The organism is Pseudomonas sp. 5P_3.1_Bac2, assembly GCF_025465995.1.
Lineage (GTDB): Bacteria > Pseudomonadota > Gammaproteobacteria > Pseudomonadales > Pseudomonadaceae > Aquipseudomonas.
Genome location: NZ_JANLNY010000006.1, coordinates 281,594 through 394,501 on the forward strand (window position 1 = coordinate 281,594; position 112,908 = coordinate 394,501).

At 59.2% G+C, this 112,908-nt stretch carries 107 protein-coding genes and 1 pseudogene (2 of these 108 only partly in view); 76 read left to right on the forward strand and 32 right to left on the reverse strand.

The annotated features are described in order from the left end of the window. Positions 1-186, forward strand: partial view of an XdhC family protein gene (locus NTD81_RS05680; protein ID WP_262180384.1) — the final stretch only. The gene continues 810 nt to the left of window position 1, outside the view; the window shows 186 of its 996 coding nt (coding positions 811-996); the start codon falls outside the window, past its left edge; it ends in the stop codon at positions 184-186. After that, positions 183-797, forward strand: a complete 615-nt coding sequence (locus NTD81_RS05685) for an NTP transferase domain-containing protein (protein ID WP_262180386.1) — start codon at positions 183-185, stop codon at positions 795-797. The genes NTD81_RS05680 and NTD81_RS05685 overlap by 4 nt, the downstream gene beginning before the upstream one ends. Before the next feature lie 71 nt (positions 798-868). Here the strand turns inward: NTD81_RS05685 and rne are convergent, their stop codons facing one another. Then, complete coding sequence (gene rne, locus NTD81_RS05690; protein ID WP_262180388.1) at positions 869-3,967, reverse strand: ribonuclease E; 3,099 nt, start codon at positions 3,965-3,967, stop codon at positions 869-871. Between the two features lie 585 nt (positions 3,968-4,552). Between rne and rluC the strand changes: the two genes are divergently transcribed. The 3 genes from rluC to NTD81_RS05705 are packed head-to-tail and all read left to right on the forward strand — an operon-like array spanning position 4,553 to position 7,179. Continuing rightward, positions 4,553-5,506, forward strand: a complete 954-nt coding sequence (gene rluC, locus NTD81_RS05695; RefSeq protein ID WP_262180391.1) for a 23S rRNA pseudouridine(955/2504/2580) synthase RluC — start codon at positions 4,553-4,555, stop codon at positions 5,504-5,506. Then, positions 5,499-6,167, forward strand: a complete 669-nt coding sequence (locus NTD81_RS05700) for an HAD-IA family hydrolase (protein ID WP_262180393.1) — start codon at positions 5,499-5,501, stop codon at positions 6,165-6,167. Before rluC ends, NTD81_RS05700 begins: the two co-directional genes overlap by 8 nt. 10 nt (positions 6,168-6,177) lie before the next feature. After that, positions 6,178-7,179 (forward strand): S49 family peptidase, encoded by a 1,002-nt coding sequence (locus NTD81_RS05705; RefSeq protein ID WP_262180396.1) that lies wholly within the window; start codon positions 6,178-6,180, stop codon positions 7,177-7,179. A 49-nt stretch (positions 7,180-7,228) separates the two neighbouring features. On the opposite strand, the gene NTD81_RS05710 is transcribed toward NTD81_RS05705, so the two are convergent. Continuing rightward, entirely contained in the window at positions 7,229-7,807 is a 579-nt protein-coding gene (locus NTD81_RS05710) for a Maf family protein (protein WP_262180397.1), read from the reverse strand. 117 nt (positions 7,808-7,924) lie between these two features. Between NTD81_RS05710 and NTD81_RS05715 the strand changes: the two genes are divergently transcribed. From NTD81_RS05715 to NTD81_RS05775, 13 genes are all read left to right on the forward strand, one after another. Then, positions 7,925-8,452 carry a YceD family protein gene (locus NTD81_RS05715; protein ID WP_262180399.1) on the forward strand — a complete coding sequence of 176 codons (528 nt, stop codon included), beginning with the start codon at positions 7,925-7,927 and terminating at the stop codon, positions 8,450-8,452. A gap of 12 nt (positions 8,453-8,464) precedes the next feature. After that, complete coding sequence (gene rpmF / locus NTD81_RS05720; protein ID WP_003245185.1) at positions 8,465-8,647, forward strand: 50S ribosomal protein L32; 183 nt, start codon at positions 8,465-8,467, stop codon at positions 8,645-8,647. Positions 8,648-8,650: 3 nt separating this feature from the next. Beyond that, positions 8,651-9,661: a phosphate acyltransferase PlsX gene (plsX, locus tag NTD81_RS05725; protein ID WP_262180402.1), complete on the forward strand. Its 1,011-nt coding sequence runs from the start codon at positions 8,651-8,653 to the stop codon at positions 9,659-9,661. Positions 9,662-9,764: 103 nt separating this feature from the next. Beyond that, positions 9,765-10,703 carry an ACP S-malonyltransferase gene (gene fabD / locus NTD81_RS05730; protein WP_262180404.1) on the forward strand — a complete coding sequence of 313 codons (939 nt, stop codon included), beginning with the start codon at positions 9,765-9,767 and terminating at the stop codon, positions 10,701-10,703. Positions 10,704-10,716: 13 nt separating this feature from the next. Next, complete coding sequence (fabG, locus tag NTD81_RS05735) at positions 10,717-11,460, forward strand: 3-oxoacyl-ACP reductase FabG (protein WP_262180406.1); 744 nt, start codon at positions 10,717-10,719, stop codon at positions 11,458-11,460. 194 nt (positions 11,461-11,654) lie between these two features. After that, a complete protein-coding gene (acpP, locus tag NTD81_RS05740) occupies positions 11,655-11,888 on the forward strand; it encodes an acyl carrier protein (protein WP_068826648.1) in 234 nt (77 codons plus the stop codon). Positions 11,889-11,994: 106 nt separating this feature from the next. Then, positions 11,995-13,239: a beta-ketoacyl-ACP synthase II gene (gene fabF, locus NTD81_RS05745; protein ID WP_262180410.1), complete on the forward strand. Its 1,245-nt coding sequence runs from the start codon at positions 11,995-11,997 to the stop codon at positions 13,237-13,239. Further along, on the forward strand, positions 13,239-14,054 hold the full coding sequence (gene pabC / locus NTD81_RS05750) for an aminodeoxychorismate lyase (protein WP_262180412.1): 816 nt from the start codon (positions 13,239-13,241) through the stop codon (positions 14,052-14,054). Before fabF ends, pabC begins: the two co-directional genes overlap by 1 nt. Positions 14,055-14,057: 3 nt before the next feature. Further along, complete coding sequence (mltG, locus tag NTD81_RS05755) at positions 14,058-15,110, forward strand: endolytic transglycosylase MltG (protein WP_262180414.1); 1,053 nt, start codon at positions 14,058-14,060, stop codon at positions 15,108-15,110. 9 nt (positions 15,111-15,119) lie between these two features. Further along, the gene (gene tmk / locus NTD81_RS05760) at positions 15,120-15,752 is read left to right on the forward strand and encodes a dTMP kinase (protein ID WP_262180416.1); all 633 of its coding nucleotides are present in this window, start codon (positions 15,120-15,122) and stop codon (positions 15,750-15,752) included. Then, complete coding sequence (locus tag NTD81_RS05765) at positions 15,745-16,731, forward strand: DNA polymerase III subunit delta' (RefSeq protein ID WP_262180418.1); 987 nt, start codon at positions 15,745-15,747, stop codon at positions 16,729-16,731. The genes tmk and NTD81_RS05765 overlap by 8 nt, the downstream gene beginning before the upstream one ends. 35 nt (positions 16,732-16,766) lie before the next feature. Then, entirely contained in the window at positions 16,767-17,123 is a 357-nt protein-coding gene (locus tag NTD81_RS05770; RefSeq protein ID WP_262180420.1) for a PilZ domain-containing protein, read from the forward strand. A gap of 57 nt (positions 17,124-17,180) precedes the next feature. Next, positions 17,181-17,969: a TatD family hydrolase gene (locus NTD81_RS05775; RefSeq protein WP_262180422.1), complete on the forward strand. Its 789-nt coding sequence runs from the start codon at positions 17,181-17,183 to the stop codon at positions 17,967-17,969. A 222-nt stretch (positions 17,970-18,191) separates the two neighbouring features. Here NTD81_RS05775 and NTD81_RS05780 read toward each other — a convergent pair whose 3' ends face one another. Next, entirely contained in the window at positions 18,192-19,325 is a 1,134-nt protein-coding gene (locus NTD81_RS05780) for an aminotransferase class V-fold PLP-dependent enzyme (RefSeq protein ID WP_262180424.1), read from the reverse strand. Between the two features lie 75 nt (positions 19,326-19,400). On the opposite strand from NTD81_RS05780, the gene NTD81_RS05785 reads away from it, so the two are divergent. Beyond that, positions 19,401-20,039, forward strand: a complete 639-nt coding sequence (locus NTD81_RS05785; RefSeq protein WP_262180426.1) for a TetR/AcrR family transcriptional regulator — start codon at positions 19,401-19,403, stop codon at positions 20,037-20,039. Positions 20,040-20,081: 42 nt separating this feature from the next. Here NTD81_RS05785 and NTD81_RS05790 read toward each other — a convergent pair whose 3' ends face one another. Further along, positions 20,082-20,567 carry a MarR family winged helix-turn-helix transcriptional regulator gene (locus NTD81_RS05790; RefSeq protein WP_262180428.1) on the reverse strand — a complete coding sequence of 162 codons (486 nt, stop codon included), beginning with the start codon at positions 20,565-20,567 and terminating at the stop codon, positions 20,082-20,084. Positions 20,568-20,648: 81 nt separating this feature from the next. Between NTD81_RS05790 and NTD81_RS05795 the strand changes: the two genes are divergently transcribed. Both NTD81_RS05795 and NTD81_RS05800 read left to right on the forward strand, forming a co-directional pair. Beyond that, positions 20,649-21,833: an MFS transporter gene (locus NTD81_RS05795; protein ID WP_262180430.1), complete on the forward strand. Its 1,185-nt coding sequence runs from the start codon at positions 20,649-20,651 to the stop codon at positions 21,831-21,833. Between the two features lie 336 nt (positions 21,834-22,169). Beyond that, positions 22,170-22,374 (forward strand): annotated as a pseudogene (locus NTD81_RS05800) (DUF2149 domain-containing protein); the annotation flags it as partial. A gap of 15 nt (positions 22,375-22,389) precedes the next feature. Here the strand turns inward: NTD81_RS05800 and tcyN are convergent. The 4 genes from tcyN to NTD81_RS05820 form a co-directional block, all read right to left on the reverse strand. Beyond that, positions 22,390-23,145: an L-cystine ABC transporter ATP-binding protein TcyN gene (gene tcyN / locus NTD81_RS05805; protein ID WP_262182047.1), complete on the reverse strand. Its 756-nt coding sequence runs from the start codon at positions 23,143-23,145 to the stop codon at positions 22,390-22,392. A gap of 29 nt (positions 23,146-23,174) precedes the next feature. Next, complete coding sequence (tcyL, locus tag NTD81_RS05810; protein WP_262180432.1) at positions 23,175-23,843, reverse strand: cystine ABC transporter permease; 669 nt, start codon at positions 23,841-23,843, stop codon at positions 23,175-23,177. Beyond that, entirely contained in the window at positions 23,840-24,640 is an 801-nt protein-coding gene (gene tcyJ, locus NTD81_RS05815) for a cystine ABC transporter substrate-binding protein (protein WP_262180434.1), read from the reverse strand. The genes tcyL and tcyJ overlap by 4 nt, the downstream gene beginning before the upstream one ends. Before the next feature lie 112 nt (positions 24,641-24,752). Beyond that, positions 24,753-25,748 carry a D-cysteine desulfhydrase gene (locus NTD81_RS05820; protein ID WP_262180436.1) on the reverse strand — a complete coding sequence of 332 codons (996 nt, stop codon included), beginning with the start codon at positions 25,746-25,748 and terminating at the stop codon, positions 24,753-24,755. A gap of 240 nt (positions 25,749-25,988) precedes the next feature. Here NTD81_RS05820 and NTD81_RS05825 point away from each other — a divergent pair, with 240 nt between their 5' ends. The 9 genes from NTD81_RS05825 to NTD81_RS05865 all read left to right on the forward strand — a co-directional run bounded on the left by NTD81_RS05825 (position 25,989) and on the right by NTD81_RS05865 (position 34,644). Beyond that, positions 25,989-26,774: a MetQ/NlpA family ABC transporter substrate-binding protein gene (locus NTD81_RS05825; RefSeq protein WP_262180438.1), complete on the forward strand. Its 786-nt coding sequence runs from the start codon at positions 25,989-25,991 to the stop codon at positions 26,772-26,774. Positions 26,775-27,043: 269 nt separating this feature from the next. Beyond that, positions 27,044-27,787 (forward strand): GntR family transcriptional regulator, encoded by a 744-nt coding sequence (locus NTD81_RS05830; protein ID WP_262180440.1) that lies wholly within the window; start codon positions 27,044-27,046, stop codon positions 27,785-27,787. A 9-nt stretch (positions 27,788-27,796) separates the two neighbouring features. Beyond that, a complete protein-coding gene (locus tag NTD81_RS05835) occupies positions 27,797-29,530 on the forward strand; it encodes a fumarate reductase/succinate dehydrogenase flavoprotein subunit (protein ID WP_262180442.1) in 1,734 nt (577 codons plus the stop codon). A gap of 185 nt (positions 29,531-29,715) precedes the next feature. Continuing rightward, positions 29,716-29,961 (forward strand): ferredoxin family protein, encoded by a 246-nt coding sequence (locus NTD81_RS05840; protein WP_262180444.1) that lies wholly within the window; start codon positions 29,716-29,718, stop codon positions 29,959-29,961. A 330-nt stretch (positions 29,962-30,291) separates the two neighbouring features. Further along, positions 30,292-31,698 (forward strand): ABC transporter substrate-binding protein, encoded by a 1,407-nt coding sequence (locus tag NTD81_RS05845; RefSeq protein WP_262180446.1) that lies wholly within the window; start codon positions 30,292-30,294, stop codon positions 31,696-31,698. A 66-nt stretch (positions 31,699-31,764) separates the two neighbouring features. Beyond that, positions 31,765-32,544 (forward strand): ABC transporter permease, encoded by a 780-nt coding sequence (locus NTD81_RS05850; RefSeq protein ID WP_262180448.1) that lies wholly within the window; start codon positions 31,765-31,767, stop codon positions 32,542-32,544. Continuing rightward, positions 32,544-33,401, forward strand: coding sequence for an ABC transporter ATP-binding protein (locus NTD81_RS05855; protein WP_262180450.1), 858 nt, complete (start codon positions 32,544-32,546; stop codon positions 33,399-33,401). Before NTD81_RS05850 ends, NTD81_RS05855 begins: the two co-directional genes overlap by 1 nt. Continuing rightward, positions 33,398-34,363, forward strand: a complete 966-nt coding sequence (locus NTD81_RS05860; protein WP_262180452.1) for a HEAT repeat domain-containing protein — start codon at positions 33,398-33,400, stop codon at positions 34,361-34,363. Before NTD81_RS05855 ends, NTD81_RS05860 begins: the two co-directional genes overlap by 4 nt. Further along, entirely contained in the window at positions 34,363-34,644 is a 282-nt protein-coding gene (locus NTD81_RS05865; RefSeq protein ID WP_262180454.1) for a DUF971 domain-containing protein, read from the forward strand. The genes NTD81_RS05860 and NTD81_RS05865 overlap by 1 nt, the downstream gene beginning before the upstream one ends. 174 nt (positions 34,645-34,818) lie before the next feature. Here the strand turns inward: NTD81_RS05865 and NTD81_RS05870 are convergent, their stop codons facing one another. The 3 genes from NTD81_RS05870 to NTD81_RS05880 are packed head-to-tail and all read right to left on the reverse strand — an operon-like array spanning position 34,819 to position 38,935. Further along, positions 34,819-36,423: an arylsulfatase gene (locus NTD81_RS05870; protein WP_262180456.1), complete on the reverse strand. Its 1,605-nt coding sequence runs from the start codon at positions 36,421-36,423 to the stop codon at positions 34,819-34,821. Positions 36,424-36,467: 44 nt separating this feature from the next. Then, positions 36,468-37,325, reverse strand: a complete 858-nt coding sequence (locus NTD81_RS05875) for an ABC transporter ATP-binding protein (protein WP_262180458.1) — start codon at positions 37,323-37,325, stop codon at positions 36,468-36,470. Continuing rightward, positions 37,322-38,935: an ABC transporter permease gene (locus tag NTD81_RS05880; RefSeq protein WP_262180460.1), complete on the reverse strand. Its 1,614-nt coding sequence runs from the start codon at positions 38,933-38,935 to the stop codon at positions 37,322-37,324. Before NTD81_RS05880 ends, NTD81_RS05875 begins: the two co-directional genes overlap by 4 nt. A 319-nt stretch (positions 38,936-39,254) precedes the next feature. On the opposite strand from NTD81_RS05880, the gene NTD81_RS05885 reads away from it, so the two are divergent. After that, positions 39,255-40,310 (forward strand): ABC transporter substrate-binding protein, encoded by a 1,056-nt coding sequence (locus tag NTD81_RS05885; protein ID WP_262180462.1) that lies wholly within the window; start codon positions 39,255-39,257, stop codon positions 40,308-40,310. A gap of 294 nt (positions 40,311-40,604) precedes the next feature. Here the strand turns inward: NTD81_RS05885 and NTD81_RS05890 are convergent, their stop codons facing one another. Together NTD81_RS05890 and NTD81_RS05895 are read right to left on the reverse strand one after the other, a co-directional pair. After that, positions 40,605-42,488, reverse strand: coding sequence for a methyl-accepting chemotaxis protein (locus tag NTD81_RS05890; protein ID WP_262180464.1), 1,884 nt, complete (start codon positions 42,486-42,488; stop codon positions 40,605-40,607). Between the two features lie 536 nt (positions 42,489-43,024). Further along, entirely contained in the window at positions 43,025-43,948 is a 924-nt protein-coding gene (locus tag NTD81_RS05895; RefSeq protein WP_262180466.1) for a LysR family transcriptional regulator, read from the reverse strand. Positions 43,949-44,393: 445 nt separating this feature from the next. On the opposite strand from NTD81_RS05895, the gene NTD81_RS05900 reads away from it, so the two are divergent. The 6 genes from NTD81_RS05900 to NTD81_RS05925 all read left to right on the forward strand — a co-directional run bounded on the left by NTD81_RS05900 (position 44,394) and on the right by NTD81_RS05925 (position 50,980). Beyond that, a complete protein-coding gene (locus NTD81_RS05900) occupies positions 44,394-46,751 on the forward strand; it encodes a TonB-dependent receptor (RefSeq protein WP_410017130.1) in 2,358 nt (785 codons plus the stop codon). 33 nt (positions 46,752-46,784) lie between these two features. Continuing rightward, positions 46,785-47,681, forward strand: a complete 897-nt coding sequence (locus NTD81_RS05905) for a TauD/TfdA dioxygenase family protein (protein WP_262180469.1) — start codon at positions 46,785-46,787, stop codon at positions 47,679-47,681. 53 nt (positions 47,682-47,734) lie between these two features. After that, positions 47,735-48,643, forward strand: a complete 909-nt coding sequence (locus tag NTD81_RS05910; RefSeq protein ID WP_262180471.1) for a TauD/TfdA dioxygenase family protein — start codon at positions 47,735-47,737, stop codon at positions 48,641-48,643. Positions 48,644-48,967: 324 nt separating this feature from the next. Next, entirely contained in the window at positions 48,968-49,771 is an 804-nt protein-coding gene (locus NTD81_RS05915) for an energy transducer TonB (RefSeq protein WP_262180473.1), read from the forward strand. Positions 49,772-49,848: 77 nt separating this feature from the next. Then, positions 49,849-50,577: a MotA/TolQ/ExbB proton channel family protein gene (locus NTD81_RS05920; RefSeq protein WP_262180475.1), complete on the forward strand. Its 729-nt coding sequence runs from the start codon at positions 49,849-49,851 to the stop codon at positions 50,575-50,577. A gap of 1 nt (position 50,578) precedes the next feature. After that, positions 50,579-50,980, forward strand: coding sequence for an ExbD/TolR family protein (locus NTD81_RS05925; protein WP_262180477.1), 402 nt, complete (start codon positions 50,579-50,581; stop codon positions 50,978-50,980). Positions 50,981-51,143: 163 nt separating this feature from the next. Here NTD81_RS05925 and NTD81_RS05930 read toward each other — a convergent pair whose 3' ends face one another. After that, the gene (locus NTD81_RS05930; RefSeq protein ID WP_262180479.1) at positions 51,144-52,322 is read right to left on the reverse strand and encodes an MFS transporter; all 1,179 of its coding nucleotides are present in this window, start codon (positions 52,320-52,322) and stop codon (positions 51,144-51,146) included. 344 nt (positions 52,323-52,666) lie between these two features. On the opposite strand from NTD81_RS05930, the gene NTD81_RS05935 reads away from it, so the two are divergent. From NTD81_RS05935 to NTD81_RS05950, 4 genes are all read left to right on the forward strand, one after another. Further along, positions 52,667-53,185 carry a rhodanese-like domain-containing protein gene (locus tag NTD81_RS05935; RefSeq protein WP_262180481.1) on the forward strand — a complete coding sequence of 173 codons (519 nt, stop codon included), beginning with the start codon at positions 52,667-52,669 and terminating at the stop codon, positions 53,183-53,185. A gap of 73 nt (positions 53,186-53,258) precedes the next feature. Continuing rightward, positions 53,259-54,236: a serine O-acetyltransferase EpsC gene (gene epsC / locus NTD81_RS05940; RefSeq protein ID WP_262180483.1), complete on the forward strand. Its 978-nt coding sequence runs from the start codon at positions 53,259-53,261 to the stop codon at positions 54,234-54,236. 133 nt (positions 54,237-54,369) lie between these two features. Next, positions 54,370-55,302, forward strand: a complete 933-nt coding sequence (locus tag NTD81_RS05945) for a family 2A encapsulin nanocompartment shell protein (RefSeq protein WP_262180485.1) — start codon at positions 54,370-54,372, stop codon at positions 55,300-55,302. After that, positions 55,277-57,214, forward strand: coding sequence for a family 2A encapsulin nanocompartment cargo protein cysteine desulfurase (locus NTD81_RS05950; RefSeq protein WP_262180487.1), 1,938 nt, complete (start codon positions 55,277-55,279; stop codon positions 57,212-57,214). Before NTD81_RS05945 ends, NTD81_RS05950 begins: the two co-directional genes overlap by 26 nt. Before the next feature lie 251 nt (positions 57,215-57,465). Here NTD81_RS05950 and NTD81_RS05955 read toward each other — a convergent pair whose 3' ends face one another. Both NTD81_RS05955 and NTD81_RS05960 read right to left on the reverse strand, forming a co-directional pair. Then, positions 57,466-59,049, reverse strand: coding sequence for a rhodanese homology domain-containing protein (locus NTD81_RS05955; protein ID WP_262180489.1), 1,584 nt, complete (start codon positions 59,047-59,049; stop codon positions 57,466-57,468). Then, entirely contained in the window at positions 59,046-59,651 is a 606-nt protein-coding gene (locus tag NTD81_RS05960; protein ID WP_262180492.1) for a cysteine dioxygenase, read from the reverse strand. The genes NTD81_RS05955 and NTD81_RS05960 overlap by 4 nt, the downstream gene beginning before the upstream one ends. Positions 59,652-60,150: 499 nt before the next feature. On the opposite strand from NTD81_RS05960, the gene NTD81_RS05965 reads away from it, so the two are divergent. From NTD81_RS05965 to NTD81_RS05975, 3 genes are read left to right on the forward strand one after another with little or no spacing between them, the layout of a single operon-like run. Continuing rightward, positions 60,151-61,215 (forward strand): LLM class flavin-dependent oxidoreductase, encoded by a 1,065-nt coding sequence (locus tag NTD81_RS05965; RefSeq protein ID WP_262182050.1) that lies wholly within the window; start codon positions 60,151-60,153, stop codon positions 61,213-61,215. 17 nt (positions 61,216-61,232) lie between these two features. Continuing rightward, the gene (locus tag NTD81_RS05970) at positions 61,233-62,177 is read left to right on the forward strand and encodes an ABC transporter substrate-binding protein (RefSeq protein ID WP_262180494.1); all 945 of its coding nucleotides are present in this window, start codon (positions 61,233-61,235) and stop codon (positions 62,175-62,177) included. 15 nt (positions 62,178-62,192) lie between these two features. After that, positions 62,193-63,269 carry an LLM class flavin-dependent oxidoreductase gene (locus NTD81_RS05975; RefSeq protein WP_262180496.1) on the forward strand — a complete coding sequence of 359 codons (1,077 nt, stop codon included), beginning with the start codon at positions 62,193-62,195 and terminating at the stop codon, positions 63,267-63,269. Positions 63,270-63,996: 727 nt separating this feature from the next. Here NTD81_RS05975 and NTD81_RS05980 read toward each other — a convergent pair. Next, positions 63,997-64,902, reverse strand: coding sequence for an AraC family transcriptional regulator (locus tag NTD81_RS05980; RefSeq protein ID WP_262180498.1), 906 nt, complete (start codon positions 64,900-64,902; stop codon positions 63,997-63,999). 104 nt (positions 64,903-65,006) lie between these two features. On the opposite strand from NTD81_RS05980, the gene NTD81_RS05985 reads away from it, so the two are divergent. The 17 genes from NTD81_RS05985 (at position 65,007) to NTD81_RS06065 (ending at position 82,605) form a co-directional block, all read left to right on the forward strand. Then, positions 65,007-65,561 (forward strand): carboxymuconolactone decarboxylase family protein, encoded by a 555-nt coding sequence (locus NTD81_RS05985; RefSeq protein ID WP_262180501.1) that lies wholly within the window; start codon positions 65,007-65,009, stop codon positions 65,559-65,561. A gap of 21 nt (positions 65,562-65,582) precedes the next feature. Further along, a complete protein-coding gene (locus tag NTD81_RS05990) occupies positions 65,583-66,635 on the forward strand; it encodes an acyl-CoA dehydrogenase family protein (RefSeq protein WP_262180503.1) in 1,053 nt (350 codons plus the stop codon). Next, entirely contained in the window at positions 66,632-67,432 is an 801-nt protein-coding gene (locus tag NTD81_RS05995; protein WP_262180505.1) for an ABC transporter ATP-binding protein, read from the forward strand. Before NTD81_RS05990 ends, NTD81_RS05995 begins: the two co-directional genes overlap by 4 nt. A 2-nt stretch (positions 67,433-67,434) precedes the next feature. Further along, entirely contained in the window at positions 67,435-68,634 is a 1,200-nt protein-coding gene (locus tag NTD81_RS06000; protein WP_262180507.1) for an ABC transporter substrate-binding protein, read from the forward strand. Continuing rightward, positions 68,634-69,407: an ABC transporter permease gene (locus tag NTD81_RS06005; RefSeq protein ID WP_262180509.1), complete on the forward strand. Its 774-nt coding sequence runs from the start codon at positions 68,634-68,636 to the stop codon at positions 69,405-69,407. The genes NTD81_RS06000 and NTD81_RS06005 overlap by 1 nt, the downstream gene beginning before the upstream one ends. A 106-nt stretch (positions 69,408-69,513) precedes the next feature. Further along, on the forward strand, positions 69,514-69,780 hold the full coding sequence (locus NTD81_RS06010; RefSeq protein WP_262180511.1) for a hypothetical protein: 267 nt from the start codon (positions 69,514-69,516) through the stop codon (positions 69,778-69,780). Between the two features lie 449 nt (positions 69,781-70,229). Next, positions 70,230-71,129 carry a TauD/TfdA dioxygenase family protein gene (locus NTD81_RS06015; protein ID WP_262180513.1) on the forward strand — a complete coding sequence of 300 codons (900 nt, stop codon included), beginning with the start codon at positions 70,230-70,232 and terminating at the stop codon, positions 71,127-71,129. A gap of 43 nt (positions 71,130-71,172) precedes the next feature. Then, complete coding sequence (locus tag NTD81_RS06020; protein WP_262180515.1) at positions 71,173-72,216, forward strand: ABC transporter substrate-binding protein; 1,044 nt, start codon at positions 71,173-71,175, stop codon at positions 72,214-72,216. 3 nt (positions 72,217-72,219) lie between these two features. After that, the gene (locus NTD81_RS06025; protein ID WP_262180517.1) at positions 72,220-73,077 is read left to right on the forward strand and encodes an ABC transporter ATP-binding protein; all 858 of its coding nucleotides are present in this window, start codon (positions 72,220-72,222) and stop codon (positions 73,075-73,077) included. A 29-nt stretch (positions 73,078-73,106) separates the two neighbouring features. Next, complete coding sequence (locus tag NTD81_RS06030; protein WP_262180519.1) at positions 73,107-73,970, forward strand: ABC transporter permease; 864 nt, start codon at positions 73,107-73,109, stop codon at positions 73,968-73,970. Between the two features lie 27 nt (positions 73,971-73,997). Beyond that, positions 73,998-75,215, forward strand: coding sequence for a threonine synthase (locus tag NTD81_RS06035; protein ID WP_262180521.1), 1,218 nt, complete (start codon positions 73,998-74,000; stop codon positions 75,213-75,215). Next, positions 75,212-75,877 (forward strand): amino acid ABC transporter permease, encoded by a 666-nt coding sequence (locus NTD81_RS06040; protein ID WP_262180523.1) that lies wholly within the window; start codon positions 75,212-75,214, stop codon positions 75,875-75,877. Before NTD81_RS06035 ends, NTD81_RS06040 begins: the two co-directional genes overlap by 4 nt. Next, the gene (locus tag NTD81_RS06045; protein WP_262180525.1) at positions 75,858-76,517 is read left to right on the forward strand and encodes an amino acid ABC transporter permease; all 660 of its coding nucleotides are present in this window, start codon (positions 75,858-75,860) and stop codon (positions 76,515-76,517) included. The genes NTD81_RS06040 and NTD81_RS06045 overlap by 20 nt, the downstream gene beginning before the upstream one ends. Next, entirely contained in the window at positions 76,514-77,269 is a 756-nt protein-coding gene (locus NTD81_RS06050) for an amino acid ABC transporter ATP-binding protein (RefSeq protein WP_262180526.1), read from the forward strand. The genes NTD81_RS06045 and NTD81_RS06050 overlap by 4 nt, the downstream gene beginning before the upstream one ends. Positions 77,270-77,272: 3 nt before the next feature. Continuing rightward, positions 77,273-78,157 (forward strand): transporter substrate-binding domain-containing protein, encoded by an 885-nt coding sequence (locus NTD81_RS06055; protein WP_262180528.1) that lies wholly within the window; start codon positions 77,273-77,275, stop codon positions 78,155-78,157. 441 nt (positions 78,158-78,598) lie between these two features. Beyond that, positions 78,599-79,759, forward strand: coding sequence for a GGDEF domain-containing protein (locus NTD81_RS06060; protein WP_262180530.1), 1,161 nt, complete (start codon positions 78,599-78,601; stop codon positions 79,757-79,759). 248 nt (positions 79,760-80,007) lie between these two features. After that, positions 80,008-82,605: an AAA family ATPase gene (locus NTD81_RS06065; protein WP_262180532.1), complete on the forward strand. Its 2,598-nt coding sequence runs from the start codon at positions 80,008-80,010 to the stop codon at positions 82,603-82,605. 297 nt (positions 82,606-82,902) lie between these two features. Here the strand turns inward: NTD81_RS06065 and NTD81_RS06070 are convergent, their stop codons facing one another. Beyond that, positions 82,903-84,222, reverse strand: a complete 1,320-nt coding sequence (locus NTD81_RS06070; RefSeq protein WP_262180534.1) for an MFS transporter — start codon at positions 84,220-84,222, stop codon at positions 82,903-82,905. Between the two features lie 43 nt (positions 84,223-84,265). Further along, positions 84,266-85,039 carry a glucose 1-dehydrogenase gene (locus tag NTD81_RS06075; RefSeq protein ID WP_262180536.1) on the reverse strand — a complete coding sequence of 258 codons (774 nt, stop codon included), beginning with the start codon at positions 85,037-85,039 and terminating at the stop codon, positions 84,266-84,268. A 139-nt stretch (positions 85,040-85,178) separates the two neighbouring features. Here NTD81_RS06075 and NTD81_RS06080 point away from each other — a divergent pair, with 139 nt between their 5' ends. Further along, complete coding sequence (locus NTD81_RS06080; RefSeq protein WP_262182051.1) at positions 85,179-86,066, forward strand: LysR family transcriptional regulator; 888 nt, start codon at positions 85,179-85,181, stop codon at positions 86,064-86,066. 224 nt (positions 86,067-86,290) lie between these two features. Then, on the forward strand, positions 86,291-86,887 hold the full coding sequence (locus tag NTD81_RS06085; RefSeq protein WP_262180538.1) for a hypothetical protein: 597 nt from the start codon (positions 86,291-86,293) through the stop codon (positions 86,885-86,887). 271 nt (positions 86,888-87,158) lie between these two features. On the opposite strand, the gene NTD81_RS06090 is transcribed toward NTD81_RS06085, so the two are convergent. Together NTD81_RS06090 and NTD81_RS06095 are read right to left on the reverse strand one after the other, a co-directional pair. Further along, positions 87,159-88,079 (reverse strand): EamA family transporter, encoded by a 921-nt coding sequence (locus tag NTD81_RS06090; RefSeq protein WP_262180540.1) that lies wholly within the window; start codon positions 88,077-88,079, stop codon positions 87,159-87,161. A gap of 14 nt (positions 88,080-88,093) precedes the next feature. Further along, positions 88,094-89,338, reverse strand: coding sequence for an MFS transporter (locus NTD81_RS06095; RefSeq protein ID WP_262180542.1), 1,245 nt, complete (start codon positions 89,336-89,338; stop codon positions 88,094-88,096). A gap of 133 nt (positions 89,339-89,471) precedes the next feature. On the opposite strand from NTD81_RS06095, the gene NTD81_RS06100 reads away from it, so the two are divergent. Continuing rightward, complete coding sequence (locus NTD81_RS06100; protein ID WP_262180545.1) at positions 89,472-89,927, forward strand: winged helix-turn-helix transcriptional regulator; 456 nt, start codon at positions 89,472-89,474, stop codon at positions 89,925-89,927. A gap of 306 nt (positions 89,928-90,233) precedes the next feature. Here the strand turns inward: NTD81_RS06100 and NTD81_RS06105 are convergent, their stop codons facing one another. The 10 genes from NTD81_RS06105 to tauA form a co-directional block, all read right to left on the reverse strand. After that, a complete protein-coding gene (locus NTD81_RS06105) occupies positions 90,234-90,887 on the reverse strand; it encodes a methionine ABC transporter permease (RefSeq protein WP_262180547.1) in 654 nt (217 codons plus the stop codon). Then, entirely contained in the window at positions 90,871-91,947 is a 1,077-nt protein-coding gene (locus NTD81_RS06110) for a methionine ABC transporter ATP-binding protein (RefSeq protein WP_262180549.1), read from the reverse strand. The genes NTD81_RS06105 and NTD81_RS06110 overlap by 17 nt, the downstream gene beginning before the upstream one ends. 1 nt (position 91,948) lies before the next feature. Continuing rightward, entirely contained in the window at positions 91,949-92,749 is an 801-nt protein-coding gene (locus tag NTD81_RS06115; RefSeq protein ID WP_262180551.1) for a MetQ/NlpA family ABC transporter substrate-binding protein, read from the reverse strand. A gap of 18 nt (positions 92,750-92,767) precedes the next feature. Beyond that, positions 92,768-94,186: an LLM class flavin-dependent oxidoreductase gene (locus tag NTD81_RS06120; protein WP_262180554.1), complete on the reverse strand. Its 1,419-nt coding sequence runs from the start codon at positions 94,184-94,186 to the stop codon at positions 92,768-92,770. Next, positions 94,186-95,367 carry an SfnB family sulfur acquisition oxidoreductase gene (locus tag NTD81_RS06125; RefSeq protein WP_262180557.1) on the reverse strand — a complete coding sequence of 394 codons (1,182 nt, stop codon included), beginning with the start codon at positions 95,365-95,367 and terminating at the stop codon, positions 94,186-94,188. Before NTD81_RS06125 ends, NTD81_RS06120 begins: the two co-directional genes overlap by 1 nt. 3 nt (positions 95,368-95,370) lie before the next feature. Continuing rightward, complete coding sequence (locus tag NTD81_RS06130; protein WP_262180559.1) at positions 95,371-96,663, reverse strand: SfnB family sulfur acquisition oxidoreductase; 1,293 nt, start codon at positions 96,661-96,663, stop codon at positions 95,371-95,373. Between the two features lie 229 nt (positions 96,664-96,892). Next, positions 96,893-97,726 carry a taurine dioxygenase gene (gene tauD, locus NTD81_RS06135; protein ID WP_262180562.1) on the reverse strand — a complete coding sequence of 278 codons (834 nt, stop codon included), beginning with the start codon at positions 97,724-97,726 and terminating at the stop codon, positions 96,893-96,895. 15 nt (positions 97,727-97,741) lie between these two features. Continuing rightward, entirely contained in the window at positions 97,742-98,575 is an 834-nt protein-coding gene (gene tauC, locus NTD81_RS06140) for a taurine ABC transporter permease TauC (protein WP_262180565.1), read from the reverse strand. Continuing rightward, positions 98,572-99,354: a taurine ABC transporter ATP-binding subunit gene (gene tauB, locus NTD81_RS06145; protein WP_262180568.1), complete on the reverse strand. Its 783-nt coding sequence runs from the start codon at positions 99,352-99,354 to the stop codon at positions 98,572-98,574. Before tauB ends, tauC begins: the two co-directional genes overlap by 4 nt. Before the next feature lie 230 nt (positions 99,355-99,584). After that, positions 99,585-100,568: a taurine ABC transporter substrate-binding protein gene (gene tauA / locus NTD81_RS06150; RefSeq protein ID WP_262180571.1), complete on the reverse strand. Its 984-nt coding sequence runs from the start codon at positions 100,566-100,568 to the stop codon at positions 99,585-99,587. A 315-nt stretch (positions 100,569-100,883) separates the two neighbouring features. Between tauA and NTD81_RS06155 the strand changes: the two genes are divergently transcribed. Together NTD81_RS06155 and NTD81_RS06160 are read left to right on the forward strand one after the other, a co-directional pair. Next, on the forward strand, positions 100,884-101,486 hold the full coding sequence (locus tag NTD81_RS06155; RefSeq protein ID WP_262180573.1) for a DUF4823 domain-containing protein: 603 nt from the start codon (positions 100,884-100,886) through the stop codon (positions 101,484-101,486). Positions 101,487-101,497: 11 nt separating this feature from the next. Then, positions 101,498-102,067, forward strand: a complete 570-nt coding sequence (locus NTD81_RS06160) for a DUF1285 domain-containing protein (RefSeq protein ID WP_262180576.1) — start codon at positions 101,498-101,500, stop codon at positions 102,065-102,067. Positions 102,068-102,131: 64 nt separating this feature from the next. Here NTD81_RS06160 and NTD81_RS06165 read toward each other — a convergent pair whose 3' ends face one another. Further along, entirely contained in the window at positions 102,132-103,796 is a 1,665-nt protein-coding gene (locus NTD81_RS06165; protein WP_262180579.1) for an electron transfer flavoprotein-ubiquinone oxidoreductase, read from the reverse strand. A gap of 324 nt (positions 103,797-104,120) precedes the next feature. On the opposite strand from NTD81_RS06165, the gene NTD81_RS06170 reads away from it, so the two are divergent. From NTD81_RS06170 to NTD81_RS06215, 10 genes are all read left to right on the forward strand, one after another. Then, the gene (locus tag NTD81_RS06170; protein ID WP_262180581.1) at positions 104,121-104,870 is read left to right on the forward strand and encodes an electron transfer flavoprotein subunit beta/FixA family protein; all 750 of its coding nucleotides are present in this window, start codon (positions 104,121-104,123) and stop codon (positions 104,868-104,870) included. Further along, positions 104,871-105,800 (forward strand): electron transfer flavoprotein subunit alpha/FixB family protein, encoded by a 930-nt coding sequence (locus NTD81_RS06175; protein ID WP_262180584.1) that lies wholly within the window; start codon positions 104,871-104,873, stop codon positions 105,798-105,800. A 253-nt stretch (positions 105,801-106,053) separates the two neighbouring features. Beyond that, positions 106,054-106,881: a substrate-binding periplasmic protein gene (locus NTD81_RS06180; protein ID WP_262180587.1), complete on the forward strand. Its 828-nt coding sequence runs from the start codon at positions 106,054-106,056 to the stop codon at positions 106,879-106,881. A gap of 9 nt (positions 106,882-106,890) precedes the next feature. Then, the gene (locus tag NTD81_RS06185) at positions 106,891-107,247 is read left to right on the forward strand and encodes a DUF4398 domain-containing protein (protein ID WP_262180589.1); all 357 of its coding nucleotides are present in this window, start codon (positions 106,891-106,893) and stop codon (positions 107,245-107,247) included. Next, a complete protein-coding gene (locus NTD81_RS06190; RefSeq protein WP_262180590.1) occupies positions 107,244-108,053 on the forward strand; it encodes an OmpA family protein in 810 nt (269 codons plus the stop codon). The genes NTD81_RS06185 and NTD81_RS06190 overlap by 4 nt, the downstream gene beginning before the upstream one ends. Positions 108,054-108,193: 140 nt before the next feature. Beyond that, positions 108,194-109,633, forward strand: a complete 1,440-nt coding sequence (locus NTD81_RS06195; RefSeq protein ID WP_262180592.1) for a PLP-dependent aminotransferase family protein — start codon at positions 108,194-108,196, stop codon at positions 109,631-109,633. A gap of 73 nt (positions 109,634-109,706) precedes the next feature. After that, the gene (locus tag NTD81_RS06200; RefSeq protein WP_262180594.1) at positions 109,707-111,410 is read left to right on the forward strand and encodes a vWA domain-containing protein; all 1,704 of its coding nucleotides are present in this window, start codon (positions 109,707-109,709) and stop codon (positions 111,408-111,410) included. Next, positions 111,407-111,988 carry an RNA polymerase sigma factor gene (locus NTD81_RS06205; protein WP_262180596.1) on the forward strand — a complete coding sequence of 194 codons (582 nt, stop codon included), beginning with the start codon at positions 111,407-111,409 and terminating at the stop codon, positions 111,986-111,988. The genes NTD81_RS06200 and NTD81_RS06205 overlap by 4 nt, the downstream gene beginning before the upstream one ends. Beyond that, positions 111,985-112,740: a hypothetical protein gene (locus NTD81_RS06210; protein ID WP_262180598.1), complete on the forward strand. Its 756-nt coding sequence runs from the start codon at positions 111,985-111,987 to the stop codon at positions 112,738-112,740. Before NTD81_RS06205 ends, NTD81_RS06210 begins: the two co-directional genes overlap by 4 nt. Before the next feature lie 127 nt (positions 112,741-112,867). Beyond that, on the forward strand, positions 112,868-112,908 hold the beginning of the coding sequence (locus NTD81_RS06215) for a hypothetical protein (RefSeq protein ID WP_262180600.1). Its footprint extends 553 nt past the window's final position; 41 of the gene's 594 nt are visible here — the first part of the coding sequence; it begins with the start codon at positions 112,868-112,870; its stop codon lies beyond the right edge, outside the window.

Sequence of the window (112,908 nt, forward strand, 5' to 3'; positions counted from 1 at the left end):
CTGGCTCAGTTGGGTTTGAGTCAGGCTGCTATCGAACGCTTGCATGGTCCGATCGGCCTCTATATCGGCAGTCACACTCCGGCGGAAATTGCCTTGTCGGTGATGGCCGAGATCGTCGCGGTGAAAAACCAAGTGGAGGCCGTGCAAAAAAACACTGAGCGTCTGTTGGAGCCAGTTGCGGTATGAGTGCCGAGCCTTGTGTGCTGATTCTGGCCGCAGGGCAGGGCCGGCGTTTTCGCCAGGCCAGCGCCACGGCGCAGGATAAGTTGTTGGCGCCTTGCCGTGGTTTGGATGGGGTGACGCGTGGGGTCTTGCAGCAGGTGTTGTGCAATCTGCCCGCGCATCTCACACGGCGCTTGCTGGTGACCACGCCGCAGCGGACAGAGGTTGTCCAATTGGCCCAGCAACACGGTTGCCAGGTGCTGCTGCTGGCTTCAACGGGGCTGGGACAAAGCCTCGCTGCGGCCGTCGAGGCGAGTCGTGAAGCAGGCGCTTGGTTGGTGGTGTTGGCGGATATGCCATTTATTGCGCCGGCCACCTATCAGCAAGTGCTGGACGGCTTGGCTCATGCCTCCGTGAGTCGCGCGCAGTGGCAGGGGCGGGCTGGTCATCCGGTGGCGTTTGCCAGCCGACATGGCCAGGCGTTGATGGCGCTAAGCGGTGATGTGGGAGCGAAGGGGTTGCTGCGCAACGAGCAGGTGCATGATGTTGCCGTGGCTGACCCCGGCGTGTTGTGGGATGTGGATGAACCGGCGGCCTTGGATTTCCAGCCAGGGCTGCTGGCGCCGCTTAAGTAGTACAGCGGCAAGGCGGCATAAAAAAGCCCCGCTTGGCTAAACCAAGCGGGGCTTTTTATTCAGCGTCAGCCTTAGACCGAGGGTTTGTTCTCGTCTGATTCGGCTGGGCTTTCGTCTGCTGCTACCTGCTCAGGCTCAACCAGCGCTGGCGCTTCTGCAACTGGCGCAGGAGCGGCTTCGGCTTGTGCCGCAGCAGCCTTAGCGGCGGCTTCGGCCTCCAGGCGACGGCGACGTACTTCACGCGGGTCGTTCGGCGCGCGGCCATTGCTGCTCAGGGCTACAGCGGGCTCGCTCGCTGCGGCAGGAGCCTCGGCAGGCTCTGGTTCAGCCACCACAGGTGCCGCTTCGATCACGGCCACTGTGGCTTCTGCTTCTGCTGCTTCCTGCACTGGGCTGGCTTGCGGCGCTGGAGCGGCTTCGCTGAACGATGCTTCTTCACGAGCAGGTTGTGCCGCTTCGACCACTTCAGCTTCCACCGCAGCTACGGCTACAGGTTCTGCTGGAGCAGGCACTTCAACGGCAGCGGGTGCTTCAGCGACAACTGGGCTAACTTCCTGCACAGCGGTCTCGACCACGGCTTCAGCAGGGGCAGCGACTACTGGTTCCACGACTGCCGGGCTGATTTCAGCTGAGGCTGTGCTTGCGTCAACGCTGACATCAGTCACGCTCTCAGCGCTGGCGCTGACAGGTGCTGCGCTGACTTCGCTAGCCGCAGAGTTGTCTTCTGGGCTGCTTAGGGCTTGCTCGGCAAGCACGGCGACTGCCGCAGCGGCCACCGCCGGTGCAGCTTCGCCAGTGCCTTCTTCGCTGCCTTCAATCGGATTGCCGTTGGCATCGTTCTGACGCTCGCGACGATTGCTGCGACGACGCTGACCGCGGGAGCGACGACGTGGACGCTCGCCGCCTTCTTGGCTGTCCTGCTCGTCGTCATTGCCCGCTTCTTCGCTGTTCAGCAGTTCTTCTTCAGCACTGGCGCCGGCTTGTTCAGGGCGTGGCTGACGCTCTTCACGGGGCTGGCGTGGCTGACGCGGCTCGCGTTGTGGGCGGGCTTCCTGGGCTTCGTCCTGGTTGTCAGTGCTGACCGCATCCAATGGCTCACGCAGTTCACGCGGCTGACGTTCTTCACGCGGCTTGCGCTCACGCGGCGGACGCGACTGACGCAGCTCTTGCGGCTCGCGAACTTCTACTGCGTCGCGGGTGCTGCGATCTTCGCGCGGAGCGCGTTCTTCTCGCGGTGCCCGCTCTTCACGTGGCGCGCGGCTCTGGCGCTCTTCCCGGGGGGCGCGATCTTCGCGTGGCGCACGTTCTTCACGCGGTGCCCGCTCTTCGCGAGGGGCGCGTTCTTCACGGGGCTTACGCTCATCGTTGCGCGAACCACGGTTGCGGTTCTGCTGACGGCCATTGCGGCGCTCTTCGCGCTGCGGACGGTCGCTGGATTTTTTCTCGATGACCGCAGGCTTTTCTTCTTCCTTGCCGGCAAACAGGCTCACCAGAGACTTCACCAGGCCTTTAAACAGGCTTGGCTCCGCGCTAGGTGCTGGCTGGGCTTGGGCAGCAGGAGCGGCTTCGCTTGGGGTCGGCGCGCTGCGCTGCGGTGCGGTTTTAATCGCGGCCTCTTGGCGCACCAGGGTGCGGGTGGCGGCAGTCGGTTTTTCTTCTTCGTGCTCAACCGCAGCCATTTCATAGCTGGATTGGGTCGCTTGCGCTTCAGGGCTGTCATCACGAATGCGCTGGACTTCGAAGTGCGGAGTTTCCAGGTGGTCGTTAGGGATGATGACGATACGCGCACGGGTGCGCAGTTCGATCTTGGTGATCGAGTTGCGTTTTTCGTTGAGCAGGAATGCGGCGACTGGGATCGGCACTTGGGCGCGGACTTCAGCGGTGCGGTCTTTCAGCGCTTCTTCTTCGATCAGGCGCAGAATGGCCAGCGACAGCGACTCGACGTCACGGATGATGCCTTGGCCGTTGCAGCGTGGGCAAACGATGCCGCTGCTTTCACCCAGGGAAGGGCGCAGACGCTGACGGGACATTTCCAGCAGGCCGAAGCGCGAGATGCGCCCGACTTGCACGCGCGCCCGGTCGGCTTCCAGGCACTCACGCACGCGGTCTTCCACGGCGCGTTGGTTCTTCGCCGGGGTCATGTCGATAAAGTCGATCACGATCAGGCCGCCGATGTCGCGCAGGCGCAGTTGGCGGGCGATTTCTTCGGCCGCTTCGAGGTTGGTCTGCAGGGCAGTCTCTTCGATGTCGCTGCCTTTGGTGGCGCGCGCCGAGTTGATGTCGATGGAGACCAGCGCTTCGGTCGGGTCGATCACAATCGAGCCACCGGAAGGCAGTTTCACTTCACGCTGGAAGGCGGTTTCGATCTGGCTTTCGATCTGGAAACGGTTGAACAGCGGCACGCTGTCTTCGTACAGCTTGATCTTGCTGGCGTACTGCGGCATCACCTGATTGATAAAGCTCAGGGCTTCTTGCTGCGCTTCGATGCTGTCGATCAGCACTTCACCGATGTCTTGACGCAGGTAGTCGCGGATCGCACGGATGATCACGTTGCTTTCCTGATAGATCAGGAACGGCGCAGCGCGGTCTTGCGAGGCTTCTTTAATGGCGGTCCACAGTTGCAGCAGGTAATCGAGGTCCCACTGCATTTCTTGGCTGCTACGGCCCAGGCCGGCGGTGCGTACGATCAAACCCATGTCGCTAGGGGCGACCAGGCCGTTGAGGGCTTCACGCAGCTCGTTACGCTCTTCGCCTTCGATGCGCCGGGAGATACCGCCAGCGCGTGGGTTATTGGGCATCAGCACCAAATAACGGCCAGCCAGGCTAATAAAGGTGGTCAGGGCAGCGCCTTTGTTGCCGCGCTCTTCTTTCTCGACCTGAACGATAACTTCCTGGCCTTCACGCAGCACGTCTTTGATATTGACGCGGCCTTCTGGAGCCTTGCTGAAGTATTCGCGGGAGATTTCTTTAAGAGGTAGGAAGCCGTGGCGTTCGGAGCCGAAATCAACGAAAGCGGCTTCAAGGCTAGGCTCAACGCGGGTGATGCGACCTTTGTAGATGTTCGACTTTTTTTGCTCACGGGCGCCGGACTCGATATCCAGGTCATAGAGTTTTTGCCCATCTACCAGGGCGACACGCAACTCTTCGGGCTGAGTCGCGTTAATCAGCATTCTTTTCATGTAGTACCGTCGGTTTCCGGTGCTAGCGGAAGCGGCGTTCGGCACACACGACTTCAGGGTCGGTGCTAGGTGCGTCAGGAACGGTCGTAAAGCGTTCCAGTGTCTAGCGGCAGCAGCCATAGGTGCTGGGCCGCGACGGACGTCTCCTGCTTGCTGTGATCACAGTAAGCACACAATTCAGGAGGAGGAATCAGCCTGTTGGTAGCGGACGAGATAAGGCGTCTTACTAAAGCGAGTTGCTACGCAGTCCAACAGTTGTACATCTCCACCCTACACGTATCGCTGAAATTCGGGTGCCGCTCGCAAAATCCGCAGCGGGTTATCTATTACCGCAGCTGTCCGCAGGGATCGGCTGCGCATCTTGGCTAAAGGCTTTATTTCCGAATTATTCACAGCCGTGCAGGCCTTTTTATTTGAATAACCCGTCGGACGGCCTCGCGTCCTAAATGGGTTGCGTTGGTTTGCGATGGCAGTTTTAGCGATCATCGTCAGACCAGGCCGCTTTTGGCGGCGTCCCCGACTATAGCAGCAATGATTAAGTGCTTCAATTCCATAAAAAATTGTTATGATTGAGCGATGACTACTTCTTCTTCTCCAACCACTGGCGTTCAGTTGCTAGAGGTTGCGCCGGAACTTGCCGGCCAGCGCATTGATAACTTTCTCCGCACCCAACTTAAAGGCGTGCCCAAGACTTTGATTTATCGCATTTTGCGTAAAGGCGAAGTGCGCGTTAATAAAGGTCGGATCAAACCTGAATATAAGCTGCAAGCTGGCGATATTGTCCGTGTACCGCCGCTGCGCCTGGCTGACCGGGACGAGCCGGAGCCGTTAGCTCAGGGCTTGTTACAGCGCCTGGAAGCGTCGATTGTCTATGAAGACAAAGCGCTGATCGTGATTAACAAGCCTTCTGGCATTGCCGTGCATGGTGGCAGTGGCCTTAATTACGGGGTGATCGAAGCTTTTCGCCAATTGCGTCCAGAGGCCAAAGACCTCGAGCTGGTGCATCGTCTCGATCGTGATACCTCGGGCCTGCTGATGATCGCCAAGAAGCGCAGCATGCTGCGTCATTTGCATGAAGCCCTGCGCGGTGATGGCGTGGATAAACGCTATATGGCGTTGGTGCGCGGACATTGGCCAACGGCCAAGAAGCAAGTCAGCGCTCCGCTATTGAAGAGCAATCTGCGTTCTGGCGAGCGCATGGTGGAGGTCAATCCTGAGGGTAAAGAGGCACTGACCGTGTTTCGTGTGCTGCGCCGCTTTGGTGAGTTCGCCACGCTGGTGGAGGCCAAACCTGTCACCGGGCGCACCCATCAGATCCGTGTACACAGCCAGTTTGCTGGGCACTGCATTGCCGGTGACAGCAAATACGGCGACGACGACTTCACTAAAGAAATTCGCGATTTGGGCGGCAAGCGTCTGTTTCTGCACGCCTATGAGTTGCATGTACCGCTGCCTGAGGGCGGTGTGTTGAAGCTTGAAGCGCCAGTCGATGAAATTTGGGCGCGCACCGTGGAGCGTTTGAGTGCGTGATTATCATCTGCTGATTTTTGATTGGGACGGCACGCTGTGTGATTCGATTGATCGCATCGTGCTGGCCATGCACCGCGCCGCACAGCAGTGTGAACTGCCACCGTGCACGGATGAGCAAGTACGCAACATTATTGGTTTGGCGTTGCCTGAGGCAGTGCGGGTGCTTTGGCCGCAGCTCGATGAGCATCAGGTCGAGGTGACGCGCAGCGCTTATGGCGAGCATTACGTGCAGTTGGATCAGCAGCCGTCGCCGCTGTATGACGGTGTGGTCGAAACCCTGCACGGCTTCAAACAGCAGGGTTATCGCTTGGCGGTGGCCACCGGTAAGCGCCGTCGTGGTTTGCAGCGGGCATTGGCCGGTTGTGACTGGTTAGAGTTCTTCGATCAGACGCGCTGCGCTGACGAAACGGCCAGTAAGCCCGATCCGCTGATGTTGCACGAGATTCTGGCGGCCCTTAAGGTCGCACCGGAGCAGGCCTTGATGGTTGGCGATGCCTCGTTCGACCTGCTGATGGCGCAGCGTGCGGGGATGGATAGCGTGGCGGTGAGCTATGGCGCGCAGTCGGTAGCGGATTTACAGGCGTGCTCGCCTAAGTTGGTGATCGATCATATTGCGCAGTTGGCCGATTGGCTGGCGCAGGTTCAGCGAAAGTTTAACTAAGGGGTTTGGCATGGCGGATGAATGGGATGCATCGGCAGCAGAGAAGCCTGCACGGGGTGGCGCAACTGAAGACAGCAAGAGCTGGAAGTTGCTGGAGAAAACCCTCCTGGCTGGTGTGCAGGAGCAGCGTCGCGCTCGGCGCTGGGGGATTTTCTTTAAGCTGTTGACCTTTGCCTATTTGATCACGGCGCTGATTCTGTTTGTCCCCGGTCTGGGGCTGAAAAAGGCGGCGGCCACCAGTGGTGCTCATACCGCGCTGATTGATGTGAACGGCATGATTGCCGATAAGGAGTCGGCCAGCGCCGACAATATCATCAGCAGTCTGCGTGATGCTTTCGAGGATGCCGGCACCAAAGGCGTGATCCTGCGCATCAACAGCCCAGGCGGCAGCCCGGTGCAATCCGGCTATATATATGACGAGATTCGTCGTCTGCGCGCTGAATACCCGCAAACCAAACTGTATGCCGTAATCAGCGATCTGGGTGCCTCGGGTGCTTATTACATCGCCAGTGCCGCGGATCAGATCTATGCCGATAAGGCCAGTTTGGTCGGCTCCATCGGTGTGACTGCGACCACCTTTGGTTTTGTCGGCACCATGGAGAAGTTCGGTGTTGATCGCCGCGTCTATACCTCGGGTGAGCACAAGGCCTTCCTTGATCCGTTCCAGCCGCAAAAGCAGGAAGAGACTGAATTTTGGCAGGGTGTGCTGGATACCACGCACAAGCAATTCATCGCCAGCGTCAAGCAGGGGCGTGGCGATCGCCTAAAAGATGCCGAGCATCCTGAGCTGTTCTCGGGGTTGGTGTGGTCCGGCGAGCAAGCGCTGAAGCTGGGCTTGATCGATGGTCTGGGTAATGCCAGCTATGTGGCGCGGGAAATCATTGGTGAGAAAGAGATGGTCGACTTCACTCTGCAAGAGTCGCCCTTTGATCGTTTCGCCAAAACCATTGGTGCGAGCATGGCTGAGCACGCTGCCATGTGGATGGGCTTCCAGGGGCCGGCGCTGCGCTAAGCTTCGCCCGCTGTTGTTGCAAACCCGGGTCTTGGCCCGGGTTTGTCGTTTATGGGACAGCGATCTCGCTGTGCTGCAGCATGTCGACCAGGCGAATCAGCGGTAGGCCGATCAGGCTGGTGCTGTCGCTGCCTTCGGTGCTGCGAAACAAGCTGATGCCTAAACCTTCGGCTTTAAAACTGCCGGCGCAGTCAAAGGGTTGTTCGGCATTGAGGTAGCGCATGATCTGCGCTTCGCTTAAAGAGCGAAAATGTACGGTAAAAGGAATGCAGTCGGTTTGCAGTTCACCGCTGGCGCTATTAAATAGGCTTAAGCCGGTGAGGAAGGTCACGCTTTTGCCGCTGGCGGCCAGTAATTGCTCGCAGGCGCGTTCCAAGGTGTGGGGCTTGCCGAGGATCTGTTCGCCGAGCACGGCAACCTGATCGGAGCCAATGATCAGGTGGGCGGGGTGGCTGTCGCGCAGGGCCTGGGCTTTTTCGATCGACAGGCGGCGCACTAGGTCTGGTGCGCTTTCGTTGGGGCGGCGGCTTTCGTCAATCTGTGGGGAGCTCCAGATAAACGGTACGCGCAGGCGGGTCAGGAGTTCGCGCCGATACGGTGAGCTGGAGGCCAGTACCAGAGGCAGCATGGCGGTATTCCTTAGGCTAAGTGAATGAAGATTGGTGATTTTATCCTCGAGCAAGGGTGCTGCCCATAAGGAATACCCTTTGACAGCAGCAGGTTGCATCCCTAGAATGCGCCGCCTATGTCAAATAGCCCGATTCCACCTCACGTTGATCCGCGTAAATTAGCTGATCGCAGCACCACCTTAGATGGTGAGCTGCAACTCGCTACTTTAGAGCGTCTCTGCAGCTCACTCGCCGATGACCACGGCGTAGTCCGCACGAAGTTCTCTTTCGAGCGTGATGAGCGCAATGCTGTGGTTTTCCATAGCGAGCTTGAGGTTGATGTAAAAATGGTTTGCCAGCGTTGTCTGGAGCTGGTCACCTTGCCGATCCACAGTAGCTGTGATTACGCTGTGGTGAAGGAGGGTGGTAATACCCAGTCAGTGCCGCAGGGCTATGACGTGATTGAGTTGGGTGAAGACCCATTGGATCTGCTGGCGTTGGTTGAAGATGAGTTGCTGCTCGCTTTGCCCATCGTCCCGGCTCATGACCCTAAAGATTGCCAGCAGCCGGCCGGCCTTGATGAGCCCGAGCCGAGCGAGGACGAGGTGACGCGGTCCAACCCGTTCAGTGTATTGGCGCAGTTAAAGCGTGACCCAAACGTTTAGGAGTTAATTAGTATGGCTGTTCAGCAGAACAAAAAATCCCGTTCCGCCCGCGACATGCGTCGTTCCCACGATGCTCTTGAAGCCAGCACTCTGTCGGTTGAGAAGAGCACCGGTGAAGTTCATCTGCGTCACCACGTATCGCCAGAAGGCGTTTACCGTGGTCGCAAAGTGATCGACAAGGGCGCTGACGAGTAATCCTTGTCCGCTCCGATCATCGCGATAGATGCAATGGGTGGGGACTTCGGTCCCCACTGCATTGTTCCAGCCAGCATTGCCTGCTTGGCTGAATACCCCTCGTTGCACTTGGTCCTCGTTGGCCAGTCCTCCCTTATTGAATCTCTGATTGCCCGCCAACCTGGTGTCGATCGCGCACGCCTGCGTGTTGTCGAAGCCGGTGAGGTGATTGGGATGAATGAGCGGCCTGCCCAAGCGTTACGGGGTAAGCCTGATTCCTCCATGCGCGTGAGTCTTGAGCTGTTGCGCAACGGCCAGGCTCAGGCCTGTGTCAGTGCCGGTAATACCGGCGCCTTGATGGCCTTGTCGCGGCATATCTTGAAGACCTTGCCCGGCATCGATCGGCCGGCCATGGTCACGGCGATTCCGACCCAGCAGGGGTTTTGCCATGTGCTCGATCTGGGCGCCAACGTAGATTGCGACGCCGAGCATTTGCAGCAATTTGCGGTGATGGGCTCGGTGGCGGCCGAAGTGCAGGGCAAGCCCCGGCCGCGGGTGGCGCTACTGAACGTCGGCACCGAGGAGATCAAGGGCAACCAGCAGGTTAAGCTGGCTGCCAGCCTGCTGCAGCAAACCCCAGGGCTCAACTACATCGGCTTTATTGAAGGCGATGGCTTGTACCGTGGTGAGGCTGATGTGGTGGTGTGCGATGGTTTTGTCGGCAATATTTTGCTCAAGTCCAGCGAGGGCTTGGCCGCCATGATCAGCACGCGCTTGCAGGCTTTATTTAACGCCAGCTGGTGGGCGCGCTTAGTCGGTTTGCTGGCCATGCCGCTGTTGCGTCGTCTGCGTACTGAGTTGGCCCCGGCGCAGCACAATGGCGCGAGTTTTCTTGGTTTGCAGGGGATTGTGGTGAAGAGCCACGGCTCGGCGGGGCATGAAGGTTTTAAAAGTGCGATAGGCCATGCACTGCGTGAAATTGAAGAGAATTTGCCGCAACGCCTGCACAGTCGCCTGGGGGAGCACCTGCTGTAATGTGACCGCAGGCGCGAGCTAGTCATCCAACTGTCAGTTTGCTGCGCTTGATGTCCTGTGGCGTACGCCACCGACGCCCATGAATTAATAGGAAAAGGTTTTCATGTCCGCCTCTCTCGCATTCGTCTTTCCCGGTCAGGGTTCGCAATCCCTGACCATGCTCGCCGAGCACGGTGCACAGCGACCGCTGATTATTGACACCTTTGCTGAGGCCTCTGAAGCCCTCGGCTACGACCTCTGGGCATTGACCCAGCAGGGCCCGGAAGAGCAACTCAATCAAACCGACAAAACCCAGCCGGCGATCCTCACTGCCTCGGTCGCCCTGTGGCGCGCCTGGCAGGCTGAAAGCGCGGCGCGTCCGGCTTTTGTTGCCGGCCATAGCCTGGGTGAGTACTCGGCTCTGGTCGCGGCGGGCAGCCTGTCCTTGGCGGCCGCGGCTAAATTGGTCGAGCACCGGGGTCAGCTGATGCAGCAAGCGGTGCCGGCTGGTCAAGGCGGCATGGCGGCGATTCTTGGTTTGGAAGACGCTGACGTACTGGCTGCCTGCGCTGAAGCGGCGCAAGGTGAAGTGGTCAGTGCGGTCAACTTCAACGCCCCAGGTCAGGTGGTGATTGCCGGTGGCGCCGCCGCCGTGGAACGCGCCATCGAAGCCTGTAAAGCCCGTGGCGCTAAACGTGCCATGGCACTGCCGGTCAGCGTGCCGTCGCACTGCGCGCTGATGCGCCCGGCGGCCGAGCGTTTTGCTGAGGCCGTTGCGGCTATTGATTGGCAAGCGCCGCAAATCGCTTTGGTGCAAAACGTCAGCGCCAGCGTGGTGACTGATCTGGAGACGCTGAAGCGCGACCTGCTGGCGCAGCTGTACAGCCCCGTGCGTTGGGTTGAGTCGATTGTCCGCTTGTCTGAACAAGGCGTTACCGATCTGGTCGAATGCGGCCCAGGCAAGGTGCTCAGCGGTCTGAATAAGCGCTGCGTCAAAGGCATCAACACCCATAATTTGGATACCCCGGACGCTTTTGCGGCTGCTAACGCAGCCCTGGTCTGATTGAGGAGAAGGTATGAGCCTGCAAGGTAAAGTTGCATTGGTCACTGGCGCGAGCCGTGGCATTGGCCAGGCAATTGCCCTGGAGCTGGGCCGTCAGGGCGCCATCGTGGTCGGTACTGCCACTTCCGCTGGCGGCGCTGAGCGTATCGCGCAAACCCTGAAAGACAATGGCATCCAAGGCACTGGCCTGGAGCTGAACGTGACCAGCGATGAGTCGGTGAGCGCTGTTCTGGCGAGCATCACTGAGCAATTCGGTGCGCCGGCGATTCTGGTCAACAACGCCGGTATCACCCGCGACAACCTGATGCTGCGCATGAAGGATGAGGAGTGGTTCGATGTCATCGACACCAACCTCAACAGCCTCTACCGCCTGAGCAAAGGCGTGCTGCGCGGCATGACCAAGGCGCGCTGGGGACGAATTATCAGCATTGGTTCAGTTGTGGGTGCCATGGGCAACGCTGGCCAAGTAAACTACGCATCTGCCAAAGCCGGTCTGGAAGGTTTCAGCCGTGCTCTGGCCCGTGAAGTGGGTTCGCGGTCGATCACCGTGAACTCGGTTGCACCGGGCTTTATCGACACCGATATGACCCGCGAGCTGCCTGAAGCACAGCGTCAAGCGCTGCAAACACAGATTCCGTTGGGTCGTCTGGGGCAAGCCGAAGAGATCGCAAAAGTGGTGTCTTTCCTCGCTTCTGATGGCGCAGCTTACGTTACAGGCGCTACTATCCCTGTGAACGGCGGGATGTATATGAGCTAAATGTGACGGATAGCTTTAAAAAACTGTCATAAGGGCTGTCTAAAATCCGTTATAAAGAATCGACTGGTTATAGACAGATCGTTGCAGCGTTTAAGGGCTATCCGGGCATTGTGCTTGAAATGCTAAAAACCCTTTCTATACACTTGGCCGCAGACCAGCTGCCTGGATTTGTCCAATAGGAGTGAAAACACGGTATGAGCACCATCGAAGAACGCGTCAAGAAAATCGTTGCTGAGCAACTTGGCGTCAAAGAAGACGAAGTAACCAACAGCGCTTCCTTCGTCGAAGACCTGGGTGCCGACTCTCTTGACACCGTTGAGCTGGTGATGGCTCTCGAAGAAGAATTCGAGACCGAGATCCCGGACGAGCAAGCTGAGAAGATCACCACCGTTCAGGAAGCGATCGACTACGTTACCGCTCACGCGTAAGACGTATTCATCGAGTCCCGACTCGGAAAAGCCGCATGCCTTAATCGGGTATGCGGCTTTTCTTTAGGTGTATTCCATGCGTGGAAAACTATAAGAGGAGATTGCTGTGTCGCGTAGACGCGTCGTAGTTACCGGTATGGGCATGCTGTCGCCGCTAGGTAACGATGTGCCAAGTAGCTGGCAGGGCATTTTGGCTGGGCGCAGTGGCATTGCCACCCTGGAGCACATGGACCTGAGCGCCTTTTCCACCCGATTTGGTGGAGCGGTCAAGGGCTTCAACGTTGAAGAATATTTGTCAGCCAAAGAGGCGCGCAAACTGGACCTGTTTATCCAGTACGGCCTGGCTGCAAGTTTTCAGGCAGTGCGTGAGAGCGGCCTGGAAATTACCGATGCCAACCGAGAGCGTATCGGTGTGGCGATGGGGGCGGGCATTGGTGGCCTGACCAACATTGAGAACAACTGCCGCTCGCTGTTCGAACAAGGCCCACGGCGGATTTCGCCGTTCTTCGTGCCGGGTTCGATCATCAATATGATTTCTGGCTTCCTGTCGATCCACTTGGGTCTGCAAGGGCCTAACTATGCCATCGCCACGGCCTGTACCACTGGCACCCATAGCATTGGCATGGCGGCGCGCAACATTGCCTACGGCGAAGCCGATGTGATGATTGCCGGCGGCGCCGAGATGGCGGCTTGTGGCCTGGGGATGGGCGGTTTCGGTGCGGCGCGGGCGCTGTCCACGCGTAACGATGAGCCAGCCCGCGCTAGCCGTCCGTGGGACGTCGAGCGGGATGGCTTTGTCTTGTCCGATGGCGCCGGTGCGCTGGTGCTGGAAGAGCTGGAACACGCCAAAGCCCGTGGCGCCACGATCCATGCTGAGCTGATTGGCTTTGGCATGAGTGGTGATGCGTACCACATGACTTCGCCGCCGGAAGATGGCGCCGGGGCGGCGCGTTGCATGCGTAATGCGCTGCGTGATGCTGGGGTCAACCCTGAGCAGGTGCAGTACATCAACGCCCATGGCACCTCGACTTCGGCGGGCGACAAAGCCGAAGTGGCTGCGATTAAGTCGGTGTTTGGCGAGCATGCTTACAAACTGGCTGTCAGCTCGACTAAGTCGATGACCGGCCACCTGCTTGGTGCAGCAGGCGCCGTGGAAGCGATCTTCAGCATCCTCGCCCTGCGTGATCAAGTGGCGCCACCGACCATCAACCTGGATAATCCAGACGAAGGTTGTGATCTGGACTTTGTGCCGCATCAGGCCAAGGCCATGCCCATCGACGTAGTGCTGTCCAACTCCTTCGGCTTTGGCGGAACCAACGGTTCGTTGGTGCTGCGCCGGTATCAGGGTTGATGCACGACTGGATTGATGGTCGTCCGGCTGAGCAGTTATCGATAAAAGATCGTGGCTTGGCCTACGGCGATGGTTTGTTTGAAACCATCGCCGTTACGGCGCGCAGTCCTGTGCTGCTGACTCGCCATTTGGTGCGTTTAGACGAAGGTTGTCGGCGTTTGCACTTGCCGGTGGACTTGGGCCATATCCGCGAGCAGGTGTTGGCTTATAGCCGGCAGTTGGGCGACGGCGTATGCAAGCTGATCGTCACCCGTGGCGATGGTCAGCGCGGCTATGCACTGCCGCAGCCGACGCAAGCACGTTTGATCCTGCAAGCCGCAGCTAAGCCGCACTATCCGCTTGAGTACGCTGAACGTGGGGTGCGTCTGTATCCCTGTGCCACGCGTTTGGCGCAGCAGCCGCTATTGGCTGGCCTAAAGCACCTCAATCGCCTAGAGCAAGTGTTAGCGCGCGCGGAGTGGCAAGACACTGAGCATGCCGAGGGCCTGATGCTGGATACCAGCGAGCGGGTCATCGAAGGCGTGTACAGCAACTTGCTGCTGGTCAGTAATGGTGTGTTGATCACTGCTGATTTGTCCCGTTGTGGCGTCGCAGGGGTGATGCGTGCCGAGCTGCTGGAGCAGGCTGCTGCCCTCGGCATCCACTGCCAGGTGCGGGACATCAGTCTGGCTGAGTTGCTCAGCGCCGATGAAGTGTTGCTGTGTAATAGCCTCTACGGCGTATGGCCAGTGCGGGCATTAGAACAGCGCAGCTGGCCGGTCGGCCCGCTGACCCGTAAACTGCAAGCCATTGCCCGCGATTTATTGGACTGCTGATTAGTGATGCGCCAACTCCTGTTGCTGCTTGAAGCTGCTGTTATTCTGCTGGGCCTGCTGTTTGGCTTGGCCTTTTGGCAACAACGCGAAGCGTTGCAGCAACCACTGAAACTCGACCACGAATACCTGCTGGATGTGCCGGTCGGCGCCACGCCGGGCGGTGTGCTTAATCGTCTGGAAAGTGACGGCATCGTTGCCAACGCTTTTTGGCTGCGCCTGTACTGGCGCTTCAACCTGCCTACACAGCCGCTGCACAGTGGTGAATATCGCCTGCTCCCGGGCCAGACTGCCACTGACATGCTTGAGTTATGGCGCAAGGGCGAGGTGGTGCAGTACAGCCTGACGCTGGTCGAGGGCTGGAATTTCCGCCAGGTGCGCGCCGCCTTGGCTAAGCAAACGCGTTTGGAGCAGAAACTAGGCCAGCTCAGCGATGAGCAGTTGATGAAGCAGTTGGGGCTCGAAGGACTCAACCCGGAAGGGCGCTTCTTTCCCGATACCTATCACTATGTGCGCGGCAATAGTGATGAGCAGTTGCTGAAAAAGGCCCATGCGCGCCTTGAACAGGTGCTCGAAGAAGAGTGGGCGCAGCGTGCCAGCGACTTGCCGTATAAAGAGCCTTACGACGCGCTGATCATGGCGTCGATGATCGAAAAAGAAACCGGGGTACCGACAGAGCGGACGCAAATTGCTGGGGTGTTTGTCCGGCGTTTGGCCATCGGCATGCGCCTGCAAACTGACCCGACGGTGATTTATGGCATGGGTGAACGCTACAACGGCAAGATCACCCGCGCCGATTTGCGTGAACCAACGCCTTATAACACCTACACCATTGACGGCATGCCGCCGACGCCGATTGCCTTGGTCGGCCGTGAAGCGATTCACGCCGCGCTCAATCCGCAGGCCGGCAACAGCCTATATTTCGTTGCCCGTGGCGACGGTAGCCATGTATTTTCCGCTAGCCTCGAGCAACATAATCGCGCCGTGCGTGAGTATCAGCTTAAGCGGCGCGCCGATTACCGTTCTAGTCCGGCAGCGGCGTCGCCCAATCAACAGTAAGGACAGCTTGTGAGCGGTTTGTTTATCACCTTGGAAGGTCCGGAAGGCGCGGGCAAGAGCACCAACCGTGAGTACCTGGCCGAGCGTCTGCGCGCGCAGGGTATTACGGTGGTCTTGACCCGTGAGCCCGGTGGCACGCCATTGGCCGAACGCATCCGTGAACTGCTGTTGGCTCCTAGTGACGAGCAGATGGCTGCCGACACCGAGCTGCTGTTGGTGTTTGCCGCCCGCGCCCAGCATCTGGCCCAAGTGATCCGCCCAGCCTTGGCCAGCGGCAGCGTGGTGCTGTGTGATCGCTTTACCGATGCCACCTATGCCTATCAGGGCGGTGGACGCGGCCTGAGCCAAGAGCGTATTGCCCAGCTTGAGCAGTTTGTGCAGGCGGACCTGCGTCCGGACCTGACCCTGGTGTTTGATCTGCCGGTGGAGGTGGGCCTGGCCCGCGCGGCAGAGCGGGGCCGCTTGGATCGCTTTGAACAAGAGGGCTTGGACTTCTTTAACGCGGTAAGGCATGCCTATCTCAACCGCGCTGCGGCGCAGCCTGAGCGCTACCGCATCGTCGACGCCGCACAGTCGCTGACGGCGGTGCAAGAGCAGATTGCCCAACTGCTGCCGCAGATTGTGGAGTTGCACCGTGGCTGAGGCCTACCCCTGGCAAGCGGCGTTGTGGCAGCAGCTAGCGGGCCGCAGTCAGCATGCCCATGCGTACTTGCTGCATGGCCCGGCCGGGATCGGCAAGCGTGCCCTGGCCGAGCGGCTGATGGCCTTGCTGCTGTGCCAGCGTCCGCAAGGCTTAGCCGCCTGCGGTGAGTGCAAGTCGTGTCATTTGCTGGCCGCTGGCAGCCATCCGGATAACTACGTGCTGGAGCCGGAAGAGGCCGATAAGGCCATCCGGGTCGATCAGGTCCGTGACCTCGTCAGCTTTGTGGTGCAGACCGCCCAGTTGGCCGGGCGCAAAGTGGTGCTGATCGAACCCGTGGAGGCGATGAACATCAACGCCTCCAACGCATTGCTGAAAAGTTTGGAAGAACCCTCTGGCAATACGGTGTTGTTGCTGATCAGCCACCAACCCAGCCGCTTATTGCCCACGGTGAAGAGCCGTTGCGTGCAACAAGCCTGCCCGCTACCCAGTGCGGCCGATAGTCTGGCCTGGTTGCGGCAAACGCTGCCCACTAGTCCTGAGGCCGAGCTGCAGGAGTTGCTTGCACTGGCCGCCGGCTCGCCCTTAACTGCGGTGCAGATGCACGAGCAGGGTGTGATCGCTCAGCGGGCGCAAGTGGTAGACGGGGTGAAGAAGCTGCTCAAGGGCCAGATTGCCCCCAGCCAGCTGGCGGAGAGCTGGAATCCCCTGTCGCTGCAACTGCTGTTTGACTGGTTCTGTCAGTGGTCGCAGTTGATGCTGCGCTATCAGCTGACGCGCGATGAAGCAGGGCTAGGCCCTGAGGATATGCGCAAGGTCGTGCAGTATCTGGCGGATAAGGCCGGGCAGAGCAAGGTTCTGGAGATTCAGGACTGGTTGTTGGCACAGCGGCAGAAAGTCCTCGGTAAGGCTAACCTTAACCGTGTGCTGCTTCTCGAAGCCCTGTTGGTGCAGTGGGCAAGCCTGCCTAGTGCGGGCTAGAATCGGTGTCCTGAGAATAAGACTAGGAATGCCGCATGAGTTTGCCTCCTAATTTAGGCCCGCGTAACGGAATCTTGTCCCTCACCATCAAGGACAAATCCGTGCTCTATGCGGCCTATATGCCGTTTATCAAAAACGGTGGGCTGTTTATTCCGACCAACAAAAGTTACAAGCTCGGCGACGAAGTCTTTATGTTGCTCAACCTGATGGAAGAGCCGGAGAAAATTCCGGTGGCCGGCAAGGTGGTGTGGATCACCCCTAAAGGCGCGCAAGGCAACCGCGCCGCGGGTGTCGGCGTACAGTTCAACGATGGCGACAACAGCGCCCGCAACAAGATTGAAACCTATCTGGCCGGCGCGCTAACCTCGGACCGTCCCACCCACACCATGTAGTGTGGTCCCTCGATTTACGCGGCGCCTGCCGTCGCGCTTGTTAAGTGATTGTTAAACATGCTGGTTGATTCCCACTGTCACCTTGATCGCCTCGACCTGAGCGCCCGTAACGGCTCCCTGGATGAGGCGCTGCAGGCTGCCCGCGAGCGCGGCGTTGGCCATTTTCTGTGCATTGGCGTGAGCGCCGATAACGCCGCCGCCGTCAAAGGCATCGCCGAGCGTTACGCGGATGTCGACTGCTCGGTGGGCGTCCATCCGCTGGACTTAGCCCCCGGCGCCGCGCCAGCGCTGGATTGGTTGCTGGCAGAGTTGGATCACCCCAACGTGGTGGCCATCGGCGAGACTGGGCTGGATTATCACTACGAGCCCGAGGCAGCTGAGCTGCAGCAAGAGGCCTTCCGCTTGCACCTGCAGGCGGCGCAAATCACTGGCAAGCCGGTGATCGTACATACCCGCGAGGCCCGGGCCGATACCCTGCAACTATTGCGTGAGGCGGCCTTGCCCCAGGCTGGTGTGTTGCACTGCTTCACCGAAGACTGGGCCATGGCCAAGGCGGCGTTGGATCTGGGCTTTTATATCTCGCTGTCGGGGATCGTCACCTTCCGCAATGCCGAGGCGTTGCGCGAAGTGGCCAAGCAGGTGCCGGCGGATCGTCTGCTGGTGGAGACGGATTCACCCTATCTGGCGCCGATTCCGCACCGGGGTAAGCCCAACCTGCCGGAGTACGTGCGCGATGTGGCCGAGTACCTGGCGCTGCTGCGCGGCGTTAGCTACGAGCAACTGGCCGAGCAGACCAGCGCCAACTTCCAGCGCTTGTTCCCCTTGGCGCGAGTTAAAGCGCTTTAGTTAGGCGCAGGCAAAAAAAACCCGGACTCTGGGGGGAGGAGTCCGGGTCAAGACCATTTGGAGCAAAACAAGGCAATTGGTCGGTATCGCCTTGTCTGGAGGGGCGCTTGGGGGTTACGCCGCGCACCAGTAAGCTTCAGTATTGGCGAAGATTGCCGAACGTCCAGCCCGTTTCCCCTAACCGTTAAACAAATTTGGAATACTCCGAGCCGTGCTGATTGCTCAGCCTGTGGCTAACTGGTGTAGCACCGCCAAGCTTTGCTCAATAATCCCTTGCGGGGTGTAAAAGTGTGGCGAAAAACGAATGCCGGGGCCCCGTTGCACGCAGATGATCTGCTCCTGCTTCAATGCCTCGAACAGCTCGGCGTGCTGCCAGCCATCCAGGCTAAAGGTCAGAATGCCGCTACGCCGTTGCTCCTCCGTGGCGCTATGGATACGCGCGCCGGGTAGTCGCTGGATGCCATCCAACAGCCACTGCACACGCTCATGCACGGCTTGCTCAACCTGCGCCATGCCGACTTCTTCGAGCAGCGACAGGCTAGCATCCAGCGCCACCGCACCGAGCATATTCGGGCTGCCGCACTCAAAACGTCGGGCACTGTCGGCCGGCTGCCACTCGCTGCGGCTGAAGTCGCTGGCGTTCTCCAGCATGTGCCAGCCGTATTCGTGCAGCTTGAGCTGTGGGCGCAGGTCGCTGCGGCAATAGAACACGCCTAACCCCTCAGGGCCGAGCATCCATTTGTGACCGTCGGCCATGGCAAAGGCGCAATTGCAGCTTTGCACATCAAACGCTAAGGCACCGAGCTGCTGGATGGCATCGACGCACAGCAGCACGCCACGGGCGTCACAGCCTTGACCCAAACGCGGCAGGTCTAGGCGCAGGCCGCTGGCAAACTGCACCGCGCTGATCGCCATCAGGCGTGTGCGTGGCCCGCAGGCGGCGAGCAGGGCACCTTCAGCATCGCCGCCATGCAGATTGACTTTGATCACTTCCACGCCTTGCGGCGCCAGGGCCTCCCAGACGATACGGTTGGAGGGGAATTCTTCATCGCTGATGATGATTTGATCGCCGGCGCGCCAATCCAGGCCAAAGGCCACATAGGAGAGGGCTTGCGAGGTGTTTTTCACCAGCGCGATGTCTTTGTGTGAGGGCGCGTTGAGCAGGCGCTGCAAGCGTTGGCGCAGGCCGCGCTCCATCTGCAGCCAGTTGCTGTAATCGCGCGCACCGACCTGCGCGTTCTCCACGGCGAAGCGCTGCAGCGCTTGTACTGAGCGCTGCGGCCAAGGGGCGACGGCTGCGTGGTTGAGGTAGCGCAGGCCGGGTAAAAGGGGAAACTCGTCTTGAACAGCGTACATAGGTGGATGATCCGTGCAATTTGTCGTTAGTTAGGCATAATAGGCTGCTTCATTTTTCGACTCTGTAGTCCTTTTATGCATAAAGAACCCCGCAAGGTCCGCGAGTTTCGCCGTCGCGAGCAGGAAATTCTCGACACAGCACTAAAGCTCTTCCTGGAGCAGGGGGAGGACAGCGTAACGGTGGAGATGATTGCCGATACCGTCGGTATCGGTAAAGGCACCATCTATAAGCACTTCAAGTCCAAGGCGGAGGTCTACCTGCGCCTGATGCTCGATTACGAGCGCGATTTGAACCAGCTGCTGCACTCGGCCGATGTCGACCGCGACAAAGAGGCGCTGTCGCGCGCCTATTTTGAATTCCGCATGCGTGATCCGCAGCGCTATCGCTTATTCGACCGCCTGGAAGAAAAAGTGGTGAAGGGCAACCAAGTGCCAGAAATGGTCGAGCAGTTGCACAAGATCCGTGCCTCCAACTTTGATCGCCTGACGCAACTGATCAAAGGCCGCATCAGCGAAGGCAAGCTGGAAGACGTGCCGCCGTACTTCCACTTCTGCGCGGCTTGGGCCTTGGTTCATGGCGCCGTGGCGCTGTACCACTCGCCGTTCTGGAGCAATGTGCTGGAGGATCAGGAAGGTTTCTTCCAGTTCCTCATGGATATCGGCGTGCGCATGGGTAACAAGCGCAAACGCGAAGGCGATACTCCGGCCAGTTAACCGGCGCGGCACAGCCTTGGGTTAAGCCGCGAGCAAGGGCTCTTATAGCGATGCCAGCAACTTGGCCAGCAATTGGCTGAGTTGCTCCTGCTCCTGCTCACTGAGCGCGGCCAGCATCTGTTGCTCATTGGCCACATGTAACTCAATCAACTCATCGATCAGGGCAAGCCCGGCGGCGGTCAGGTAGACCAAAGTGCCCCGGCGGTCGTGAGGGTTTTTCTGACGTTCAACCCAGCCATCTTTCTCCAGCCGGTCAATACGGTTAGTCATGCCGCCCGAAGACACCATGGTCGCTTCGTACAGCGCCGTCGGCGTCAGCGCATAGGGCTGTCCTGAGCGGCGCAGGGTAGCCAGCACGTCAAACTCTCCAGGCTGCAAACCGAAGCGATTAAACAGCGGATTGAGGTGGGTGTGGCTGATCACGTTCACCACTTCGCCCAGACGCCCCACCAGCAACATAGGCAGGCCCGGCAATTGCGGTTTTTCCTGCGCCCATTGATTTACCGCATTTTCAGCACGATCGGTCATTGTCTGATCACTTATATTGATATTAAGATACTTTACCTAGAGATAATCCGCCTTAAATTAACTCAGCAGAAGGAATTGTGCATGCACGCCCCTATGGCCTCCCAGAAAGCTGCCCATGCCGATTGGCTGGTGCTGTTGGCGATCATTCTCCTAGGCCTGAACTTGCGGCCGATTCTAGCCAGTGTCGGGCCTTTATTGGACATGATCCAACAAGCCACGGCCATGGACAGCAGCCGCGCTGGTTTGCTCACCACCTTGCCGGTTTTGGCCATGGGCCTGTGTGCTTTGGCTGGGGTTTGGCTGCAGCGCTGGTGGGGGGAATACAGCCTAGTGCTGCTGGGCGTGGCGATCATCGGCCTAGCTTGCGCCGCACGTTGGTGGCTGCAAGACAGCGCCAGTCTGATCGCCAGCGCGGCGTTGGGCGGGCTGGGCATTGCCCTGGTGCAAACCCTGCTGCCGAGCTTTATCAAACGCCGCTTCGCCAGTCGCGCCAGTTTGGTCATGGGGATTTACAGCACGGCGATTATGTCCGGCGCTGCCATGGCTGCAGCCAGCGTGGCACCGTTAGCTGCGAGGACGCAGTGGAACTTCGCTCTGGCCTTTTGGGCGCTGCCGGCCTTGTTCGCGGTTGTGCTGTGGGCGCAGGCCGGGCGTGGGCTGCAGCGCCAGCGCAACAGCGTGCATGTGTCATTACCGCTTAAGCAGGGTCGGGCCTGGATGCTGATGCTGTTTTTTGCCATCGGTACTGGCGCCTACACCCTGATGCTGGCCTGGCTGCCGCCGTTTTACACGCAACTGGGGTGGAGTGCAGCGCAAAGTGGTTTGCTGCTGGGTTTGTTGACGCTGATGGAAGTGACGGCGGGCATTCTGGTGTCGCTATTGATTAGCGTCTGCCCGGATCGCCGCGTGCTGCTGTATGCCGCATTGGGGGCCCAAGTGCTGGGCTTGGCGGCGCTGATTGTGGCGCCCAACAGTTTGGCATTAGTGGCGGTGGTGCTGATTGGTTTAGGCATTGGTGCGATTTTCCCGCTAAGCCTGATTGTCAGCCTCGACCATGTCGAACACCCGCAGCAAGCGGGCGCCATGCTCAGCTTTGTTCAGGGCGGTGGTTATGCGCTGGCCAGTCTGATGCCCCTGCTGGCGGGGTTTATCCGTGAGCAACTAAGCGCGTTGACCTTAGCCTGGCTGCTGATGCTGGCGGGGGTTGCGGTACAGCTGCTAATGGCCCGCAGCTTTACTCCAGGTTCTAAACTCGACCTTAGCTAACTGACCAGGGCCCAACTGAGCTGGACGCGGGCTTAGGGGGATTATCACTGCTTATCTTTGTGGCGGTTGCATCAGAGCCAGCGTGGTCATCGGTGTGGTTTTTGGCCGCAAGCGCAAAGACCAGTGCGGTCGAATTTGCGAGGGCACCAGATTAGGACTGCGGACGTGCTTAAGGTTAAACGAGAAAGACGTTTCTGGGTTCTGCCCGCCACGACTCTTGATAGGTGATCGCGACGTTTCGCAACGATTCATTCATCTGCTTAATGTGGGGCCGAGCGCAATAGCAGTAGCGATGGAGGCGCATTGTTTTAATGCGCAGGTCATCCCCAGAAAACTGAGGACCCCGGCGAAGCGGATCTGCCCATGCAGATCAAGGGTCGAGAGGAGCGCGAATACCAAGCTAGTGGCGAGATCGGCGAAGGGCAGGGCAGTAAAGCCGGGATTGGTTATGGGCTCAATGATGGGGCGGATGATCTACGTACCAGAAGCTGAGGCTGCGGATAACCCGCAGCCCTCAGTCCAGTCTGTGCGCCGAGCGTAAGGCGGGCGCATAGGTTTAGGCCAAGCTATCGCCAATAAACTTGCGCAAAAACAGGCGGGTGCGTTCCTCGCGCGGGGCGCTGAACAGTTCTTTGGCTGGGCCTTGCTCGACGATCACGCCCTGGTCGATAAAGATCGCCCGGTTGGCCACGTCACGGGCAAAACTCATCTCGTGGGTGACGATCACTAGGGTGCGTTGCTCCTCGGCCAAGGCGCGGATGGTCGCCAGCACTTCGCCGACTAGCTCCGGGTCCAGCGCTGAAGTGGGTTCGTCGAACAAGATCACCTGCGGTTGCATGGCCAATGCCCGGGCAATGGCTACGCGTTGTTGCTGGCCGCCGGATAAGCGTTTTGGATAGGCATTTTCTTTACCGGCCAAACCGACCTTGGCCAGCAGTGCCCGGCCACGTTCGATGGCGCTGGCGCGGGGCTCCTTCTGTACCACCACAGGCCCTTCGATGACGTTCTCCAGTGCTGTGCGATGGGGGAATAGGTTAAAGCTCTGGAATACGAAGCTGACCTGCTGGCGCAGTTTGCGGATCAGACCTTGCTGGGCCTTGAGCGGTTTGGCCGCGTTGATCTCGATATCACCGACGCGGATGCTGCCGCTGTCTGGGGTTTCCAGCAGGTTTAGGCTGCGCAGCAAGGTGGTTTTGCCCGAGCCACTGGGGCCGATAATGGCCAGCACCTCGCCGGGTTGGATATCCAGATCAATGCCCTTGAGCACGGCTTGGCCGGAAAAGGATTTAGTCAGGCCGCGCACGCTGATCATCGGCTGGTTTAAGGATGCGGCAGGACTGCTCATAGGGCTTGCTCGTGACGATTGACCCGCGCTTCCAAGCGGCTTTGCAGGTGGGCCAGGATGCTGGCCAGCAACCAATAGAGCAGCGCGGCGGCCAGGTACATGGTGAAGATTTCAAAGGTGCGCGCGGTAATCAGTTGCGCCTGGCGGAACAGCTCCGGCACCTGAATGGTGGCGGCCATGGCGGTGTCTTTCACCAGGGCGATAAAGCTGTTGCCCAAGGGCGGTAAGGCGGTGCGCGCGGCTTGCGGCAGAATGGTGCGGTACAGGGTTTGTACTTTGCTCATGCCGATGCTGGCGCTGGCTTCCCATTGGCCCTGATCAACCGAGGCGATGGCGGCGCGCAGAATCTCCGCCACATAGGCGGCCATATTTAGCGATAAACCGAGCAGCGCAGCGGGGATTGGGTCCAACTGCAACCCCACTTCCGGCAAACCGTAATAGATCATAAACAGCTGCACCAGCAGCGGTGTGCCACGGAAAAACGACACGTAGATACGTGACAGCCAGCGCAGTGGAGCGATGCCATAGAGGCGGGTGATGGCCAGCAAAAAACCCAAGAGCAGGCCAAAAAACATGCCGCCTAAACTCAGGCCGACGGTGTACAGCGCGCCCTTCAGCAGAAACGGCGCGCTGTCCAGTGCGAGCTGCAAACTGACATCGATCATTGGCTTACGTCAGCCTTAAACCACTTCTCGGAAATCGCTTTTAAGGTGCCGTCGGCTTTGAGCTTGGCGATGGCTTTATCCAACGCCGCGAGCAGCTTGGGGTTGCCTTTGCGCAGGGCGATGCCAGCTTGTTGCGGGGCGAAGGGCTCGCCTGCGAGGGCCAAGGTGTCACCGGTTTTCGAGATCAGTTCAAAGGCGGCTATACGATCGCCGAGGATCGCATCCACCCGGCCCAGGCGTACATCTTGGTTACGCGAGGCATCGTCATCGTAGTTGCGGATATCCGCCTCGGGCACGTTGTCCTTGAGCCACTGCTGGTAGTTGCTGCCCAGCACTACACCGACTTTTTTCCCGGCCAGATCAGAAGGTTTGTGGAACTGGTCTTCTTGGCCCTTGCGGGTCAGCACTTGGATGCCGGAAATGGTGTATGGCGTGCTGAAGTCGAATTTCTTTTTACGCTCTTCAGAAATGGTCACCTGGTTGATCACCACGTCGAGGCGGCCTGATTCCAGTGCGGCGAGGATGCCGTCCCATTTACTTGGCTGGAACACCGCTTTAACGCCCAGCTCCTTGGCCACGGCCTCGGCGAACTCGACTTCAAAGCCGCTCAGCTTGCCGTTTTCATCTTGGAAGTTGAAGGGTGGGTAGGTGCCTTCAAGACCGATCTTGATGGCGCCGTTTTTTTCTATTTGGTCTAGTAGGTCAGCGGCGCTGGCAGTGTGTGCGGCAAACCCGGCAAACAGCACAAAGCCCAAACCTAAGGCTTTGAATTGGCGGCGAAAGAGAGTCATGTCCATATCGATAACCTTTAGCGGCAGTCAAAAGTGGCCTCACTCTAGTGAGGATTCTTTATTCGTTAAAAGACTAAAAAATTATTTACTTATAAATTCTATTGATTGTTAGTGGTGTTCAGTCTGCTCTTTGAGCGTAGGCGAAAAGCGCTGGCGCGCCGCCGGTATGCACAAACAGCAGGGGCCCGTCTTTAAAGGCCTGGCGCTGAATACCAGCCAGCAAGCCAGCAAAGGCTTTGCCGGTATAGACAGGATCCAGCAGCAAGCCTTCCTGGCTGGCCAGCAGGCGGATCGCCGCCAGGGTTTGCTCGTTCGGTTCGCCATAGCGCGGCGCGTAGTACTGATCCCACAGTTCAATCTGAAGACTGGCTGGTACGTCGACACCGAGCAGTTGCGCGGTTTGCTCCAATAAGCCGACCACCTTGGGTCGTTGGCTGGCATCGGGGCGCGAGACGGTCACGCCAATCAGTGGCACCTCGGGCAATGTCTGCGCCAATGCCAGGGCCAGGCCACTATGGGTACCGGCGCTGCCGGATGCGACGACGATGGCGGCGAAGTCTTCGCCGCAGGCGCCGATCTGCTGCGCCAACTCTATGCCTGCGTTGACATAACCCAGCGCGCCTAAGGCATTGGAGCCACCAATGGGGACTACATAAGGGCGCTTACCGAGCTTGCGCAAACGCGCGGCGGTGGCGGCAAGTTGGGCGTCGGCCTGATCGAGATTGGCCACTGCTTCAACCTCGGCGCCAAATAAATCCAGTAATAGACGATTGCCGTTATGCAGGTAATTGGGCGCTTGGGTGTCGATTGGGTTTTCCAGCAGGGCCACGCAGCCCAGCCCCAAGCGAGCAGCCACGGCCGCGGTTTGGCGCACGTGATTGGACTGAATCGCCCCGGCCGTAACCAAGGTGTCGGCGCCCTGAGCCAAGGCATCGGCAGCCAAAAACTCCAGCTTACGCAGCTTGTTGCCGCCCAAGGCCAGTGGCGTCAGGTCATCGCGCTTAACCCACACGTCGCGGCCCAGATGCTGCGACAGGCGCGCAAGTTTCTCCAGAGGCGTCGCGCCATTTAGCAAGGCAAGGCGGGGGAAACGGGTGATGGCTTGGCTGAGCATGGTGGGTTCTTCTGCTGGTGGTTGGCGAGGCCCGTGAATAAAGGGGGCGAGATAGAGCAGGTGCGGCAAATTAAAGTAATATTGGTTATATAAGAATAATTATTTAGTATTTTAATGGAATAAAAAATCCCAGTAGTGTCGCCTTCAACCGAGCCAATAGGGCAGTAAGCCCAGGCCGAGCGCACTTAATTTCTAATTTCAGCATCCATTTAGCTTAGGCATTATTCGAGGCATTCCGACATGAAAAAAACTTTATTGTTCACCGCTCTGGCCGCTGCATTTGCCGTTACAGGTCTGGCTCAGGCTGCAGAAAAACTGGTTGTGGCGGCCACCCCAGTGCCCCATGCCGAGATTCTTGAGCTGATCAAACCGCAACTGGCCAAAGAAGGAGTGGACTTAGAAGTCAAAGTCTTCACCGACTATGTGCAGCCCAACCTGCAAGTCGAGCAGAAGCAACTGGATGCTAACTACTTCCAAACCAAACCGTACCTGGACACCTTTAACAGCAGCCGTGGCACTCACCTGACCATCGTTAAAGGCGTGCATGTGGAGCCGCTGGGTGCCTACTCGAAGAAATTCAAAACCATCACTGAGCTGCCGAAGGGCGCCACTATCGCCATCGCTAACGAAGGCAGCAACGGTGGTCGTGGTCTGCTGCTGTTGCAGAAGGCCGGCCTGATTAAGTTGAAAGACCCAACCAATGCCATCTCCTCGCCGAAAGACATCGCCGAGAACCCGCAGCAATTCAAATTCAAGGAGCTGGATGCCGCTATCCTGCCGCGTGTGCTGGACCAGGTTGACCTGGCCCTGATCAACACCAACTACGCTCTGGAAGCCAAGCTCAACCCAGCCAAGGACGCACTGCTGATCGAAGGCGGCGACTCGCCTTACGTGAACTACCTGGTGGCCCGTCCGGACAACCAAAACAGCCCGGCGATTAAGAAGCTGGCTGATGCCCTGACCAGCCAGCAAGTTAAAGACTTCATCACCAAGCGCTACTCCGGCGCAGTGGTTCCCGCTTTCTAAGTTTCAGCTTTATCGCACCACGACACTGCGGCTACGGCCGCAGTCTTGCCGCGCCGCACGCTTGCCCGTGCCGGCGCGTTTTTTTGTCTGGGCCAAACCTGGCCTGGACAGCCTTGTGCAGCGCAGGCTGCAGCGTCTGAGCCTGAGCCGATTAGGGCTCTAAAGCCGCGACATAACCTTATTCATTTAAATTATTTAGCAATTCATGCTTAGATTAGATATCTTCACTCCATAACTTGTTATGACAAGTTGCTTAAGAGGTTTTAGCCATGGCCCAACTGCTGCCACTGTCGCCGGTTCCGCTCTACAGCCAGCTCAAGGAATTGTTGCGCTCGCGCATTCTCGATGGCACCTACGCGCCCCATAGCCGTATGCCTTCGGAGAGCGAGTTAGGTAAGGCTTTTGCTGTCAGCCGGATCACCGTGCGCCAGGCGTTGGGTGATCTGCAAAAGGAAGGACTGATCTTCAAGATCCACGGCAAGGGCACCTTTGTCGCCAAGCCGAAAGCCTTCCAGAACGTCAGCACCTTGCAAGGCTTGGCCGAGTCGATGACGCAGATGGGCTATGAGGTGCTCAACCGCTTGATCAGCTTTAAAACCCTGAGTGCCAGCGCCGTGGTGGCGGAACGTTTGCAGCTGGCGCCGGGCAGCCAGGTGTGTGAGATCAAGCGTGTGCGTTTGATCAATCGCGAGCCGGTTTCCCTGGAAGTGACCTATTTGCCCAGCGCGGTGGGCGAGAAGCTGGAAAAGGCCGACTTGGTCAGCCGCGACATCTTTTTGATTTTGGAGAACGACTGCGGCATCGCCCTGGGCCATGCCGAGTTGGCTATCGATGCAGTACTGGCAGACAACGACCTGACCCAGGCACTGGCGGTGGAAGAGGGCTCGCCGATCATGCGGATCGAGCGTCTGACCCATACCGCCGATGGCAGTCCGCTGGATTTTGAATACCTCTATTACCGTGGCGATGCCTTCCAGTATCGCCTGCGGATTGATCGGCACAAAGGCGCATAAGGCATAACAATGAGTAGTTACCAGACGTTGGAGCAGGAATACGACATCGTGGTTATCGGCGGTGGTACGGCCGGACCCATGGCGGCGATTAAGGCCAAGGAGCGTAACAAGGCGCTGCGCGTGCTGTTGATCGATAAGGCCAACGTCAAGCGTAGCGGCGCCATCAGCATGGGCATGGATGGTTTGAACAACGCCATCGTGCCGGGGCACGCCACTGCTGAGCAGTACACCAAAGAAATCACCGTGGCCAACGACGGCATCGTCAACCAGGCCGCTGTGTACGCTTACGCCACTAAGAGCTTCGAGACCATCGAGCAACTTGATCGCTGGGGCGTGAAATTCGAGAAGGACGAAACCGGCGACTACGCGGTGAAGAAGGTCCACCACATGGGTGCCTATGTGCTGCCCATGCCGGAGGGGCACGACATCAAAAAGGTGCTCTACCGTCAGTTGAAGCGGGCGCGGGTGGAGATCACTAACCGGGTGATCGCCACGCGTTTGCTTAAAGATGCCGATGGCGCGGTCAATGGTGTGATGGGGTTTGACTGCCGGACCGCCGACTTCCATGTGATCAAGGCCAAGGCCGTGATCCTCTGTTGCGGCGCGGCCGGGCGCTTGGGCTTGCCGTCTTCCGGCTACCTGATGGGCACGTACGAGAACCCGACCAACGCCGGTGACGGTTACGCCATGGCCTATCACGCCGGCGCCGAACTGGCCAACCTGGAATGCTTCCAGATCAACCCGCTGATCAAGGACTACAACGGCCCAGCCTGCGCCTACGTGACCGGACCTTTGGGCGGCTATACCGCCAATAACAAGGGCGAGCGTTTTATCGAGTGCGACTACTGGAGCGGGCAGATGATGTGGGAGTTCCACCAGGAGCTCGAAGGCGGCAACGGCCCGGTGTTCTTGAAACTCGATCACCTGGCCGAAGAAACCATCCAGACCATCGAAGAAATTCTGCACAGCAACGAGCGCCCCAGCCGTGGCCAGTTCCACGCTAACCGTGGCACCGACTACCGCACCGGCATGGTCGAGATGCATATCTCCGAGATCGGTTTCTGCTCCGGCCACAGCGCCTCGGGCGTGTGGGTTAACGAGAGGGCCGAAACCTCGGTTAAGGGTTTGTACAGCGCCGGCGACATGGCCGCCGTACCGCACAACTACATGCTCGGTGCCTTCACCTATGGCTGGTTTGCCGGCACTAATTCGGCGGATTTTGTCGCTGAGCGTGAATTCACTGAGCTGGATCAGGCGCAGATCGACGCGGAAAAAGCCCGGGTCTACGCGCCGCTGTTGCGTGAGCATGGTCTGCCGCCCGCGCAGGTGGAGTACAAGCTGCGCCGCATGGTCAACGATTACCTGCAGCCGCCCAAGGTCACCAAGAAAATGGAGATCGGCCTGACCCGTTTCGACGATATTCAGCGCGATCTTGATCAGCTCAAGGCCAACAACCCCCACGAGCTGATGCGCGCCCTGGAGGTCAGCGTGATCCGCGACTGCGCCGAGATGGCCGCCCGCGCTTCGTTGTTCCGCACCGAAAGCCGCTGGGGCTTGTATCACCACCGGGTGGACCATCCGCAGCGCAACGATGCGGATTGGTTCTGCCATGCCCACTTGAAGAAAGACCAGCAGGGCCGGATGAGCAGTTTTAAAAAGCCCGTCGAGCCTTATTTGATTGCTTTGGATGAAGACGAGCAGCAGGCCTATAACCGTTTGCGGGTGAAGACAGCGGTGGCTTGAGCCGGCGTGGACGGGGATGGCTCTTGGTGGATGGCTGCAGCGCCAGCTACGCGCACCGATCCACCCTACGGGCAGGATGAGGCCGAACAGCAGCTCTACAACCCTTTGCGTGTGTAGCCGTGACCGCTGGCGGGCGGCGTTATTGATAAAGAATTCGAGAGCCTTAGGCTCCAAGGACAACCGAGATGGCTTACCAACCCCAAGAAATTTTCTTTCGCAGCAACGCGCCGGTCACGGTCGATGAGGAACTGTGCATCGCCCACAAGGGCTGCACCGTGTGCGTCGATGTGTGCCCCATGGATTTGCTGGCGATCAACCCAGAAACTCAGAAAGCCTATATGGCCTTCGATGAGTGCTGGTATTGCATGCCCTGCGAAACCGACTGCCCGACCAATGCGGTCAAGGTCGAGATTCCTTACTTACTGCGTTAAGGCGCTCGGTTTGCCCTGCGGCATGAGCGCAAACAGACCTGCGTCAGCGCTGCCAGCTAGGTGGCTTGAGTCCGATAAGTCGTCAGGCGATCGGCCATAAACATATAAGTTTTAAGTATTTAAGAAAGCAGGCTTATGCCTGATATCTTCAGGTTACTACTTGTTATAACAAGAAGACTATTAAGCCCGCCCGCTGCGATTGGGCTGGTTTAACAGCAGCGTGACGCTACCGGTTGCCAGCCGGATGCCTGAGCAATATCCCCTCGTTTCCCACCACTGAGCCTGGTGGCGGAGACGATGCCAATACTAATTATTCGAGGGGCAACACTTATGAACTTGCGTACTACTCTGACCGGCCTGGCGCTGGCTATCGCGGCGCTGCAAGCCAATGCCGAGACCATCCGCATCGCCATCGGCACCCAGGACACCACGATCAACTGCGCCGCCGGTGGCTTGTTGATCCGTGAGTTGGGTCTGCTCGACAAGTACCTGCCTAAAGACGGCAAGTACAAAGACGCGCAGTACCAGATCGAATGGAAGAACTTCACCAGTGGCGCGCCGCTGACCAATGAGATGGTCGCCGGCAAGCTGGATTTTGGCGCCATGGCTGACTTCCCCGGCTCGTTCAACGGCGTGGCGTTCCAGGATGCGGGCAAGCAGAGTCTGTTTATCAGCGTGTTGTCCGGCAGCATTCAGGGCAGTGGTAACGGCATCGTGGTGCCGGCTTCTTCGAGCGTGCAAGCGTTGGCGGACCTGAAGGGCAAAACCATCTCTGTACCGTTTGCCTCCACCGCCCACGGCATGCTTCTGCGCGCTGTCGCCGCGCAAGGCTGGGACCCGCAGAAGGACGTGCGCATCATTGCCCAGGCACCGGAGATTGCGGGCTCGGCCCTGCGCAGTAACCGCATCGACGCCCATGCTGACTTTGTGCCGTTTGCCGAGTTGTTCCCCAACCGGGGTTTCGCGCGCAAGATTTACGATGGCTCCCAAGCCAAGGCGCCAACCTTCCATGGCGCACTGGTGGATGCCGCCTACGCGAAGCAATACCCCGAGGTGGTCACGGCCTACCTGCGGGCTGGTATCGAAGCGGATCAACTGCTGGCCGCCGAGCCTGAGAAGTACAGTGAGCTGATTGAGAAGGTCACGGGCATCGAAGCCGAGGTGGCCTATCTGTTCCACGGTCCGCTGGGCCTGCAAACCCGCGACCAGAGTTGGAAACCGGAATATCGCCAGGCGGTGGCCACTTCCATCGACACCTTGAAGCTGCTGAAGAAGACCGAGCGCAGTCTGGATACCGCCAGCTTTATCAACGATCAGTACATCCGCGCCGCGTTTAAAGCCTCGGGCTTGGATTACGACCAGCAGTTGGCCAACTACGCTGCGCTGCCGCTTAAGGCCAATGATGCGCTGACCGGCAAGCCAATAACCGACTTCAAGCGCGTGGCGCAAATCTGGGTCCGTGATGAGGCCAAGGTGCGCCACTACGCTTCCCCAGAAGCGGCTCTGCAAGCCTTGGCCAAGCTGGAAGAAGAGGGCAAGGACATCCGCGCCATCTATGCCCAGGCCGCGGATACGGGGATCAAGTTGCTGGCCAACCAAGCCTGGTTCGTGCGCAGCAATAGCGGGCAATTGCAGGCCTTTCTGCTTAAGCAGCAAGCCGAGCAATTTGCCGCGCAACAAGGGGGCAGCGTGGTGGATTTCGCCAGCGCTAACCAGCAGTCGTTAGCCAGTCGCTAACAGTGGTGTAGACACGCCGCGCAGGCTTAGGCCGGGCGCGGCGTGGTCGTGAGGGTGGAGTTATTAATGAACGAATTGTCGCGTTGGCCGCTGCGCCTGGCGGCCTTGGGCGCTTGCTTGCTGTTTTGGCAACTGGCGGCCAGTCATAAGCTGGATCTGGGTTTGATCACCTTTGTTTATGTGCCCACGCCCAGTGCGGTATTGGATGCGGCGCTGGCGTTACTGGAGTCCGGCAAGTTGCTGCCGCACTTAAGCAGCAGCCTCGCGCGGGTGTTGTTCGGCTATGTGCTGGCGGTCGTTGCGGGGGTGTTGCTGGGCTTGGCCATTGGCCGCTCGAAGTGGGCGGAAGACAGCCTGCTGCCGCCTTTAGAAGTACTGCGGCCGATCCCTGCGGTGGCGTGGATTCCCCTGGCGATTCTGATGTTTCCGTCCTCGGAAGCCTCGATGATTTTCATCACCTTCACCGGAGCGCTATTCCCGATTTTGCTCAACACGGTGCACGGTGTGGAGGGCGTTGATCCGCGCTTGATTGCCTCCGCGCGCAGCCTCGGTGCCAAGCCTCTGGCGATCCTGCGCGAGGTGGTGATTCCCGGCGCGGCGCCAAGCATTGTCACGGGTTTGGCGATTGGTATGGGCACCTCGTGGTTTTGCTTGGTCACTGCCGAGATGATTTCCGGCCAGTTCGGCATTGGTTACTACACCTGGGAGTCCTACACCATCCAGAACTACGCCGACATCGTGGTCGGCATGCTGCTGATTGGCGTGCTTGGCATGGGCAGCAGTGCCTTGGTTAAACAACTGGGTGCCTGGGCCACGCCTTGGTATCGCAATAAGGGGAAACGCTAATGGTGGCGCTGGCGCACAAGTCCCCAGCGGGACGCATCGACGTGCAGCAACTGACCATTCGCTTGGGGCAAGGCGCACAGGCATTTACCGCGGTCGATCAGCTCGATTTCAGCGTTGAGGCCGGTGAGTTCGTCTGCATTCTCGGGCCTTCTGGCTGTGGTAAATCGACCTTGCTCGGCGCCTTGGCCGGTCATTTAGAGCCGGCTGAAGGCATTCTGCGCGTGGATGCGCAGGCGGTGCACGGGCCGTCGCCGGATCGCGGCATGGTGTTTCAGCAACACACTTTGCTGCCGTGGCGCAGCGTGCTGGATAACGTCGCCTTTGGCCTGAAGATGCAAGGCCTCGGCAAAGCTGAGCGGCGCACTCAGGCCAATGAATTTTTGCGTTTAGTCGGTCTGGAAGACTTCGCCCAGCGCTGGCCTAACCAGCTTTCCGGCGGCATGCAGCAGCGCGCGGAAATCGCCCGGGTGCTGATCAACCGACCCCGTCTGCTGCTGATGGACGAGCCATTCGGCGCCCTCGACGCGCAAACCCGCGCACGGATGCAGGAGCTGCTGCTGGAGATCTGGGGGCGGATTCGCACCACGGTGGTGTTCGTCACCCACGATATCGACGAGGCGCTGTTCCTCGCCGACCGTATTTTGGTGATGAGCCCGCGGCCTGGGCGCTTTATCGAAGACCTGCGTTTGGACTTCCCCCGGCCACGGCACAGCAGCCTGCTCACCAGCCCTGAATTTGTTCATCTAAAACGCCACTGCCTGGCCTTGCTGCATCACCAAGACGGCCGCGAACTGCCGCGCCTGACGCCGCTGGGCCTGCCTAGCGATGATTTTCCGCCACTGCGAATTGCCCTATGACTGATCTGCACATCGACAACCCCGAGATCCAAGCCCTTGCGCCGCGCTTAAGTGACAGCGACGCAGGCGTACGCCGTATCGCCCTGATTGCCCTGGCTGATCTGGAAGACCCAGACGGCTTGCCCTGGCTGATCCACGCCCTCAGCCACGACCGCGACGCCGCCGTGCGCGCCGAAGCCGCGCGTTTGTTGGAAGCCTGGGAGGAAGACCCGGTGGTCGAAGCGCTGTGCGCCGCACTGGCCGATAGCGCCGAGGCGGTGCGTGAGGCCGCCGCGCAAAGCTTAAGCGAGCTAAAAACCTTAGACGCTGGCCGCGTGGTGCTGCCTTGGGTCAGTCATGCCGACAGCTTTGTCCGTGCCAGTGCCTTGCGCGCGCTGCGCGAGCTGCGCCTGCCGGATTCGGTTCCAGCCGCGCTGCAAGCACTGAACGACAGTGAGGCCAGCGTGCGCCGCGAAGCGGTCGGTATTCTCGGTTGGCTTAAGCGTTTGGAAGCGTTACCGGAGCTGGCGCGCTTGGCCAGTAGCGATGCCGACACCGAAGTACGCCGCGCCGCCACCGGCGCCTTGGGCCTAGCCAGCGACACCAGCGTGTTGCCGGCTTTGCAGGCCGCGCTGAATGATCCGCAGTGGCAAGTGCGTGAAGAGGCGGCCACCACCTTGGGCAAAGTCGGCGTCAGCGCAGCCGGCCCGGCCTTGCTCAACGCCTTGAGCGACAGCTACTGGCAAGTGCGCCTGCGCGCCGCCCGGGCCTTGGGCAAATTGCGTTATGCCGAAGCGCTAACCGGCTTGGTCGAATTGCTGGGGCATAGCATCAGCAACTTGCGTAAAGAGGCGGCGTTGGCCTTGGGTGAGCTGCAAATCGCCGCGGCTTTGGCGCCGTTGCAAGCGGCTGAACATGACGCCGATCCGGAAGTGCGCAAAGCGGTGCGTATCGCTTTGCAACAACTGCAAAAGGTCAGTTGATGAGCGCGCCCACGGCCATTCGCAATCAGCGTGATGCCCACTTACTGCTGGTGCAGTGGGCCGATGGCCGCAGCCATAGTTTCAGCCATGCGCGCTTGCGCGCCGCCTGTCCGTGCTCCAGCTGCCGTGCCGGACGCCTGGCCGGACGCATCGATCTGGCCAGCAGCGACGTGCAGATCACCGCCATTAACAGCCAAGGTTATGGCGTGCAGTTGGTGTTTAGTGATGGCCATGAGCGCGGGATTTATCCCTGGAGTTATCTGCAGGGGCTGACCGCATAGTGACTTTGCAACCTACGCGTATCGCGCGGCACAGGGGCAGGGCAAGCAGGCCGGCCTAGGCACGCTGCCTAAGCCGCGTGCCGTGTTTTAAACGCGCTGCATAGCCCTGTTGTCGGTAAGGCGCTGCCTTGGCTAGCTTGAGCCAACCAAGGCGTTGCAGGGTTTATCGAGGGCTTAGAGAAACGGCAGCTTGCCGGCGACAATCCCAGTCTCTTCGCTGTATTGCTGCCAGTGATCAGCCAGCTCTTGCAGCAGCTCAGGGTGGCTTTGGGCCAAGTCGTGGGTCTCGCCCGGGTCCTTGCTCAGGTCATACAACTGCCAGGCGCCAGGGCCGATTGGCTGGGGCAGAAACACAATCTTCCAGTTGCCCTTGCGCAGGGCGCGCATGCCGAATAGCTCCCAGCCGGTGACGCTGTTTTCATCGTGCACTTGCTGGGTTTCGCCGGCTAAGTAGCCCAACCAGGATTTACCCCGCACTGACGCGACATCGCGGCCATTCCAGCGTTTGCCCGGATGCCGCACGCCGGCCAGATCGAGAATGGTCGGCGTCACGTCCATCACCGTGCCAAAGTTATGGCTGATCTGCTTTTGTCGTGCCAGAGGCGGATAGTGGATCAGCGCCGGCACGCGGATGCCGCCTTGGGTGGTAAAGGCTTTGTACAGACGCGATGGCGCAGTGGCCGCTTGCGCCCAGCGCGGGCCGTACCACACGTAGGAATTGGCGTTGCCGATATTGTCCAGGCTGTTGTCGTAGTGCTGATCGAGAAACTCTTTCAGGTGCGGGCCGAATTTAGGGAAGGCCTCCAGCAGCGCGCCCTCGGCACCGTTGTCGGAGAGGAACAGGATAAAGGTGTTATCCAGCTGACCTTGCTGGCGCAGGTAATCGACCACACGGCCGACGTTCCAATCCAAACGCTCGACCATGGCCGCATAGACTTCCATGCTGCGGGCAGAGATGGCGCGTTCTTCATCGCTGAGAAGTTGCCATTCCTTGTTCATCGCCAGCACCGGATGGGCTTTGACATCCTTATCGACCAGGCCTAGTTCCTTCAGGCGGGCCAGGCGTTCCTGGCGCAGAACTTCGGGGCCAGCGTCATAGCGGCCACGGTATTTGGCCACCACCTCGGCGGGCGCTTGCAGCGGCCAATGCGGGGCGGAGAAGGGCAGGTAGGCGAAGAACGGCCGGCTCTGGTCGCGTTCCTTGAGGTACTGCAGCAGCTTGTCGCCGAAGGCGTCGGAGGAATAAAAGTCCTTGGGCAGTTCCGCCACAAACTGGTCGTCTTCGATATACAACGCCGGCGTGCCCTTGAGTATCTGTGGCGTGCTGTCGTCGTAGGGCGGCTCAAAACCGTAGTGGTTAGCCGCACCGGGCAGCAGCGAAAACGAACGCTCAAAACCGCGGGCATGGGGCGCCAATTCCGGCGTCAGGCCCAGGTGCCATTTACCGGCCATCAGGGTTTGATAGCCGGCTTCACGCAGCAGCTCCGGCAGAGCCACCACACGCTCATTCAAATAGCCTTCATAGCCAGGCTTGCCGACCTGTTCCGGGCTGATGGCCTCAGCCATGCTGCCGATGCCGGCGATATGGTGATCGGTGCCGGTGAGCAGCATCGAGCGAGTCGGTGAGCAGGTCGAGGCCGCGTGGAAATCGGTCAGGCGCAGGCCGCCATGGGCGAGAGCGTCGAGGTTGGGGGTGGCGATTTCACTGCCAAAGGCGCCGACGTCGGAAAACCCCAAGTCGTCCGCCAGAATCACTAAAAAGTTGGGGCGCTTGCTCATTACAGATCAGTCTCTTATCGGGGGTTATTGGCTTGGTGCCGGGCTTAATAGGCGATGGATGTCAGCGGCAGATCCTGCACTCGTGGCGCAGGCGGCCGGTAATCGCCGTCGCCGGTCAGCTCGTGCAGCAGCTCTTCGCGCAGCTGCAAGAACTCATAGCTGCCGCGGTTACGCGGATGGGGCAAGTCCACTTCAACAATGCGCTTGATCCGCCCTGGCCGTGGCGCCATGACCACCACTCGGTCAGCCAGGAAAATGGCCTCTTCCACATCGTGGGTCACCAGCAAACTAGTGATGCCGGCGCGGGCGCGAATGGCCAGCAGCTCTTCTTGCATTTGTTGGCGGGTGAGGGCGTCGAGGGCGCCAAAAGGCTCATCGAGCAGCAGAATCCGTGGGCTGGCCACCAGGCCACGGGCAATCGCTACGCGCTGCGCCATGCCGCCGGAGAGTTGGTGTGGGTAGGCGCGCTGGAAGCCATCGAGACCGACCAGCTGGATAAACGCATCAACCTGGCGATAACGCTCAGCCTGGGTCAACGGCTCGTTGATCAAGCCTAACTTGATGTTTTGCTCCACGGTCAGCCAGGGGAACAGACGATGCTCCTGGAACACGATGCCGCGCTCGCTGCCGATACCATTAATGGCTTTGCCATCGACTTTGATCGTGCCGCGATAATCGCGATCCAAGCCAATCAGCAGGCGCAGCAGGGTGGATTTACCGCAACCGCTGGAGCCCAAAATGGCGATCGATTCGCCTTCGGCAATATCCAGGCTGAACTCGCGGATGGCTTCCAGTTGGCCGCCTTCGACAGCGAAGTTTTTCCCCACCTGCTCAAAGCGCACGATGGGCTCGGCACTGTGGGCATTGGCGGGCTCGGGTGTGGCTAAGGTCAGGCTATTCATGCATGTCTCCAGCGTGTGGCCAGTGCTTCTAAGCGTTGTCCAAGGGTGTTGATCACGGCTCCAGTCAGGCCAATCAGCAGCATGCTGGCCATGACTTGATCCATTCGAAACAGTTGCTGTGCGCCAATCATCAGGCTGCCGATACCGCCATCTGAGGGCATGAAGTATTCCGCACCGATGGTGCCCAGCCAGGCATAGATCAGGGCCAGGCGCAGCCCGGCAAAAATGGCGGGTGCCGCCCCAGGTAGCACCACGCGCAGCAGTTGTTGGCGGCGATTCAGGCGCAGCACTTGGCCGGCCTCGTGCAGTTGCGTCGATAAGCTCTCGATGCCGCGTTGGCTGGCGATCAATAGAGGGAAGAAGGTGGCCAAGCTGACGAACACCACCTTGGCCAATTCACCCAAGCCAAACCAAGCGGTTAGCAGCGGCACCCAGGCAAAGATGGCGATCTGTTGCAATGCTGACAGGCTGCCACCCAACAGGCGCCGCGCCGGACGCCACAGGCCGAGCAGGATGCCCAGCAGCAGGCCCACCCCGGCGCCGAGCAGCAAGCCGACAAAGGCCCGAGTTAAGCTCAGCGCCATGGCTTCGGTCAGGCTGCTGTCGGCCAGCCCTTGCCAAGTGGCAGTGAGGACCTGCAAGGGCGTGGCTACCAAGTTGCTGTCCAGCCATTGCAGGTTGCCGCTGACTTGCCATAACAGCAGCAAGGCTGCCGGCAATAGCCAAGGTTGCAGACGTTGCCAGCCTTGTCCTGGTTCGACGCGAACGATGGCTGCCGTAGGAGGGTGGGGCCAGTGCACTAAGCGGTGGTCGAGCCAGTCAATGCCGCGATTGAACAGCAGGCCAAACAGGCCAATGATCAGGATGCAGACAAACACCACATCCAGCATAAACAGCTGCCGGCCCCAGACCATCAGGTAGCCCAGACCTTCGCTGGAGGCGAGTAATTCCACCGCCAACAACGAGGCCCAGCCTGTGGCAATGGCTAGGCGCAAACCGGCCATAAAGGATGGCAGCGCTGCTGGAATCAACAGCCGATAAATACGCAGGTGTAAGGGCAGACGTAGCACTGCCGCCGCCTCACGCAGACGCGGCTGGGCGTCGCGTACGCCTACCAAGGTGTGGATGGCGATAGGCACCACAATAGCCTTGACCAACACCACCAGTTTGAGTGTTTCACCAATGCCAAACAGCAGCATAAACAGCGGCACCCAAGCCAAGGTAGGAACTTGCGCTAAGGCGGCAAAGGTCGGGTAGATCAGCCGCTCAGCCAAGCGGCTGCTGCCCATCCAGGCGCCCAGCAGCACGCCACTGGCGACCCCGCCCAACAAGCCCCAAGCCAAGCGCTGCAGGCTGATACTGATATGCAGCCACAACTCATCGCGGCTCAATTCCAGCAGGCTGTTCCACACCAAGCTGGGCTCGGGCAACACCTGCTCGCTCATCCAGTGCCAATGGCTGGCAGCTTGCCACAGCAGCAGCAAAGCCAGCGGCACAATCCAGGGCACTAACTGCACCCGCGGTAAGCGCAGACGCTGCCGTGGTGTTAGGGAAAGTCCGGCTGCCCCGGAGCTGACGCTCACGCGCGCGGTCCTGTGCCTAGGGCGCATGAACGCAGCCAAGGCTTAGAAGAAAACTTAATTAATGGCATATAAAACTTCATATAAATGCATTTGGGAAATAAGGACATGCATTTAAAGAAGCTTTAAGGAAGTGAGGCCAATGCATTATTTGAATATTTTTTATGCATAAAAAGCATCTGACCTACAGCCTGCGTACTAGGGGCGAATCGCGCTGCTTATGCGAATAAGATTTAAAAATGGAATTTAATATTATTTTATTGATTGTTAATGCCGTGCTTATCGTGGCGCAGCGATGCCAAGAGGTGTCGGCAATTGTTCAGCAACTCGATAAGCAGGAAGTTTATCTATGAAGAATCGTTTCGTTCGTGCCCTAGGCGCAATCGCCGTTCCTGCCTTATTGGGCTGGGTGAGCCTGAGTGCCAGTGTGGCCCAGGCGGCTGTCACAGAGATTCGTATCGCTGTGCCGGATATTGGCGCCGGTACTAATAAAAGTGGGGCGGGCGTGGTCGATGTGTTGCGTCAGCAGCAGATCATCGAAAAAGAGTTTGCCGCCGATGGCATCAAGATTAATTGGATTTTCTTTAAGGGCGCAGGGCCTGTGATCAACGAAGCCTTTGCCAATAAACAGGTGGACTTGGCCTACCTCGGCGACCTGGCCGCGATTATTGGCAAGTCCAATGGATTGGACACCCGCTTACTCAGCGCCATAGCACGCAATATCAAGTACTACTTGGCCGTGCAGCCGGGCTCGCCAATCAAGAACCTGACGGATCTCAAAGGCAAACGGGTAGGCATCTTTAAAGGTACCGCCAACCAACTGTCGTTTGATGCTGCCCTAGCCAGCCAAGGTTTGACTGAGCGCGATTATCAGGTGATTAACCTCGACATGAACGCCGCCAACGCGGCACTGGCCGCCAAGCAAATCGATGCCACCTGGGGCGTGGCCAACGTGCTGGCGCTCAATGCCAAAGGCTTAGCGGATATCCCACTGAGCAGCGACGACTTAAATGGCGCTGGCAGTGCATTGACCGCATTAGTGGGCAGCCGTCAGTTTGTCGAAGAAAACCCGGAAATTCTCGCGCGCTTTATCAAGGCGCAGCAAATTGCGGTGCGTTGGTTGCGTGATGAGAGCAATCGCGAGGCTTATATCAAGCTGGTGTCCGAGCAGGCCGGCTATCCGGAGCTGCTGCTGCGCAAAGATTTGGATACTTCCAAATTCCAAGAGATCTTTTCGCCGTTGTTGGATAAAGAGTTTTTAGCGCAGTTGCAGCAGGGCGTTGATATCGCCTCGCAGCAGCGGTTGATCCGTAAGCCGTTTAAGGTTGAGGAGTGGGTCAGCGGCCAATTCCTCGACGCGGCACTGCGTGACCAAGAGCAAGCCACCAGCTCCGCCGCCCGATAATAAGGGCAGTGCAAGCGCCAGTGAGCTTACCCCTTGGCGCACTGGCCGCGGCGAATGAGGCATTTGCTGGGGTTGCCTGAGCCATCATGCCAGTTGCTGGGCTAGGGCGCCGTAACCGATTGGCGCTTTGAGACAGCGCTTAAAGCGCGAGTGGCAGCGGCAAGACCCAGCACGAGTTGGTTGCACTTACAGCTTGGCTTTCTAGCCAAAGCTTAGCCAAGCCAGGCAAACGGGCAGTGCTGACTACCCGTTTGCCTTCACCACGCCCCCTTGGTGCTGAACGGCCTTCCAGTACTAGACCCGGAACCGTCCGAGGAGGCGCTCTTGCTGGGTCACCTGTTCCACCATCGACTCACAATGCCGAACTTGTTCGGCAGAACCAGTGGACACCTCATAGCTGATATCGCGGATATTGGTGGTGTTGCGGTTGATCTCTTCGGTGGTCGCACTTTGCTCTTCGGCGGCCGTGGCGATTTGCAGGTTCATGTCGTTAATACGGGTGATGGCCGCACTGATTTGGCTGAGCATGGTGTTCGCCGCGCTGGCGTTTTGCGCTGTTTCGCTGGCGGAGTCACGACTTTGCTGCATCCGCACTTCGGCTTGACGCACGCCGGACTGCAGTTGATCGATCATCTGGCGAATCTCTTGGGTCGACTCCTGCGTGCGTGAGGCCAGGGAGCGCACTTCATCGGCCACTACCGCAAAGCCGCGACCGGATTCCCCGGCGCGGGCGGCTTCAATCGCCGCGTTGAGGGCCAGCAGGTTGGTCTGATCGGCAATGCTGGTAATCACCGATAGGATCGACTCGATGTTCTGACTGAGCTTGGACAGCATATTGATCGAGTGGCTGGTTTCGTTCATGTCCTCGGCCAGATTGAGAATCGCCTCGGTGGAACGCGACACCACCCGCACCCCTTCCTCCGTCTGGGCGTTGGCTTCCACTGCGGCTTGGGCGGCAGATTGCGCGTTGCGTGCCACCTCTTCAGCGGTCGAGGCCATTTCCTGCATGGCGGTGGCCAGCTGATCCAGCTCCTGCATTTGCTGTTGCAGGCTGAGGGCGCCCTGGTTCGCCGCGTGGGAGGTCAGGCCCGTGCTGTCTTTAACCTGCTGCGAGTTGCCCATTACGTCCTTGATCAGCTGCTGCAGAGTCTCGATAAAGCTGTTGAAGTCGCGGGCCAGCATGGATATTTCATCGTTGCCGCTGGCGGGTAAACGCCGTGTCAGGTCGCCTTGGCCGCTGTTCACCTCGCGCAGGGAGTTGTGCAGTTGGCCCAAGGGCTTGAGCAGGGCATTCATTAGCGCGATCAGCACGATCAGGCTGATGGCAACGCCCAACAGGGTGCCGATTACAGCGCGCCAGCTCAGGGTGTTAGCCTCGCTCATGATGATGTCTTTATCGATCACCACGCCGATATACCAGTCCATCCCCTTGAGGTTTTTCAGCGGCATAAACGACACCATCAGGTCCTTGTCGCCCACGCTGAGTTCGCTGAGGTGCGGTTCCAGCGCCGGGGTTTGCCCACCCAGCAATTCGCTGTAACTCTTGCCATCCAACTGGTGGTTGGGGTGGGCAATGATGTTGCCGTTTTTGCTCATCAGAAAGGCGTAGCCGGCACTGTTGAAGTCCAGCGTATTGATCGCATCGGAGAGGGTGTTGAGGCGGATATCGCCACCGATCACGCCCAATGCGCTGCCTTGGTCGGTGAGCGGCACCACCGCCGAGATCAGCACTTCGCCTGTGGTGCTATCCACATACGGTTCGGTCAATACGGCCTGTTTTGCCGAGATACCCACGGCATACCATGGCCGTTTGCGGCCATCCCACTCTGCGGCGGGGTTCCAGCTGTCGGTGTTTTTGATCGGCTTGCCGTCGCTGGTCAGGGTGCCAAAGACGAGGATGAACTCATTGCTCAAGGTGGGGGTGGTGATCACCCGCTGGACTTCTTCCGCGCTGTAATTGCGGTCGATTGTCTGCCCGGCGAGATCCATCAGACGCAGCTTGGCATTCAGCCAATTCTCGATTTGCTGCGCCAATGCGCCGCTGGTTTCGTCAATACTTTCACTGACTTGGGCGAGCAGTGCCTTACGCACTTGGGTGACCTGAACCCAAGACAACAGTGCAGTGGTCAGAAACAGCACAACGGCTGCTGCCAGACCCACTCTGTGCGAAATCTTCATGGTGCTTTCCCTTGTAGCTGCTTTGAGTGCTTATGTGTTGGCGTCTTTTTATAGTCGTGACTGGCGCGGTCCAGCCTATCCAGCATAGTCCGGCAAACGAGGGGTAATAGAAGTAGATGGCATATTGCCTTATATGCTGCGCAGGCGATCAGTCGTCATTGGCCTACGCTCGACTCATACAGTGCTCGGCCAACCGCAGCGGTTAGTGCTGGTGTTCTGTGCAAAAAGGCGCTGAGACAAGGCTAAAAGCCTTGTGCCAGAGGGTTTAGGCGGGCGTCCACAGCATTGCCCTATAAGCCGTCAGATCAGGAGAGGCGCTTGGTTTAGGCGCGCCCTGAGGCGGCCCGTGGTAGGGGCTGGCAAGGTGTTGCAAATCTTTTCTTTGCTCTGGGCGCAGGCGCAGAAGGCGGATCTATCCCTGGCTGTTGCTAGTGGGAGGGTGCAGCGAATACTGGCTGAGATTCGCGGTGGATACCCTGACACGCCTATAGTTGCTCAGCTGAGCTGGCTATGGGCGCGTGAGCAGAGGTACGGATTTAGGCGGCCTGGGCTGAAACAGGTTGTTGGTCGTGCTCAATCAGCAATTCAATCAAGGCTTGCGCCGCTGGCGATAAGCGATAACCGGCGCGGCTGACGATACCGCAGCGGGCTTTCAAACTGTCCAAATCGACCGGTAAATTGCGTAGGTGCAACTGGACAAACTCGCCGCGGGCAAAGGCCTCACTCATGGCCTCTTGGGTGCTGATGGCGATGGTCTGACTGTGCCGCACCAACTCCAGTAGCAAGGGGAAGTGCTCACATTCCACATGCTGCTCCAAATGGGTTTTGCCACTGAGGTTGGCCAGGGCCTTGTGCACGCCAATCGGCAGGCGGGAAGCGGCGAGGGGGTAGTCGAACAGATCGTTGGTCGACAGGCTTTCTTTGTCTAATAACGGATGCCCCGGCCGGCAGAAAAATACCCCGCTGCGCGGCCGTAGCAAGCGCGTCTGCACACTTGGGTCGGCCTCGAAGTGGCGCACGTCAGCGACAAAGAATTCGATCTCATCCCGGCTCAGGCTGCGGCTGAGGTTCTCCCAGTTGTTCACCTCAATGCGCGTGTGGATCTGTGGGTAACGCTGCATAAAGCCCAGCAGCGCCTCCGGCACCAGCTTGGCCGCCAGGGCCGGGCCGCAACCAAAATGCAGCTCGCCCGCATCGAGCTTGGTCATTTGGTTGATCTCATGGGTCAGGTTGGTCGCTCCGCGCACCAAGGCCAAGGCGTGCTGCAGTACCACCCGACCCTCCGGCGTAGGATGCAAATCCTTGCTGCCACGGTCGACCAACTGGCAACCCAACTCATGCTCAAGGCCTTGAATAGAGCGGCTAAATGCCGGTTGGGTAATGCCCATGGCATCGGCTGCGCGAACGAAACTACGATGCTCAGCCAGCGCTAAAAAGTAACGAAGTTGACGCAAATCCATGATGCATTCCTGGCATTCAAAATATACGGGGAAGGCATTTGCTGTGCCTTGGGTGCTGGTTTTAAATGCAGGCTCTTATTCCGTCAATTGAATAATTTTATAAATAATAGACTAAAAGGATATAAGCATATTGCTTAGCTCCAGCGGGGAAGGCCATGAACAGCAGTTCTTTTCGCGCAATTGCGCCCATCACTAAGACGCCATCGGCTGTCCGGCCTGTGTGCTGTTGTCGGCTCTGGCGCATGCGTTAGGGCGCGCGCAGCCACTGCGGAAATGCCCCGCCATTTGGCCCACATCTAAACCGATAAGCACTCCCAGGTTTGCCCTTTAACCACACACCCGTTGCGGCGGGTGGGGCGCCCTGTTGCCTGAAAGAACAACATAAAGACTTAAGGATTTGCCGATGCCTCACACACAACAACCTAGCGATCAGCATTCGTTTAACTTGCGCCCGTTAGTGCGGGCTTTGTCGACCTGGCGCCGGCCGCTGGTGCAATCATCCATCTGCCTGGCTCTGCTGGCTGTGGCCGGTCCGCCGAGCTTGTGGGCGGCCGAACAAGACCCTGCGCAAAGCGCTACGGCCAATAGCGCGGCGGCCGACGATGAGGTGGCGCTGAGCAAGGTCACAGTTACCGCGCGCCGCCGTGCTGAAGACGTACAGGACGTGCCGACTCCGATCACCACCTTAAGTGGCACCACCTTGGAGTCGCAGAAGATCACCAAGGTGCAGGATTTGCAGCAGGTGCTGCCTAGCGTCAACGTCGCGTTTATCCATGCCCGGCAGTCCAGTGTGGCGGTGCGCGGGATCGGCAATAACCCGGCGAGCGATGGCCTGGAGGGCAGTGCCGGGGTCTATCTCGATAACGTCTACTTAAGCCGCCCAGGCATGGCGGTGTTTGATCTGCTGGACATCGAGCAGCTGGAGTTACTGCGCGGGCCACAAGGCACCTTGTTCGGTAAAAACACCACGGCCGGCGTGCTCAATATCAGCACCCGCGCGCCGACCTTTGATACCGAGCGCAGCGTTGAGGTCAGCGGCGGCGAGGAAGGTTATTTCCAAGGTAAAGGCACGATTTCCGGTGCCTTAACCGACACCCTGGCCGGGCGTATTTCGGCCTATCGCACCCGCGACGACGGCTATATCAAAAACACCTACGACGGCCACAAACTCAATGGCGGTGAGCGCGAAGGGGTGCGCGGCCAGTTGCTGTTCAAACCCAATGATGATTTCAGCCTGCGCTGGATCACCGACTACAACCATGAAGATTCCAGCCAGGGGACCACCGTGCTGTACGGTGCGCCGGCCACCTATTGGGAACGGGCGGCGCTGGTCGGTGCCTCGCCCCATCGTGATCCGGATGATCACAAGGTCAACCTCGACAGCCGCCAGCATGTCAGCGTGCATCAAGGCGGCACTTCGCTGGAAGCAAACTGGCAACTCGATGGGGGCTACACCTTCACCTCCATCAGCGGTTACCGCTTCTGGAATTTCAGCCCGGCCAACGATGACACCACCGATGCCTCGGCCATCATCAACACCGGGGTTGAGGTGCATGATCGGCAGTTCTCCCAAGAGTTTCGCTTAGCTTCGCCCACTGGTGGTTTCTTCGACTATGTGGTCGGCGCCTATATCTTTAACTCCAACCTGGGCAACAAGAACTTCAGTGTGCTGGGCCCGGATGCGGATCGTTTCCTGTTGCCCACGGCCGTGAACGGTTTGGGCGCGCTGAATAACGTCACTAGCGTGACTAACGGTAAGGTCACCACCGAAAGTTATGCGCTGTTTGGTCAGGGCACTTGGCACCTGACGGATCGCCTTGATTTCACCGCCGGGGTGCGCGGCACCTATGAGGAGAAGGAAGCCAAGGTCGAGCGCTTTGCCCCGGTTGGCGGCGCGCCGGTTGGCGGCTTGGGCGCCTATGTGCGCAATCTGCAAGCCGGTGCCTATGACTCCGGCGACTTGAGCCTGCATAACGCTTCGCCTTCCGGTTTGCTCAGCCTGAGCTATCGCTTCACCCCGGATCTGCTCGGTTACGCCTCGCTGTCCCATGGTGAGAAGTCCGGTGGGGTCAACCTGGCTACCGCCAGTGCGCCAGCCCTCGGCGCTGACTCGCTGTTGGTCGGCCCGGAACGGGCCAACGATGCTGAGTTGGGCTTTAAGAGCACCTGGTTTAATCAACGCTTGCAGTTCAACGCCAACCTGTTCTGGACGGGTGTGCATGGCTACCAAGCCACCACCTTGGCGCAACCGGCCGGTTCAGTATTGCCGGTCGCGGTGCTGGCTAACGCCGGCAGCGTGCGTTCCCGTGGTGTGGAGTTTGAAGCCAGCGCCCGGCCGATTCGTGGCCTGACCTTGAACGTCAACGGCTCCTATAACGACGTCACTTACCTGTCGTTTAAAGATGCGCCATGCCCTGGCGAATCCACTGCCACCTCTTGCGACCTGACCGGTCAGCGCGTCGTGGGTGCGTCGAAATGGATCGGCAACTTCAACGGCGAATACAGCTGGAATCTGAGTAACGGCCTGCAGCCTTACGTCACTGGCAGCTACTCCTATCGCTCGGCGGCCGAAGGCACGCTGGATAACTCCAACCTTTCGAAGATTGACGGCTATGGCCTGGTCAACCTCTCGGCGGGGGTGCGCAGCGATCTAGGTGGCGGCCAGGTGGACGCCTCCGTGTGGGTTCGCAACCTCAACAACACTGATTACTACCTGGCGGCCTTCGCCACCATGAACGGCGCTTACACCGCGTCGGTGGGCCAACCGCGTACTGCAGGCGTTTCCCTGCGCTACGACTTCTAAGCACCTGATAGCAGCAAGCATGAGGACCAAGATATGAGCAACCTAGCGCAAAAAATCAGCCCCGTGACTTTGGACATTCACCCGGTGGCCGGGCGCATTGGCGCCGAGATTCGCGGGATCAAACTCACCGGTGATTTAGCCCCTGAGGTGGTGGCCGCCATCGAGGCGGCGTTGGTCGAGCACAAGGTGATCTTCTTCCGTCAGCAGGAGTTGGATGACCAGAGCCAGGAGGCTTTCGCCAGCCTGCTTGGCCAGCCCATTTCCCACCCCACCGTGCCGGTGCGTGATGGCACCCGTTATCTGCTGGAGCTGGATGGCGCCCGTGGTCAGCGGGCTAACTCCTGGCACACCGATGTGACCTTTGTCGAAGCCTATCCCAAGGCTTCTATCTTGCGTTCGGTGGTGGCCCCGGCTGCTGGTGGCGACACGATCTGGGCCAACACTGCCACGGCTTACAACGACCTGCCCGATGAGTTGCGCGAGCTGGCCGACAAGCTCTGGGCCGTGCACAGCAATGAATATGACTACGCCCACGGCAAGCGCAACGCTGACCCGGCGGTGCTGGAGGCCTATCGCAAAATCTTTGCCTCCACCGTCTATGAGACTGAGCACCCCTTGGTGCGAGTGCATCCGGTGAGCGGCGAGCGCAGTTTGATCCTGGGCCACTTTGTGAAGCGCATTAAGGGTTTTAGCGTGGCTGAATCGCAGAGCCTGTTTAACCTGCTGCAGAACTACGTGATTCGTCCGGAAAACACCGTGCGCTGGCGCTGGAACGTGGGCGATGTGGCGATCTGGGATAACCGCTCGACCCAGCATTATGCCGTCGACGATTACGCCGACCAGCCGCGCATCGTGCGGCGCGTGACCCTGGCCGGCGACGTGCCGGTGAGCATCGATGGCCAGCGCAGCCACGCCAGCGCTAAACACTAATGTTCAGGCCGCTACGGCGGCCTGCATCGCCAAGCTGTTAAGGACGTTTAATCATGAGTACTGCCGTTGCAGAACAGCGTTCAACGCAGTCTGGGCAAGCCGTTGCCGAGACCTTTCGCATTGAGCCCTTAGCCGCACCGCTAGGTGCGCAAGTCTATGGTGTTGATGGCCGTGAGCCGCTTAGCGCTCAGCAGATTTTGGCGCTGAAAGGCGCGCTGCAGGAACAGCATATTTTGATCTTCAAAAACCAGCAGTTAGATGATGCGCAGTTCCTGCGTTTTAGCACCTGGTTTGGCTCGGTGTTTCAGCCCCACCCGGACTTCGCCGTGCTGTCTTCCCAGGCCGATGGCCGTGCGCCGGAGATCGTCAAGGTGGCCAATACCGGCGACGGCGAGCTGGGCAACTATGCTTTGCCGGCGCACAGCGACCATCAGTGGACGCCGACCCCATCCTCCGGCTCCTTGCTCTACGCCCATGAGGTGCCGCAAGAGGGCGGCGAGACTATTTGGACCAATCTGGCGCTGGCCTACAGCAGCTTGGATGAGGCGACTAAGGCTGAAATCAAAGACCTGCGCCTGATCAACTACAACCCCTTTGTGCGGATCAAAAACGGTGGCTACAACGGTGGCTTTGTCACCTACCGCACACCCGATATCGAACCGATCCAAGGCACCGAGCATCCCTTGGTGCGTATCCATCCGGATAGCGGCAAGCCGCTGCTGTTTCTCAGTGTGCATACCGAGGTCGAGCTAGCTGGCTACGATCCTGAGCGTGGCCAGGCCTTGATTGCCAAGCTGCGTGAGCACTTGCAGAACCCCAGCTTCAGCTACACCCACCGTTGGCAAGTGGGCGACATCGTGTATTGGGATAACCAGGCCACGCTGCATGCCCGTAATGCCTTCCCGGCCAACCAGCGTCGGCGCATGCAGCGCATCAGTTTGGCCGGTAGTCGGCCGTTTTAAAATGCCCTAAGCCATTGAAAAACGGCCCAGTTCTAGCGATCTGGGCCGTTTTTTTGTGGCTTTTTTGCAGGCGTATCAATGCCTTGAGAGCATTTTTTACATGCTATTAAGGCATCGTAAAAATAACTTCATATAAATCAATAGCCTGTGAATTCTTATTCTTTTAAGTAATTAATGTCTTATTAAAAATTACTTTATGGGATAAGTCACAGCGTCAATGATTTCCCCGTGTTGCAGCGCTCTAGGACGCTGTCTAGCAGGCCGGAGAGGGAAGTCACCCGCCTGAGTAATCGTTAATTTTTAATCGTGTTCAGGAGTTTGCTGATGGGCAATGTGCTTACAGCTGATCATCCCAGCGAAGCGCTATGGCGGGAACTGCGCAGCCCAGGCGAAGTACTTGACCTTGGTGTGCCACTGCGCCAAGCCTTGGGCTTGCAGCGTTTGGCCGGTAAGCCGGGTAAGCCAACGCTGAGTCGGCGCGAAGGGATTTTACTGGGCTTGTTTGCCCTCACTCTGCACGGCGCAGTGCTCTACTGGTTAGCCCAGCGGCCTGAGCCGGTGCTGCCGGAAGTGCCGGTACAGATTCCACCGATGACCATTGAATTCGCCAGTCCGCCACCGCCGCCACCAGAGCCTGTGGTGCAGGAGGTGGTGAAGGCGCCGGAGCCGGTGGTGGATGAGTTGGCAGTGAAGAAGCCAGAACCGCCAAAGCCGCTACCTAAGCCAAAACCGCAGCCACCGAAACCTAAGCCTGTACCGCCGCAACCTGCGCCGCCTAAAGCTGTGGAGCCGCCTCCAGCGCCGACGCCCGCACCAGTGGCAGCCGCCCCCGCGCCTGCGCCGACCCTAACGCCACCTTCAGCCAATGCGGCCTATCTGAAGAACCCGGCGCCGGAATACCCAAGCCTGGCGCAGCGCCGTGGTTGGGAGGGCACGGTGTTGCTGCGGGTACGCGTGCTGGCTAGCGGCAAGCCGGGTGACATCCAGATTCAACAAAGCAGTGGCCGCGATGTGCTGGACCAGGCCGCAGTAAGAGCGGTGCAGCGTTGGTCGTTTGTTCCGGCTAAGCGCGGCGATGTAGCCCAGGAAGGCTGGGTGAGTGTGCCGCTGGATTTCAAATTGAATTAATCCGCAGCGCTGCCCAGCAGCGCCGCCAAGAGATACGGCCTAGGCCTGAATAATTTTTACGTTTTAAGGAGAGCAGCATGAACCTATTAGTCGATTCGCCTCTGCAATCAGTTGAGCACGCCGTGATCTGGCTGCTGATTGGCTTCTCGGTGGTGACCTGGGGCTTGGCCCTGATCAAGGGCATTCAGTTTGCCCGCCAGCGTTATCAAGATCGTAAATTCGAGAAGCAATTCTGGAGTGCCACCAGTTTGGATTCCGCCGCTGAGCTGGGGCAAAACCAGTCTGGCGCCGTGGCCCACTTGGCCCAAGCGGGTTTCGCCGCGATTCAAGTTCAAGAGGCCGGTCAGCCAGGCGACCTGAGCCAGGCGATCAATCATCAAGACCGCTTGGAGCGCGCCCTGCGTCAGCAAATTCAGCGTGAACGCCGCTCCTTGGAGTCGGGCTTGGCGGTGGTCGCTTCGATTGGTTCGACTTCGCCCTTTATCGGTCTGTTCGGCACCGTGTGGGGCATCATGGAAGCACTCAAAGGCATCAGCCTGGCCGGTAACGCCAGCCTGGAAACCGTCGCTGGGCCTATCGGCGCGGCACTGGTGGCGACGGGTGTGGGCATCGCGGTGGCAGTACCTGCGGTGCTGGTTTACAACTACTTCCTGCGTCGCCTGAAGCTGACTGCGGCTGATCTGGACGACTTCGCCCATGACTTCTACAGCCTGGCGCAGAAGAGTGCCTTCAAGGTCATCGTCCATCCGGCCAGCAAGCGCAGTGCGGCTCCCACTGGCGGTCTGAAAGTGCAGGAGGCCTCCTAACATGGCCTTCTCAACCCAAGACAGTGATGAAGTGCTGAGTGAAATCAACGTCACGCCACTGGTCGATGTGATGCTGGTACTGCTGGTGGTGTTTATCGTCACCGCCCCCCTGTTGACCAACTCGATTCCGATCAACTTGCCGAAGACTGAAGCCGTAGCTCCGGCGGATCAAAAAGATCCGCTGGTGATCAGCATCGATGCCGAAGGCCAGTTGTTTATCAATAAAGATCAAATTCAGCCCGAGCTGTTGGAAAGCAATCTGGCTGAAGCCAAGGCCAAAGACGCCGAGATCAAAGTGCAGTTGCAGGCTGATGATCAGGTGGGTTACGGCACCGTGGCTAAAGCCATGGCGGCGATTGAGCGGGCCGGGATTACCAAGCTGGCGGTGATTACCGCGCGCTAAAGTTTTGGGCCACAGATTCTGGCAGGGAAACTGTGGTCCTATTTTTATTCATGACGGCTTAGCTACTGAGCTAGAGCAAAGCCCGTCAGGCCAGAGCGAAGCTGGCCACGCTTTGGGATATGCCAGGACGCGCTTGTCGTGCTCCTGGCATTTTTTTGCCTGCTTAATGGCTGAGCTGGGTGTGCTGAACCGCGTTTGGTTTAGGTAACCAGCAGGCCAGTGTGGCAGTCATCAGCAGCATCAAAATGCCGAACAGCGGCAGGTGCGGCAGGCCCAGCTGGGCGCTCAGCCACAGGCCACCAAACCACGCGCCGGAGGCATTGCCCAGGTTAAACGCGGCATGGCTTAGGGTAGCTGCCAGGCTGGCGGATTCGCCGGCTTGCTCCACTAGGGCGATTTGCAGCGGAGTGGAAATGGCAAAACTGGCCACGCCCCACAGCAGCAGCGCCGCCATCACCAAAATCCACTGTTCAGAGAAGACAAACAAACTGAGCAGCGCCACGGCACTGGTCAGCATGGCCAGCGGCACCGCGTAGGGGATGCCGCGATCGGCCAGGCGTCCACCAAGCAGGTTGCCTAGAGTCAAGCCCACGCCCACTAACAACAGCGCGGTATTGGTCAGTTGTGCGCTAAAGCCGCTGACTTCGCGCAGCAGCGGGCTGATGTAAGTGAATACGCTAAACAGCGCCACCGACGACAGGCAGCAGACCAGCAAGGTGTGCAACACCGGCCGACGCATGATGCCGCTCCAGCTGCCGGCGCTGTTGCGTACTGGGCGCGCAGTGGCGGGCAGCCACAGAAACTGCGCGATGAGTGTCAGCAGGCCAATAAAAGCCACGACAAAGAAGGTCATGCGCCAGCTGGTGCTCTGGCCCAGCCAGGCACCCAAGGGCACACCCAGTACGTTGGCGATGGTTAAGCCGCTGATCACCAAGGCCATGGCCGAAGCTTTGCGGTGGGCTGGAGCCAGATCGCGGGCGAGCAGGGTGGCACAGCCAAAGAAGCCGGCATGGCTGATCGCGGTAAGCAAGCGCGCGCCGAGCAGCCAGTAATAGTCCGGGGCCAGGGCGCAGGCTAAGTTGCCTAAGGTGTAAGCCAGCATCAACAGGATGACCGCTTGCCGGCGCGGCGCGCGATCCAACATTGGCCCTAGCAGCGGCGCACCGACCACCACGCCCATGGCGTAGGCGCTGACCAGCAGCCCGGCGTTGGCCAGGCTCACCTGCAAGTCGGCGGCGATCTCTGGCAGTAAGCCCATGATGATGAACTCGCTGCTACCTACCACAAAGCCGCCAAGGGCCAAGGCTAGCAGCGGTAAAGATAGAAGTCGTGAAGTGGGCATTGCAGACAGGCTCGTTGATCCTAGGGCGGCGCATTCTAGGCGCTTTTGGGCGGCTTGCGTTGGCCTTTTGCCTGTTTGCACGGCAGTTGATCGGACGTCTCTAGCAGCGGCTACTTGAGCGCGCTTGCCAGGGAATCTTATCGGACCACTGCCAGTCAGATAGTTACGCCTGGTTGCTCTAGTCTGAGTGATGAAGGCAGGGAACGCTGGTTTTTATATTCGATTAAGTTTGGCAAATAAAATAAATAATTATTTTTTGGATATATGTGATGGGCATAGAGTTGGCCTCACTGCGGCCTAGCAGGTCACCTGCCCAGCCCGACTAGCCCATTAGAGGATGCGTCATGTCAGCTCTTGCTTCGCTTGTCCCTGCCGATGATTTGCAACGTCCACAAAACCTGCGCAGCGTGTTAGCGCAAAACCCGGAACAACTGCTGTCACGCGGGCGTGCCCGCGGCGCGCTGAATCAAATCAGCTATGCCGGCAGTCTCTATCCTCCTGAGGCATGGGCGCTGATCGAAGCTGGCGCCGTGCAGCTGGTCGATGTGCGCACTGCAGAAGAACTCAAATTCGTCGGGCATGTACCCAACGCTCTGCATGTGGCCTGGCAAACCGGCCCGGCGATGATCAAAAACCCCCGTTTCCTGCGTGAGCTAGAGCTTAAAGCCGGCCGCGACAAACCCGTGGTGCTGTTGTGCCGCAGTGGCAAACGTTCTGCCGCCGCTGCCAGCGCTGCCGCAGCGGCTGGTTTTAGCCAAGTGTTTAATGTACTTGAAGGCTTCGAAGGCGATCTGGATACCCAGCAGCAGCGCGGCGAAAGCGGTGGCTGGCGGCATTGGGGTTTGCCTTGGGTGCAAGATTAAACGCACGCGGTGCCCATCTCCTTTAACCGATTTTTTGCTGTGCTCAGCCTAGGGCTGGGCGCTGGGAATGCGTATGTCTGAAAAGCTTAAGAGTGCCCTGGAAGGCCTCACCCCAACTCCAGTGGAGGCCGTGGTGCGTCCGGTTAACTGGCAGTTGGATAACATTGTTGAGGAACTGCGCGGGGTCCGTGCCGAGTGGCGTAGCAGCACCGGTCGGGCACGCGAATTAGGCGGCCGCGAATTGCCCTCGCGCCAAGCCATCAGTGACATCATCCAAGCCTTAAGCGGCGCGTTGTTCCCGATGCGTTTGGGGCCGAACGAGTTGCGTGAGGAAAGTGAAGACTTTTACGTCGGCCACACCCTCGATACTGCCCTTAATAGCTTGCTGACCCAAGTACGCTTGGAGTTGCGCTATATCGCCCGTCTGCGTGGCGAGGACGATCCGCATATCGACCATCAGGCAGTACAGCGCGTGCGAGAGTTTGCCAGCAGTTTGCCGGCGTTGCGCCGCACTCTGGATCACGATGTAATTGCCGCCTTTAACGGCGATCCGGCGGCGCGTACCGTGGATGAAGTGCTGTTGTGCTACCCAGGGATTATCGCGGTGATTCACCACCGTATTGCCCACCATTTATACAAAGCCGACCTGACCCTGCTGGCGCGGATCATCTCTGAGCTGGCCCACTCGGCCACCGGTATTGATATTCACCCCGGCGCACAAATCGGTAATAGCTTCTTTATCGATCACGGTACTGGCGTGGTGATTGGAGAAACTGCTGTGATTGGTGACAGAGTTCGCATTTATCAGGCTGTCACTTTAGGTGCCAAACGCTTTACTTCAGATGAGTTCGGCGCGTTGCACAAAGGTGAACCGCGTCACCCAATAGTTGAAGACGATGTTGTGATTTACGCCGGGGCCACCATCCTCGGGCGGATCACCATCGGTAAAGGTTCCATCATCGGTGGAAATGTCTGGCTGACTCGCAGCGTGCCCCAAGGCAGCAACGTCAGTCAGGCCAGTGCGCAACATCAACCAGGCAACGCGGGGTAGTCCTGTGACCAACCTTTCGGCCCTGTGCCCAACAGTGTGTTGTGTAAGATCGAGGTTCGCCTAGACGTTAGAGCTTTTTACGCGAAGCCAGGGATTACACAGCAGCTATCTATAAGACTTTTCGGAGCAATCTATGGCTGACAATCAGGATGTACGCTTGGCGTTAGGGGATAACGCCGCGCGGCAATTGGCAAACGCGACAAAGACTGTACCGCAACTTTCCACCATCACCCCCCGCTGGCTCGTGCATTTATTGCAATGGACGCCCGTGGAGGCGGGTATCTTTCGCCTGAACAAGGTGAAAAACCCACTCAATGTGCAAGTCGCCTGCTCGCAGCGCGATGAGTCGGCGTTGCCGCAGACTTTTGTCGATTATGAGGAGCATCCTCGGGAGTACTTCCTCAATGCGGTGAGCACCATCTTGGATGTGCACACCCGCGTTTCCGACCTGTACAGCAGCCCCCATGATCAGATCCGCGAGCAATTGCGCCTGACCATCGAAACCATCAAAGAGCGTCAGGAAAACGAACTGATCAATAACCCCGAATACGGGCTCCTGGCCAGCGTCGACTCGACTCAGCGTATCTCCACCCTGACCGGTGCGCCGACCCCTGATGATCTGGATGAGCTGATCACCAAGGTGTGGAAAGAGCCTGCGTTCTTCCTTGCCCACCCACTGGCCATTGCCGCCTTTGGCCGTGAATGTACCCGCCGTGGTGTACCGCCGCCGACCATCAGCCTGTTCGGCTCGCAGTTCCTGACCTGGCGTGGCCTGCCGCTTATTCCATCGGACAAAGTAGCGATTGATGAAGACGGCAAAACCAAGATTTTGCTGCTGCGCGTTGGCGATAAGCGCCAGGGCGTGATTGGTCTGTATCAGCCCGGTGTGGCCGGTGAACAAAGCCCAGGCCTGTCAGTGCGCTTCATGGGGATTAACCGCAACGCTATCGCGTCCTACCTGATCTCGCTGTACTGCTCCTTGGCCGTACTGACTGAGGATGCACTGGCAGTACTCGATGACGTGGAGGTCGGCAAATATCATGACTATCCAGACACCTACAAGTAACCCAGGCGCTGGTGGCGAACAGGCGGCAGCGGGCTTGCCCGATATTGGCGCGCTCAGCCGCTTGGCCAATGAGTTTTTTGCCAGCTTGCCGGGTGCGCCGACGCCAGGTGTGTCTGGCTTGGCTGTGCCCAGCCAGGCGGCGCCTAGCGCTGGTGGTTCGGCTCCTGGCGCGGCTTCGCCTAGCTTGCAGGCCCACGAGCCGGCCCAGCAGGGGCTACCGGCAGGGACGGCGGATGGCTATGACTTGGGCACGCCGCAGGCCTATACCGCAGCCATTCCGCAGGTGTATCCGGGGGCTTCGATTATTGCTCCGAATGCCGGCGGGGTACCTGCACCATCGGCGTTTTACTTTGCTAATAACCAGCCAGCAGCTGGGGCGCCTACGCAAGACGTAGGGCAGGAGCCGGAAAGCACCGTGCAGGCGCAGAGCTTTGGCTTACCCGGTGGCGCTGAGCTTGCGCAAATCGTTCAGGGCATTGTCGCCGGGCAGCAACCGCAGCCTTTGGCGCTGGGTACAGGTAATGGGCCGCAGTCGGGCGGGCAGTTTTACTTTCTCGAACAAGCCGGGGCCAGTCAGCCCGGGCAAGGGCGGGGCAGTGAGCCACGGCGGCCGGAGCAGGGGCGGTTTGACTCGGGCAGCAGTGCCCGTTTGCAGCCCGCGCCGGCCGGCCATGATCGCCCGCAGGGGCAAAGTGCCTTTGACGTGCATGCGGTGCGGCGGGATTTTCCGATCCTCAGTGAGCGGGTTAATGGCAAGCCACTGGTGTGGTTTGACAACGCCGCCACCACGCAAAAGCCGCAGGTGGTGATTGATCGGTTGGCTTACTTCTATCAACACGAGAACTCCAATATCCACCGCGCTGCCCATGAGCTGGCTGCTCGCGCCACCGATGCTTACGAAGGCGCACGCAACACTGCGGCACGTTTTCTCGGCGCGCGCTCCAGCGATGAAATCATCTTTGTTCGCGGTGCTACGGAGGGCATCAACCTGGTGGCCAATACCTTTGGCCGCAAGTACATCGGCGCCGGCGACGAGATTATCGTCTCGCACCTGGAGCACCACGCCAACATCGTGCCGTGGCAGCAATTAGCGGCCGAAGTCGGGGCGAAGATCAAGGTGATTCCGGTGGACGATTCGGGGCAAATCATCCTCGAAGAGTTCATCAAGCTGCTCTGCTCGCGTACTAAGTTGGTGGCCATTACCCAGGTCTCCAACGCCTTGGGCACGGTGACTCCCGTGGCGGAGATCATTGCCCTGGCCCATGGTGTGGGCGCGCGGGTACTGGTGGATGGAGCGCAGTCGGTGTCGCACTTGCGGGTGAATGTGCAGGCACTGGGGGCGGACTTCTTTATCTTCTCCGGGCACAAGATTTTTGGCCCAACTGGCATCGGTGTGGTCTACGGCAAAGCCGATTTGCTTGCCACGCTGCCGCCTTGGCAGGGTGGCGGCAATATGATTGCCGACGTGACCTTCGAGAAGACCCAGTATCAACCGGCACCGGCGCGATTTGAGGCCGGCACTGGCAACATTGCAGATGCGGTAGGGCTAGGCGCGGCGCTGGATTATGTCGAGCGTATCGGCCTGGAAAATATCTACCGCTATGAGCATGACTTGCTGGTGTACGCCACCCATGGTCTGCGGCAAATCCCCGGTTTGCGTCTGATCGGCACGGCGGCCCACAAGGCCAGCGTGTTGTCCTTTGTCCTCGACGGTTACCGTACAGAAGAGGTGGGCGCAGCGCTAAACCGCGAAGGCATCGCCGTGCGCTCCGGACACCACTGTGCGCAGCCGATCCTGCGCCGCTTTGGCGTGGAGGCTACGGTACGACCATCCCTGGCGTTCTATAACACCTACGCCGAGGTGGATTTGCTGGTGGATACCGTGCAGCGTTTAGCGCGCTATAAGCGTTAGTTTGGCTATGGCGCAGCGGCGTTTTAAGCGCTGCGCCATGCTAAGCAAGCGCTAAGGGAAACATGGCAACGCCGCGATTGTGTAAGCAGTCGCGGCGTTTTGCTGTGTGCTGTTTGCTTGAATAGTGGCTTGAGCCGGTAGCGCTGTTTGACCGTTGTGCACGGTGCTGTGCTGCCTGCAGATAGCAGCAAACCCGACTGCGGTGCGCCGCAGTCGGGTTTGCTGGGGTGGTTGAGGTTTACCTGCGGCGTTTAGATCACATAAAAACCGTGGGTGCCGTCGCGGCTCAGTTGCTCCACTAGGCCGAACTCCCAGTCCAGATAGCCTTGCATGGCTTCACGAGGGTTATCGGTGCCTTCATAGGGGCGGCGATAACGATCGCTGCGCGGCACGGCTAGGCGCTGCTCGCCAGCTTCCAGCGGCAAGGCGGCAGCGGCCCAAGCGCCGTGGCCACCCTCCAGAACATACACCGGCTTGTTGGTCAGCTCTTGCAGTTCGGCCACGACAAAGCGTGCCAGCAGGCTGCTGCCGCAGGTCAGCACATAGCGCTCAGCCACTGGGATCTGCTCCAAGGCTTGCGGCAGTTGCGCGCGAATCGCCCACCAGGCGCCGGGGATATGTCGGGCGACATAATTGGCGCTGGAGGTGAAGTCCAGCACTTGGGTGTCGCCAGCGGCCAGCCACTGCGTCAGGGTTTGTGGATCGATCGCTGGCGGTTGTGGCACGGGCGGCAGTGGCGCCTGCCACGCGCCGGTTTGGCTGAACGCGCTGCGCTCCAGAGCATCGAGCACATAGACCTGCCAACCCATCTGGGCCAGCCAAGAGGCACTCATATTGGCGCGCACGCCATCGTCGTCGACCAACACCAAGCGGGCACCGCGCACGCTGGCGAAGTGATCGGTTTCCTGCACCAGTTGGCCACCTGGAGTAGAGCGGGCGCCAGGCAGGTGACCGGCTTCAAATTCTTCCGGAGTGCGCACATCAAACAGGTAAGTGGTGCGGCTGGCGTCAGCTTGCCAGAGGGTTAAATCCTCCAAGCTGGCGCGGCCTACACGGGCTTTGTCGGCCACGGCGCGGGCCGACTGGGCGGCAGTTTGTTGCGTGCTGCTGCTGACCTCAGGAAAGCGGCGGCTCTGGCCGTGCTCGAGTTTTTGTCCGGCCAAGGTCCAGCCGATAGTGCCATTACGCAGGGCCGCCACCGGGTTGGGGATGCCCGCATTAACCAGAGACTGGGTGCCGATAATGCTGCGCGTACGCCCAGCGCAGTTAACGATGATTTGCGTGTTGGGGTTAGGCGCCAATTCACGGGCGCGCAGGACCAGCTCCGCCCCCGGTACGCTGATGCCGCTGGGGATGCTCATGGTCTGGTATTCATCAAAGCGCCGCGCATCCAACACCACCACATCGGCGTGCTGCTCAAGCAGGGCTTGCACTTCCTCCGCAGCTAGGGATGGGGTATGGCGCTGGCTTTCCACCAACTCGCCAAAGGCTTTGCTGGGTACGTTGACGTCGCGGAACAGCTCACCGCCGGCATCGCGCCAGCCGGTTAAGCCGCCCGCCAACAGCGCCACGTCGACATAACCCAGCGCTTGTAGGCGTTTAACCGCCTGCAGGGCCAGGCCTTCACCGTCGTCATACAGGGTGATTGACGTGTCGCGGCGGGGCACTCGCGCATAGATTTCCAGCTCAAGTTTCGACAGCGCAATATTGGCAGCAAACAACGGGTGCTCTTCGGCGAATGGCGCTTCTTCGCGCACATCAATCAAGGCCAGCTCTTGCTTATCTAACAATGCTTGGCGGATGGCGGCGTAACTGCGGGTTGGGATTGCGCTCATGCAAGGTTCTCTTTCGACAGGTCCCAGAGATTGGGCAAGTGGAGGTTGGAATAGCCGGAGATAAAGGCTTTTTCGCTGCCATCAGGTTGGTAAACGGCGCGGCGCACAGCGCCGATATTGCCGCCATACACATGGATGCTGATTGAGGTTCGATCGCTAAAGGCATTGCTGACTTGATGGATATCGCCCACCTGCGGAGATACCGCTTCCACATCGCCGGGCTCTAAACGCACGAGCGCGCCCTCGGCGTGCAGGCCGCCATCAGGATGATGATTAAAGCCCTGGGCTAACTCAGCTCCGCGCAACATGCCGATCAGGCCCCACACCCGGTGATCATGCACCGGCGTGGTTTGCCCAGGGCCCCAGACAAAACTCACCACCGAGAAACGCTGGCGCGAGTCGCAGTGCAGGAGAAATTGCTGGTAACGCTCTGGGTTAGGTTGGGCGAACTCATCGGGTAGCCAGTCGTCATGGCTGACCAGTTGCTTAAGCAGTTGGCTGCCTTGTTCAAGAATCACCCCCTCTGTCGGCTGGCGGTCTAGCAGGGCGGCGAGTTGATCAATAAAGCTGCGTAGCCGGTGCAGTTGGAGTGGCTTGCTCATAGGGATATCCATGGTTCGATGAGGCTAAGGTAACAACCAACTTAACATCATTAAAATTCAATTTATTCATAAGCTAATATGCGAATCTAGAATCTATCTGCCGATGGCTGATGCATTCGTGCCGGTTCCTCGCTGTGCCCGTGCCCGCCAACCTGAGCTGAGTCTTAGGCAATCTATACCCGTTACTACGCCGCTGTCTGTGCTCCATCAACAGACGCTCGCCTAGCTCGCAGCTTTGCCAGGAACAACGCTGTAGTGCAAGCATTCTGAGCCATGTCTCGCCACGCTAAAAATGCGTAACAGGCAAAATTTGACGAATATTGAATGCCTGTTTTGCATATTAGGTTATGCCTAAATTGAATTTCACAGCGAGAGAGGATGTCATTACTTTTATAAGTGTTCGTTAGGCATCAGTGTCTTCTTATAATCAAAAGACCGATTGCGCTGGCTAAATGCACAACCTACACAGGAGCGCATCATGCGCGCTGAAATTATCGGCATGATCACTGCCACTCCCAGCGCGGAGGTCGATCAGCCCCTCGGCCAAGCCGTGGACCCAGAGTTCGTTCGGCGTTTTGCGCAAGCCCATGAGCAGGCCGGTTTTGACAAGGCTCTGGTTGGTTACTTCTCCAATGGCGCTGAAGGCGCGGTAGTCAGCTCGTTTATTGCGGCAGCCACCCAGCGCTTGGGCATCCTCCTGGCGTATCGCCCAGGAGTGATTGCTCCACCGTTGGCGGCGCGCCAGTTGGCGACTCTGGATCAGTTCAGCAATGGCCGCTTGGCCTTGAATGTGATCAGCGGCGGCAGCGATGCCGATCAGCAGCGTGATGGTGACTGGCTCGATCACGATCAACGCTACGCCCGTACCGATGAATACCTGAGCATCCTCAAACGGATCTGGATGGCCGAAGGCCCCGTCGATCATCAGGGTGCCCATTACCACTTCAAGGGTGCGCTACCTAACGTGCGCACCGTGCAGCAACCGCATATCCCAATCTATTTCAGTGGCAGCTCGCCGGCGGCTATCGAGGTGGCAGCGCGCCATGCCGACACCTACATGCTGTGGGGCGAGCCGTTGGCGGACTTCAGTGCCCATGTGCGCCAGGTGCGGGCTGCGGCGCAGGCCCAGGGCCGTACTCCGCGTATCTCGGTGTCATTCCGGCCGATTGTGGCGGACAGCGAAGAGGCCGCGTGGAAGCGCGCCGCAGAAATCCTTGAGCGCATCCGCGATAACCGCCAGCGCTTGGGTTTGCCGATCAGCCAGCACGCACCGAGCAACGCCGGCTCCCAGCGTTTGCTGGCTGCGGCCCAACGCGGCGAGGTGTTGGATGAACGCCTGTGGATGGGCGTGGCGCGCTTGACTGGCGCGCAGTGGAACTCCACCGCTTTGGTCGGCACCCCGGAGCAGGTGGCGCAGTCCTTGGGCCGCTACTGGCAGGCAGGGGCTAACACCTTTTTGCTGCGCGGCTTCGATCCTCTGGAAGACGCCGAACGCTACGGCCGTGGCCTGATTCCGGCCATTCACGAACAGATCAATGCCCTGCAAACACGCCGGGCCGGTTAAGACTTGGAGAGTGCTCGATGAAGTTGTTGCAGGTGTTGCGTACCAGCCTAGCCACCTTGGCTATCCTCAGTCCGCTAAGCCAAGCCCTTGAGCAGCAGGTGCTGACCGTGGGTGATCAGAACTACTACAACATCCGCGCCTCGGTGGAAGCATCCGGGGTGCTGAAAGACGCGCCGTATAAGGTCGAGTGGAAGCACTTTCAGTCAGCTGCACCAGTAGCGGAGGGGCTGGAAGTTGGCGCGTTGGATCTGGGCTTTCTTGGCGATTCAGGTTTTATTTTTCTGGCCGCGAAAGGCGCGCCGGTGAAGTTGATCGGCGTGTCGCGGCAAAACCCCGACACCATCGCATTGCTGGTGGCGAAAGATTCCACGGCGAAATCCATCGCCGACCTTAAAGGCAAAAAAGTCGCCTATTGGCCCGGCGCCTGGAGCCAGCAATTAACCCTGCGCGCGTTGGATAAAGCCGGCTTGCCCCACGACTACGTCGAGTGGGTCAAGTTGATGCCGATTGATGCCGCGGCGGCATTGCCCAGTGGCAGCATTGATGCCTTCCCGGTGTGGGAGCCCTATATCTCGCAGCAGGTGGTCTTCAGTGGTGCTAGGCCGATTATCACCGCCCGCGATTTGATGCCGGGCTTGTCCAGCATCGCCGTCAACGCTCAATCGATTGAGCCCAAGCGTGCGCAGATCAATGATTTTCTCGGCCGTTTGAGCAAGGCGCGGGCTTGGGTTGAAGCGAACAAACAGAGCTACGCCAAGCATTGGGCGCAGAAGGCCAACCTTGATGAAGCCGTGGCGCAGAACTGGATCGGCCACGCCAAAATGAGCATCGGCCCGGTGGATGCACAGGCCGCCAAGGACTACCAAGACACTGCCAATTTCCTCGTCGAAACCGGCGCGCTGCCTAAGGCGTTCGACACCAGCAGCATCATCGACACTTCTTTTAGCCAGGCATATCCATAAGGGTAGGGCGACTCCATGAGCATTCAATTTATCGGCATGATCGGCCACCGTCTGAACACTGAAACCATCGCCGCCAGCGGCCCGGTGTTCGATAAGGACTACATCGTGCAAAGCGCCCAAGCCCACGAAGCGGCAGGCTTTGACCGGGTATTGGTGGGTTATTGGTCCGATCAGCCGGATGGATTTTTAGTCACTGCGCTGGCGGGGCTGTCCACGGCCAAACTTAACTTCCTCTTGGCCCATCGTCCGGGGTTTGTCGCGCCGACCTTGGCTGCGCGCAAACTGGCGAGCCTTGATCATCTACTGGATGGCCGTTTGGCCCTGCACGTGATCAGCGGCGGCAGCGACCCTGAGCAGCGTAAGGATGGCGACTGGCTCGACCACGACCAGCGCTATACGCGCAGCGCCGAGTTTCTTAAGGTGCTGCGCCAGGTGTGGAGCAGCGACCAGCCGTTCGATCATCAAGGCACCCATTACCAGGCGCAGCAAGCCTTCTCGGCGATTAAACCGGTACAGGGCAAACTGCCGATTTACTTCGGTGGCTCCTCGCCGGCGGCACTGCAAGTGGCCGGTGAACATGCCGATGTGTATGCGTTGTGGGGCGAGTCGCTGGCGCAAACCCGCGAGACTATCGAACGCGTGCGCGCCGAGGCCGCTAAGCATGGCCGCGAGGTGCAGTTCAGTGTGTCGTTCCGGCCGATTATTGCTGACACTGAAGAGGCCGCTTGGGCCAAGGCTGAAGCCATTTTGCAGCGCGCCCAAGAGCGCATCAGCAGTGCCGGCGCGGTGTTACCGGCGAAGAACGAGAGCGTCGGCGCTCAGCGTCTACGTGATATCGCCGCCCAAGGTGCGGTGGTGGACAAGCGCCTGTGGACCGGCATCGCCAAGCTGGTTGGGGGTGGGCACAACTCCACGGCGCTGGTTGGCACGCCCGAGCAAGTCGCCGATGCCTTGCTGGAGTATTACGACCTGGGGGTAACTACCTTCCTGGTCCGCGGTTTTGACCCCATCGTCGATGCCACCGACTATGGCCGCGAGCTGCTACCACTGACCCGCGCCAAAGTAGCGGCGCGCCAAGCGCAAGTGGCATGAACTGGCGTAGGCTGGTCAACGCCGCGCAGCGGCTTGGCCACCGCCATTTGCTGAGCATTGGATATGTAATGCTCGTAGGGTGTGTGAAGCCGCGCAGCGGCCTTCACGCGCCGAGTCGCGGGCAACCCAAGCTCCCCACAAAACCCAAGGCGGCCAAGCTTCGCGTTGACCGCCCTACGTCGAGGTCGGACGTGCCCGTGGAGGGGAATGGGTAGGGTGGTCAACGCCGCGCAGCGGCTTGGCCACCAAGGTTTGCCGGGCATTGGATATGTAATGCTCGTAGGGTGTGTGAAGCCGCGCAACGGCCTTCACGCGCCGAGTCGCGGGCAACCCAAGCTCCCCACAAAACCCAAGGCGGCCAAGCTTCGCGTTGACCGCCCTACGTCGAGGTCGGACGTGCCCATCGGAGGGGAATGGGTAGGGTGGTCAACGCCGCGCAGCGGCTTGGCCACCAAGGTTTGCCGAGCATCGGATATGTAATGCTCGTAGGGTGTGTGAAGCCGCGCAGCGGCCTTCACGCACCGAGTCGCGGGCAACCCAAGCTCCCCGCAAAACCCAAGGCGGCCAAGCTTCGCGTTGACCGCCCTACGTCGAGGTCGGACGTGCCCATCGGAGGGGAATGGGTAGGGTGGTCAACGCCGCGCAGCGGCTTGGCCACCATCGTTTGGGGCGTGAAGGTGTATGAAGCCGTCACCCCGCATGAGCACAAACCAACCGCAAAAAGCGCCTAGCTAAACTGCTTGCGGTAAGCCCCGGGCAATACGCCAATCACTTTGTTAAAGGCGCGGGTAAAGGCGGCGATGGAGTGGTAGCCGCAGGCGTCGGCGCTTTCGGCCACCGGGTGGCCTTGTTGCAACAAACGGCAGGCCTGGCGCATGCGCAGGCTCTGCAACACCTGGCCAGGCGAGGTGCCGGCCAGCTCCTGAAAACGCTTGGCAAAGGCGGAACGGGAAAGCCCGCTCAACTCGGCCATTTGTTCCAGCGTCCAAGGCCGTTGCGGTTGGGCGATCAGTTGCTCCAGCAAGGGGCTGAACTGTTGATGGCGAGCCAAGCCCAACACCCCACCTAAGCCCTCAATCGCCTCGCTCTGTTCGCGCAACACATACATAAACAGCAAGTGACTTAAGCGCTCCAATAACGAGTTGGCCGGGCCTTCGGCGCGGCTGCACTCAGCCAAAATCAACTCAAACAATTGGCGGGCGGCACTCGAGCCGGGCGCATCGGCGCGTAGCAATAAATAGGCGGGCAGGGCGTCGAGGATCAGGCTGCTGAGGCCCGGGCGAAAGTGAAAGAAGCCACAGACCAACCCCACGCCCTCACGGGCCTTGCCGTCCAGCGCTTGCATGCTGATGCGCGGGTTATTCAGCGCTTGCGCGGCGGAGGCGGCATTACTCAACCGATAAGGCAGGTCGCGCAGCAAAAACACCGCATCGCCGGCACGCAGGGCAATGCTTTCAGCTGGCTCATGCAGATGCAGCCAGCATTCACCTTGCACCACTACATGGAAACTGGCCTGCGCCATGCCCTGGGTGCTGGCCTGCCAGCTGCCGCAGTAGCGACCGACATGAAACAGACTGGAGTCAAGCTCCAGGCTGTCTAATAACCATTGGTAAGGGGTAGTGGAGAAATTCATCTAAACAAAAGACTCAGGAGCAAGTGAACGCGACTTTAGAATATGGCTGATGTTTTTTATAACCAAGACAATAGATCAACACCCCTCAGTCAGGAGTTATGACTATGTCTCGCGTCACCCTACAGACTCTGGAAACCGCGCCGCAAGAGGCCCAGCCGTTTCTGCAAAATGCCCTGAACAACTCCGGCTTTATTCCCAATCTACTCGCCGTGCTGGCCAATGCTCCGGCCGCACTGGAAACCTACGTCACCGTTTCCGCCCTTAACGGCAAGGCCAGTCTGGGGCTGGCTGAGCGCGAAGTGATCCAACTGATCGCCGCCACCACCCACGGCTGCAACTTCTGCGTGGCCGGTCATACCGCCATCGCCCGCAACAAAGCCAAGCTGCCGGAAGAAGTGATTGCCGCCTTACGCGCCCGTGGTGAGTTGCCCAATGCCCGCTACGAGGCGCTGGCCAGCTTTACCCGCGCGGTGATTGCCACGCGTGGCAATGTCAGCGACAGCGACTATCAAGCTTTTAAGGACGCCGGCTTCACCGAGGGCCAAGCCTTGGAAGTGATCCTCGGCGTGAGCCTGGCGACCCTGTGCAACTTTGCCAACAGCTTTGCCCATACGCCGCTTAACCCGCAGCTGGATGCTTATCGCTGGGAAGGCAACTAAGCCTGAATAAGGAGACTCCCCATGCTTAGCGCACAATTGCGTGAATGGCTGGAACAACAGGCCGAAGCGCTCGATCTGGGCCAACTCGACGGCGCCGAGCTATTACCGCGCTTGGCGGCAGCGGATCTATTACGTGTAGGCGTGCCAGAGGTGGAGGGTGGCTTAGGGGGTGATATCAGCGCAGCCGTAGAGGCGGTGACTGAGGTGGCCACCCATTCACTGACCGCTGCCTTTGTGCTGTGGGGACAGCGCTCATTTATTGAGTTCTTGCTGCAAAGCACCAACCAGTCACTGCAACAGCGTTTGCTACCGGCTTTGTTGCAGGGCGAGCTAGCTGGCGCCAGTGGCCTGTCCAATGCCATGAAGTTTCTCAGCGGCATCGAGCAGTTGGGCGTACAGGCCAGCGCCCAAGGCGACGGCTATGTGCTTAACGGGCGCTTGCCGTGGGTGACCAATCTGCGCAAGCAAGGCTTTGTGGTGGCCGCTGCGGTTGAACGCAGCGATGGCTCGGCGTTTATCGCCGCCATCGACAGCCAGCAACCAGGTCTGCACCGCGGTGATGATTTGCAATTGCTCGGTATGCAATCGAGCAACACCGCAGCCGTGCAGTTGCACGATGTAAACCTGCCTGCCAGCGCGGTGATCGCTGAGGATGCGCGCAGTTTTCTGGCTCGGGTGCGGCCGTGTTTTCTCGCCCTGCAGTGCGCCATGGCGCTGGGCTTGGCACGCCGTTCGGTGGCCGAGATAGCGGCGCACTTGGCCGGTAGCCGCTGCGTGTTGGCGGCGGAATTTAGCCAATTGCAACGCGACTTGGTCGGCATCCGCGAGCAACTGCACCAAGGCCTGCGCGAGCAGCGTTTTCTCAACCAGCCGCAGGAGCTGTTTAAGCTGCGCATCGCCTTGGCCGGCCTGACCAGTCAAGCCGTGCAGCTGGAACTGCAAGCCAGTGGTGGCCGGGCCTATTTACAGCCCTATGGCGCCGGCTTTGCCAGACGTTGGCGCGAGTCGGCGTTTATTCCGGTGATCACCCCAAGTCTGGTGCAATTGCGTGGTGAGCTGGAGCGTGAGGCATGAGCCAGGTACTGTTAGAGGCCCGCGATATTGCCTTGGGCTATGGCCAGGGCGCGGGCTTTCGGCAGGTATTGCAGCGGTTTTCCCTAAGCCTCAAGCCTGGCGAACTGGTGACGATTCTCGGCCCCAGCGGGGTGGGTAAGTCCAGCCTGCTGCGGGTGTTGGCCGGTTTGCAAAAGCCGCAGCAAGGCCAGGTGCTGATCAATGGCGAGGTGCTTAAAGGGGCGCATCCGCGCCTGGCCGTAGCGTTTCAGGACCCCTCCTTGTTGCCCTGGTTGAGCATGGAAGACAACGTCGCCTTTGGCCTCGATTTCAAATCCCAAGGACGCAGCTCGGCGGCGGATAAACAAGCGCGGGTGCAGCGTGCGATTGACGCGGTAGGTCTGGCTCACGCGCGCGGTTTGTATCCCGCACAGTTGTCCGGTGGCATGGCCCAGCGCACAGCGTTGGCGCGCTGCCTGGCCCGCGAGCCGCAGGTGCTGCTGTTGGATGAACCCTTCGCCGCGCTGGATGAAGTCAATCGCGCGGATATGCAGCAACTGCTGGTCAACCTGCTGCACGAACGGCAGACCGCAGCCGTGCTGATCACCCATGACATTGATGAAGCACTGCTGTTGTCCGAGCGGATTTTGCTACTGGGTGGCAGCCCAGCGCACACGCTCGATCAGTGGCACATCGAGCTGCCGCAGCCGCGTGCGGATCTGGTCGATGAGCTGGGCGCCTTGCGCGTCGACATCCTCAAAACCCTACGGCGGGCGAGCCGCAAACCATCCCTTGCCCTTGAACCCGCTGGAGTTTAACCATGTGCCTTGATGACCCTACCCACAGCCGCCGCGACTTCCTCAAACTCAGCAGCTTGCTCACCGCTGCCGGCGCCTTGCCGCTGCTAAGCAGCCTGCAAGCCCGCGCCGCCAGCGAGCCGGATGCGCCTGTGCGGATTGGCTACCTGCCCATCACCGACGCCACACCCTTGTTGGTGGCGCACAACAACGGCTTGTTTGAGGCTGAGGGGATTAAGTCCGAGCGCCCGGTGTTGCTGCGCAGTTGGGCGCAGGTGATCGAGGCGTTTATCTCAGGCCAGGTCAACGTCATTCATTTGCTCTCGCCCATGACCCTGTGGGCGCGCTACGGCAGCAAGGTGCCGGCCAAAGTGGTGGCGTGGAACCATGTCGGCGGTTCGGGGCTGACCGTGGCGCCGGACATTACCGAGATCAAGCAGCTGGGCGGCAAGTCCATCGCCATCCCGTTCTGGTATTCGATTCATAACGTGGTGGTGCAGCAACTGCTGCGCGACAGCGGCCTGACCCCGGTGAGCAAGGGCGCCAACAGCCAAGTTGCAGCCAATGAGGTCAACCTGGTGGTGCTGCCGCCAGCGGATATGCCGCCGGCGTTGGTCAGCCAGCGCATCGCCGGCTATATCGTCGCCGAGCCGTTCAATGCCCTGGCCGAGAACCTCAAGGTTGGCCGCGTGCAGCGCTTTACCGGCGATGTGTGGCGCAATCACGCCTGCTGCGTGGTGTTTATGCACGAGCATGATTTGAACAACCGTCCCGAGTGGTCGCAGAAGGTGGTCAACGCCATCGTCAAAGCGCAACTGTGGACCCGCGATCATCGCGCCGAGGCCGCGCAATTGCTGTCCAAAGACGGCGCCAACCGCTACACCCCGCATGCCCCTGAAGTGCTTAACCGCGTACTGGCACCCGCGCCCAGTGAGCGCGAAGGTTATCTGGCCAGCGGCGCGATCCAGCATGGCGACTGGGCCGATAAACGCATTGATTTCCAACCCTATCCTTTCCCCAGCTACACCGAGGAGCTGGTGCGCCGCCTGCAACACACGGTGATCGAAGGCAACAGCAACTTCCTTGCCGGGCTTGATCCCGTCGCCACGGCGCAGGATTTAGTCGATGACCGCTTTGTGCGCCGCAGCATTGCGGCCGTGGGTGGCCTGCAAGCCTTTGGTGCGCCCGAGAGCTTTACCCGCAGAGAGGAGATCAGCCTCTGATGGCAGCTTTACGTACACAGCTCAGGCCTTGGGGCCTGGGCTTGTTGGGGCTGGGCAGTGTGTTTGCCCTATGGTGGTTGGGCATGGCGCTGTTTAGCAGTGGCGCTGGCCTGGCCGCGTTGTTTACCCCGCAGGCGACCTTAAGCAGCTTGTTTGAGCTACTCCAGCGTCCGGAGCTGTTCGAGCATGTGTGGGTCAGCCTTAAACGCATCTTTATTGGTTTGGCTTTGGCCCTGCTGATCGGCGTGCCGCTGGGTTTGCTGGTGGGCAGTTGGCGCAATCTGGAGTGGGCGACCACGCCTGCGTTTCAGTTTTTACGGATGATCTCGCCGCTGTCCTGGATGCCCATTGCGGTGATGCTAATGGGCGTGGGTGATCAGCCGATTTACTTCCTGCTGGCTTTCGCAGCGGTGTGGCCGATTCTGCTCAACACCGCCGCGGGGGTTAAACAGCTGGATAGCCGCTGGCTGCAACTGGCACGCAGCCTGAGTGCCTCGCGCTGGGAAACCTTGTCGCGGGTGGTCATCCCCGGCGTGCTCGGCCATGTGCTGACCGGCGTGCGTTTGGCCATCGGCATTCTATGGATCGTGCTGGTGCCCTGCGAAATGCTCGGCGTCAGCGCCGGGCTCGGCTACTACATCCTCGACACCCGCGACCGCTTGGCTTACTCCGAGCTGATGGCGATGGTCCTGCTGATCGGCGTTCTGGGCTTCTGCCTCGACGCCAGCGCGCGCGCCCTCTATGCCCGCTGGAGTCATGGGGCAGGGCGGTGATTAGCTTTGCCTAATGCCCATTTTTGACACTATTAGAAATTGGTAGTGTTGAGAGAGATGAGATTTTATTGCACGATCGTTCTCTTTATTAGGTGAGGGCATTACGATGGCAAAAATTTCTGTTTCTGCTTTTGAAGCAAAGGTCTTTGAGTTGGAAGAAGTGAGAATCGTTGTCCGTGCTGACCCCAATGCTCTCGTAGAGGACTATGACTATCAGCGTGGAGCAAGTGGGGTGACTTCAATTACAAGATGGCTGGATACACGCGTAAAGCCATTACTCGGAGACTTCAAGGCGGTTGTGGTTGATGGCGAAGGATCGATTCCCAATGGGCGTACACATATGGCTAAGTTGAAGAAGAGCTACATCGACTAATCTACGTGGGGTGTTTGAAACCGCTAACGCGCATCTTGTGGGGTGTGTGACGTCCCTAGAGTGTGTTAAGCCGCCAGCGGCCTTCACACACCGAGCCGCGGGCATCCCAAGCTCCCCACAAAACCCAAGGCGGCCAAGCTTCGCGTTGACCGCCCTACGTCGAGGTTGGGCATGCCTGTGTAGGGTGGTTGCGTAGGGTGGTCAACGCCGCGCAGCGGCTTGGCCACCGTTCGCTAAAGCACGCCAACAAATCCCCCCGCGCACTCGTGCGCCAAGCCACTTTGCCCGTCATAAACATATTCATAAATGTTATTTAAATTTAGTTTTTTATACCTGTAGATTCACTCCATGCGTACCCGCCGACCAATCGGCGCGCCGCACTTGATACAGGGCTTAAGCCCGGTTTTCACAGTGGGCGCCGATAGGTGCTCAAATTTGGAGTGATCCTTATGTCGGCGTTTGCCACTTCCCTGTCGTTGTCCCTGGATGCACTGCCTCAGCAGTTCGAAATCAAACCCTTTGCTGCGCCCCTAGGCGCCGAAATTATCGGCCTCGACCTAAGCAAACCGCTGACCGAAGCGGACTTCAAACGCATTCACCAAGCCCATCTGGATCATGCCTTGCTGGTGTTCCGTAACCAGCAAATCACTCCTGAACAACAGATTGCTTTCAGCCGCCGTTTTGGCGATCTGCAGATCCACGTACTCAAACAATTTCTGCTGGCCGATCATCCGGAAATTTTTATCATCTCCAATATCATCGAGAACGGTCAGCCCATTGGTTTAGGCGATGCTGGCAAGTTCTGGCACTCCGACCTCTCCTATAAAGAGCTGCCGAGTCTGGGCTCCATGCTGCTGGCCATTGAGCTGCCAGAGGAGGGCGGCGATACCCTGTTTGCCAGCCAGCAACGGGTCTACGCGAGCTTGCCTGAGCACTTGAAAAAGGCTATCGAGGGTCGCCGCGCCGCGCATTCCTACACCGCCCGCTATGACGATGAAGTCGTGGTCGGCGTGCAGCGCCCCAAACTGACCCCGGCGCAACTGGCTGAGGTCAAATCCGTGGTGCATCCGGTGGTGCGTACTCACCCGGAGACGGGCGAGAAGGTGCTGTTCGTGAACGAGAACTTCACCACCCATATTCTGGATATTCCCGAAGACGAAAGCCGCCAATTGCTGGCCGAGCTGTTCGCCCACAGCGCCCGCGCCGAATTTATCTACCGCCACCAGTGGCAGCCCCACGACATGCTGTTTTGGGACAACCGCGCCTTGGTCCACTTAGCCGCTGGCTGCCCGCTCGATCAGCGCCGGCGTATGCACCGCACCACCATCCAAGGTGATGCCCCGTTCTGAGTCTGCCCGCCAACACTTCTAACAAGGTTTAAGGAGCTTGATCATGGCCCAAGGTAAAACTGTTCCCTTTGCACATCGCATCAGTCGTTTGGCCGCTGGCATTGGCCTGAGTCTGAGCCTGGTGGTCGGCAGCCTGCTGACGCCCGCCACGGCCCAGGCTGAAGGGAAAATCCGCATCGCCGAGCAGTTCGGTATCGTCTACCTGCTGCTCAACGTGGTACGCGACCAGCAACTGATTGAGAAACACGGCAAGGCCGAAGGCGTCGACATCAAAGTCGACTGGTTGCAACTCTCCGGTGGCGCGGCGATTAACGACGCGTTGCTGGCCGGCTCGATTGATATCGCCGGCGCCGGCATCGGCCCGCTGCTGACCATATGGGATCGCACCCAGGGCCGGCAAAACGTCAAAGGCGTGGCTTCGCTCGGCAACTTCCCGTACTACCTGCTGAGCAGCAATCCGAATGTAAAAACCATCGCCGATATCAGCGAGAAGGACCGCATCGCCTTGCCCGCCGTGGGCGTCTCGGTGCAGTCGCGGTTCCTTCAATACGCGGTGGCCAAGCAGTGGGGCGATAAGGAATTCGACCGCTTAGATAAGTACACCGTGGCGCTGCCGCACCCGGATGCCACGGCGGCGCTGCTGTCTGGCGGCACTGAACTGAACGGCCACTTCTCCAACCCGCCGTTCCAGGATCAAGCCTTGGCCAACCCGAACGTGCATGTGGTGCTCGACACCTACGAGTTGCTCGGCCCGAACTCGCCGACCGTGCTGTATTCCACCGAGAAATTCCGCGAGGAAAACCCGAAAACCTACAAAGCCTTTGTTGAGGCCTTGGCTGAAGCCGCGCAGTTTGCCCAGAACGATAAAGCCGCTGCCGCCGACACCTATATCCGTGTCACTGGCGCCAAGATCAGCAAGGAAGAACTGCTGAAGATCATCGACAACCCGCGCTTTGAATTCAGCGTCACGCCGACCAACACCTACAAGTTGGCGGAGTTCCTCAACCGCGTGGGCGCGATCAAAAACAAACCGGCGTCTTGGCAGGATTACTTCTTCGCCGACCCCGCCATTGGTGCAGGTAGCTAAGTCATGACCGCACCCTTGCCAGGCCACACGGTCAGCACTTTAAACGCCCTGCAGCCGGTGCTGCAGGTGCAAAACGTCAGTCTTGAATACCGCACCGCCCAGCGCGTGGTGCGGGCCACCCACGAAGTCAGCTTCGAGGTGGACCGCAGCGACCGCTTTGTTTTGCTCGGCCCCTCGGGCTGCGGCAAATCCACCTTGCTCAAGGCCGTGGCTGGGTTTATCCAGCCCGTGGCCGGCAGCATCCAGCTCGACGGCAATCCGGTGCACGAACCAGGGCCGGATCGCATCGTGGTGTTCCAGGAGTTCGACCAACTGCCGCCGTGGAAGACGGTCAAGCAAAACGTGATGTTCCCGCTGCTGGCCTCGCGCACCTTAAAGCGCAAAGAGGCCGAAGAACGGGCCCTGCATTACCTCGACAAAGTGGGCCTCGCGGCCTTTGCCGAGGCTTATCCGCATACGCTCTCCGGTGGCATGAAGGCGCGGGTGGCGATTGCCCGGGCGCTGGCCATGCAGCCGAAGATCCTGCTGATGGACGAGCCCTTTGCCGCGCTGGATGCCCTGACCCGCCGCAAGATGCAGGAGGAGTTGCTCGAGCTGTGGGAGGAGGTGCGCTTCACCTTGCTGTTTGTCACCCACTCGATTGAAGAGGCGCTGGTGGTGGGCAACCGCATCCTGCTGCTGTCGCCCCATCCGGGCCGGGTGCGGGCGGAGATCAACAGCCAGCGCTTTGATCTGCACAGCTTGGGCGGCATTGATTTTCAGCACAGCGCGCAGCGCATCCACCGTCTGCTGTTCGATCAAGACATCGCCGTGGGCAGTGCAGATGATCTGGGCTTTGCCGATGTGCGCATCGCCTATTAGGCCGTGGTGATTTTCTAGAGAGCTATGTGATGAGTGTGATTAGCCAACGTCCTGAATATGAAATCGAGCTGCAAGCGCTCACCGATTTACCCCTGGAGCGCGAGCTGCCCCTGGCCCAGCGTCTGTGGCAACACGGCTGGTTGCGCAAAAGCCTGATCCTCGTTGTGCTGGCGCTGCTCTGGGAGCTGGCTGCGCGTTATCAGGCCAACGACCTGTTGCTGCCGAGCTTTGTGCAAACCGCCAAGGCGTTTGTGCAAGGCATCGTCAGTGGCGAGCTGCTGGTTAAAGTCGGCCTGTCGCTGGCGGTGTTAGTGAAGGGCTATCTGATTGGCATCGTGCTGGCCTTTCTGCTTACCAGCCTGGCGGTGTCGACCCAACTGGGCCGCGACTTGCTCGCCACCCTGACCTCGATGCTTAACCCGTTGCCGGCCATCGCGCTGCTGCCGTTGGCGCTGCTGTGGTTTGGCTTGGGCGAGAACAGCCTGATCTTTGTGCTGGTGCATTCGGTGCTGTGGGCGCTGGCGCTGAATACCTACGCGGGTTTTTTAGGCGTGTCGGAAACCCAGCGTATGGCCGGGCGTAACTATGGCCTTAAGGGCCTGCGCTTCGTGCTGTTTATCCTGATTCCTGCGGCGCTGCCGTCGATTCTCGCCGGCTTGAAAATCGCCTGGGCCTTTGCCTGGCGCACCTTGATTGCCGCTGAGCTGGTGTTTGGCGCTTCCAGCGGCAAGGGTGGCTTGGGCTGGTACATCTTCCAAAACCGCAACGAGCTGTACACCGACAAAGTGTTTGCCGGGCTCGCGGCGGTAATTTTGATTGGCCTGCTGGTGGAGAACTTGGTGTTCGCCAGCGTTGAGCGCCTCACCGTTAAACGTTGGGGCATGCAGCGCTAAGCGCAGGCAGGCCTAAGGAAGATCAAGATGCCTTACAGCTACCTGTCTCATTTGTATTGTCCGAAAAGCCAAGAGCGCTACGCGGCCGAGCAAGTCCAGCAACTGAGTAAAGTCGGCGCGCCGCTGTTGGTGGCCTATGACCTGGATGCACTTAAGCAAAGCTGGAAGCCTGCGGATTTGCTCGGCCGTGAAGCCAGCCTGTGGCGCTACCACGAACTGCTGCCGGTGCTCGATCCGGCCAACGTGGTCACCTTGGGCGAGGGTTTTACCCCGCTATTACCGACTCCCGCCATTGGCCGCGATCTGGGCATTGCTGATCTGTGGCTGAAGGATGAAGGCATCATCCCCACCGGCTCATTTAAGGCGCGTGGCGCGGCGGTGGGGGTGTCCAAGGCCAAGGAGCTGGGCGTGCAAGCGCTGGCCATGCCCACCAACGGCAATGCGGGCGCCGCCTGGTCGCTATACAGCGCCCGCGCCGGGATCAAAGCTACGGTGGTGATGCCGCAAGATGCGCCGCTGATTACCCGTAACGAAACCGCCTTGTCCGGGGCCAATTTGTATCTGGTCGACGGGCTGATTTCCGATGCCGGCAAGCAGGTGGCGCAAGCGGTGGCGGAGGGCGGCCTATATGACGCCTCGACCCTGAAAGAGCCGTATCGCATCGAAGGCAAAAAGACCATGGGCTTTGAGCTGGCCGAGCAGTTTGGCTGGCAATTACCGGATGTGATTTTGTATCCCACTGGCGGCGGTGTTGGCTTGATCGGCATCCACAAAGCCTTTAAAGAGCTGCGCGAGCTGGGCTGGCTACCTGCCGATAAACCGCTGCCGCGCTTGGTCGCCGTGCAAGCCAGTGGCTGTGCGCCGATCGTTAAGGCTTGGGAGCAAAAAGCCGCCGCCTCCGAGTTTTGGGCCGACTCCAGCACCGTGGCCTTCGGCATCAATGTGCCCAAAGCCCTGGGCGATTTTTTGGTGCTCGAAGCCCTCTACGAAACCGACGGCTACGCCATTGCCGTGGACGATGCCGAGCTGCTGGCCGAGCAGCGCAAAGTGGCTGAGCTGGAAGGCGCCTTTGTCTGCCCCGAAGGCGCGGCGCTGTACGCGGCGGCGCGTAAGCTGCGCGCGGCGGATTGGATCAAGGCCGGCGAGCGGGTGGTGATCCTCAACACTGGCGCCGGGATCAAATACCCCGACACCGTGCAGGTGGACGTGCCGCTGCTGCAACCGGGCGACAGGTTGCCACGATGAGCTTCGACTGGGCCTTTGTCTTAAGCACCTTGCCGGCCTTTGTGAAGGCCGTGGGCGTGACCTTGCAAGTCGGTCTTATCGCCATCGCCACCTCCTTGCTGGTGGCGCTGGTCAATGCCGCTATCGTGGTGCTGCGCGTACCCGTGCTGCGGCGTTGGGTAGCGGTGTATGTGGAGGTGGCGCGCAACACGCCGCTGCTGATCCAGCTGTTTTTTATCTACTTCGCGCTGCCCAGTATTGGCCTGCATATCTCCGGCTTTAACTCGGCGATTATCGCCATGACTTTTCTCGGCGGCGCTTACCTCACCGAGGTACTGCGCGCAGGCGTAGAGGCCGTGCCACGGGCACAGATCGAGTCTGGCATGGCCATCGGCCTGTCGCGCTGGCAACTGTTGCGCCATGTGATTTTGCCGCAAGCCGGCATTCTCAGCCTGCCGGCGCTGTTCGCCAACTTCATCTTTTTGCTGAAAGAAACCACCATCGTTTCCGCCGTGGCGGTGCCGGAGATTCTCTACACCGCGAAAAACTACATCGCCCTGACCTATAAAACCTACGAGATGCTGGCGGTGATGACGGCCCTGTGCGTGCTGTTATTTGTGCCGCTGTCGCTGGCTTTGCGCTACCTGGAAAGGAGGCTGCAGCATGGCCAGTTCGGGGTTTGAACTGTTAGTGGTCAGCGCGCCGCAGTTGGCACGCGGCGCCTGGGCGACCATCAGCATCGCCTTTGTGTCTATCCTCTTTAGCAGCCTCGGCGGCTTGCTTTACGGCGTGCTGCGCAGCCTGCAAAAAGCCTATCTGGAGCCGTTGCTGACCCTGTATCTGGAGCTGTTTCGCGCCATCCCGGTATTGGTCTGGCTGTACCTGTTGTTTTTCGGCTTGCCGATCTTTACCGGTGCCAGCCTGTCGAGCTTCTGGTGCGCGGTGCTGGTGCTGAGCCTGTGGGGCGCCAGTGAAGTGGGCGAGGTGGTGCGCGGTGCGTTGCGCTCCTTGCCCCGTGGCCAGCGCGAGGCGGGCTTGGCGATCAGCCTCAACACCTGGCAGTTGTATCGTTATGTGCTGCTGCCACAAGCGCTGAAACGCATGACGCCGCCGACCATTAACGTCTACACCCGGCTGATCAAAACCAGCTCGCTGGCGGTGCTGATCGGCGTGGTCGATGTGGTCAAAGTCGGCCAGCAGATCATCGAGCGCACCTACGAATCGGTGCTGATTTACGGCTTTCTGTTTCTGTTTTTCTTTCTGCTTTGTTACCCGCTGTCCGCCGCTTCCCGTGTGCTGGAGAAGCGTTGGAGTTATGCATGAGTGCCTTGATTGAATTGCGCGGCTTTAGCAAACACTTTGGCGCCACGCCGGTGTTGCGCGGGGTGGACTTACAGGTGCAGGCCGGTGAAGTGGTGGTCATTCTTGGCCCCAGCGGCTGCGGTAAAAGCACCTTGCTGCGCTGCTTAAATGGCCTGGAGCAGGGCGATGGCGGCAGCCTGGTGTTTGCCGGCAAGCCCCTGAGCCGGGGCAGTGACTGGCGTCAGTTGCGGCAGCAAGTGGGCATGGTGTTTCAGAGCTATCACCTGTTCCCCCATATGAGCGTGCTGGACAACATCCTCCTAGGCCCGCTCAAGGTGCAAAAACGCGCCCCTTCTGAGGCCCGTCAGCATGCCGAACAACTGCTGGCGCGCGTCGGCCTGGCGGATAAGCGCGATGCCTATCCCCGCGAGCTATCCGGCGGCCAGCAGCAACGTATCGCCATCGTTCGCGCGCTGTGTATGCAGCCGCAGGTCATGCTGTTTGATGAAGTCACCGCCGCCCTTGATCCAGAGATGGTCAAGGAGGTGTTGGAAGTGATTCTGGACCTCGCCCAAGGCGGCATGACGCTCTTGATCGTGACCCATGAAATGGCCTTCGCCCGCGCGGTGGCCGACCGAATTCTGTTCATGGATGGTGGCGTGATCGCCGAACAGAATGACCCCGAAAGCTTTTTCAGTAATCCGCAAACCGCACGCGCGCAGCAGTTTCTGGAGAAGTTCAGCTATGTAGCCAATATGCCAAAAAGGAAATGAGCCATGAACTTCAAATCTGCCCTGATCTTGCCCTTACTCGCCGCCGGCCTGCTGGCCGGTTGCGACAACTCCCAGGCCCCGCAAAAGCAGCCCGAGGCGGCCAAGCCAGAAGCCTCGGCAGCACCCAGCGCGAGCTATCTGGAGAAGATTAAAAGTCGCGATAAATTGATCGTCGGGGTGTTTAGCGACAAGCCGCCGTTTGGTTTCGTCAACGAGCAGGGCGACTACGTGGGTTTTGACACCGACATCGCCAAACGCTTCGCCAAGGACCTGCTCGGCGATGAGAAAAAGGTCGAGTTCGTGGTGGTGGAACCCGCCAGCCGCATCCCGTTTTTGCAGAGCGATAAGGTTGACCTGATCCTCGCCAACATGACCGTCACCCCGGAGCGCGCCGAGGTGGTGGACTTCACCAACCCTAACCTGCGTGTCGCTGTACAAGCCCTGGTGCCAGAAGGCAGCAGCGTGCAAAAGCTGGATGACCTGGCCGGCAAAACCACCATCGTCACCACCGGCACCACCGCCGATATTTGGCTGACCCAGAACCACCCAGACTGGAAGCTGCTTAAGTTCGAGAAAAACTCCGAGTCCCTGCAAGCCCTGGCCACCGGCCGTGGCGACGCCTATGCCCAGGACAACCTGGTGCTGTTTAGCTGGGCCAAGCAAAACCCAGGCTACCGTGTGTTGGCAGAAAAACTCGGCGACGAAGCCCCCATCGCGCCCGCGGTGAAGAAGGGCAATCTCGAGCTGCGCGACTGGGTCAACAGCGAGCTGGCCAAACTGGGCGAAGAAAAATTCCTGCTCAAACTCTACGACCAATACGTGCGTAAAGACCTGGCTGACGACACCGACCCGGCAGCCGTGATTGTCGAAGGCGGTAAGTGGCAGTAACCCTACAGCGCCTTTAACTCCGCTAATGACAACCCGCTCAGTGCAAGCTGAGCGGGTTTTTTGTTTTAACGGCTAGGCGAGGGCGCGGGCCTTTAAACGTCCGTGCACAGTGCTGCAAATGATCCTCCTAAGCGGCCCACAGCCTAAGTAAATCAGCCGGTGCCCTGAGGGGATTGCCCGCGCTCTGAGCCTCAGTAGCGAACTTTCGCGTAATACCACTCGCGCAGGCAGACTGCTTATCTGCGGTAAGAGCCTGTAATCAAAGGCGGCTGCAATAGCCTGTATGGCGCATTGCCTTCTTTAGACAGATACCATTAGCATTGACGCCATTAAATTGCCATCCAGGATAGGGCAGAGGCACACAGGGAGTTAACGGCGCGCCAACCGCGACCATTGCCTAAGTGCTCGGTATCCATCGCTTAGCTCCACCTGTGAGAGTTCATGGTCACCACCGTTATCATCAGCATGCTTTGCGTGCACCTGCTGTGCTTTAGCGTGATGTTCCTGCTGATCAGCACCAAGCTCAGCGGCAAGAAACTAGGCATAGATGTATTTGCCGTCGGCAACCTGCTGTTAGGTCTGGCTTACGCGTTGCAGCTGTTTGGTGGCCCGAATGGGGTGGGCGTACTCGGCTTTATCAACCACAGCCTGACTATGTCTGCACCCGTGGCCTATGTGTTGGGCGCCATGCGCTTTTTTAATCACTCCACCTTGGTCTGGCGGCCTCTGCTCAGCTTTGCCGTGCTCTATACGCTGCTGCAGGCACTTATCTATTGGCTGCTCGGTAACGGGGCCCGCCATGCCCTGCTAGCCGGCAGTTGCGCGTTATTGTTCTTCGGCATGAGCGTGACGGCGCTCTATGGCCGCCGCACTTTTGCCAAAAATTTGCGCATTGAAATGCTGATATTTGCCCTCGCCATCGGCGGCATCTGCGTGCTCAACGCCGCCAAGTTTTACATCATCGTGGCGGAGGGCATGGCCGCGCTGGACTTGAACAGCAGCTTCCAGAAGAGCTTCTACCTCTATATGTCGTTCCTCAGCACCTTGCTGCCACCGAGCGCCATCTGGCTGGTGCTCGGGCGCCTGACCGAAGAGTTGCGCGGTATGGCCGCCCATGACCCGCTCACCCGGCTGCTCAACCGTCGCGGTATGGTCGATGGCCTGCAAGCCCACTTCCGCTCACGCTTGGCCGGCCCCGGCTACCTGCTGATGGTCGACCTCGACCACTTCAAACAGATCAACGACACCTACGGCCACCAAGTGGGCGATCTGGTGCTCTGCCATATCGCCGAAATCCTCAACAGCAGCGCGCGCAAAGGCGACCTGATCTGCCGCCTGGGCGGCGAAGAATTCGCCATTATTGCGCTGAACACCGACCACGCCGGCGCCCTGCAACTGGCCGAACGCACCCGCAGCACCCTCGAACAACGGCCCGTCCCCGGCATCAACCCCAATGCCCCAATTTTCTGCACTGTCACCATTGGCGTATCAGAAGCCTTCACCTGCGCCGAGGCGCTGGATGGCGCCATGCAACAGGCGGATGCGGCGTTATATCGGGGGAAGAGTGCGGGGAGGAATCGGGTGGAGTGGGGGGCTATTTAGTAATGGCTGCAATCGGCCAGAAGCAGTCAGTGGTGATAGGCATCTATCGACATGGAACTGCCAGTTGAAAGCGACATGAGCCAGCCCAGACGTAGTTATTTGCAAGAGGCAGATTTCAATACCTTCGGCTCATTTAGCACGCGCCCATGACCTGCACTTCATTTGGCTGGTTAGTGGAGATGACTGCTGGAGTGATGGCACTTGGCCGTGCTATGAATGTTTCTACCCCATAAATGCGGAGATCAGGTATGTCGAGTCTGGCTAATGGAGTGATGTACGTAGACGACTTCGAAAAGTGGTTGAGCGAGCGAGGTCGCTGGCTACAGACAGCAGCAAAGAAACTCATCGAGCAGAAGCGGCCGCCTAATGCGGAGGAGCTTACCGAGCTAGTGCGCCTCTGCAAGCTAGAGGCTGTCAAGCAGCAGGATCCCGGATTCGCGAGCGTAGCTCCAGGATCATTCTTTGCAGCGACCGTAAGGCCGGTCGTTAGAGTTGAAGAGGTTAACCAAGTATTTGGTGTCAATGCGATTAAGCCGGGCGCATCTCTTCAGTTCGGAGCGGGTAGCTTGACCGTGATTTACGGCCAGAATGGCTCGGGGAAGAGTAGTTATGCCCGGTTGCTTAAGCAACTATGCGGATCGCGTTCAAAGGATGAAATTCGTCCAAACGTCTTCAGCGATGAGCAGCACGCATGTAGTGCGCAATGCCGAATCACTGTTGATGGTATCCCCCGAGATATTAACTGGCAGCCTAATACCGAACCGCATCCGCAGCTTAAGCAGGCGCAGGTATTTGATTCAAAGGCTGCGTCTCAGTATATGGGGAAAACAGAGTCGAGCTATGAGCCCAGCAGCATGCGGTTCATCACTCTACTTATTCAGATTTCGGACAAAGTTTCTGCAGAGCTAACATCTGAGAAGGAAAAGCTTGTCAGCTCACTTCCACAGTTTCCTGAGGATCTGGCAAATACTGCGGAAAAAAGCTGGCTGACTTCTTTGAAGGCTTCGGTATCCGCGGAGAAAATTGAAGCGTATTGCCAATTCCCTAAAGAGCTGGACGAAGAGCGAATCAAGGCTGAAGGCTTGCTGGCGGAAAAGGATATTGCAGGCAGACTTGTTGCCATTGGAAAAGACAAAGTTGTAACCGAAAGCATTAAGCAGGCGATGCGCACTCTGAAAGAAGGCCTATCGGACGAGAAAGCTGCTGCGCTATTCAAGTCGAAGAATGATGCAGAGGTAGCCAGGAAGGCAGCCAATGATGTCGCGCAAAAGGCCTTCGCCAATGCACCTCTTCAGGGGGTCGGTGAAGCTGCCTGGATGCTGATGTGGGAGCAGGCGCGCAACTATTCAGTTGCTAATGCTTACCCCGGCCACAAGTTCCCAGTGACAGAGGACGGCGCGCACTGCGTGCTATGCCAACAGGTACTTACGGCAGATTCCGCATCACGGCTTAAGAGTTTCGAATTATTCGTCACTGCCGGCCTCGAGACTGCGGCAAAAACTGCAGAAAGCGCTAATTCAGCTCTTGTAGCGAAGATAGTTCAGTTGCCGTCCATTGAAGATTGGATTGCGAGGTTGGCTCAGTTGCAGTTCGACGAACCGGTTGCTCGTAGCTGGCATGAGGCGCTGAAAAGCAGGCGTGCTCAGCTTGCTGAATGTGCTGCTGGATCTGACTTATTGAAATTCGACTGGGAAGCTATTGAGAACGCCTTGGAAAAGCGTACCGCCGACCTGCTTGCAGAGGAGGTCAGCCTCGCCCAACTGCAGCAAGATGGGAGGCGCCAAGAGTTCGAAATTCGGGTTAAGCAGCTCAAGGCGTTACAGTGGTTATCCGAGAACAAGGCAGCCATCCTTGCGGAGCGCCAGCGGCTGGCCTCAGTGGAGCTACTAGACAAAGCTTCACGGTTGACCGCAACCAATGCTCTGACGACCAAACGCAATGAGCTTGCAAAGACAGAGCTCGATGCTGGATACCAGGCTCGCTTTGTTGCGGAATTGAAAGCACTTGGTGGTAGTCGGTTGCCGGTGGCCCCACAAAGCAAGACTCAAGGAAAGGGTGTAATCACGTTTGGGCTCACCCTTGTCGGGGCTAGGGGAAATCACTCGCCTGAGGTCGTACTTAGCGAGGGGGAATTGCGGATCGTCGCGTTAGCCGCATTTCTGGCAGATACCACCGGCTCTAACCAGCTAGCCCCATTCATTTTCGATGACCCGATTTCCTCCTTAGATCAGGATTTCGAAGAGCGGGTTGTGGCTAGGCTAGTTGAGCTGGCGAAGACCAGGCAGGTCATTATCTTCACGCACCGCCTGTCGCTGATTGCACTGGTCGAATCTGCGCTCAAAAAGCATGCGGAGAATCCGGATAACCCGAAGATCAACCACACAGTGCTATCTCTTCGGCGGCTGAATAAAATTGCGGGGATTTTGGCGCAGCACAACTTGCGGGATGCCAAGCCCGACAAGGCTATTAATGTAATTCGGGATCAGGTTATTCCGCAGCTAAAAAAACTTCAGGCTCAGGCCGATGCGGATGGATATGACCTGGCCGTGAAGAGTGCCTGCAGTGATTTCCGGATTATCCTTGAGCGAACGGTTGAGTTCATCCTTCTGCACGATGTCGTTGCTCGATTCAGAAGGGATGTCATGACCAAGGGGAAGTTAAGAGGAGTCGCTAAAGTAACGGCTGTCGATTGCGATTACCTTGACCGGCTGATGACCACTTACTCAGTGTACGAGCACTCACAGGCAGATGAACTGCCTCAAGTCCCAGTTGAACTAGACGTTTTCGAGCATGATGTGTTGGAGCTTGTAACGTGGATGGATGAGTTCAAGGGGCGCGCTGTTTAGGGTATTTGCCGATAGGTGAGCCGTGCCTGTAGTCGAGGCTCACCTGCTGTGATGGCGAGGCCAAGTTCTAAGCCTCTTGATGATCGGGGTGAATGTCCCGTTCTGGCCGAAAGCAGACATTCGCCTTGGCGATGCTGCTAAGTTTTTACTCACTATCTACAAAATGTAGATTCGTTCAGCGAAAGGCTCACCGCACATTTGCCAATAAAATGAGCGAAACAAGGAGCCGCCTTAAAGCGTCTCCTTGATCCCACCTAATATCTATTAGCTCGATTCTTATACTTACTTGTTTAAGCGTTACCGCTTCACCTTCACCCAACCCGTCAACACCGCCGAAATCAATACGCCCACCGTCATAAACACATAGGCCGCACCCGGCGTGCCTGTGGCGCCGATCAGGTAGCCGACCACCCAAGAGCCGACAAAGGCACCCAGTGCGCCGAAGGCGTTGATGAGGCCGATGGCGCCGCCGAAGACGTTGGCGGGCAGTACCTCGGGGATTAGCGCGAAGAACGGGCCGTAGGGGGCGTAGAGGGCGGCGCCGGCGAGGGTGAGTAAGGCGAACGAGGCCCAGAAGTGCGAGGCGCCGAGCAGGTAGCTGCAGAAGAAGGCCAGGGCACCCAGGGCCAGCAGTGGCCAGATAAAGTGTTTGCGCTGCTGCAACTTATCCGAGGCCCAGGACACCGCCAGCATGGTGATCACTGCTGCCACATAGGGCACGGCGCTTAGCCAGCCGACGGTGACGATATCGCTGGCGGCGGCCTGTTTGATGATGGTCGGCAGCCACATGATGAAGCCGTACACGCCAATGCTCCAAAAGGCGTGCACCAGGCACAGCTGAATCACGATGGGGCTGGTAAAGGCCTGGCGGTAGTTGCGCACCACTTGCAGGCCTTTTTGCTCCTCGGCCAGGGTGGCGGCGAGCTGTTGTTTCTCTTGCGCGGTGAGCCAGTCGGCTTGCTCCGGTTTATCCCGTGTGACACGCCACCACACGAAGGCCCAGAGGATGGCCGGGGCGCCCTCGATCACAAACATTTCCCGCCAGCCCCAGGCTTGGATCAGGTAGCCGGACAGCACCGACATCCACAGCACCGTGATGGGATTGCCCAGCACTAAAAAGGTGTTGGCCCGCGAGCGCTCTTTGCGGGTAAACCAGTTGCTGATAAAGATCAGCATCGCCGGCATCACCGCGGCTTCAACAATGCCCAGTGATACGCGGATAAACATCAGCATCGGGATATTGGTCACCAGCCCCGTGGCCATGGCGCAAAAGCCCCACAGGATCAGGCTGCAGAACACCAATTTGCGCGCACTGTACTTTTGCGCATAGATGGCGCCGGGTACTTGAAAGAAGAAGTAACCGAGGAAGAACAGTGCGCCGATCAGCGACGACATGTTTTTGCTGATGCCTAAGTCCTGCTCAATGCCGGCGGCACTGGCAAAACCGTAGTTGGCGCGGTCCAGATAGGCGAGGCTGTAGGTGATAAAAATCACCGGGATCAAGTACCACCAGCGCTTCGGCGCCAACGCGGTATTGGCCTGGGGGCGGGACTGGTTATCGCTGTGCGCTTCGGCAGCGAACACCTGTGGCAGCGGTTGCTGTTTGGCATAGTTCATAAGGGGCCCTGCTATTGTTTTTGTTAGGCGTAGGTGCAGCGAGTTAGACGACGCTGGTTAAGCCGCCGTCGACGAAAAGCGTTTGGCCATTGATAAAGTCAGACGCGGCAGAGGCGAGGAACACGGCGGCGCCGCAGAGTTCTTCAACCCGGCCCCAGCGTCCGGCCGGGGTGCGCTTGCACAGCCATTCGGAGAACTCCGGGTTGTCGACCAAAGCTTGGTTCATCTCGGTCGCGAAGTAGCCCGGCGCCAGGCCGTTGGCTTGGATGCCATGGCGCGCCCACTCAGCACACATGCTTTGCGTGAGCATTTTTACCGCGCCTTTGGAGGCCGCGTAGGGGGCGATGGTCGGCCGGGCCAGTTGGCTTTGCACCGAGCAGATATTGATGATCTTGCCGCGTTGGCGCTTGATCATATGCCGCGCCACGGCTTGCGAGGTGTGGAACACTCCATCCAGATTGACCCGCATCAGGGCATGCCAGTCGCTGGCGCAGAAGTCTTCCAGCGGCGCGCGCTTTTGAATGCCGGCGTTGTTCACCAGAATATCGATAGCGCCGTTTTGCGCTTCCAAGTTGTCGATAGCCGCTTGCAACTGCTCAGGGTTAGTCACGTCGAAAATGGCGGTTTCAGCGTTGATGCCAGCCTCGCGCAGCTGTGCAGCGACGGCCTTGGCTTTTTCAGCATTACGATCATTGATCACCACGGTGGCGCCGGCGGCGCCTAATCCACGGGCCAGCTCCAGGCCGATGCCGCGCGACGAACCGGTGATTAATGCTCTGCGCCCGTCTAATTGGAAACTTGTTGTTGTAAATGACATCCTGCACTTCCTAATAGGCTTGTTTCGCATTCGCTATCAACACCACTTCACCGCAGGCCAAAGTTGCTGTCCAATCGTCATTGATGATCTGGTGATCAAATTTGGTGATCAGCACAGCCGTGGCCCCGAGGAGCAAAGCGTGGAAATCAAACACCTGCGGTCGTTCGTGACTTTGGCCGAGGAACTGCACTTCGGTCGGGCTGCGCAGCGTCTGGCCATTGTCCAACCTGCCTTGAGTGCGCAGATTCGTTTGCTCGAGGAGGAGCTGGGCGTGCGTTTGTTCGAGCGCAATCGCCACTCGGTGACGCTGACTGAGGTGGGCAAGGTGTTTCTGCCCGAGGCCCGTGGCACCTTGCATCAGGCCGCCCACGCGGCGGACGTGGCCAAGGCTTGTGGCCGGGGCGAAATCGGCACGCTGCGCTTGGGCTTTGTCTCCTCGGTATTGCCTGAGCTGTTGCCGACGCTGCTGCGCGCGGTGCGTGAGCGTTATCCGCTCATCCAGCTGGAGCTCAAGGATTTGCCGGGGCCGGATCAGGCCAGCGCGCTGAAAAAAGGCCAGCTGGATTTTGGCCTGATGCGCTTGCCTGCGGTGATCCCCGGCATACAGACGCGCAAGCTGTTGCAGGAAGACTTTGTGCTGGCCTTGCCGGCGGGCCATCCGCTGCTGGAGCATGAAGTGCTGGAGCCGGCCATGTTGCTCGGCACCCCGGTGCTGATCCTGGCCAGGCGCTATGCGCCGGGGCATTACGATCAGATGATGCAGGCGCTTAACGCCTTAGGTGTGCAGTTGGAGGTGGCGTCGGAGTTGGGCGAGTTCACCACCATGTTGGCGTTGGTCTCGGCGGGGATGGGCATCGGCCTGCTACCGGCCAATGCAGCCCGTGCGCTGCCGAGTAATGTGCTCGCCAAGGCGCTGCATTTGGGCCAGCACAAGGCCGTGACGGGGCTGGCGTGGGTGGATCTCAACAACCCGCTGAAGAGCACCTTGTATGAGTTGATGGCCGAGTTGTTTTTCGAGGCGTCTTGATGGGATGGCTCATCGCGTTAGGCCTGGGTGTGGGCAGTTGCGGGGGAATTGTGGTGCGGCTGCCAGCGACAGGCTAGCTATTGCGCTGCTCTTGTTCAGCCAGCTTGCAGGGCTCAGGCGCACAAATGTGCCAGCCTCTGGAGTTGTGAGCGCAAACGGTTTAGCTCGCTCGGCAAAGCCTGTATAAGGCCCAACCAACAGCTGTAGTTAAAGGAATTCTGTTGATGCATCGGTTATGGATGCTGCTTTTGTTGGCAGTGCTGGCGGGTTGTTCGACCACGCCGCCGAAGAACGTGAACAATCTCTGCGAGATTTTCCGCGAAAAACCCAAGTGGCATGAGGCGGCGCTGGCGATGCAAAAGCGCTGGGGCGCGCCGATTCAGGTACCGATGGCGATGATGTATCAGGAATCGTCGTTTAAGCACGATGCCTTGCCGCCGCGTTATTACTTCCTCGGTTTTATCCCTTGGGGCCGAGTCAGCACGGCCTATGGCTATGCCCAAGCCAAAGACGAGACCTGGGCGGACTACAAGCGTGAGGCCGGCCGTTGGGGCGCAGATCGCGATGACTTTGCCGATGCCATCGACTTTATGGGTTGGTTTATGGCCAAAACCCGTAAGGTCAACGGCGTATCGCTGTGGGACGCCTACGCCCAGTACCTCAACTACCACGAGGGCTGGGGTGGCTATCGTAATCGCACTTATGAGGCCAAACCTTGGCTTAAACGCACCTCCCAAGTCGTCCAGCAGCGCGCCTCGCAGTACGGCGCGCAGTACCGCAGTTGCCAGAACAACCTGCCGAGCAGCGGCTGGTTCTGGTAGGCCGATTTGGCTTGCTCGATTAGTCAGATTGCTTTGCTGATGTCGCGGGCCATGGTGGATGGATAAAGCGCCAGCTACGCGCCCCGATCAGGTACAGCGTAGGGCGGTCAACGCGCATCTTGGCCGCCGTTTTTGCCTGTTGCTGGGGTTAATGGGGGATGGGTGAAGCGTATCTGGCTGCATCTGCGGTCGGTTATTGCGCTCGGCCTATCTGGGCTGACACCTGCGATGCAAGCGCCTGTGCGGCGATTGCATCCTACGCCACTGGCAGCTAAGGCACTCGGGTGTGCTGACTAGGCTCTGGGCGGCGATCAATGCGTGCGGCGAAGGCCTTGACGATTCGCTGGCCATAGAGGCCGACGGCCAAGCCGAGGATGATCAATATCACCGCCAGTGCTTTGCTCAGCGGCACGCTTTCCGCGAACACCAGCACTGAACCAAGCAGACCAAAAATCGGCACCAGCAGCGACAGGGGCGCCACCGTAGACACGGGATAGGTTTTCAGCAGCGAGTTCCACAGCCAGTAAGCGAACAGGGTGTTGGGATAGACCTGATAGAGGATCGCCAGCACGGTGCTGGCGTCGAGTTGGCTGATCAGCGAGTGGTAGCTGTTGCTACCGTTTACCGCGTAATCCAGGGCGAACAACGGCAGCGGGGCAAAGGCGCTGGCCCAGACCAAAAAGGCCAGCGGCTGCTGGGTGTTGGCGCGTTTGATGATGATATTAGCCATGCTCCAGGCCACAGCTCCGAACAGCACCAAGAGCACGCCGGACAGGCTGACCGAGCCGTCGGTGATGAGGATGATGCACAGCAGCCCACCCAGGGCTAGCAGCATGCCGAGCAATTGATAGCGGTTGAGCTGTTCTTTGAACAACCAGGCGCCTAGCAGCAGGCTGATAAAGGCGCTGACTTGCAGCACTAACGACGCGATACCCGCTGAAAGCCCAGCCTTGATGCCTAGGTTGACCACTCCCCACAGACCAATGCCAAACACCAAGCCGTAGCTGATCAGGTATCGCCACGGCACCTGAGGCCGGCGAATAAACAACAGCGCGGGGAAGGCGCACAGGCTAAAACGGATGCCGGCCAAGAGCAGCGGATCAACGCTGGCCAAGCTCAGTTTGATCAGTGAAAAGTTAAAGCCCCAGATGGCGGTGATCAGCACGGCCAAGGCGATGTGTTGGGGTTTCATTGAGGTTCACCAGATTAACGCGGCACGTTGGCTTGTTGAGCCGGGTTGGTGGCTTGTTCGTAGCCCCAATACAGCAGCGCCGTGGAGCTGATGGCGGCACCTAACAGGCACACGCTGAGCCAGCCGTAATGGGCGTAGATGTAGGTCGAGGCGAGAGCACCCAGGCCGCTGCCCACCGAGTAAAAGACCATATAGGCGCCGACCAAACGACTTTGTGCATCGGGCCGCGCGGCGAAGATCAGACTTTGGTTGGTGACGTGCACCGCTTGTACGGCAAAGTCGAGCAGCACCACACCAAGTATCAAAGCCAGCAACGAGCTGTGGAGCAGGGCGCTGGGCAGCCACGACAGCGTTAGCAGCGCCAGGGCGATGCCGGTGCTGCGGTTAGCCTTACCTTGGTCGGCCAGACGCCCAGCGTTGGCAGCCGCTAGGGCGCCAGCCACACCTGCCAGGCCAAACAGGCCAATCTGGGTGTGCGTGAGCGCTAAAGGCGGTGCGCTCAAAGGCAGCACCATGGCCGTCCACAACACGCTCAGGGCGGCAAAGATCAGCAGGGCATAGATGCCGCGCACGCGTAAGGTGCGCTCAGTGCGGTAAAGCTCAAGCGTCGAACTGAGTAATTGCCAGTAGCTGCCGTTTGTGCGCGGTGTCTGGATGGCGGGCAAGTTGCGGTAAAGCACTACGGCCATGCCCAGCATCAGCGCGGCAGAGACAAAATAAACGCTGCGCCAGCCGGCTAAATCCGCCAGTGCTCCGGATACGAAGCGCGCCAGTAGAATCCCCAATACCACGCCGCTGGTGACCCTGCCCACGATGGCGCCGCGTTGCTCGGTGCTGGCCAAGGACGCCGCGTAGGCCACCAACACCTGCACCACGACTGCCAGCAACCCGACCATCAGCAGTGCCGCCAATAGCAGCGCCCAGTGCTGGGCAAAGCCCACGGCGCAGAGGGCGATGGCGCCGAGCAGCAATTGGCTGAGGATCAGTTTTTTGCGATTGAGCAGGTCGCCCAGCGGCACAATCAACAGCAGCCCAACGGCGTAACCAGCCTGGGTAAAGGTCACCACCTGACCAATGACACTGGGGCTGACGTTAAGGCTGCTGGCCATGGACTCCAGCAGTGGCTGGGCGAAGTACACATTGGCCACCGCTAGGCCACAGGTGATGGCGAACAGCAGCGTTAGCCCGCGGCTCAGCGCTGAGGCGCTAGAGGTGGACGGCGCAGATTTAGAGGCGGTCTTGTGCGGGATCGGGGCCATATTCCTGTCCTTGGAGATTCTAGTTTCAAATTGAAACTAGTTTCTTTTAGCAATTCAATTGCCTCAGTGCAATGGTTTTAAGAAGATGGCCGCTTTATGGTGTGCGCCCATTAGCGAGCGAGGAGGGAGAGTTATGGCCAAACAGACCCAACTGGCCCACTGCGAATGCCCGGTGGCGCGAGCCTTAGAAGCCATTGGTGATCGCTGGGTGTTGCTGATTATTCGCGACGCCTTTGACGACGTGCGGCGTTTTGGCGAGTTTCATAAGCGCCTTGGCTTGGCCAGAAATGTGCTGACCATCAAGCTCAAACAACTGGTGGAGTTAGGTATCTTGGCTGTGCAGCCAGCCTCCGACGGCAGTGCTTACAAGGAGTACGTGCTCACCGACATGGGCCGCGCGGTGTTCCCCATCGTGGTCAGCCTGCGCCAGTGGGGAGAGCGTTATTTGTTTGAACAGGGCGAAAGCTATTCGCAGTTGCTCGATAACGATCAAGCCGAACAAGTGCAAACCATCAGCGTGCGCTCGCGCTCGGGCAAAGCCCTAAACCCAGAGGATTGCCACCGGCGGGTGGTAAGGCATGAGGGGTGATGACATCAATCTAGATGGATTAACTCGTAGCCTGGATTAGGCGCGTAGCGACGTAATCCGGGAGGGCTTGCGGTGTGCCGGACTGTCCCTTGAAACTAACGTTCGCCTCACCCAGCGGTGCAAGCGCCTGTGCGGCGATTGCACCTTACTGAGCTATGGATTAACTCGTAGCCTGGATTAGGCGCGTAGCGACGTAATCCGGGAGGGCTTGCGGTGCGCCTGGCTGTCCCTTGAGATTCACGTTCGCCTCAACCAGCGGTGCAAGCGCCTGTGCGGCGATTGCACCTACTTAGCTGGGTGTCCCACTTACGCGCGTTTATTCAGGCCCTTGGCCAGGCGGTCGCCGCCGTATTGGATCAGGCACACCAATGCCACCAGGGCGACGATCACGGTGAGCATCACTTGGCTGTCAAACCGCTGGTAGCCATAGCGGTAGGCCAAGTCCCCGAGGCCGCCTGCGCCGATGGCGCCGGCCATGGCCGAGGAGTTGATCATGGTCACCAGGGTGATGGTAAAGCCACCAACGATACCGGGCAGCGCCTCGGGCAACAGCACATGCCAAACGATATGCCAGCGCCGGCAGCCCATGGCTTGCGCGGCCTCGATCAAGCCGTGGTCGACCTCACGCAAACTCACCTCGGCAATCCGCGCAAAGAATGGCGTGGCGGCGATGGTCAGGGGGACCACAGCGGCCCACACGCCATAGGTGGTGCCGACGATCAGGCGGGTGAAGGGAATCAGCGCCACCATCAAGATCAGAAACGGAATCGAGCGGAACAGGTTAACGATGCTGCCCAGCAGTTGATTCCACTTAGGCGCAGCGAAGATGCCGCCGCGTTCACTGGTGACCAAAAATACCGCGAGCGGTATGCCCAGCAGCAGGGCGATCAGCGACGACACGCCGACCATCAGCAGGGTGTCGATAAAACCTTGCCAGAGGCGTTCAAGCAGCAGCGACATAACCCAGTACCTCCACTTGATCGGCCAGTTGACGGGCTTTGCTTAGCAGTTGTTCGTGGCTGTGCGGCGAGTCTTTGATCGCCAGCAGCAGATAACCCAAGGGGTGGCCCTGGATGCGCTCGATGCCGGCATCCAGCAAGGCCAGCTTGCCGCCCAAGGCTTGGCTGAGCTCGGTTAGATCCGGCTCGGCGCGCTGCCCGGCAAATTGCAGGCGCAGGGTCAGGCTGTCACTGCTGCTTTGTGCATGCGCGTGCAGACGCGCTTGCAAATCCGCCGGCAGGCTTTGCCGCAGCGGCGCGAGCAGGGTGCGGGTGACTTCATGCAGGGGGTTGCCGAACACCTCCCAGACCTGACCTTGCTCGACCACGTTGCCGCGCTCCAGCACCACCACGCGGTCACAGATGGCGCGGATCACCGCCATCTCATGGGTGATGAGGACGATGGTCAGGCCCAGCTGTTGGTTGATCTTGCTCAGCAGGGCGAGAATCGCTTGGGTGGTTTCCGGGTCGAGGGCGCTGGTGGCTTCGTCGCAGAGCAAAATATCCGGGTCGTGCACCAGTGCGCGGGCAATACCGACCCGCTGTTTTTGCCCGCCGGAGAGTTGCGCCGGGTAGACCTTGTGCTTGTCTTGCAGGCCCACCAGTTCGAGCAACTCACGCACTTTTTGCTGGCGCTGAGCTTTCGCCACGCCGGCGACGCGCAGCGGTAACTCGACGTTTTGCCACACGGTTTTCGCCGACATCAGGTTGAAGTGTTGGAAGATCATGCCGATGCGCCGGCGCTGTGCAACCAAGGCGTCTTCATCGAGCAGGCCGATGTCCTGACCTGCGATCAGTACCTGGCCGCTGGTGGGTTGTTCCAAGCGGTTGATGCTGCGAAGCAGCGACGATTTACCGGCACCACTGCGGCCGATAATGCCGAAGACTTCGCCTTTAGGGATGCTTAGGTTGATCTCGCGCAGGGCTTCCACGCCGCTGTCGTAGCGCTTGCCCAACCCCACCAGTTGCACATGGGCTTGGGCTTGTACGGCGTGGGGCAAGTGGGCCTCGAAGCCAGTCATGTTATTGCTCCCAGCCGGCTTGGTAGAGCGTGCCGAGGTATTGATCCAACGCGGCGCGCACCACCGGAGAGTGCTGGTAGATATCGACGAATTGCTTGATCCGTGGGTCGTCTTTTTTCTGTGGCTGAATCACAAACTGGATGATGTATTCGGGGTGATCGAGGCCGTCAAATAGCAGCGCCGAGGTGGGGTCGAACAGTTTGGATTGGCGGATATAGGCCGGATAGCCCTGCACCAGATCCACATCATCGTAGGCCGGCACCAGTTGCACGGCTTCGAGCTGAATGATGTTGATGTGCTTAGGATTAGTGAGGATGTCTTCTTCAGTGGCTTTGTAACCCACTCCCGGCTTGAGGGTGATCAGCCCGGCCTTGGCCAGCAATTGCAGGCCACGGCCGCTGTTGATCGGGTCGTTGGCGATGGCCACGCGGGCACCTTCGGGCAGCTCAGCGAAGCTTTTGTACTTCTTCGAATACAGCCCGACGTTGTTGATCACCCCCGGTGCGTAGGGCACCAGATCAAAGCCGGCTTCGGCTTTGGCGTTTTCCAAAAAGGGGATGTGCTGGAAGTAGTTCACGTCGATATCGCCGTTGGCCAGGCTGACGTTGGGTGCGATCCAGTCGCTGAACTCGATCAGCTCGACTTCCAAGCCCTGTTTCTTCGCCTCGGCCACGGCGGTTTCCAAGGGCTGGGAAAAGGCGGCGGTGGAGCCGAGTTTAAGCGGCTCGGCGGCCTGCACTAAGGCGACAGGCAGCAGGCTAAGCAGGGCGGTGAGAGCAAACTGGCGAAGGGGGTGGCGCATAGCGGCTTCCTTGTTGGCTTAGAGCAAATTAAGAACGGCAGGGTTAAGTTTGCTGCTGCTGTTGTCGCCCAGGCGCTGCGGATCACGCCACTGCGCGGCGCTGTGCTGGGCCGGCAGGCGCGGGCCTTGGTGGAATAGTTTGTGGCGCAGGCTGCCTTCGCTGTAGGCGGTTTTGTAAGCGCCACGGCTTTGCAGCTCGGGGATCACCAGCTCGATAAAGTCGGCATAGCTTTGCGGGGTGACGATGCGGGTCAGGTTAAAGCCGTCCAGGCCGGTCTCGCTGATCCAGCTTTGCAGTTGATCGGCCACCTGCGTCGGTGAACCGACCAGCACGGTGTAACGACCGCCCAAGGCGTGTTGTTCGAGCAGGCGGCGCTTGGTCCAGCCGCTGTCTTTGCCGGTAAAGGCTTTAACCACGGACTCGATGGCGTTGGTTTTTTGATAGTGGATCGGCTCATCCAGGCTGTAGTCGGCGAAGTCGATCCCGGTGGAGCTGGAGAAGTGCGCCAGGCCCGCCTCGGGGCTGGCGTAGCGCAGGTACTCGGCGTGCTTGGCGCGGGCTTCGGCCTCAGTGGGCGCGACGATCACGCTGATGCCCATAAACACTTTGATCGAATCCGCCGGGCGCCCGGCGGCCACCGCGCTGGCGCGCACCTTGTTGACCTGCTCGCGCACTGCCAAGTGGCTATTGCCGCCGATAAACACGCATTCGGCATGCTCTCCGGCAAAGGCCAGACCCCGTGTGGAAGAGCCGGCCTGGAACAGCACCGGGGTGCGCTGCGGCGAGGGCTGGCTTAAGTGATAACCCTCCACCTGATAGAACTCGCCGTGGTGCTGCACCTTATGCACCTTGCCCGGTTGGGCGTAGAGGCGCTGGCTGCGGTCGGCGACCACGGCATCGTCTTGCCAGCTGCCTTCGAGCAGCTTGTACAGCACCTCTAAATATTCATCGGCCTGGTCATAGCGGCGGTCGTGTTCGATCTGCTGGCTGAGGCCCATGGCTTTGGCGGCGCTGTCCAAATAGCCGGTGACGATATTCCAGCCGATGCGGCCATTGCTCAGGTGGTCCAGGGTCGACAGGCGCCGGGCGAATAAATAGGGCGGCTCGTAGGTGAGGTTGGCGGTGACACCAAAACCTAAGTGTTGGGTTACACCGGCCATGGCCGAGACCAGCAGCAGCGGGTCGTTGACCGGTAACTGAATGGCCTCGCGCAGGGGCAGATCGATGGACTGTTGATACACGTCATACACGCCGAGGATATCGGCGATAAACAGGCCATCGAACAGGCCGCGCTCCAGCAGCTTAGCCAGATCCGTCCAGTAACTCAGGCTGTTGAAGTCAGTGGAAGTGTCGTCCGGATGGGTCCACAAACCATGATGGATATGGCCGACGCAGTTCATATTGAAGGCGTTGAGCAGGATCTCTTTACTGGCCATCAGATGGTCCCCCGCCGTGGTGGCAGGCTGTCGTTGAGGTAGTAGTTGCCGACGGCGTGGTACTTCCAGCGCACAGGATCGTGCAGGGTGTGGGTGCGCGCGTTGCGCCAATGTCGATCGAGGTTGTACTGGGCCAAGGTGCCACGGCTGCCGGCCAGCTCCAGCAGTTTGCTGGCGCTATTGAGCGAGGCTTCGGTGCTGATGGCGCGGGCCTCGGCCACCGCCACGGAGGCGGCGGCGACCGTCGCGGCGGTAGGTTTGGCTTGGGCGGCATCGACGTATTCGCCGGCGCGCTCAAGCAAGGCTTCGGCGGCGTGTAATTGGATCACCAGCTCGCCGACGATCTTGATCGACAGCGGATCATCGCTGGCCTTGTCCACCCCGGAATCGATCCACGGCCGCGAGCTGCTGCGGACAAAACTGAGCGCGTCTTCGTAGGCCGCGCGGGCGATGCCGGTATCGATGGCGGCGTGCAGCAGTTGGGCGAACGGGCCGAGGCTGGTGGGGCGCTCAAAGGCGCTTTGAAACGGCACCACATCATCGGCTGCCACCGGCACCTGATCGAGCACCACCGAGCCGCTGCCGGTGGTGCGCTGGCCAAAGCCGGACCAGTCGTCAATCACCTGCAAGCCTTGCGCCCGGTGCGGGACGAAGGCCAGAAAACCTACGCCTTGTTCATCCACCGCTAAGGTCGGGATGCGCTGGGCGTAGAGCGCGCCGGTGGCATAGAACTTACGGCCATTGATGCGGAAGTTGTCGCCATCGGCGATCAGCCGGGTGTTGCGATCCAGCGCGGTTTTGGTGCCCAGTTCGGCGAGGGCATTGCCGAAGCGCTGGCCGCTCAAGACCTCGGCATACAGGCGTTTTTGCTGCTCAGGACTGCCGTTAATGCGCAGCACTTCGAGGGCATAAAAATGGTTCTGCGGAATCTGTCCCAAGGAGCTGTCGGCCTGGGCGATGCGGGCGATCACCTGGGCCAGGGTCACGCTGCTCACCCCCGCGCCGCCGAATATTTTCGGCACGGTGATAGCCCACAGGCCGCTGTGGCTGAACAGTTCCAGTTCAGCGTGGGGCAGCAGGCGTTCGCGGTCGCGTTCGGCGGCGCCGCTGCTAAAGCGTTCAGCCAGTTGGTTAGCCACTTCGAGGGCGTGGCTGTCACTGCGGATAAATTTGGCGTTCATTGGTTAAATCCACGAATGGCGGGCAGGGCGGCTGCCGTTTAAGTGATAGGCGCCAACTGCGTGGTACTTCCAGCGCACCGGGTCGTGCAGGGTGTGGGTGCGCGCATTGCGCCAATGGCGGTCGAGGCCAAATTCAGCCAAGGTGGCGCGGCTGCCGGCCAGCTCCAGCAGTTTTTCGCTGGCCTTGAGGCTGATCTCGGTGCTCAGCACCTTGGCTTCGGCCACCGCAATTGAGGCGCGGGCGGCGCTGTCGGCAGTGATCGGCTCGCGGTTGACTTCATCCAGCACGCGACCGGCGCGGCGCAGCAGGGCTTCGGCAGCGTGCAGCTCGATCTCCAAACGGCCGATATCGGCAATCACATAGGGATCATCACTGGCGCGCTCGACTTGGGCGTCGATCCACGGCCGCGATTTTTCCCGGACAAAACTGATGGTGTCGTTTAGGGCGCCGGCAGCAATACCGGCATCGATGGCGGTTTGGATCAACTGAGAAAAGGCGCCTTGCAAGGTCGGCTGCTGGCTGATCGTTGCCAGCGGGATGATGTTATTGGCGTCCACCTCCACCTGATTCAGCAGCACGGTGCCGCTGGCGGTGGTGCGTTGGCCAAAACCGGACCAGTCATTGACGATGCGCAGGCCCGGGCGACCGCGTTGGATCAGCGCTAATTGCGCCTGCCCCTGGCTATCCAGCGCTTTGGCGGCGACCCAATGGGCAAAGATCGCGCCGGTGGAATAGAACTTCTCGCCGCTTAAAAAGTAGCGGCCATCGCGCTGCTCCAGCTGCGCTTGGATGTCCAGCGTGTGTTTGCTGCTGCGCTCAGGCCCGGCATTGCCGATGCGCCAACCTTGCAACAGGCTGCTGAAGATGCGCTGCTTTTGCTCGGCGTTGGCGGCGGCGTTGAGCAAGCCGATCAAGCCGAAATGGTTTTGCGGAATTTGTCCCAGCGCCGGATCGACAGCGGAGATGAGGCGGAACACTTCGGCGATGGTCACAAACGACAGTTGCGGGCCGCCGTACTCATGAGGAATGGCAATGCTGCCAAGGCCGGAACGGGTGAACTGCTCCACTAACTCCCACGGCAGCTTGCGTTCACGGTCACGCACTATGGCTTGCGCTTTGGCGGCTTCGGCCAGTTTTTTGGCGGCGTTTAGGGCTTGTTCATCGCTCTTGATCAGTGTTGGGGTGAACAGGGGTGGGGCACTGTCCTGATCGCCGCTGTTGAGCGGGTTAACCGGCAGGGCAGTGGTGGTTTGAGCTGTGGCGGCGGTGGCCTTGGCAGGGGTGAAACTGGCCATATCGACATCCTTGGTAAATGGCTAAGCGTGGTCCTACTTCGGCAGGTGAAGCAGTTCCACGCGTCAGGGTCGATATACCTTAGTCCATGGTTGCGGTTGATCTAAAAGAGCTTTTTGGCATAACCATAGATGCGCTCACCTGAACGCAAATCAGCTTTGCAGGCACGCCAAAAAGCGCGCTAAACCGAGGCTTTGGCGCGCTTTTTCAGGCTGTTTAAATGGTCAGGTTTTACCTTGGCGTGTCGCCCAAAATGGTGGCGCGATGCATCACGCGGCGATTGGGTCGGTAGTCATCGACGGCGTAGTGCTGGGTGATGCGGTTGTCCCAAAAAGCGATGTCATTGGCTTGCCAGCGCCAACGTACGGTGAACTCCGGGCGGGTGCTGTGGGCGAAGAGAAAGTTAAGCAAAGCGGTGCTTTCGTGCTCCTCCAACTCATTAATGCGAGTGGTGAAGCCCTCATTCACAAACAGGCCCTTGCGGCCAGTTACTGGGTGAGTGCGGACCACCGGATGGGACAGCGGTGGATGCTTGCGCTGCACTTCGTGATAACGCTCCAGGGCGTCGGGCGTGTTACCGAAGCGTACCAGCGGGAACGAGCGGGTGAAGTCGTGGGTGGCGCTGAGGCCGTCGAGCAACTGCTGCAGGGGCTTGGACAGCGCCTCAAAGGCCGCGCTGCTGCTGGCCCACAGGGTGTCGCCGCCAAACTCTGGCAGCAACTTGGCGGCCAGTACCGCGCCCATGGCTGGCTGCTCAAGGAAGGTAACGTCGGTGTGCCAGATCGCGTTGTCGCGCACGTCGGTTTCCGCGGTATCCAGCACCAATACTTCCGGCTGCTCGGGAATGTTGGGGTAAAGCGGGTGGATATGCAGATCACCAAACTGGCGGGCGAAGCTGGCCTGCTGCGGCGGGGTGATCGGCTGATTACGGAAGAACAGCACCTGATGTTTGAGCAGCGCTTGGGCAATCAGCTGTTGCTGCTCTGAGGTAAGCGGCTGGCTGATGTCAATGCCGTCAATTTGCGCACCTAAGGCGGTGCTTAGCTGGGTAATTTGAATGCTCATCTAAATCCTTCCAACTCAGTGCGCTTGGCCGTGCCAAGGGGCTAATTTACGTTGCAGGGCGCGCAGGCCCAGCTCTAAGAAGAAAGCGATCAGGGCGATAACCAAAATCCCCAGAATCACCACATCGGTGACCAAAAACTGCGCGGCGGACTGCACCATAAAGCCCAGGCCACTGGTGGCGGCGATCAGTTCGGCGGCGACCAAGGTCGACCAGCCCACGCCTAAGCCAATGCGGATACCGGTGAGGATGTCGGGCAGGGCGCTGGGCAGGATCACATGGCGGATCAGCTGCCATTGGCTGGCGCCCAAGGCTTGCGCGGCGCGGATTTTCGTCGGGTCAACGGTACGCACGCCGGTGGCGGTGGCGATGGCAATCGGAGCGAAGATGGCGAGGAAAATCAGCAGGACTTTCGACAGTTCGCCGATGCCGCACCAGATCACAATCAATGGCAAATAGGCCAGCGGCGGAATCGGCCGGTAGAACTCGATCAGCGGATCAAAAATGCCCCGGGCAATGCGGTTGTAGCCAATGGCGATACCCAGCGGAATGGCAGTCAGCACCGCTGCCACCAAGCCCAAACCAATGCGCTGCAAGCTGGCGGCCAAATGCTGCCACAGGCTGGCGTCCATATAGCCCTGGGTCAGCACGATCCAGCCGCGTGCGGCTACGGCTTGGGGGCTGGGCAGGAACAGCGGCTCGATGACTCCGAAGTAAGTCACCGCCCACCAGCTCCACAGCAAGAAGCCAACGGTCAGGCAACTGATGGCCAAGGTGCTGAGTTGGCGTGGCGCGCGCTGAGCGGTTTGCTCTTTGGCGTCGTTGGAGTAGATGTATTCAAAGCTGCTCATGAGCGACTCCCTTGGCGTTCGGCAAAAACTTGCGCCAGTACATGCTCGCGGGTGGCAATAAACTCAGGGTCGGATTTGATCGCGCGGGCGCTTTCCCCGGCGCTATAGCGCTGGCCAAAATTGAGCTTGAGGCGTTCGCTGACGCGGCCAGGGTTGGGCGCAAGGAGGATCAGGTCGGTGGCGAGGAACACCGCTTCTTCGATGTCGTGGGTGATCAGAAACACCGGCTTGGCGGTGCGTTGCCACACTTGCAGGAGCAGCTCTTGCATCTGTTCGCGGGTGAAGGCGTCCAGAGCGCCGAATGGTTCATCCATCAGCAAGACGCGCGGTTCGGCCGCTAATGCGCGGGCAATCCCGACACGCTGGCGCTGACCGCCGGATAGCTCCCAAATACGCCGTTGTTCAAAGCCGGCCAAGTCGACCAGACCGAGCAGCTCGCGTGCTTTGGCTTCACGCTGGGCACGGCTGACCCCGGCCAGCTGCAAACCAAAGGCGACGTTCTCCAATACGTTTTGCCAGGGCAGCAGGGCGTCGTCTTGGAACACCACGCCACGGTCGGCGCCGGGGCCGCGGACAATTTCTTGGTCGAGGGTGATACGGCCAGCGCTAGGGTTGACGAAGCCGGCAATTAAATTGAGCAGGGTGGTTTTACCGCTACCCGACGGGCCGAGGGCGACCAGCAATTGCTGCGGGCCCAGGCTCAGGGAAATATCCGTCAGTACCGGCTCGGCCGCGCCGGGGTACTGTGCGCTGATACGCTCCAGTTCTAGTAAGGCCATGTTACTGCTCTCATCAGTGACGTACCGCTTAGGTCTGCGGCACAAAGACGGTGACTGCGGCCAAGCAGCGAGCTCAGGCTCCAGCTGTTCGGCGAAAAGGGGCCAGCCTTGGCGAATACCCGGTGCAGGTCAGTGGCGGTGTTCCGCTACCGACCCGCAACACCCGTCACGAAGACGGGTATTGGCACTGGGGATGACCAGCTTCCTGCCAGTCATTGCAACAACCTGGATTACTCGGCAGGGATGTATTGGTTGGTCACGTAGCCGCTGTAGTCAGGCAGCACGGCGTCAACCTTGCCTTGCTCCTTGAGGAACGCGGCGGTGTCGGTGATGGCTTTAACAGTGGGCGCACCCAGCGCTTCACGTTGCTCGGCGGCGACTGGGAATACGTTGCCTTGCAGCAGGCCGGGGACGTCTTCAGCTTTAGCGCCGGAGAGCTTGACCACTTTGTCGATGTTGCTGCTGTCGGCCAGCCAGGCTTGTGGGGCTTGGCGATATTTGGCGTAGGCGTCGAGGGTCACTTTGGCGAAGGCGCGCACGGCGTCCGGGTGCTTCTCGGCGAAGTCTTTACGCACCACCCAACCATCGAAGGTCGGCGCGCCCAGCTTGCCCAACTCACCGGAGGTGATCAGCACTTTGCCGGACTCTTTGGCCACGCCCAGCGCTGGGTCCCATACGTAGGTGCCGTCGATATCACCGCGTTTCCATGCGGCGATAATGGCCGGTGGCGCCAGGTTGATGATCTGCACACTGCTCGGCTCGACTTTCCAGTGCTTCAGCGCGGCGAGCAGGCTGTAATGGCCGGTGGAGACAAACGGCACGGCAATCTTTTTGCCTTTGAGGTCTTGTGGCCCGTTAATTTTGCTGGTGTTGCTCACCACCAGAGCTTCAGACGCTCCGAGCTGGGCGGCAATCAGGAAGGTCTGGATCGGCAGTTGGCGAGTCGAAGCCGCAGTGATGGGGCTGGAGCCGATATAGCCGATCTGTACGTCGCCGGAAGCGACAGCGGTGATCACTTCAGCGCCGCCATCAAATTTGCGCCAGTCGATTTTCGCCTTGCTGGCTTTTTCGTATTCGCCGTCGGCTTGAGCGACCTTGGACGGGTCCACTACGGTTTGGTAAGCAACGGTAAAGTCCGCAGCCTGAGCGCTCAGGGCAAAACCGGTAACAGCGATGGCTGCCAGCAGACGGCGGGGACGGAAGAGGTGACGCATAGCAGACTCCTGAACGGCCGGCCGACTCTTGAGTGGCCAGATCAATATTATTAAGTGGCTGTTTTGGGCTGGTTTTTTAGCCCGTGGAAAGAAGCTTATCGGTATAAAAAAACTGTAATAAATACTTTTTAGTACTAAGCATATGAGCGTTATTGTCAGACGTTTGTCCGGCATTACGCCTGTTTACAAGGCCTCTGGCGCATTTCGCTTGTTCATCCTTGGCCTAGAGCCTGTGGCGTTTAAAGCTGAATTGGCGTGAAACCTGCTTCAGGCAAATGTTCGCCGGTTTTTTGTCACCGGCATGGGAGATTGAGCATGCGTTTTGCGTTAGTGATTGGCCTGTCCCTGCTTATGGGCGGCTGTATGAAACCCAGCGATATGGCCGATGGCGCTATCTATCAGCTGCGTGATGTCGGCATCCTCGACCACAGCCACGCCCAGCGCGCCAACAACTGGCGGCTGCAGCCAGACTCGTTTATCTATATCGCCCAAGGCCACTTCGTGCCGCCGGGGGGCAACTATCCACGGCCTAACGTGGTGGCTGAAGAAACCTATAACGGTTTTGTCGAGTATTTCCCCATGGTCCGCCGCGCCCACGCCCCACAGGGCCTGGAACAGGCCATGACGGACGCCCGCAAGCTAGGCGCGCACTATGTGCTGTACACCCGCTTTGCCTCGGCGGATGACCGTATCGGTACTTTTGAAGAGTGGGAAGAGCAGGAGGCATTGGACCGCCTGGGCACCGACAGGTCGGTGGTGCAGATGATGCTGATTGAGACCAATACCCGCTATTTGGTCGATACCGCACGTATTCGTAACCGCGGCGGCTTGCTCTCGTTCTATGATGGGCAACCCCAGGATCTGCTGGGCCCAGCCCTGCGCGATTATGCGCAAAGCCTGCTGGGCTTGAGCGAATAGGACGCCATGGCATGACTGACAGTGCAAAGGCCGGCAACCTGCTGGCGCAAATCCCCAAGGCCGACGGCAAAGGCTTGCCGCCGGTGCATTTGTGGAACCCCGACTTTTGCGGCGATATCGACATGCGTATCGCCCGCGACGGCACCTGGTACTACCTGGGCACGCCGATTGGGCGCAAGCCCATGGTCAAGCTGTTCTCCAGCATCATCCGCCGCGACGGCGATGATTACTTCCTGATCACCCCGGTGGAGAAAGTCGGCATCAAGGTCGATGACGCGCCCTTTGTCGCTGTCACCTTGGCGGTTGAGGGGCAGGGCGCTGAGCAGGTGCTGCGCTTCACCACCAATGTGGAGGATGAGGTGGTCGCCGGCAGCGAGCATCCGCTGCGCTTTGCCTTAGCTGAGGGTACCGATGAGCCTGCGCCTTATGTGCATGTGCGCAGCAATTTGGAAGCGCTGATCCACCGCAATGTGTTTTACCAGTTGGTTGATCTGGCTGTGTCGCGTGAAATCGACGGGCAGAGCTGGTTGGGCGTGTACAGCCGTGGTGAGTTCTTCCCCATTGGTCCTGAGCCGGTTTAAGCCCGCTCAGCAGCCATAAAAAAGGCTCCCGAGGGAGCCTTTTTTATGGCAGGCAGGTGCCTGCTTACATATTGGGGTAGTTAGGCCCGCCGGTGCCTTCAGGGGCCACCCAGGTGATGTTCTGGGCCGGGTCCTTGATGTCACAGGTTTTGCAGTGCACGCAGTTCTGCGAGTTGATCTGGAAGCGCTTCTCGCCGTTTTCCTGGGTGACGATTTCATACACCCCGGCTGGGCAGTAACGCTGCGCAGGCTCATCGTACAGTGGCAGGTTTTTCGCCAGCGGGATGCTCGCGTCAGCCAGTTTCAGGTGGCACGGCTGATCTTCTTCGTGGTTGGTGTTGGAAAGGAACACCGAACTCAGTTTGTCGAAGCTCAGTTTGCCATCAGGTTTCGGGTAGTTGATCTGCGGCGCTTGCGCGGCTGGCTTGAGGCAAGCGTAGTCCGGCTTGGTATCATGCAGGGTGAACGGCAGTTTGCCGCCGAAGATGTTCTGATCCAGCCAGTTGAAGCCGCCACCGATCAGGGGGCCGAATTTATGAAGGGCCGGGCCGAAGTTACGGCTGGCGAACAGCTCTTCATACAGCCAGCTGGCTTTAAAACCATCGACATAGCCTGTCAGCACATCGCGGCCTTCTTTGCCTGCGAACAGCGCATCAGCCACGGCTTCAGCGGCGAGCATGCCGGACTTCATGGCGGTGTGGCTGCCTTTGATCTTGGCGAAGTTCAGGGTGCCGAGGTCGCAACCGATCAGGGCGCCGCCTGGGAAGACCATCTTCGGCAGCGAGTTGAGACCGCCTTTGCAGATAGCGCGGGCGCCATAGGCCACACGTTTGCCGCCTTCCAGATACTGCGCGACCACCGGGTGGTGTTTGTAGCGCTGGAATTCATCGAATGGCGACAGGTGCGGGTTGGAGTACGACAGGTCAACGATCAGGCCGACTACCACTTGGTTGTTTTCCAGGTGATAAAGGAAGGAGCCGCCGGTGTTTTCTTTACCGATGACATCCAATGGCCAGCCAGCAGTGTGCACCACCAGGCCTTGCTCGTGTTTAGCCGGATCGATATCCCAGATTTCTTTGATGCCGATACCGTAGTGTTGGGCGTCGGCTTCGCTGTCCAAGTTGAATTTCTTGATCAGTTGCTTGCCGATATGGCCACGGCAGCCTTCGGCGAACAGGGTATACTTGGCACGCAGTTCCATGCCTGGGGTGTACAGGCCGTCTTTCGGATTACCCTCATGGTCGACACCCAGGTCGCCGGTGAGAATGCCGTAGACTGCACCGTTTTCGTCGATCAGCGCTTCTTGTGCGGCAAAGCCTGGGTAGATTTCTACGCCGAGGTTCTCCGCTTGCTGAGCCAGCCAACGGCACAGGTTGCCGAGGGAGATGATGTAGTTGCCATGGTTGTGCATGGTCTTGGGTACGAAGAAGTCCGGCACCTTAGTGGCCGCATCGGCGTTCTTCAGGACATAAATGTCGTCACGTTTAACCGGAGTATTGAGCGGGGCGCCGAGTTCTTTCCAGTCGGGGAAGAGTTCACCCAGTGCACGCGGTTCAAAAACAGCACCGGAAAGGATGTGCGCACCTACTTCAGAGCCTTTTTCGACCACGCAGACGCTGATATCTTTACCCGCTTCGGCGGCTTTTTGTTTCAGTCGGCATGCGGCGGACAAACCGGACGGGCCGGCGCCGACGATGACGACGTCGAATTCCATAAATTCGCGTTCCACAGGCAATCTCCTACTCGAGGCTCTCTATATTTTTTAGTGGCTAGTCAGGCTCGGTACCTAGAACGAGCCGACGCATTATATCTAGACACTTCCATGGGTCCAATACAAACGTTTGTTTGAATTTTCTGTAGGGCATGTAGAATGGTACTACATCGCCGAAATTTGGCCGGTTCACTGTATTGACCCGCCTAGGTCGTGCGGTCAATATACGGGCGGTTTTGTGTCTGCCATCTATTGGTTGACTCCCGGTTCCGGCCGGCATGCTGCCCCCGCCATGTTCGCTTCTGGCGACATCCATATTCACCGGAGAGTAACGAGGAATCCATGAAGGTTCTTGTAGCTGTCAAACGAGTGGTCGACTACAACGTCAAAGTTCGTGTTAAAGCGGACAACAGCGGCGTTGATCTTGCCAACGTCAAGATGTCGATGAACCCTTTCTGCGAAATCGCTGTTGAAGAAGCTGTACGCCTGAAAGAGAAGGGCGTGGCGAGCGAAATCGTCGTTGTCACCATTGGCCCGGCCACTGCTCAAGAGCAGCTGCGTACCGCATTGGCCTTAGGTGCTGACCGTGCTGTTCTGGTTGAGTCGGCTGAAGAGCTGAACTCGCTGGCTGTGGCCAAGCTGCTCAAAGCCGTGGTTGATAAAGAACAACCGCAACTGGTTATCCTGGGCAAACAAGCCATCGACAGCGATAACAACCAGACCGGGCAAATGCTCGGTGCTCTGACCGGTTACGCGCAAGGCACTTTCGCCTCCAAAGTTGAACTGGCTGGCGACAAAGTCAACGTCACCCGTGAAATCGACGGCGGCCTGCAAACTGTTGCGCTGAACCTGCCGGCGATCGTGACCACTGACCTGCGTCTGAACGAGCCACGTTACGCGTCGCTGCCGAACATCATGAAGGCCAAGAAAAAGCCGCTGGAAACTGTCACCCCGGCTGACCTGGGTGTTTCCACCGCTTCCACCGTTAAAACCCTGAAAGTCGAAGCGCCTGCTGCGCGCAGCGCCGGCATCAAGGTCAAAACCGTGGCTGAACTGGTCGAGAAACTGAAGAACGAAGCGAAGGTAATCTAAATGGCTATCTTAGTTGTTGCAGAACATACTAACGCTGCGCTGGCTCCGGTGACTCTGAACACTGTGGCCGCTGCACAGAAAATCGGTGGCGATATCCACGTTCTGGTGGCCGGTGCCGGTTGCGCCGCTGCCGCTGAAGCGGCGGCGAAAATCGCTGGCGTGAGCAAAGTGCTGGTAGCCGACAACGCTGCCTTCGCCAACCAACTGCCAGAGAACGTCGCACCGCTGGTCGCTGAACTGGGCAAGGGCTACAGCCACATTCTGGCTGGCGCCACCAGCAACGGCAAAAACATCCTGCCACGCGTTGCTGCGCAGCTGGACGTTGACCAGATCTCGGAAATCATCGCGGTTGAAAGCGCTGATACCTTCAAGCGTCCGATCTACGCCGGTAACGCCATCGCCACCGTACAGTCCAGTGCTGCGATCAAAGTGATCACCGTGCGTGGTACGGGTTTCGACCCAGTGGCGGCCGAAGGCGGTAGCGCTGCAGTTGAAGCGGTTACAGCTGGCGGCGACGCGGGCAAATCGGCTTTCGTTGGCGAAGAGCTGGCTAAGTCCGACCGTCCTGAGCTGACTGCTGCGAAGATCGTCGTTTCCGGCGGTCGTGGCATGCAGAACGGCGACAACTTTAAGATCCTCTACGCCGTGGCTGACAAGCTTGGCGCAGCGGTGGGCGCGTCCCGCGCTGCGGTTGACGCAGGCTTCGTACCGAACGACATGCAGGTCGGTCAGACCGGCAAGATCGTTGCGCCGCAGCTGTACATCGCGGTGGGTATCTCCGGTGCGATCCAGCACCTGGCAGGTATGAAAGACTCCAAAGTGATCGTTGCGATCAACAAGGACGAAGAAGCCCCGATCTTCCAAGTGGCCGACTACGGCCTGGTGGCGGATCTGTTTGAAGCTGTACCTGAGCTGGAAAAACTGGTTTAAATCCAGTCTTTCAGCGCACCAAAAACCCGCTCATTGAGCGGGTTTTTTGCATCTGAGCGCAGGCGTTTAATGGTCTGCGTAGCGCTGGGCAAAGTTGTCGATGGCTACGGCAGGGCTTAGACGCTCAGTGCCTTCAGGCCAATGTGCGACTCGTTTAGCATAAGCAGGCTTGATCACCCCCTAGCATGGTTCTGGCTTGAGCTACTATGCTCAGAACCCCTTCGTTTATCACGCATGTACAGAGACGTCGCCAATGCTCAAGCGTGTCCCCCGCAAAACATTTGTGCTGCTGTTTGCTCTGCTAGTGTTGCCATTTACCGCTGTGGCTGCGGGTAAATGTGAGCGCCTGGTGGCCACTGGTAATCCGGAGTATCCCCCGTATCTGTGGCGCGATCCGCAGAACCCGCAGCAACTGATCGGGGCCAATGCCGACTTGCTGCAGTACTTGGCCAAGCAACTGGGGATCAGTGTTGAGGTGCTGTATACCGGGCCGTGGTCGCGGGCTCAGGATGAAGTGCGCACCGGCCGGGTGGATATGATCGTTGGCGCGTTTTTGACTCTGCCGCGCCTGGAAGTGATGGACTACGTGCATCCGGCCTTCTACGTCACACCTAATGTGGTGTGGGTGCATCGCGGCGCCGAGTTTCCCTATGCCGGCTGGGAAGATTTGCGCGGCCGCACCGGCGATACCCTGGTCAATAACAGTTTCGGTCAGGCCTTTGACAGCTTCGCCCAGACTAATTTGACCTTAGAAGGTGTCTCCAGCCTGAGTCAGGCCTTCAAAAAACTGGTGTTGGGCCGGACGGATTATGTGCTGTACGAGCGTTATCCCGGCCAGGCGCTGGCCGACAGCCAAGGCATGAGTGATGAGCTGCTGGTGTTGGACCCGCCGGTTTCCAGCGAAGGACTGTATCTGACGCTGTCGCATAACTCGGCTTGCAACGACCCCTGGTTGCGCGGCAAGCTTGCCCAGCAACTGACTGAAGCAGTGGCCCAAGGTGTGCCGGATAGCTTGTTGCAGCGCAATCTGCAGCTGTGGAAAGAACAACAGCTTCATCCAGTTGGTGAAGTTAAACAGTAGGAAGTCTCTGTGATTTTTCGACCTCTCTGGGTGCTGATGTTGCCGCTAACGCTGGCGGCCTGTGCCTCTGATCCCGCTCCCGTAGAGCAAATGCGCCTGACCGAACAAACCCTTAGCCAAGCGCAAACCTCAGGCGTGAGCCTTGAGCACTCGCCCACTTTGCAGCAGGCGCAGCACAAATTCAGCGCGGCGCAAGCGGCGATGGCCGAGCAGGATTACAAGCAAGCGCGGATCTACGCCGAGCAGGCTGAGCTGGATGCGCGCTTGGCGGAGAGCCAGCAGTTGACGGAGAAAAGCACCCAGCAGTTGGTGGAACTGACCACCAGCATCAATCGTCTGCGCAAGCAACTAGGGGGCCTGCAATGAGCCCTAAGACCTTGCGTTTGAGCGCGCTGGGCGCGGCGTTACTGTTGGCTGGCTGCGCCACTTCGCCTTCCAGCGAACAAGCGCTGGAGGCTGCCCGTAGCTCGTTTGAGCAAGTGCGTGAAGATGCCGATGTGCTGCGCAGCGCGCCGAAAGATCTGATCCGCGCTGGTGAGTCATTGGCCCGTGCTGATCGCCTGTCGAATTATTGGGGCAGTAGCGATGACGTCGTTCACTACGCCTACCTGAGTCAGCAATACAGCGCCATTGCCAAGCAAAAGAGCGCGCAACTGCTCAATCAAGAGCGCACCGCCAAGCTGGAATTGGACAAGCAGCGCCTGCAGTTGGCCCTGCGCGAAGCCAAATTGCTGAGTGCCCAAGACCAAAGCAGTTGGCTGGAAGAGCAGATGGTCAGCCTGACCCGTGATCAAGATGGTCGCGGCATGGTGATGACCTTGGGCGATGTGGTGTTTGACCCTGATCAAAGCGAACTCAAGCCCTCGGCCAACCGCACGGTGCTGAAAGTGGTGCAGTTCCTCCAGCTCAATCCGCGCCGTACGGTGCGCATCGAGGGCTATACCGATAATCGCGGCAAGCCTGAGGAGAATATTCAACTGTCCCGGGACCGTGCTCAGGCGGTGGCTGATGTGCTGGTTGATTTAGGTGTCGAGCCACGGCGCCTGCAGGTGCAAGGCTATGGCGACAGTTTCCCGGTGGCGGAGAATGCCTCGCAGATGGGGCGCTCGCAAAATCGCCGGGTCGAGATCGTGTTCTCCGACGAGCAGGGCCAGCTCGGCAGCCCACGTTAGTTGGTGCTCGAAGCAAAGCCCCGTTCTGCGGGGCTTTGTCGTTTATGCGGGGCTGTATGGTTGAGAATATTTGTAACTGTTCCGGTGCAATATAGGTTTGTTGGTTTACTGTATCGGTTCAGTTCGGCAGGATTAGCAAAATGACCAGTCTGTTACTCTATCAGCGCATCGCCCAGCAACTGGCTGAGGATATCCGCACGGGTGTGTACCGGCCAGGGGAGCGCGTGCCCTCGGTGCGCAAGATGAGTGCGCAGCTCAGCGTCAGCCACGCCACGGTGCTGCAAGCCTACGCCAACTTAGAGGATCAGGGGTTGATCCGCGCGCGGCCACAGTCGGGCTTTTATGTGCACCAAACGCCGGCTTTGACGGCTGCCACGCCGGATATCGCCCGTGTCGAACTGCCAGGGTTGGTCACCCGCAGCAGCATCATCAATCAGGTGTTGATCGAGTCGCGCCGTGACGGTGTGATTCCACTGGGGGCCGCCGTGCCCCATGTCGATTACTTCCCCGTGCGCGCGTTGCATCAGCAACTGGCCAAGGTCACCCGTTTTCACAGCTCGCGGGCTTTTGGCTATATGTTCACTCCAGGCCATGAGCCGCTGCGCCGCCAAGTGGCGATCCGGATGCGCGACGCCGGGGTGGTGGTCGATCCCGCCGAGGTGGTGATCACCCACGGCTGCGTCGACGCCATGCAGATGAGCCTGCGCGTGCTGACTAAACCGGGCGATCTGGTGGCCATGGAGTCGCCGATCTATTACGGCCAACTGCAAGTGGCCGATTTGCTCGGCCTTAAGGTCATCGAAATCCCCAGTGACCCGATCACTGGGGTTAGCTTAGAAGCGCTGCAACTGGCGGCCAACCAATGGCCGATCAAGGCTTTGATTCTGACCGCACGCTTAAGCAATCCGCTGGGCAGTACGGTGCCAGAAGAGCGGCAGAAACATCTGCTGCGCTTGGCCAGCGATTACGATTTCAATGTGATTGAGGATGATATCTACGGCGAGCTGCTGTTTGATCCGGGCTCGACCAAGGCGCTCAAGTCCCATGACCGCGAGGGGCGGGTGGTGTACTGCTCGAGCTTCTCGAAAACCCTCTCGCCTGGGGTGCGCATCGGTTGGGTGGTGGCGGGTAAGCATCAGCCGGAAATCGAGCGTTTGCAGACCTTCAGCACCTATTCGGCGTGCAGCGTGACGCAAATGGGCGTGGCCGCTTATCTGGAAAACGGCGGTTATGATCGCCACCTGCGTTATGTGCGGCAGGAGTATCGGAAAAACCTCAGCGCCTTCCAGCTCGCCGTGCAGCAATACTTTCCTGCGGGCACCCAGATCAGCCGACCCAAGGGCGGTTTTGTGCTGTGGGTCAGTCTGCCGGCGCGGGTCAACACCAAAGACCTGCACTTGCGCGCCTTGCAGCAGGGCATCAGCATCGCGCCGGGGCTGATTTTCAGTAACACCGAGCAGTTCAACCACTGCTTCCGCCTCAATTGCGGCATTCCTTGGGATCGCGAAAGCGAGCGGGCGCTGATGACGTTGGGGCTGTTGGCCAATCAGCTGTGCCAGGAAGGCCAAGAGGCTTTTTAACCCAGGCTTAACCCGTCCCAGGCGGGGCCGCCGTCTACCTAAGCGAGGATGCACTTGCTTAAGGAGATTGGTGATGACTGCGGCCCCTTTGTACAGCCGTCCGTTATGGGCGGGTTTTTCTGTGACCCTGCTGCTGGGCTTAGTCGCCTGTGGCAGCGCCACTGCGCCAGAGCCTGAGCGCACAGAGCGGCTCAGCGAAGCGGCTAGCGCTCCTATGCGTGCAGCCAGCCAGCCGCGTACCGTGCTGCGTCAAGCGCCGTTAGCTATGCCGGTTAGCGCTGCCTACGCGGCTGACTACAGCTTGATGGAAGGCCTGGCGCCGCCTGAGCAGCCCAGCCGCGAGCAATACCAGAAACTGCCCGATAACCCCGTGCAGGCGGTGGCCCAGCAGCCGGTATCGACCTTTAGTATCGATGTCGACACCGGCAGCTATGCCAATGTGCGACGCTTTCTTAACGACGGTCAGCTGCCGCCGGCAGAGGCGGTGCGTTTGGAGGAGCTGCTCAATTATTTCCCCTATGCCTATCCCTCTGCCGCAAGCAACGCGCCATTTGGCGTGAGCACAGAAGTGACGGCCACGCCCTGGAATCCGCACAGCCGTTTGCTGCGGATCGCGATCAAGGCGCAAGAGCTGCACAGTGTCGATCTGCCGCCAGCCAATTTGGTGTTCTTAGTGGATGTCTCCGGCTCCATGCAGCGCCGCGAGGGTTTGCCCCTAGTACAGGCCACCCTCAAGCTACTGGTGGAGCAGCTGCGCCCTGAGGATCGGGTGTCGTTGGTGACCTATGCCGGTGAATCGAAGGTGGTATTAGCGGCAACGAGCGGCAAGCAAAAGAGCAAAATTCGCGCGGCCATCGAGCAGCTCAGCGCTGGTGGCGCAACTGCCGGCGAATCCGGTATTCAGTTGGCTTATCAGCAGGCCCAGCAAGGTCTGATCAAGGGCGGTATCAACCGCATTTTGCTCGCCACCGATGGCGACTTTAACGTCGGTATCAGCGACTTCGAGGCCCTTAAACAGCTGGCCGCGAGCAAGCGCAAAAGCGGCGTGTCGCTGACCACCTTGGGCTTTGGCACTGACAACTACAATGAGCGCCTGATGGAGCAACTGGCCGATGCCGGCGATGGCAACTACGCCTATATCGATAACCTGCGTGAGGCCCGCAAGGTCTTGGTCGACCAGCTCAGCTCAACCCTGGCCACGGTGGCCAGCGATGTGAAGATTCAAGTTGAGTTCAATCCGGCGCAGGTCAGCGAGTACCGCCTGCTCGGTTATGAAAACCGTGCGCTTAAGCGTGAAGATTTCAGCAATGATCAGGTCGATGCTGGCGAGATCGGCGCCGGGCATAGCGTCACCGCCCTGTATGAAGTGGTGCCAGTGGGCCAGCCGGGTTGGTTAGAGCCTTTGCGTTATCAGGCGGCTAAGCCGGCGCCGCAGAAGCAGGCCGAGGAAATGGCTTGGCTGCGGATCCGTTATAAGCCAGTTGGGCAGTCGAGCAGTAAACTGTTGGAACAACCGGTCGCCAGTGCCAGTCTTAAACAACCTAGCAAAGCCAGTGTGGATATGAACTTTGCGGCTGCTGTAGCGGCCTTTGCCCAGCAACTTAAGGGCGCCACCTACACCGGGGCGTTCAACATGGCCGACACGGCCCAACTGGCGCGGGCTGGCAAGGGGGAGGATCGCTTCGGTTTGCGCGGTGAATTTATCCAGCTGGTAGAACTGGCGCAGAGCCTGCAAGCGGCGCCATCCGACTTAACGACTGACCGAGTACAGCCGTGACGCAAGTGCCCCAGGAAGACGACGCCGCCTTGTTGCGGCGCTACCGCCGCGGTGAGGCAGCCGCCTTTAGCCAGCTTTACGAGCGCCATCGCCTCGGCCTGTTTCGCTTTATTCTGGGGCTATGTGGCGATCATGGGTTGAGCGAAGAGGTGTTTCAGGAAACCTGGCTCAGTGTGATCCGCACCCTGAGCGAGCAGCGCGACTCAGTGCTGTTCAAGACCTGGCTGTATCAGATTGCGCGTAACCGCTTGATCGACCACTGGCGCAAAAATGCCCGCCATCACAGCGGCCATAGCGAGTACGACGAGCAGCAGCACGCCCAGCCTGACCCGCAGCCCAGCCCTGAGCAGCAATTAAGGCTCAGCCAGGACCAGCAGCGCTTGCAGGCTGCTCTGGCTGATTTGCCGCCTGAACAACGCGAAGTGTTTTTGCTGCGCACCCATGCCGAACTGGAATTAAGCGACATTGCCGAGCTGACCCAGCAGCCTGCCGAAACGGTAAAAAGTCGCCTACGCTACGCCATGCAAAAGTTACGTCGGCTGTTGGCTGAGCCCGCAGCTGAGGAGTTGTCGTTATGAAGCCTAATCCACCCAGTGCAACTGATCTGCTGACGGCCGAGCAGCAAGAGCAACTGCTGACACACTTTCGCCAGCACAGCCAGGCGGCCCCTAGCGCGCAAGTCGATGCGTATATCTTGGCGGCTGCAAGTGCGACTGCAAGTGCGGCTGCAAGTGCCGCTGCAAGTGCGGCTGCCAGCGCAGCGGCTAATGCTCAGCCCCGGGCCGCAAGGCCGAGCCTGCTGGCGCGTTGCTGGGAGGCGCTACGCCAGGGCCAGACCCCGCGTTGGTCGGTGGCCGTGGCTGGGTTGGCCTGTGTCGGCTTGGTACTTAATCTGAATTGGCGCAGTGCCGAGCAGTCGGCAGGCAATCAGCTGGAGACTGCTCAGGCGCCAGCGTTCTCGGCTGCAATCAGCCGCGCAGTGCCAATGCCGGCGGCTCCGGTATCCAGTGTTGCGCACTTGGCTGAAGAAGCCGCTGCGCCCAGTGCGCCCTTGAATGCCCGTCGCAGTGCGCCGCCCAGTGCCGCCAAACAAGCGCCGTTAGCGGCCATGGCCAGCCCAGAAGCGAGCCTGAGTGATAGCGCCAGTGCTGCTGGGCTAGCGGCTGAATCAGCGGTTGATCAGCCGCTACTGGAGCAACTTCAGCAATTGCTCAAACTGCGACATAACGGCGCAACGGCCGAGGCTGATGCCTTATTGGAAAAACTTCAGAAAGAGCATCCCGAGGTGGATATAGAGGCGCGTCTGAGCCAGTTGCATGGCCAGCCCTGAGTTAGGGCTGGATCTGGGATGGGCCAGTGAGGCCCAGCTCGCACCGAAACATCAGCCAATAGGCGCTTGCCAGAGCCGCTGCAAGGGGCGAGCATAGGCCTTTATCAGGTCGTTACTGTAGTTAATCATGTCACCAATTCAGCGTGTTTTAGTGCTTATTGGCACTTT

Coding starts and splice junctions, on each gene's coding strand:
- NTD81_RS05685 (WP_262180386.1), top strand. CDS start 183: ATGAGTGCCGAGCCTTGTGTGCTGATTCTGGCCGCAGGGCAGGGCCGG.
- rne (WP_262180388.1), bottom strand. CDS start 3,967: ATGCTGATTAACGCGACTCAGCCCGAAGAGTTGCGTGTCGCCCTGGTA.
- rluC (WP_262180391.1), top strand. CDS start 4,553: ATGACTACTTCTTCTTCTCCAACCACTGGCGTTCAGTTGCTAGAGGTT.
- NTD81_RS05705 (WP_262180396.1), top strand. CDS start 6,178: ATGGCGGATGAATGGGATGCATCGGCAGCAGAGAAGCCTGCACGGGGT.
- NTD81_RS05710 (WP_262180397.1), bottom strand. CDS start 7,807: ATGCTGCCTCTGGTACTGGCCTCCAGCTCACCGTATCGGCGCGAACTC.
- NTD81_RS05715 (WP_262180399.1), top strand. CDS start 7,925: ATGTCAAATAGCCCGATTCCACCTCACGTTGATCCGCGTAAATTAGCT.
- rpmF (WP_003245185.1), top strand. CDS start 8,465: ATGGCTGTTCAGCAGAACAAAAAATCCCGTTCCGCCCGCGACATGCGT.
- fabD (WP_262180404.1), top strand. CDS start 9,765: ATGTCCGCCTCTCTCGCATTCGTCTTTCCCGGTCAGGGTTCGCAATCC.
- fabG (WP_262180406.1), top strand. CDS start 10,717: ATGAGCCTGCAAGGTAAAGTTGCATTGGTCACTGGCGCGAGCCGTGGC.
- acpP (WP_068826648.1), top strand. CDS start 11,655: ATGAGCACCATCGAAGAACGCGTCAAGAAAATCGTTGCTGAGCAACTT.
- pabC (WP_262180412.1), top strand. CDS start 13,239: ATGCACGACTGGATTGATGGTCGTCCGGCTGAGCAGTTATCGATAAAA.
- NTD81_RS05770 (WP_262180420.1), top strand. CDS start 16,767: ATGAGTTTGCCTCCTAATTTAGGCCCGCGTAACGGAATCTTGTCCCTC.
- NTD81_RS05775 (WP_262180422.1), top strand. CDS start 17,181: ATGCTGGTTGATTCCCACTGTCACCTTGATCGCCTCGACCTGAGCGCC.
- NTD81_RS05780 (WP_262180424.1), bottom strand. CDS start 19,325: ATGTACGCTGTTCAAGACGAGTTTCCCCTTTTACCCGGCCTGCGCTAC.
- NTD81_RS05785 (WP_262180426.1), top strand. CDS start 19,401: ATGCATAAAGAACCCCGCAAGGTCCGCGAGTTTCGCCGTCGCGAGCAG.
- NTD81_RS05790 (WP_262180428.1), bottom strand. CDS start 20,567: ATGACCGATCGTGCTGAAAATGCGGTAAATCAATGGGCGCAGGAAAAA.
- NTD81_RS05795 (WP_262180430.1), top strand. CDS start 20,649: ATGCACGCCCCTATGGCCTCCCAGAAAGCTGCCCATGCCGATTGGCTG.
- tcyN (WP_262182047.1), bottom strand. CDS start 23,145: ATGATCAGCGTGCGCGGCCTGACTAAATCCTTTTCCGGCCAAGCCGTG.
- tcyL (WP_262180432.1), bottom strand. CDS start 23,843: ATGATCGATGTCAGTTTGCAGCTCGCACTGGACAGCGCGCCGTTTCTG.
- tcyJ (WP_262180434.1), bottom strand. CDS start 24,640: ATGGACATGACTCTCTTTCGCCGCCAATTCAAAGCCTTAGGTTTGGGC.
- NTD81_RS05820 (WP_262180436.1), bottom strand. CDS start 25,748: ATGCTCAGCCAAGCCATCACCCGTTTCCCCCGCCTTGCCTTGCTAAAT.
- NTD81_RS05825 (WP_262180438.1), top strand. CDS start 25,989: ATGAAAAAAACTTTATTGTTCACCGCTCTGGCCGCTGCATTTGCCGTT.
- NTD81_RS05830 (WP_262180440.1), top strand. CDS start 27,044: ATGGCCCAACTGCTGCCACTGTCGCCGGTTCCGCTCTACAGCCAGCTC.
- NTD81_RS05835 (WP_262180442.1), top strand. CDS start 27,797: ATGAGTAGTTACCAGACGTTGGAGCAGGAATACGACATCGTGGTTATC.
- NTD81_RS05840 (WP_262180444.1), top strand. CDS start 29,716: ATGGCTTACCAACCCCAAGAAATTTTCTTTCGCAGCAACGCGCCGGTC.
- NTD81_RS05845 (WP_262180446.1), top strand. CDS start 30,292: ATGAACTTGCGTACTACTCTGACCGGCCTGGCGCTGGCTATCGCGGCG.
- NTD81_RS05850 (WP_262180448.1), top strand. CDS start 31,765: ATGAACGAATTGTCGCGTTGGCCGCTGCGCCTGGCGGCCTTGGGCGCT.
- NTD81_RS05855 (WP_262180450.1), top strand. CDS start 32,544: ATGGTGGCGCTGGCGCACAAGTCCCCAGCGGGACGCATCGACGTGCAG.
- NTD81_RS05860 (WP_262180452.1), top strand. CDS start 33,398: ATGACTGATCTGCACATCGACAACCCCGAGATCCAAGCCCTTGCGCCG.
- NTD81_RS05865 (WP_262180454.1), top strand. CDS start 34,363: ATGAGCGCGCCCACGGCCATTCGCAATCAGCGTGATGCCCACTTACTG.
- NTD81_RS05870 (WP_262180456.1), bottom strand. CDS start 36,423: ATGAGCAAGCGCCCCAACTTTTTAGTGATTCTGGCGGACGACTTGGGG.
- NTD81_RS05875 (WP_262180458.1), bottom strand. CDS start 37,325: ATGAATAGCCTGACCTTAGCCACACCCGAGCCCGCCAATGCCCACAGT.
- NTD81_RS05880 (WP_262180460.1), bottom strand. CDS start 38,935: ATGCGCCCTAGGCACAGGACCGCGCGCGTGAGCGTCAGCTCCGGGGCA.
- NTD81_RS05885 (WP_262180462.1), top strand. CDS start 39,255: ATGAAGAATCGTTTCGTTCGTGCCCTAGGCGCAATCGCCGTTCCTGCC.
- NTD81_RS05890 (WP_262180464.1), bottom strand. CDS start 42,488: ATGAAGATTTCGCACAGAGTGGGTCTGGCAGCAGCCGTTGTGCTGTTT.
- NTD81_RS05895 (WP_262180466.1), bottom strand. CDS start 43,948: ATGGATTTGCGTCAACTTCGTTACTTTTTAGCGCTGGCTGAGCATCGT.
- NTD81_RS05905 (WP_262180469.1), top strand. CDS start 46,785: ATGAGCAACCTAGCGCAAAAAATCAGCCCCGTGACTTTGGACATTCAC.
- NTD81_RS05910 (WP_262180471.1), top strand. CDS start 47,735: ATGAGTACTGCCGTTGCAGAACAGCGTTCAACGCAGTCTGGGCAAGCC.
- NTD81_RS05915 (WP_262180473.1), top strand. CDS start 48,968: ATGGGCAATGTGCTTACAGCTGATCATCCCAGCGAAGCGCTATGGCGG.
- NTD81_RS05920 (WP_262180475.1), top strand. CDS start 49,849: ATGAACCTATTAGTCGATTCGCCTCTGCAATCAGTTGAGCACGCCGTG.
- NTD81_RS05925 (WP_262180477.1), top strand. CDS start 50,579: ATGGCCTTCTCAACCCAAGACAGTGATGAAGTGCTGAGTGAAATCAAC.
- NTD81_RS05930 (WP_262180479.1), bottom strand. CDS start 52,322: ATGCCCACTTCACGACTTCTATCTTTACCGCTGCTAGCCTTGGCCCTT.
- NTD81_RS05935 (WP_262180481.1), top strand. CDS start 52,667: ATGTCAGCTCTTGCTTCGCTTGTCCCTGCCGATGATTTGCAACGTCCA.
- epsC (WP_262180483.1), top strand. CDS start 53,259: ATGTCTGAAAAGCTTAAGAGTGCCCTGGAAGGCCTCACCCCAACTCCA.
- NTD81_RS05945 (WP_262180485.1), top strand. CDS start 54,370: ATGGCTGACAATCAGGATGTACGCTTGGCGTTAGGGGATAACGCCGCG.
- NTD81_RS05950 (WP_262180487.1), top strand. CDS start 55,277: ATGACTATCCAGACACCTACAAGTAACCCAGGCGCTGGTGGCGAACAG.
- NTD81_RS05955 (WP_262180489.1), bottom strand. CDS start 59,049: ATGAGCGCAATCCCAACCCGCAGTTACGCCGCCATCCGCCAAGCATTG.
- NTD81_RS05960 (WP_262180492.1), bottom strand. CDS start 59,651: ATGAGCAAGCCACTCCAACTGCACCGGCTACGCAGCTTTATTGATCAA.
- NTD81_RS05965 (WP_262182050.1), top strand. CDS start 60,151: ATGATCACTGCCACTCCCAGCGCGGAGGTCGATCAGCCCCTCGGCCAA.
- NTD81_RS05970 (WP_262180494.1), top strand. CDS start 61,233: ATGAAGTTGTTGCAGGTGTTGCGTACCAGCCTAGCCACCTTGGCTATC.
- NTD81_RS05975 (WP_262180496.1), top strand. CDS start 62,193: ATGAGCATTCAATTTATCGGCATGATCGGCCACCGTCTGAACACTGAA.
- NTD81_RS05980 (WP_262180498.1), bottom strand. CDS start 64,902: ATGAATTTCTCCACTACCCCTTACCAATGGTTATTAGACAGCCTGGAG.
- NTD81_RS05985 (WP_262180501.1), top strand. CDS start 65,007: ATGTCTCGCGTCACCCTACAGACTCTGGAAACCGCGCCGCAAGAGGCC.
- NTD81_RS05990 (WP_262180503.1), top strand. CDS start 65,583: ATGCTTAGCGCACAATTGCGTGAATGGCTGGAACAACAGGCCGAAGCG.
- NTD81_RS05995 (WP_262180505.1), top strand. CDS start 66,632: ATGAGCCAGGTACTGTTAGAGGCCCGCGATATTGCCTTGGGCTATGGC.
- NTD81_RS06000 (WP_262180507.1), top strand. CDS start 67,435: ATGTGCCTTGATGACCCTACCCACAGCCGCCGCGACTTCCTCAAACTC.
- NTD81_RS06005 (WP_262180509.1), top strand. CDS start 68,634: ATGGCAGCTTTACGTACACAGCTCAGGCCTTGGGGCCTGGGCTTGTTG.
- NTD81_RS06010 (WP_262180511.1), top strand. CDS start 69,514: ATGGCAAAAATTTCTGTTTCTGCTTTTGAAGCAAAGGTCTTTGAGTTG.
- NTD81_RS06015 (WP_262180513.1), top strand. CDS start 70,230: ATGTCGGCGTTTGCCACTTCCCTGTCGTTGTCCCTGGATGCACTGCCT.
- NTD81_RS06020 (WP_262180515.1), top strand. CDS start 71,173: ATGGCCCAAGGTAAAACTGTTCCCTTTGCACATCGCATCAGTCGTTTG.
- NTD81_RS06025 (WP_262180517.1), top strand. CDS start 72,220: ATGACCGCACCCTTGCCAGGCCACACGGTCAGCACTTTAAACGCCCTG.
- NTD81_RS06030 (WP_262180519.1), top strand. CDS start 73,107: ATGAGTGTGATTAGCCAACGTCCTGAATATGAAATCGAGCTGCAAGCG.
- NTD81_RS06035 (WP_262180521.1), top strand. CDS start 73,998: ATGCCTTACAGCTACCTGTCTCATTTGTATTGTCCGAAAAGCCAAGAG.
- NTD81_RS06040 (WP_262180523.1), top strand. CDS start 75,212: ATGAGCTTCGACTGGGCCTTTGTCTTAAGCACCTTGCCGGCCTTTGTG.
- NTD81_RS06045 (WP_262180525.1), top strand. CDS start 75,858: ATGGCCAGTTCGGGGTTTGAACTGTTAGTGGTCAGCGCGCCGCAGTTG.
- NTD81_RS06050 (WP_262180526.1), top strand. CDS start 76,514: ATGAGTGCCTTGATTGAATTGCGCGGCTTTAGCAAACACTTTGGCGCC.
- NTD81_RS06055 (WP_262180528.1), top strand. CDS start 77,273: ATGAACTTCAAATCTGCCCTGATCTTGCCCTTACTCGCCGCCGGCCTG.
- NTD81_RS06060 (WP_262180530.1), top strand. CDS start 78,599: ATGGTCACCACCGTTATCATCAGCATGCTTTGCGTGCACCTGCTGTGC.
- NTD81_RS06065 (WP_262180532.1), top strand. CDS start 80,008: ATGTCGAGTCTGGCTAATGGAGTGATGTACGTAGACGACTTCGAAAAG.
- NTD81_RS06070 (WP_262180534.1), bottom strand. CDS start 84,222: ATGAACTATGCCAAACAGCAACCGCTGCCACAGGTGTTCGCTGCCGAA.
- NTD81_RS06075 (WP_262180536.1), bottom strand. CDS start 85,039: ATGTCATTTACAACAACAAGTTTCCAATTAGACGGGCGCAGAGCATTA.
- NTD81_RS06085 (WP_262180538.1), top strand. CDS start 86,291: ATGCATCGGTTATGGATGCTGCTTTTGTTGGCAGTGCTGGCGGGTTGT.
- NTD81_RS06090 (WP_262180540.1), bottom strand. CDS start 88,079: ATGAAACCCCAACACATCGCCTTGGCCGTGCTGATCACCGCCATCTGG.
- NTD81_RS06095 (WP_262180542.1), bottom strand. CDS start 89,338: ATGGCCCCGATCCCGCACAAGACCGCCTCTAAATCTGCGCCGTCCACC.
- NTD81_RS06100 (WP_262180545.1), top strand. CDS start 89,472: ATGGCCAAACAGACCCAACTGGCCCACTGCGAATGCCCGGTGGCGCGA.
- NTD81_RS06105 (WP_262180547.1), bottom strand. CDS start 90,887: ATGTCGCTGCTGCTTGAACGCCTCTGGCAAGGTTTTATCGACACCCTG.
- NTD81_RS06110 (WP_262180549.1), bottom strand. CDS start 91,947: ATGACTGGCTTCGAGGCCCACTTGCCCCACGCCGTACAAGCCCAAGCC.
- NTD81_RS06115 (WP_262180551.1), bottom strand. CDS start 92,749: ATGCGCCACCCCCTTCGCCAGTTTGCTCTCACCGCCCTGCTTAGCCTG.
- NTD81_RS06120 (WP_262180554.1), bottom strand. CDS start 94,186: ATGGCCAGTAAAGAGATCCTGCTCAACGCCTTCAATATGAACTGCGTC.
- NTD81_RS06125 (WP_262180557.1), bottom strand. CDS start 95,367: ATGAACGCCAAATTTATCCGCAGTGACAGCCACGCCCTCGAAGTGGCT.
- NTD81_RS06130 (WP_262180559.1), bottom strand. CDS start 96,663: ATGGCCAGTTTCACCCCTGCCAAGGCCACCGCCGCCACAGCTCAAACC.
- tauD (WP_262180562.1), bottom strand. CDS start 97,726: ATGAGCATTCAAATTACCCAGCTAAGCACCGCCTTAGGTGCGCAAATT.
- tauC (WP_262180565.1), bottom strand. CDS start 98,575: ATGAGCAGCTTTGAATACATCTACTCCAACGACGCCAAAGAGCAAACC.
- tauB (WP_262180568.1), bottom strand. CDS start 99,354: ATGGCCTTACTAGAACTGGAGCGTATCAGCGCACAGTACCCCGGCGCG.
- tauA (WP_262180571.1), bottom strand. CDS start 100,568: ATGCGTCACCTCTTCCGTCCCCGCCGTCTGCTGGCAGCCATCGCTGTT.
- NTD81_RS06155 (WP_262180573.1), top strand. CDS start 100,884: ATGCGTTTTGCGTTAGTGATTGGCCTGTCCCTGCTTATGGGCGGCTGT.
- NTD81_RS06160 (WP_262180576.1), top strand. CDS start 101,498: ATGACTGACAGTGCAAAGGCCGGCAACCTGCTGGCGCAAATCCCCAAG.
- NTD81_RS06170 (WP_262180581.1), top strand. CDS start 104,121: ATGAAGGTTCTTGTAGCTGTCAAACGAGTGGTCGACTACAACGTCAAA.
- NTD81_RS06175 (WP_262180584.1), top strand. CDS start 104,871: ATGGCTATCTTAGTTGTTGCAGAACATACTAACGCTGCGCTGGCTCCG.
- NTD81_RS06180 (WP_262180587.1), top strand. CDS start 106,054: ATGCTCAAGCGTGTCCCCCGCAAAACATTTGTGCTGCTGTTTGCTCTG.
- NTD81_RS06190 (WP_262180590.1), top strand. CDS start 107,244: ATGAGCCCTAAGACCTTGCGTTTGAGCGCGCTGGGCGCGGCGTTACTG.
- NTD81_RS06195 (WP_262180592.1), top strand. CDS start 108,194: ATGACCAGTCTGTTACTCTATCAGCGCATCGCCCAGCAACTGGCTGAG.
- NTD81_RS06200 (WP_262180594.1), top strand. CDS start 109,707: ATGACTGCGGCCCCTTTGTACAGCCGTCCGTTATGGGCGGGTTTTTCT.
- NTD81_RS06210 (WP_262180598.1), top strand. CDS start 111,985: ATGAAGCCTAATCCACCCAGTGCAACTGATCTGCTGACGGCCGAGCAG.